Source organism: Methylobrevis albus (assembly GCF_015904235.1).
Taxonomy (GTDB): domain Bacteria; phylum Pseudomonadota; class Alphaproteobacteria; order Rhizobiales; family Pleomorphomonadaceae; genus Methylobrevis_A; species Methylobrevis_A albus.
Map to the genome: position 1 here is coordinate 115,344 of NZ_JADZLT010000049.1, position 112,520 is coordinate 227,863.

The 112,520-nt window shown below is 71.3% G+C and carries 97 protein-coding genes (1 of these 97 only partly in view); 50 read left to right on the forward strand and 47 right to left on the reverse strand.

The window, feature by feature from the left end; genetic code table 11:
* Positions 1 to 1,470: the 3' portion of an acyl-CoA synthetase gene (locus I5731_RS07795; protein ID WP_197310799.1), read on the forward strand. It extends 93 nt beyond the left edge of the window; 1,470 of the gene's 1,563 nt are visible here — the last part of the coding sequence; the start codon falls outside the window, past its left edge; the stop codon is at positions 1,468 to 1,470.
* An 84-nt stretch (positions 1,471 to 1,554) separates the two neighbouring features.
* On the opposite strand, the gene secB is transcribed toward I5731_RS07795, so the two are convergent.
* The gene (secB, locus tag I5731_RS07800; RefSeq protein ID WP_197310800.1) at positions 1,555 to 2,058 is read right to left on the reverse strand and encodes a protein-export chaperone SecB; all 504 of its coding nucleotides are present in this window, start codon (positions 2,056 to 2,058) and stop codon (positions 1,555 to 1,557) included.
* Positions 2,059 to 2,245: 187 nt separating this feature from the next.
* Positions 2,246 to 2,776 carry an FxsA family protein gene (locus I5731_RS07805; RefSeq protein WP_197310801.1) on the reverse strand — a complete coding sequence of 177 codons (531 nt, stop codon included), beginning with the start codon at positions 2,774 to 2,776 and terminating at the stop codon, positions 2,246 to 2,248.
* Between the two features lie 207 nt (positions 2,777 to 2,983).
* On the opposite strand from I5731_RS07805, the gene I5731_RS07810 reads away from it, so the two are divergent.
* The 5 genes from I5731_RS07810 (at position 2,984) to I5731_RS07830 (ending at position 7,451) form a co-directional block, all read left to right on the forward strand.
* Positions 2,984 to 3,673 (forward strand): Tim44/TimA family putative adaptor protein, encoded by a 690-nt coding sequence (locus tag I5731_RS07810; protein ID WP_235981633.1) that lies wholly within the window; start codon positions 2,984 to 2,986, stop codon positions 3,671 to 3,673.
* 115 nt (positions 3,674 to 3,788) lie between these two features.
* Positions 3,789 to 4,931, forward strand: a complete 1,143-nt coding sequence (mltA, locus tag I5731_RS07815) for a murein transglycosylase A (RefSeq protein ID WP_197310803.1) — start codon at positions 3,789 to 3,791, stop codon at positions 4,929 to 4,931.
* A complete protein-coding gene (locus I5731_RS07820; protein WP_328838394.1) occupies positions 4,921 to 5,580 on the forward strand; it encodes a Smr/MutS family protein in 660 nt (219 codons plus the stop codon). The genes mltA and I5731_RS07820 overlap by 11 nt, the downstream gene beginning before the upstream one ends.
* Positions 5,581 to 5,621: 41 nt before the next feature.
* A complete protein-coding gene (locus I5731_RS07825; protein ID WP_197310804.1) occupies positions 5,622 to 5,993 on the forward strand; it encodes a helix-turn-helix domain-containing protein in 372 nt (123 codons plus the stop codon).
* 600 nt (positions 5,994 to 6,593) lie between these two features.
* On the forward strand, positions 6,594 to 7,451 hold the full coding sequence (locus I5731_RS07830; protein WP_197310805.1) for a MurR/RpiR family transcriptional regulator: 858 nt from the start codon (positions 6,594 to 6,596) through the stop codon (positions 7,449 to 7,451).
* Between the two features lie 68 nt (positions 7,452 to 7,519).
* Here the strand turns inward: I5731_RS07830 and cysK are convergent, their stop codons facing one another.
* From cysK to coaBC, 3 genes are all read right to left on the reverse strand, one after another.
* Positions 7,520 to 8,482 carry a cysteine synthase A gene (gene cysK, locus I5731_RS07835; RefSeq protein WP_197310806.1) on the reverse strand — a complete coding sequence of 321 codons (963 nt, stop codon included), beginning with the start codon at positions 8,480 to 8,482 and terminating at the stop codon, positions 7,520 to 7,522.
* Between the two features lie 207 nt (positions 8,483 to 8,689).
* Positions 8,690 to 9,142, reverse strand: coding sequence for a dUTP diphosphatase (dut, locus tag I5731_RS07840; RefSeq protein ID WP_197310807.1), 453 nt, complete (start codon positions 9,140 to 9,142; stop codon positions 8,690 to 8,692).
* Entirely contained in the window at positions 9,139 to 10,404 is a 1,266-nt protein-coding gene (gene coaBC, locus I5731_RS07845) for a bifunctional phosphopantothenoylcysteine decarboxylase/phosphopantothenate--cysteine ligase CoaBC (protein ID WP_197311163.1), read from the reverse strand. The genes dut and coaBC overlap by 4 nt, the downstream gene beginning before the upstream one ends.
* A gap of 134 nt (positions 10,405 to 10,538) precedes the next feature.
* On the opposite strand from coaBC, the gene I5731_RS07850 reads away from it, so the two are divergent.
* Positions 10,539 to 11,426 carry an SMP-30/gluconolactonase/LRE family protein gene (locus I5731_RS07850; protein WP_197310808.1) on the forward strand — a complete coding sequence of 296 codons (888 nt, stop codon included), beginning with the start codon at positions 10,539 to 10,541 and terminating at the stop codon, positions 11,424 to 11,426.
* Positions 11,427 to 11,696: 270 nt separating this feature from the next.
* On the opposite strand, the gene I5731_RS07855 is transcribed toward I5731_RS07850, so the two are convergent.
* Both I5731_RS07855 and I5731_RS07860 read right to left on the reverse strand, forming a co-directional pair.
* The gene (locus I5731_RS07855) at positions 11,697 to 12,032 is read right to left on the reverse strand and encodes a hypothetical protein (protein WP_197310809.1); all 336 of its coding nucleotides are present in this window, start codon (positions 12,030 to 12,032) and stop codon (positions 11,697 to 11,699) included.
* A gap of 165 nt (positions 12,033 to 12,197) precedes the next feature.
* Positions 12,198 to 12,548 (reverse strand): hypothetical protein, encoded by a 351-nt coding sequence (locus I5731_RS07860; RefSeq protein ID WP_197310810.1) that lies wholly within the window; start codon positions 12,546 to 12,548, stop codon positions 12,198 to 12,200.
* 159 nt (positions 12,549 to 12,707) lie between these two features.
* Here I5731_RS07860 and I5731_RS07865 point away from each other — a divergent pair, with 159 nt between their 5' ends.
* The 3 genes from I5731_RS07865 to I5731_RS07875 are packed head-to-tail and all read left to right on the forward strand — an operon-like array spanning position 12,708 to position 15,279.
* Positions 12,708 to 13,262: a hypothetical protein gene (locus I5731_RS07865; protein WP_197310811.1), complete on the forward strand. Its 555-nt coding sequence runs from the start codon at positions 12,708 to 12,710 to the stop codon at positions 13,260 to 13,262.
* A complete protein-coding gene (locus tag I5731_RS07870; protein ID WP_197310812.1) occupies positions 13,262 to 13,918 on the forward strand; it encodes a response regulator transcription factor in 657 nt (218 codons plus the stop codon). Before I5731_RS07865 ends, I5731_RS07870 begins: the two co-directional genes overlap by 1 nt.
* A gap of 5 nt (positions 13,919 to 13,923) precedes the next feature.
* Positions 13,924 to 15,279 carry a sensor histidine kinase gene (locus I5731_RS07875; protein WP_197310813.1) on the forward strand — a complete coding sequence of 452 codons (1,356 nt, stop codon included), beginning with the start codon at positions 13,924 to 13,926 and terminating at the stop codon, positions 15,277 to 15,279.
* A 30-nt stretch (positions 15,280 to 15,309) separates the two neighbouring features.
* On the opposite strand, the gene I5731_RS07880 is transcribed toward I5731_RS07875, so the two are convergent.
* The 4 genes from I5731_RS07880 to I5731_RS07895 all read right to left on the reverse strand — a co-directional run bounded on the left by I5731_RS07880 (position 15,310) and on the right by I5731_RS07895 (position 19,581).
* Entirely contained in the window at positions 15,310 to 16,683 is a 1,374-nt protein-coding gene (locus I5731_RS07880; protein ID WP_197310814.1) for a sensor histidine kinase, read from the reverse strand.
* Complete coding sequence (locus I5731_RS07885) at positions 16,661 to 17,338, reverse strand: response regulator (RefSeq protein ID WP_197310815.1); 678 nt, start codon at positions 17,336 to 17,338, stop codon at positions 16,661 to 16,663. The genes I5731_RS07880 and I5731_RS07885 overlap by 23 nt, the downstream gene beginning before the upstream one ends.
* Positions 17,339 to 17,426: 88 nt before the next feature.
* Positions 17,427 to 18,071 (reverse strand): response regulator FixJ, encoded by a 645-nt coding sequence (fixJ, locus tag I5731_RS07890; protein ID WP_197310816.1) that lies wholly within the window; start codon positions 18,069 to 18,071, stop codon positions 17,427 to 17,429.
* On the reverse strand, positions 18,061 to 19,581 hold the full coding sequence (locus tag I5731_RS07895) for a sensor histidine kinase (protein ID WP_235981634.1): 1,521 nt from the start codon (positions 19,579 to 19,581) through the stop codon (positions 18,061 to 18,063). The genes fixJ and I5731_RS07895 overlap by 11 nt, the downstream gene beginning before the upstream one ends.
* A gap of 162 nt (positions 19,582 to 19,743) precedes the next feature.
* On the opposite strand from I5731_RS07895, the gene I5731_RS07900 reads away from it, so the two are divergent.
* Positions 19,744 to 20,952 (forward strand): trans-sulfuration enzyme family protein, encoded by a 1,209-nt coding sequence (locus I5731_RS07900; protein WP_197310818.1) that lies wholly within the window; start codon positions 19,744 to 19,746, stop codon positions 20,950 to 20,952.
* A 16-nt stretch (positions 20,953 to 20,968) separates the two neighbouring features.
* Here I5731_RS07900 and I5731_RS07905 read toward each other — a convergent pair whose 3' ends face one another.
* The 4 genes from I5731_RS07905 to I5731_RS07920 all read right to left on the reverse strand — a co-directional run bounded on the left by I5731_RS07905 (position 20,969) and on the right by I5731_RS07920 (position 24,396).
* A complete protein-coding gene (locus I5731_RS07905) occupies positions 20,969 to 21,739 on the reverse strand; it encodes a 4'-phosphopantetheinyl transferase family protein (protein WP_197310819.1) in 771 nt (256 codons plus the stop codon).
* A gap of 115 nt (positions 21,740 to 21,854) precedes the next feature.
* Positions 21,855 to 22,817 (reverse strand): 2-hydroxyacid dehydrogenase, encoded by a 963-nt coding sequence (locus tag I5731_RS07910; RefSeq protein WP_197310820.1) that lies wholly within the window; start codon positions 22,815 to 22,817, stop codon positions 21,855 to 21,857.
* Between the two features lie 53 nt (positions 22,818 to 22,870).
* Complete coding sequence (locus I5731_RS07915; protein ID WP_197310821.1) at positions 22,871 to 23,326, reverse strand: RbsD/FucU family protein; 456 nt, start codon at positions 23,324 to 23,326, stop codon at positions 22,871 to 22,873.
* Positions 23,327 to 23,427: 101 nt separating this feature from the next.
* Positions 23,428 to 24,396, reverse strand: coding sequence for a GlxA family transcriptional regulator (locus I5731_RS07920; protein ID WP_197310822.1), 969 nt, complete (start codon positions 24,394 to 24,396; stop codon positions 23,428 to 23,430).
* A 294-nt stretch (positions 24,397 to 24,690) separates the two neighbouring features.
* Here I5731_RS07920 and I5731_RS07925 point away from each other — a divergent pair, with 294 nt between their 5' ends.
* From I5731_RS07925 to I5731_RS07940, 4 genes are all read left to right on the forward strand, one after another.
* A complete protein-coding gene (locus I5731_RS07925) occupies positions 24,691 to 25,941 on the forward strand; it encodes a sarcosine oxidase subunit beta family protein (RefSeq protein WP_197310823.1) in 1,251 nt (416 codons plus the stop codon).
* A 385-nt stretch (positions 25,942 to 26,326) separates the two neighbouring features.
* Positions 26,327 to 26,626, forward strand: a complete 300-nt coding sequence (locus I5731_RS07930; protein WP_197310824.1) for a sarcosine oxidase subunit delta — start codon at positions 26,327 to 26,329, stop codon at positions 26,624 to 26,626.
* On the forward strand, positions 26,623 to 29,607 hold the full coding sequence (locus tag I5731_RS07935) for a sarcosine oxidase subunit alpha family protein (RefSeq protein ID WP_197310825.1): 2,985 nt from the start codon (positions 26,623 to 26,625) through the stop codon (positions 29,605 to 29,607). Before I5731_RS07930 ends, I5731_RS07935 begins: the two co-directional genes overlap by 4 nt.
* On the forward strand, positions 29,600 to 30,136 hold the full coding sequence (locus I5731_RS07940) for a sarcosine oxidase subunit gamma (protein ID WP_197310826.1): 537 nt from the start codon (positions 29,600 to 29,602) through the stop codon (positions 30,134 to 30,136). Before I5731_RS07935 ends, I5731_RS07940 begins: the two co-directional genes overlap by 8 nt.
* A gap of 538 nt (positions 30,137 to 30,674) precedes the next feature.
* On the opposite strand, the gene I5731_RS07945 is transcribed toward I5731_RS07940, so the two are convergent.
* The 3 genes from I5731_RS07945 to I5731_RS07955 all read right to left on the reverse strand — a co-directional run bounded on the left by I5731_RS07945 (position 30,675) and on the right by I5731_RS07955 (position 33,914).
* Entirely contained in the window at positions 30,675 to 31,490 is an 816-nt protein-coding gene (locus I5731_RS07945) for a DeoR/GlpR family DNA-binding transcription regulator (protein ID WP_197310827.1), read from the reverse strand.
* Positions 31,491 to 31,611: 121 nt separating this feature from the next.
* The gene (locus I5731_RS07950) at positions 31,612 to 32,439 is read right to left on the reverse strand and encodes an aldo/keto reductase (RefSeq protein ID WP_197310828.1); all 828 of its coding nucleotides are present in this window, start codon (positions 32,437 to 32,439) and stop codon (positions 31,612 to 31,614) included.
* A gap of 191 nt (positions 32,440 to 32,630) precedes the next feature.
* Positions 32,631 to 33,914, reverse strand: a complete 1,284-nt coding sequence (locus I5731_RS07955) for a class-III pyridoxal-phosphate-dependent aminotransferase (protein WP_197310829.1) — start codon at positions 33,912 to 33,914, stop codon at positions 32,631 to 32,633.
* 221 nt (positions 33,915 to 34,135) lie between these two features.
* Between I5731_RS07955 and I5731_RS07960 the strand changes: the two genes are divergently transcribed.
* From I5731_RS07960 to I5731_RS07990, 7 genes are all read left to right on the forward strand, one after another.
* Positions 34,136 to 35,179: a phosphotransferase enzyme family protein gene (locus I5731_RS07960; RefSeq protein WP_235981635.1), complete on the forward strand. Its 1,044-nt coding sequence runs from the start codon at positions 34,136 to 34,138 to the stop codon at positions 35,177 to 35,179.
* A gap of 214 nt (positions 35,180 to 35,393) precedes the next feature.
* The gene (gene fabG, locus I5731_RS07965; RefSeq protein ID WP_197310830.1) at positions 35,394 to 36,167 is read left to right on the forward strand and encodes a 3-oxoacyl-ACP reductase FabG; all 774 of its coding nucleotides are present in this window, start codon (positions 35,394 to 35,396) and stop codon (positions 36,165 to 36,167) included.
* 221 nt (positions 36,168 to 36,388) lie between these two features.
* On the forward strand, positions 36,389 to 37,057 hold the full coding sequence (locus I5731_RS07970) for a TerC family protein (protein ID WP_197310831.1): 669 nt from the start codon (positions 36,389 to 36,391) through the stop codon (positions 37,055 to 37,057).
* A 232-nt stretch (positions 37,058 to 37,289) separates the two neighbouring features.
* Positions 37,290 to 39,755 (forward strand): alpha-ketoacid dehydrogenase subunit alpha/beta, encoded by a 2,466-nt coding sequence (locus I5731_RS07975; protein ID WP_197310832.1) that lies wholly within the window; start codon positions 37,290 to 37,292, stop codon positions 39,753 to 39,755.
* Between the two features lie 89 nt (positions 39,756 to 39,844).
* Positions 39,845 to 40,084: a lipoyl domain-containing protein gene (locus tag I5731_RS07980; protein ID WP_197310833.1), complete on the forward strand. Its 240-nt coding sequence runs from the start codon at positions 39,845 to 39,847 to the stop codon at positions 40,082 to 40,084.
* A complete protein-coding gene (locus I5731_RS07985; protein ID WP_197310834.1) occupies positions 40,081 to 40,869 on the forward strand; it encodes an alpha/beta fold hydrolase in 789 nt (262 codons plus the stop codon). Before I5731_RS07980 ends, I5731_RS07985 begins: the two co-directional genes overlap by 4 nt.
* Positions 40,866 to 41,834 carry a sugar-binding transcriptional regulator gene (locus I5731_RS07990; protein WP_197310835.1) on the forward strand — a complete coding sequence of 323 codons (969 nt, stop codon included), beginning with the start codon at positions 40,866 to 40,868 and terminating at the stop codon, positions 41,832 to 41,834. Before I5731_RS07985 ends, I5731_RS07990 begins: the two co-directional genes overlap by 4 nt.
* A gap of 24 nt (positions 41,835 to 41,858) precedes the next feature.
* On the opposite strand, the gene I5731_RS07995 is transcribed toward I5731_RS07990, so the two are convergent.
* Complete coding sequence (locus tag I5731_RS07995) at positions 41,859 to 43,898, reverse strand: transglycosylase domain-containing protein (protein WP_235981636.1); 2,040 nt, start codon at positions 43,896 to 43,898, stop codon at positions 41,859 to 41,861.
* Positions 43,899 to 44,158: 260 nt separating this feature from the next.
* Positions 44,159 to 45,550, reverse strand: a complete 1,392-nt coding sequence (locus I5731_RS08000) for a polyhydroxyalkanoate depolymerase (RefSeq protein WP_197310837.1) — start codon at positions 45,548 to 45,550, stop codon at positions 44,159 to 44,161.
* Positions 45,551 to 45,795: 245 nt separating this feature from the next.
* On the opposite strand from I5731_RS08000, the gene I5731_RS08005 reads away from it, so the two are divergent.
* Together I5731_RS08005 and I5731_RS08010 are read left to right on the forward strand one after the other, a co-directional pair.
* Entirely contained in the window at positions 45,796 to 47,181 is a 1,386-nt protein-coding gene (locus I5731_RS08005; protein ID WP_197310838.1) for an ActS/PrrB/RegB family redox-sensitive histidine kinase, read from the forward strand.
* A gap of 179 nt (positions 47,182 to 47,360) precedes the next feature.
* Complete coding sequence (locus tag I5731_RS08010; RefSeq protein ID WP_197310839.1) at positions 47,361 to 47,912, forward strand: ActR/PrrA/RegA family redox response regulator transcription factor; 552 nt, start codon at positions 47,361 to 47,363, stop codon at positions 47,910 to 47,912.
* A gap of 128 nt (positions 47,913 to 48,040) precedes the next feature.
* Here the strand turns inward: I5731_RS08010 and I5731_RS08015 are convergent, their stop codons facing one another.
* Together I5731_RS08015 and I5731_RS08020 are read right to left on the reverse strand one after the other, a co-directional pair.
* On the reverse strand, positions 48,041 to 49,648 hold the full coding sequence (locus I5731_RS08015; RefSeq protein ID WP_197310840.1) for a phosphoenolpyruvate carboxykinase: 1,608 nt from the start codon (positions 49,646 to 49,648) through the stop codon (positions 48,041 to 48,043).
* A 632-nt stretch (positions 49,649 to 50,280) separates the two neighbouring features.
* Entirely contained in the window at positions 50,281 to 50,790 is a 510-nt protein-coding gene (locus tag I5731_RS08020; RefSeq protein WP_197310841.1) for a HugZ family pyridoxamine 5'-phosphate oxidase, read from the reverse strand.
* Between the two features lie 252 nt (positions 50,791 to 51,042).
* Here I5731_RS08020 and I5731_RS08025 point away from each other — a divergent pair, with 252 nt between their 5' ends.
* The 5 genes from I5731_RS08025 (at position 51,043) to I5731_RS08045 (ending at position 55,500) form a co-directional block, all read left to right on the forward strand.
* Entirely contained in the window at positions 51,043 to 51,744 is a 702-nt protein-coding gene (locus tag I5731_RS08025; RefSeq protein WP_197310842.1) for a response regulator transcription factor, read from the forward strand.
* Positions 51,745 to 52,057: 313 nt separating this feature from the next.
* Positions 52,058 to 53,875: a stimulus-sensing domain-containing protein gene (locus tag I5731_RS08030; protein ID WP_197311165.1), complete on the forward strand. Its 1,818-nt coding sequence runs from the start codon at positions 52,058 to 52,060 to the stop codon at positions 53,873 to 53,875.
* Between the two features lie 9 nt (positions 53,876 to 53,884).
* A complete protein-coding gene (locus I5731_RS08035; RefSeq protein ID WP_197310843.1) occupies positions 53,885 to 54,367 on the forward strand; it encodes an HPr kinase/phosphorylase in 483 nt (160 codons plus the stop codon).
* A 417-nt stretch (positions 54,368 to 54,784) separates the two neighbouring features.
* A complete protein-coding gene (locus I5731_RS08040) occupies positions 54,785 to 55,186 on the forward strand; it encodes a PTS sugar transporter subunit IIA (RefSeq protein WP_197310844.1) in 402 nt (133 codons plus the stop codon).
* A complete protein-coding gene (locus I5731_RS08045; RefSeq protein WP_197310845.1) occupies positions 55,183 to 55,500 on the forward strand; it encodes an HPr family phosphocarrier protein in 318 nt (105 codons plus the stop codon). The genes I5731_RS08040 and I5731_RS08045 overlap by 4 nt, the downstream gene beginning before the upstream one ends.
* Positions 55,501 to 55,503: 3 nt before the next feature.
* On the opposite strand, the gene I5731_RS08050 is transcribed toward I5731_RS08045, so the two are convergent.
* From I5731_RS08050 to I5731_RS08100, 11 genes are all read right to left on the reverse strand, one after another.
* Positions 55,504 to 57,177: an NTP transferase domain-containing protein gene (locus I5731_RS08050; protein WP_197310846.1), complete on the reverse strand. Its 1,674-nt coding sequence runs from the start codon at positions 57,175 to 57,177 to the stop codon at positions 55,504 to 55,506.
* A 25-nt stretch (positions 57,178 to 57,202) separates the two neighbouring features.
* Entirely contained in the window at positions 57,203 to 57,880 is a 678-nt protein-coding gene (locus I5731_RS08055) for an XdhC family protein (protein WP_197310847.1), read from the reverse strand.
* Positions 57,881 to 57,938: 58 nt separating this feature from the next.
* Entirely contained in the window at positions 57,939 to 58,292 is a 354-nt protein-coding gene (locus I5731_RS08060) for an XdhC family protein (RefSeq protein WP_197310848.1), read from the reverse strand.
* Between the two features lie 58 nt (positions 58,293 to 58,350).
* Positions 58,351 to 59,067, reverse strand: coding sequence for a sulfate transporter family protein (locus I5731_RS08065; RefSeq protein WP_197310849.1), 717 nt, complete (start codon positions 59,065 to 59,067; stop codon positions 58,351 to 58,353).
* A 169-nt stretch (positions 59,068 to 59,236) separates the two neighbouring features.
* On the reverse strand, positions 59,237 to 60,304 hold the full coding sequence (locus tag I5731_RS08070; protein WP_197310850.1) for an ABC transporter substrate-binding protein: 1,068 nt from the start codon (positions 60,302 to 60,304) through the stop codon (positions 59,237 to 59,239).
* 194 nt (positions 60,305 to 60,498) lie between these two features.
* Positions 60,499 to 61,356 carry an ABC transporter permease gene (locus I5731_RS08075; protein ID WP_197310851.1) on the reverse strand — a complete coding sequence of 286 codons (858 nt, stop codon included), beginning with the start codon at positions 61,354 to 61,356 and terminating at the stop codon, positions 60,499 to 60,501.
* A 76-nt stretch (positions 61,357 to 61,432) separates the two neighbouring features.
* Positions 61,433 to 62,197: an ABC transporter ATP-binding protein gene (locus I5731_RS08080; RefSeq protein WP_197310852.1), complete on the reverse strand. Its 765-nt coding sequence runs from the start codon at positions 62,195 to 62,197 to the stop codon at positions 61,433 to 61,435.
* Positions 62,198 to 62,410: 213 nt separating this feature from the next.
* Entirely contained in the window at positions 62,411 to 64,846 is a 2,436-nt protein-coding gene (gyrB, locus tag I5731_RS08085) for a DNA topoisomerase (ATP-hydrolyzing) subunit B (RefSeq protein ID WP_197310853.1), read from the reverse strand.
* A gap of 283 nt (positions 64,847 to 65,129) precedes the next feature.
* A complete protein-coding gene (gene recF / locus I5731_RS08090) occupies positions 65,130 to 66,323 on the reverse strand; it encodes a DNA replication/repair protein RecF (RefSeq protein WP_235981637.1) in 1,194 nt (397 codons plus the stop codon).
* Positions 66,324 to 66,373: 50 nt separating this feature from the next.
* Positions 66,374 to 67,492 (reverse strand): DNA polymerase III subunit beta, encoded by a 1,119-nt coding sequence (dnaN, locus tag I5731_RS08095; protein WP_197310854.1) that lies wholly within the window; start codon positions 67,490 to 67,492, stop codon positions 66,374 to 66,376.
* Between the two features lie 304 nt (positions 67,493 to 67,796).
* The gene (locus I5731_RS08100) at positions 67,797 to 69,134 is read right to left on the reverse strand and encodes a dicarboxylate/amino acid:cation symporter (protein WP_197310855.1); all 1,338 of its coding nucleotides are present in this window, start codon (positions 69,132 to 69,134) and stop codon (positions 67,797 to 67,799) included.
* A 250-nt stretch (positions 69,135 to 69,384) separates the two neighbouring features.
* Between I5731_RS08100 and I5731_RS08105 the strand changes: the two genes are divergently transcribed.
* Together I5731_RS08105 and I5731_RS08110 are read left to right on the forward strand one after the other, a co-directional pair.
* On the forward strand, positions 69,385 to 71,277 hold the full coding sequence (locus I5731_RS08105; protein WP_197310856.1) for a sensor histidine kinase: 1,893 nt from the start codon (positions 69,385 to 69,387) through the stop codon (positions 71,275 to 71,277).
* Between the two features lie 10 nt (positions 71,278 to 71,287).
* Complete coding sequence (locus tag I5731_RS08110; protein WP_197310857.1) at positions 71,288 to 72,727, forward strand: sigma-54-dependent transcriptional regulator; 1,440 nt, start codon at positions 71,288 to 71,290, stop codon at positions 72,725 to 72,727.
* A 23-nt stretch (positions 72,728 to 72,750) separates the two neighbouring features.
* On the opposite strand, the gene I5731_RS08115 is transcribed toward I5731_RS08110, so the two are convergent.
* Complete coding sequence (locus tag I5731_RS08115) at positions 72,751 to 73,524, reverse strand: SDR family oxidoreductase (RefSeq protein ID WP_197310858.1); 774 nt, start codon at positions 73,522 to 73,524, stop codon at positions 72,751 to 72,753.
* Between the two features lie 660 nt (positions 73,525 to 74,184).
* Between I5731_RS08115 and hemE the strand changes: the two genes are divergently transcribed.
* From hemE to I5731_RS08155, 8 genes are all read left to right on the forward strand, one after another.
* Entirely contained in the window at positions 74,185 to 75,228 is a 1,044-nt protein-coding gene (hemE, locus tag I5731_RS08120) for a uroporphyrinogen decarboxylase (RefSeq protein WP_197310859.1), read from the forward strand.
* 28 nt (positions 75,229 to 75,256) lie between these two features.
* Entirely contained in the window at positions 75,257 to 75,685 is a 429-nt protein-coding gene (hemJ, locus tag I5731_RS08125) for a protoporphyrinogen oxidase HemJ (RefSeq protein WP_197310860.1), read from the forward strand.
* A 338-nt stretch (positions 75,686 to 76,023) separates the two neighbouring features.
* Positions 76,024 to 77,289, forward strand: coding sequence for a transcription termination factor Rho (gene rho, locus I5731_RS08130; protein ID WP_197310861.1), 1,266 nt, complete (start codon positions 76,024 to 76,026; stop codon positions 77,287 to 77,289).
* A gap of 130 nt (positions 77,290 to 77,419) precedes the next feature.
* Entirely contained in the window at positions 77,420 to 78,766 is a 1,347-nt protein-coding gene (gene mnmE, locus I5731_RS08135; RefSeq protein ID WP_407941836.1) for a tRNA uridine-5-carboxymethylaminomethyl(34) synthesis GTPase MnmE, read from the forward strand.
* A gap of 289 nt (positions 78,767 to 79,055) precedes the next feature.
* A complete protein-coding gene (mnmG, locus tag I5731_RS08140; protein ID WP_197310863.1) occupies positions 79,056 to 80,951 on the forward strand; it encodes a tRNA uridine-5-carboxymethylaminomethyl(34) synthesis enzyme MnmG in 1,896 nt (631 codons plus the stop codon).
* Between the two features lie 11 nt (positions 80,952 to 80,962).
* Positions 80,963 to 81,616, forward strand: a complete 654-nt coding sequence (rsmG, locus tag I5731_RS08145; RefSeq protein ID WP_197310864.1) for a 16S rRNA (guanine(527)-N(7))-methyltransferase RsmG — start codon at positions 80,963 to 80,965, stop codon at positions 81,614 to 81,616.
* 121 nt (positions 81,617 to 81,737) lie between these two features.
* Positions 81,738 to 82,571 (forward strand): ParA family protein, encoded by an 834-nt coding sequence (locus I5731_RS08150; RefSeq protein ID WP_197310865.1) that lies wholly within the window; start codon positions 81,738 to 81,740, stop codon positions 82,569 to 82,571.
* Between the two features lie 56 nt (positions 82,572 to 82,627).
* On the forward strand, positions 82,628 to 83,518 hold the full coding sequence (locus I5731_RS08155) for a ParB/RepB/Spo0J family partition protein (protein WP_235981638.1): 891 nt from the start codon (positions 82,628 to 82,630) through the stop codon (positions 83,516 to 83,518).
* Positions 83,519 to 83,635: 117 nt separating this feature from the next.
* Here I5731_RS08155 and holA read toward each other — a convergent pair whose 3' ends face one another.
* Genes holA through leuS form a run of 3 tightly spaced genes read right to left on the reverse strand, consistent with a single transcriptional unit; the run spans position 83,636 to position 87,875 of the window.
* On the reverse strand, positions 83,636 to 84,661 hold the full coding sequence (gene holA, locus I5731_RS08160) for a DNA polymerase III subunit delta (RefSeq protein WP_197310866.1): 1,026 nt from the start codon (positions 84,659 to 84,661) through the stop codon (positions 83,636 to 83,638).
* 21 nt (positions 84,662 to 84,682) lie between these two features.
* Positions 84,683 to 85,270 (reverse strand): LPS assembly lipoprotein LptE, encoded by a 588-nt coding sequence (lptE, locus tag I5731_RS08165; protein WP_197310867.1) that lies wholly within the window; start codon positions 85,268 to 85,270, stop codon positions 84,683 to 84,685.
* The gene (gene leuS, locus I5731_RS08170; RefSeq protein WP_197310868.1) at positions 85,257 to 87,875 is read right to left on the reverse strand and encodes a leucine--tRNA ligase; all 2,619 of its coding nucleotides are present in this window, start codon (positions 87,873 to 87,875) and stop codon (positions 85,257 to 85,259) included. The genes lptE and leuS overlap by 14 nt, the downstream gene beginning before the upstream one ends.
* 330 nt (positions 87,876 to 88,205) lie before the next feature.
* Between leuS and I5731_RS08175 the strand changes: the two genes are divergently transcribed.
* Both I5731_RS08175 and I5731_RS08180 read left to right on the forward strand, forming a co-directional pair.
* On the forward strand, positions 88,206 to 88,871 hold the full coding sequence (locus I5731_RS08175; RefSeq protein WP_407941837.1) for a YggS family pyridoxal phosphate-dependent enzyme: 666 nt from the start codon (positions 88,206 to 88,208) through the stop codon (positions 88,869 to 88,871).
* 39 nt (positions 88,872 to 88,910) lie between these two features.
* Positions 88,911 to 89,240: an antibiotic biosynthesis monooxygenase family protein gene (locus tag I5731_RS08180; RefSeq protein ID WP_197310870.1), complete on the forward strand. Its 330-nt coding sequence runs from the start codon at positions 88,911 to 88,913 to the stop codon at positions 89,238 to 89,240.
* Positions 89,241 to 89,243: 3 nt separating this feature from the next.
* Here the strand turns inward: I5731_RS08180 and I5731_RS08185 are convergent, their stop codons facing one another.
* Positions 89,244 to 89,843 carry a L,D-transpeptidase family protein gene (locus I5731_RS08185; RefSeq protein ID WP_197311168.1) on the reverse strand — a complete coding sequence of 200 codons (600 nt, stop codon included), beginning with the start codon at positions 89,841 to 89,843 and terminating at the stop codon, positions 89,244 to 89,246.
* Between the two features lie 123 nt (positions 89,844 to 89,966).
* Between I5731_RS08185 and I5731_RS08190 the strand changes: the two genes are divergently transcribed.
* Both I5731_RS08190 and I5731_RS08195 read left to right on the forward strand, forming a co-directional pair.
* Positions 89,967 to 90,650 carry a response regulator transcription factor gene (locus I5731_RS08190; protein WP_197310871.1) on the forward strand — a complete coding sequence of 228 codons (684 nt, stop codon included), beginning with the start codon at positions 89,967 to 89,969 and terminating at the stop codon, positions 90,648 to 90,650.
* Between the two features lie 201 nt (positions 90,651 to 90,851).
* Positions 90,852 to 91,319 carry a cyclic nucleotide-binding domain-containing protein gene (locus I5731_RS08195; protein WP_197310872.1) on the forward strand — a complete coding sequence of 156 codons (468 nt, stop codon included), beginning with the start codon at positions 90,852 to 90,854 and terminating at the stop codon, positions 91,317 to 91,319.
* A 31-nt stretch (positions 91,320 to 91,350) separates the two neighbouring features.
* Here I5731_RS08195 and I5731_RS08200 read toward each other — a convergent pair whose 3' ends face one another.
* Positions 91,351 to 92,163, reverse strand: a complete 813-nt coding sequence (locus I5731_RS08200; protein WP_197310873.1) for an exodeoxyribonuclease III — start codon at positions 92,161 to 92,163, stop codon at positions 91,351 to 91,353.
* A 592-nt stretch (positions 92,164 to 92,755) separates the two neighbouring features.
* Between I5731_RS08200 and I5731_RS08205 the strand changes: the two genes are divergently transcribed.
* Genes I5731_RS08205 through I5731_RS08215 form a run of 3 tightly spaced genes read left to right on the forward strand, consistent with a single transcriptional unit; the run spans position 92,756 to position 99,641 of the window.
* Positions 92,756 to 96,067, forward strand: a complete 3,312-nt coding sequence (locus I5731_RS08205) for a transglutaminase family protein (protein ID WP_197310874.1) — start codon at positions 92,756 to 92,758, stop codon at positions 96,065 to 96,067.
* A 41-nt stretch (positions 96,068 to 96,108) separates the two neighbouring features.
* Positions 96,109 to 98,637, forward strand: coding sequence for a circularly permuted type 2 ATP-grasp protein (locus I5731_RS08210; RefSeq protein WP_197310875.1), 2,529 nt, complete (start codon positions 96,109 to 96,111; stop codon positions 98,635 to 98,637).
* A complete protein-coding gene (locus tag I5731_RS08215) occupies positions 98,634 to 99,641 on the forward strand; it encodes a transglutaminase family protein (RefSeq protein ID WP_197310876.1) in 1,008 nt (335 codons plus the stop codon). The genes I5731_RS08210 and I5731_RS08215 overlap by 4 nt, the downstream gene beginning before the upstream one ends.
* A gap of 166 nt (positions 99,642 to 99,807) precedes the next feature.
* On the opposite strand, the gene hutX is transcribed toward I5731_RS08215, so the two are convergent.
* The 3 genes from hutX to I5731_RS08230 all read right to left on the reverse strand — a co-directional run bounded on the left by hutX (position 99,808) and on the right by I5731_RS08230 (position 102,928).
* Entirely contained in the window at positions 99,808 to 100,341 is a 534-nt protein-coding gene (gene hutX / locus I5731_RS08220; protein WP_197310877.1) for a heme utilization cystosolic carrier protein HutX, read from the reverse strand.
* 92 nt (positions 100,342 to 100,433) lie between these two features.
* Positions 100,434 to 100,775: an antibiotic biosynthesis monooxygenase family protein gene (locus I5731_RS08225; protein WP_197310878.1), complete on the reverse strand. Its 342-nt coding sequence runs from the start codon at positions 100,773 to 100,775 to the stop codon at positions 100,434 to 100,436.
* A 59-nt stretch (positions 100,776 to 100,834) separates the two neighbouring features.
* Positions 100,835 to 102,928: a TonB-dependent hemoglobin/transferrin/lactoferrin family receptor gene (locus I5731_RS08230; RefSeq protein ID WP_197310879.1), complete on the reverse strand. Its 2,094-nt coding sequence runs from the start codon at positions 102,926 to 102,928 to the stop codon at positions 100,835 to 100,837.
* A 231-nt stretch (positions 102,929 to 103,159) separates the two neighbouring features.
* Here I5731_RS08230 and I5731_RS08235 point away from each other — a divergent pair, with 231 nt between their 5' ends.
* From I5731_RS08235 to I5731_RS08250, 4 genes are all read left to right on the forward strand, one after another.
* Positions 103,160 to 104,056 (forward strand): heme/hemin ABC transporter substrate-binding protein, encoded by an 897-nt coding sequence (locus tag I5731_RS08235; protein WP_197310880.1) that lies wholly within the window; start codon positions 103,160 to 103,162, stop codon positions 104,054 to 104,056.
* 29 nt (positions 104,057 to 104,085) lie between these two features.
* Positions 104,086 to 105,171, forward strand: coding sequence for a FecCD family ABC transporter permease (locus I5731_RS08240; RefSeq protein WP_197310881.1), 1,086 nt, complete (start codon positions 104,086 to 104,088; stop codon positions 105,169 to 105,171).
* 8 nt (positions 105,172 to 105,179) lie between these two features.
* A complete protein-coding gene (locus I5731_RS08245) occupies positions 105,180 to 105,959 on the forward strand; it encodes a heme ABC transporter ATP-binding protein (RefSeq protein ID WP_197310882.1) in 780 nt (259 codons plus the stop codon).
* A 196-nt stretch (positions 105,960 to 106,155) separates the two neighbouring features.
* Positions 106,156 to 106,920, forward strand: a complete 765-nt coding sequence (locus I5731_RS08250; RefSeq protein ID WP_407941838.1) for a tetratricopeptide repeat protein — start codon at positions 106,156 to 106,158, stop codon at positions 106,918 to 106,920.
* Between the two features lie 95 nt (positions 106,921 to 107,015).
* On the opposite strand, the gene I5731_RS08255 is transcribed toward I5731_RS08250, so the two are convergent.
* The 5 genes from I5731_RS08255 to secD form a co-directional block, all read right to left on the reverse strand.
* Positions 107,016 to 107,234 (reverse strand): Trm112 family protein, encoded by a 219-nt coding sequence (locus tag I5731_RS08255; protein ID WP_197310884.1) that lies wholly within the window; start codon positions 107,232 to 107,234, stop codon positions 107,016 to 107,018.
* 20 nt (positions 107,235 to 107,254) lie between these two features.
* Positions 107,255 to 107,947 (reverse strand): LON peptidase substrate-binding domain-containing protein, encoded by a 693-nt coding sequence (locus I5731_RS08260; protein ID WP_197310885.1) that lies wholly within the window; start codon positions 107,945 to 107,947, stop codon positions 107,255 to 107,257.
* A 125-nt stretch (positions 107,948 to 108,072) separates the two neighbouring features.
* On the reverse strand, positions 108,073 to 109,023 hold the full coding sequence (gene trxA / locus I5731_RS08265) for a thioredoxin (protein ID WP_197310886.1): 951 nt from the start codon (positions 109,021 to 109,023) through the stop codon (positions 108,073 to 108,075).
* A gap of 140 nt (positions 109,024 to 109,163) precedes the next feature.
* Positions 109,164 to 109,706, reverse strand: coding sequence for a prolyl-tRNA synthetase associated domain-containing protein (locus I5731_RS08270; protein ID WP_197310887.1), 543 nt, complete (start codon positions 109,704 to 109,706; stop codon positions 109,164 to 109,166).
* A gap of 138 nt (positions 109,707 to 109,844) precedes the next feature.
* The gene (secD, locus tag I5731_RS08275; protein ID WP_197310888.1) at positions 109,845 to 112,385 is read right to left on the reverse strand and encodes a protein translocase subunit SecD; all 2,541 of its coding nucleotides are present in this window, start codon (positions 112,383 to 112,385) and stop codon (positions 109,845 to 109,847) included.
* Positions 112,386 to 112,520 lie beyond the last annotated feature (135 nt).

Consider the following 112,520-nt stretch of genomic DNA (forward strand, 5'->3'; position numbering starts at 1 on the left):
GCGCTGCGGCCCGACACGCCGGCGCTGCTGCTGGTCGGCGGCGACGGCGCGGTGGAGGAATGGAGCTATGGCGACCTCGACCGGGCGACGCGCCACGTCGTCGCCGCGCTCGCCGCCGAAGGGTTCGCCCCCGGCGACCGCGTGCTGGTCCGCTGCGGCAACGACCTCGATTTCGTGCTCGCCTTCTTCGCCGCCGCGGGGGCGGGGCTGATCGCGCTGCCGGCCTCGGCGATGCTCACCCCGGACGAACTGCTGTCGCTGGCGCTCGATGCGGGCGCGGCCGCCATCGTGCTCGGCGACGCCTTCGCCGGCGAGCGCGCCGCCTATGCCGGCCGACTGCCGCCCGGCTGCCGGCTGATCGACGTCGCGGCGCTGCGCGCCGGCCGCTGTGCCCCGGTCGCCGACTATGCCGAGACCCGCGCCGAGGACCCGGCCTATCTGATCTACACCTCCGGCACGACGAGCCGGCCGAAGGGCGTGCTGCACGCCCACCGCGCGGTGCTCGGCCGCCGGCCGATGCACGCCGACTGGCTCGGCATCGGCGCCGGCGACGTGCTGCTGCACGCCGGTGCCGTGAACTGGACCTATACGCTCGGCGTCGGCCTATTCGACGCCTGGAGCGTCGGCGCCACCACCGTGCTCTATCGCGGCGACAAGGATCCCGCCGTCTGGCCGCGGCTGATCGCGCGCTTCGGCGCCACCATCTTCGCCGCGGTGCCCACCGTCTACCGGCAGATCCTGAAATACGCCGACCTCGGCGGCGGGGCGATGGCGACGCTGCGCCACGGCGTCACCGCCGGCGAGAGCCTGCCGGCCGGACTGCTCGCCGACTGGCACCGGGCGACCGGGCTCTGGCTCTACGAGGCGTTCGGCATGAGCGAGATCTCGACCTATGTCTCGAGCCGGCCCGGCACGCCGCCGACGCCGGGCTCGCCGGGCCGGCCGCAGCGCGGCCGCCGCATCGCCGTGCTGCCGCGGGAGGGGGGCAGCGAGCCGCTGCCGGTCGGCGAGATCGGCGTGCTCGCCGTGCACCGCTCCGATCCCGGGCTGATGCTCGGCTACTGGCGGCGGCCGGAGGAGGAAGCGGCGGTGTTTCGCGGCGAGTGGTTCGTCGGCGGCGACCTCGCCGCCTTCGACGACGACGGCCGGCTCTGGTTCCACGGCCGCGCAGACGACCTGATGAACGCGATGGGCTACCGCGTCGCGCCGCTCGAGGTCGAGGCGGCGCTGGCGCGGCACCCGGCGATCGCCGAAGTCGCCGTCACGGAGACCCGGGTGCGCGAGGACGTCTCGGTGATCACGGCCTACGTGGTGCTGAGGCCGGAGGCGACGGCCGACGAAGCGGCGCTGGCGGCGTTCGCGGCCGCGCACCTCGCCGCCTACAAGCAGCCGCGCCGCTGGGTATTCGCCGAGCGCCTGCCGCGCACCGCCAACGGCAAGCTCGACCGCAAGGCGCTGGCGCGAAGCTGAAAATCCGCCTTTCGAAACGACGACGGGCGCCCGGCCGGAGCCGCGCGCCCGCTGAACTCTTGCAGACATGCCGCGACGGCGGGGTCAGTTCGCCGGGGTCGCCTGCTGCTGCTGCGCCTGCTGGGCGACGCGCTGCACGTACTGCTGGTAGAGGCTGACGAAGTCGATCGGCTCGATCAGCAGCGGCAGGAAGCCGCCCGAACCGGTCGCGTCGGCGATGATCTGGCGCGCGAAGGGGAACAGGATGCGCGGGCACTCGATCATCACGAAGGGGTGCACGTGCTGCTCGGGCACGTTGTTGATGCGGAACACGCCGCCATAGGTGAGGTCGACCGCGAACAGCACCTCGTCGCCGTAGAGCGCCTTCGCCTCGAGCTTCAGCGACACCTCGTATTCGCCGGGGCCGCGCGGCTTCGGCAGCACGTTGACGTTGACGTTGATGGTCGGGGCCTTGTCGCGCTGGCGCAGGCTGTCGGGGGCGCGCGGGTTCTCGAACGAGAGATCCTTGATGTACTGCGCGACGACGTTGAGCGAGGGCTGCGCGGCGGCGCCCGCCGGGCTGGCGGCTCCGGGGCCGATGGTGCTCATGAAACTGGTCTCTTCCCGTGACGGCGATGATTGGTGCGGCGCGGCGGGGCGCTTCCGGCGAACCCGGCCGGCCGGACGACGGTCCGCGCCGCTCGGGCGACGTTTCGGCTAACACGCCGGGCGGCGGCTATCAAGCATTGCCGGGGCGGCGGCGGCGGTCGGGCGATGCCGCCGGGCCCGCGGCAGGTCAGCCGCCGGGGGTCCAGGGCGAGGTGTCGCCGCGGCCGGGCGGCAGCCGGCCCTGTCCGGGGGCGCCCGGCCCCTCATCCGGCGTCTCGCGCCGGTACTCGTCCGGATCGAGGTCGACGACGCCGCTGCGCGGCCGCTGGCCGCGGGCAAAGCCGCTGCCGACCACGGTGACCGACATGCTGCCCACCACCGAGCGCGCCAGCCGGCGGCGCACGGCGGGGATGAACAGCAGCACGCCGACGACGTCGGTGACGAAGCCGGGGATCAGCAGCAGGAAGCCCGCCACCACCAGCAGGGCGCCTTCGACGATCTCCGAGCCCGGCACGCGGCCGGCGGCGGTCTCGGCGCGGATGCGCCGGATCAGCGCGAGGCCCTGCAGCCGCAGCATCAGCGCGCCGGCGACAGCCGTGAGCAGCACGAGGCCGATCGTCGCGAGGACGCCGACTTCGCGGCCGACCATGATGAAGGCGGCGATCTCCGCGAAGGGGAGCGCGAGGAGGAGGAGGGCGATGATCGGGCCGATACGCATCGGTCGCGCGGGGTCCTTGCATTGGCCAGCGAGCGGGAGCCGCGCCGGCGGGCTGGTCGTTTCCGCAGGACCCCAAAGGACCGCGCGGCACTAAAATCGGCGTCCGGCGATTGGATCGCGGGTGGACCTCGCTTAAATAGGGTTATATGGCCTCTCATGCCACTCGAGCGACGCCAGATTGGACCGACGCGCCGGATGAACGGATTCATGGACTTTACCAGCCTCATATTTCTCGTTCTCGCGGTTGCGATCTTCTGGCGCCTGCGCGGTGTGCTCGGCCGGCGAACGGGCAGCGAACGCCCGCCGGTCGATCCGTTCCCGAAGCGCGACGAAGCCCCCGCCGAGAGCAACGACAATGTCGTGACGCTGCCGCGCAGCGGCCAGCGCGCCCCCGTGCAGAGCGAGGGCAGCGACCGCATCGACGAAATGGCGCCGACCGGCACCGCGCTGAACAAGGCGCTGAAGATGCTGGTGTCCGCCGACGCCAACTTCGAGCCGGACTATTTCCTCACCGGCGCCAGCGCCGCCTACGAGATGATCGTCACCGCCTTTGCCGCCGGCGACCGCGCCGAACTGAAGCCGCTGCTCAGCCCCGAGGTCTACGCCGGCTTCGTCGCCGCGATCGACGAGCGCGAGCGCCGCGGCGAGAAGGTGGAATCGACCTTCGTCGGCATCGACCGCGCCGAGATCACCGAAGCCGCGCTGAAGTCGGGCATCGCCCAGGTGACGGTGCGCTTCGTCAGCAAGCTGATCTCGGTGACGCGCAGCCCGGACGGCACCGTCGTCGACGGCGATCCGACCAAGGTCGCGGAAGTCACCGACGTCTGGACGTTCGCCCGCGAGATCCGCTCGCGCGATCCGAACTGGAAGCTGATCGCCACCGAAGCCGACGCGTGAGCGTCGCGGCGCCCGTGCCGCCGGCGGCGTCGCACGGCGCGCCCGGCCGCCGCTCCGCTGCCGCCGGCCGCGCCCCCGTTCGCCGCTTGCGGCCTTCTTCGCCGATGAGAACCCCATGGCTCCCGATCCCGCCGTCGCACGGCTGACGCCGACGCGCTTTGCGGCGCTCGGCGGCTGGGACGCCGACGACCACGCCGCCGCCTTCGCCGCTTTCCGCCTCAGCGCCGCGCGCATTCTCGAGCATCCGCCCAGCACCAAGGGCTTCGGCATCGACGGCGCCGCGCTGCTCGCCCCCGCCCGCGCCGCGCTGGCGCTGCCGGCGGATCCCGGCCCCGCAGCGGCGCGGCGGTTCTTCGAAGACCGGTTCACGCCGCAGCGGGTGCGCCCGGCCACGGGCAGCGGCTTCGTCACCGGCTATTTCGAGCCCGAGGTGGGCGGCAGCCGCACCCGCAGCGACCGCTTTCCCGTGCCGCTCTACCGCCGCCCGGACGACCTCGTCGCGCTCGGCGACGATCCGGGTGCCGCCCGCGCGGCCGGCCTGCCGGACGGCCTCAGCTGGGCGCGCCGCCGGCCGGACGGGCGGCTCGAGGAACACCCCGACCGCGGCGCGATCCAGCAGGGCGCGCTGGAGGGCCGCGGCCTCGAACTCGTCTTCGTCAAAAGCCTGGTCGAGGCGTTCTTCATCCACGTGCAGGGCTCGGCGCGGATCCGGCTCGCCGAGGGCGGCTCGATGCGGGTCGGCTTTGCGGCCAAGACCGGGCATGCCTATACGGCGATCGGCCGAGTGCTGGTCGAGCGCGGCCTGTTCGAGGCAAAGGACCTCACCGCCGACGTGCTGCGCGCATGGCTGGAGGCGAATCCGGCCGAGGTGCCGGCGCTGCTCGCCCGCAACCGCTCGTTCATCTTCTTCGCCGAGGCGGCGGCGACCGACCCGGCGCTCGGGCCGGTGGCCGCCGCCGGCGTGCCGCTGACGCCGGGGCGCTCGCTGGCGGTCGACCGGGCGCTGGTCACCTTTCACCTCCCGGTCTGGCTCAGCCTCGACGTCGGGCTCGACGGCGTCGCGGCCGACGGCGGCCGGCGGGTGCGGCGGCTGATGGTGGCGCAGGACACCGGTTCGGCGATCGTCGGCCCGGCGCGCGGCGACATCTTCTTCGGCAGCGGCGAGGCGGCCTGGCGCCAGGCGGCGCCGGTGCGGCATCCGGCGCGGTTCACGCTGCTGGTGCCGCGGCGACGGGGGCCCGCGCGCCGTGGCGACTGACCGCCCGACCAACCGGCCGAAGGCCGCCGCGGCGCATCCCGCCGGGCGCCCCGCCAACGAGACCACCGGCCGGCCGCGTGCCGGCCGCGGCAAGATGAGCGCCGAGGATTCCGCGCTCTGGGCCGCGGTGAAGCGCTCGGTGACGCCGCTCCGGCCGAAGGATGCCGACCAGCCGCTGATCCTCGCCGCCCCGCCGCCCGAGACCGCCGCGCCGGCGCCGCCGCAGGCCGGGGTGCCCGCCGCGCCGGCGGTGCCGAAGCGCCCGCTGCCACCGCCGCCGCAACCGGCGCTGCAGCCGCTCGCCCGCAAGGAAAAGCAGAAGATCGTGCGCGGCAACGCGCCGATCGACGGCCGCATCGACCTGCACGGGCTGACCCAGGCCGAGGCGCACGCCCGGCTGCTCGGCTTCGTCGCCGGGGCGCAGGCGCGCGGCGCGCGCACCGTGCTGGTCATCACCGGCAAGGGCCGCAGCGACGGCGGCGGCTTCGAGGCGCTGCACCAGCCCGAGCGCGGCGTGCTGCGCCGCATGGTGCCGCTGTGGCTGGCGCTGCCGGAGTTTCGCCGCTTCGTGCTCGGCTTCGAGGAGGCGCATTTCGCCCATGGCGGCAGCGGGGCGATCTACGTGATGATCCGCAAGCGCAAGGCCTGAGCCGCGACGCGTGGCGCCGGGGGCGCGAGGAGGGGGAGACGATGACGCCGTTCGGGGCGAAGGTGCGCGAACTCCGCGCCCGCCGCAAGGTGACGCTGAAGGAGATGGCGGCGGCGATCGGCGTCTCCAGCGCCTATCTCAGCGCGCTCGAACACGGCAAGCGCGGCACGCCGACCTGGTACACGGTCCAGCGCATCATCGCCTATTTCAACGTGATCTGGGACGAGGCCGAAGAGCTGCAGCGCCTCGCCGAGGCCTCGGACCCGCGCGTCGTGATCGAGACCGGCGGCCTCGACCCGAAAGCGACCGAACTCGCCAACCTGCTCGCCCGCCGCATCGCCGAGCTGAAGCGGCCGCAGCTCGACCAGCTGATCGAGGCGATCCGCAGCGCGGAACCGCGGCGGCGGCGGTGAGGGGGGGCGGCGGCGCAACACCCTCACTCCTCTCCGGCGTCCTTGCCGGGCTTGACCCGGCAACCCACTCGCGGCGCCACTTGGGATGACGGAACATGGTGTCGGCGACAAGAGCCGCTCGTTGAAGCCGATGTGACCGGGTTGCCGGGCCAGATCCCCTGCTGTCCGGTTCAGCCGGCGGCAGGGGCCGGCGCACCCGGCCTCGTCCTTCGAGACGGCCCGTTCCGGGCCTCCTCAGGATGAGGCCTTCGAGGTGTTCTCGTTTTATTTCCGGCGTTTATCCTTTTCCCTCATCCTGAGGAAGCCGCGCAGCGGCTGTCTCGAAGGGCGAGGGAAAAGCCGGGGCGTCGGCAGACCGCGCGTCGCGGCCGACAGGAGTTGCTCGTTGAGGTCGGGTGATTGGGTTGCCGGGTCACGCCCGGCAAAGACGGTTGAGTGCCCTCTCACGACGTGGACGCGCCCGTTCCTTCGCTCTTCCCTCCCGGCGCAGATCGCACGCTCCCCCTCGCCCTCATCACCGCATCCCCCACCCCGCTTTGCCTTCCCTGCCGGAACGTCTAGTCTGCACTGCCGAATGAATGGAACAGGGGCGCGGGGGCGATGAGTGATGAGGCGGCAGGGGCCGACGGGCGGGCGCCGCGCGATTTCGACAGTCTGCGCGACCTGTTGCTCGCCCGGCGACCGAGCCTGCCGAAGCGGCTGGCGCAGGTGGCGAGCTTCGCCATGGCCAATCCCGACGACATCGCCTTCGGCACGGCGGCCAGCATCGCCGAGGCGGCGGAGGTGCAGCCTTCGACGCTGGTGCGCTTTGCCCAGGCGCTCGGCTACCAGGGATTTTCGGAATTGCAGTCGGTGTTCCGCTCGCGGCTGCGCGACCGGGTGCTCGACTATGACGAGCGGCTGCAGGCACTCGCCGGCCACGTCGGCGGCACCGCCCGCTCCGGCCTGCTGTTCGCCGGCTTTGCCCATGCCGCCGAGCAGTCGGTGCGGACGCTGCGCGATCGCATCGATCCCGCCCGGCTCGACGCGGCGGTGGAGACGCTGGCGCGCGCCGACACGATCTACCTGATCGGCCAGCGCCGCTCCTTCCCGGTGACGAGCTACATGAGCTACGCCATGGGCAAGCTCGGCATCCGCAACGTGCTGATCGGCTCGGCGGTCGGCACCGACGCGGAGACCGTGACATTCGCCGGCCCGCGCGACGCGGCGCTCGCGGTCAGCTTCACCCCCTATGCCTCGACGACGATCGAACTCAGCCGCCAGCTCACCGCCCGCGGTGTGCCGCTGATCACCATCACCGACAGCCCGTTCAGCCCGCTCGCCGCGTTCGGCGCGGTGTGGTTCGAGGTGGTCGAGGTCGACTACGAGGGGTTCCGGCCGCTGTCGGCGACGCTGGCGCTGGCGATGACGCTCACCGTGGCGGTGGCCGAGGCGCGGCGCGAGCCGGCGGAGACCTGAGCGGCCCCACTTAGAAAAGCCGCCCGGAAATCGCGGTTTCCGGCCGGTTCTCAGAGTGCTTAGCCGGCTTATTCGAGCCCTTCGAACAGCGCCGTGGAGAGATAACGCTCGGCGAACGAGGCAATGATGATGACGATCGTCTTGCCGGCGAACTCCGGCCGCTGGCCGATCTTCACCGCCGCGGCGATGGCGCCACCCGACGAGATGCCGACCGGGATGCCCTCGAGGCGGGCCGCGAGGCGGGCATAGTCGAAGGCCTCGTCGTTCGTCACCGTCACCACCTCGTCGTAGACGGTGGTGTCGAGGATGCAGGGCACGAAGCCGGCGCCGATCCCCTGAATCTTGTGCGGCCCGGGATTGCCGCCGGACAGCACCGGGCTGTCGGCCGGCTCGACCGCGACGATGTGGACGCCGGGCCGGCGCGCCTTCAGCACCTGGCCGACGCCGGTGATGGTGCCGCCGGTGCCGATGCCGGCGACGAAGACGTCGATCTCGCCGGCGGTGTCGTTCCAGATTTCCTCGGCGGTGGTGCGGCGGTGGATCTCCGGGTTGGCCGGGTTCTCGAACTGCTGCGGAATGATCGCGCCGGGGATGGTGGCGACGAGTTCCTCGGCGCGGGCGATGGCGCCCTTCATGCCCTTGGCGGCGGGGGTGAGGTCGAGCTCGGCGCCGAGCAGCTTCAGCATCTTGCGCCGCTCGACCGACATCGATTCCGGCATCACCAGGATGATGCGGTAGCCCTTGGCGGCGGCGGCGAAGGCGAGCGCGATGCCGGTGTTGCCCGAGGTCGGCTCGACCAGCGTCGTCTCACCGGCCTTGATGGTGCCGGCGGCTTCCAGCGCCTCGATCATCGCGACGCCGATGCGGTCCTTCACCGAGGCGATCGGGTTGAAGAACTCGAGCTTGGCGACGAGATGCGCCGCGACGCCCTTTTCCTTGGCGATCTTGTCGAGCCGCACCAGCGGCGTGTCGCCGATCGTCTCGGTGATCGAGCCGTAGATCTTGCCCCGGCCGCGTTTCACGTCGCTCATGCTCGTTTCTCCGTCGTCGTTCGGTTGCGCCGCCGCCTGCGACAAGACCGCCGCCGCGGGGCGTTTTCATGGCGCCGACACTAGCCTCCGGCGGCCTGCGAGACCAGCCTGCGCCGCGTGCCCGGCCGCCCGACCAAGGCAAAACCATTCCAGAACGGGAGACTTTCCGGCAAAATCCTGCCGGGTCGGGGCGCGGAACGCCGCGCCTCAGCGCCCCGTCGAGCCGAAGCCGCCTGCGCCGCGCGCCGTCGCGTCGAGGCTGTCCGTCTCGGTGAGTTCGGCGCGCGTCACCGGCGCCACCACCATCTGCGCGATGCGCTCGCCGCGAGCGATGACAAAGGGCTCGGCGCCGAGGTTGACGAGGATCACCTTCACCTCGCCGCGGTAGTCGGCGTCGATGGTGCCGGGGCTGTTCAGCACCGTGACGCCGAATTTCGCCGCGAGCCCCGAGCGCGGCCGCACCTGCGCCTCGAAACCCGGCGGCAGCGCGATCATCAGCCCGGTCGGCACCAGCGCGCGGCCGCCGGGGGGCAGCGTCAGCGGTGCCTCGACGGCGGCGCGCAGGTCCATGCCGGCGGCGTCCGCGGTCTCATAGGCCGGCAGCGGCAGGCCCTCGGCATGGGCGAGGCGCCGGACGGCGACGGAAATCGAGCGGGTCATGCGGGGTCTCCGGCCGGATCTGCTGCCAGGTCTTCGGCCAAATCTGTCGCCGAGGCGAGCCGTGCGGCGATCCAGGCGGCCAGGCGCGTGCCGACCTCGGCTTTGGGCAGCGTCGGCCAGGTCTCGGTGCCCTCCGCGGTGACGAGGTGCACGGTGTTGGCGTCGCCGCCGAAGACGCCCGACGCCGGCGAGACATCGTTGGCGACGATGAGATCGGCGCCCTTGCGGGCGAGCTTTTCGCGGGCGTAGATCTCGACCGCGCCGGTCTCGGCGGCAAACCCGACGACGAGCGCCGGTCGCAGCGCCGCGTGATGGCCGACGGTCGCGAGGATGTCCGGGTTGAGCGCGAGGCCGAGCGGCGGCGGCGCGCCGCTGCCGTCCTTCTTCAGCTTGGTGTCCGCGGCGTCCGCGACGCGCCAGTCGGCGACGGCGGCGGCCATCACGGCGATGTCGGCGGGAAGCGCGGCGAGCGTCGCCTGCAGCATCTCGCGCGCGGTTTCGACCCGCACGACGCGGACCCCGGCGGGATCGACGAGCGACACCGGGCCGCTCACCAGCGTGACCTCGGCGCCGAGGGCGGCGAGCGCCGCCGCGACCGCGTGGCCCTGCTTGCCGGAGGAGCGGTTGGCGATGTAGCGCACCGGGTCAATCGGCTCGTGCGTCGGCCCGGAGGTGACGACGGCGCGGCGGCCGGCGAGCGGGCGCGGCGCGGTGGCCGCGAAGTGGCCCTCGATCGCGGCGAGGATCTCCATCGGCTCGGCGAGCCGGCCGGCGCCGGTCTCGCCGCGCTCGGCCATCGCGCCGACGTTGGGGCCGACGAAGCGGATGCCGTCCGCCGCGAGCGTCGCCACATTGCGACGCGTCGCCGGGTGGCCCCACATGCGCGGGTTCATCGCGGGGGCGACGAGGACCGGCTTGTCGGTGGCGAGCAGGCAGTTGCTGGCGAGGTCGTCGCAGAGGCCGTGCGCCATTTTGGCGATGAGGTCGGCGGTGGCGGGGGCGACGACGAGGAGGTCGGCCTCGCGCGACAGGCGGATGTGGCCGATCTCGTTCTCGTCGGTGAGATCGAACAGGTCGGTGAAGACGCGGCTTTCGGTGAGGGCGCCGACGGCGAGCGGCGTCACGAACTGGTGCGCGGATTTCGTCATCACGGCGCGGACGGACGCGCCGCGCTCGCGCAGCCGCCGGACCAGTTCCAGCACCTTGTAGGCGGCGATGCCGCCGCCGATGATCAGCAGAATGCGCTTGCCCTGCAGCATGATCCCGTCCGTCTCAAACCGGCGCGGACCCTAGCGCGATCGCACCGGCGCGGCCAGCCCGCAGCGGTGCCGCGGCGGATCTTGCCGGCATGACGCGGATATGGTGAGAAGGTCGCCCCTGCCCCGGAGATCCCCCGATGACCAAGGTCCGCTGCCTCGCCCCGACCGGAGACCGCACCGGCGAAGGCGCCGTCTGGATCGCAGAGGAGGGCAAGGTCTACTGGACCGACATCAACCGCTTCCTGATCCACGCCCTCGTGCCCGGCGAGCGGGCGGTCTCGACCTGGTTCTTCGACGAACCCGTCGTGGCGCTCGCCGCGACGACGCGGCCGGGCACGCTGCTCGTCGCGCTCGCATCAAAGCTGACGCTGTGGCAGCCGGCGAACGATGCGCGGGGTCCGTTCGGCTTCGAGCTCGCCGACTTCCCGCACGCCCGGCTCAACGACGGCCGCGCCGACCCCGCCGGCCGCTTCTGGGTCGGCTCGATGGGCAACAACGTCGGCCCGGACGGCGAGGGCCTGCCGGCGTTCAAGGGGGCGGGCAAGCTGTTCCAGGTCGGGACGGCCGGTGCGGCCGAAACCGTGCTCTCCGGCATCGGCATCTCGAACACGCTCGCCTGGAGCCCGGACCGCAGCCGCTTCTATTTCGCCGACACGCTGGAAAACGAGATTCGCGTCTACGACTACGACGAAGCGACGGGCGAGATCGGGCCGGGCGCGCCGTTCTTCGCCGGCTTCGAGCGCGGCGCGCCGGACGGTTCGGCGATGGATGCCGACGGCTTCCTCTGGAACTGCCGCTGGGGCGGCGGCTGCATTGTGCGCATCGCGCCGGACGGCAGCGTCGACCGGGTGATCGAGATGCCGACCGACAACATCACCACCTGCACCTTCGGCGGCCCGGAGCTGACGACGCTGCTGGTGACGACCGCCGCCAGCGAGCGGCCGACCGACCGGCTGGCGGGCTCGCTGTTCGCGCTCGACGCCGGGGTGGCGGGGCTGCCGGAGAACCGGGTGCGGATCGACTGAGGTGTTTTTTCGCGGGGGGCGAGGACGACTGAGCCGCCGTGACCCCTCCCGACCCCGCCTCCCGGCGGGGCCACCCTCCCCACAAGGGGGAGGGATCCCGGGCTGTTAGTCCGGGAACGACCGATCAGCCGAATCGGACCGTATTTCAATTAGATGCAGTGCCATCGACATCCCTCCCCCTTGTGGGGAGGGTGGCCCCGCGCAGCGGGGTCGGGAGGGGTCACGGCCTCACCTCACCCGGTCACGCCGCGACCCCGGCAAGACCCCGCCTCAGGCACCCGTCACGTAGCGCGCGTACAGCACGCGGACGCGGTTGTGGAATTCCTGCGGCGTGATGCGGCGGCTGTCGACGAGGCTGGCGTTGGCGATCGATTCGGCCCAGAAGCGCTCCTCGTTCGGTGTCAGCGAGTAGTTCGCCTTCTGGACGGCGTATTGCTGGCGCGCCGCATCGGCGAAGAAGATCTCGCCGCGGTTGCGGCGCACCGCGATGTCACGCTTCTGGTCCTCGACGGACTGGATCATCGTGCTCGACGGCGGCAGCGCGGGGCGCGTGGCGACGCAGGCGGAAAGCAGCAAGGCGAGGAGAACGGCGGCGACGCGGAGCATGGAATCCTCGGCAATGGCGACAGACGGTCGAGCCGAGACATAGCGCATGGCAGAAAGCCGCGAAAGCCCGTCGATCAAATGGCCGGCGCGGCGCGTCGCCCGCGCCCCCGGCACGCGCCCGCCACATCTTGCCGGCGGGCGCGTGCCGATGACGCCGATCGTCGATCAGCCGTGGTTCGGGCCGTCGTCACGGCCGCGGCCGCGGCGCTGGTGGTTCGGGCCGTCGTCACGGCCGCGGCCGTGACGGGCGAGTTCCATGCTCGCCGGCGCCGATTCGATGCGGGTGTGGCCGGGGCCGTCGTCGCGGCCGCGGCCACGACCGCGGCGGCCGTCGGACTTGCGGTCGTCGGACTTGCGGTCGTCGGCGCCGTGCTTGGCGACATCGAGCAGCGGAGCGGCGATTTCGGCGGGGGAGAGGCTCGCGGCCGACGACGGGGCGACGGCGGCGGACGCCGGAGCGGCGAGCAGCGCGGCGAGCAGCGTCGCGATCGAGGTGAGGGTCAGGGTCGTTTTCATGGCTGATGTCCTCCTGTTGGCACGTCCGGCGCGCCTGGCCGGCTCGGTCTGTCCGGCAATCGGCGCCGTCGACGTCTCCTGCCTAGCAGCCCGTGCCCCGCGCCAGCCTGACCGGCGCCGTCAGCGCGTTGTCAGCTTCGAGATGCTAGGCTCGCGAGCATGAGCCCCCCTCGCGTCACGCGCCGCGCCGCGCTTGCTGCCGTCCTGTTCATCGCCGTCCTCGTCACGGCGACGGGGACGGCGCTGGCGCGCGACGGCGGCGGCGGGCATGGCGGCGGCGGGCACGGCGGGGGCGACGGCGGCGGCGGGCACGGGCGTGGCGGGCACGGGGGCGAGGGGCGAGGGGGCGAGGGGCGCGGCGAGAACGGCCGGCGCGGCGGCGACGACCGCCGTGACGACGAACGCGACGACGAACGCGACGACGAACGGCGCGACCGGACGGAGGTCGAAGACGACGACTGGACCGCGGACGGCAGCCTGCTCGACCAGGACGAGGCCCGCGCGGCGCTGGCCGCGGGACGCATCGTGGCCTTCGCCGACATCGCCCGGACGGTGCGGGACGCAAGCTCCGGCCGGATCGTGGCGGTCGACCTCCTGCGCGCCCGCAGCGGCCGGCTCAGCTACCGGATCGTCCTGATAGAAGGTGCCGGCGACTACTGGCAGGTTTCGGTCGACGCGGAGCGGAACAGGCTGATCGACATGAGGCGGCGCTGATGCGGATCCTGGTGGTGGAAGACGAGGCGGCGATCGCCGCCGCGATCGCGAAGGCCCTCGCCGGCGCCGGCTATGTCGTCGATCACGCCGACGACGGCGAGGACGCGTGGTTCCGCGCCGACACCGACGAGCCCGACGCGATGATCCTCGATCTCGGCCTGCCGCGGCTCGACGGCCTCAGCGTGCTGCGGCGCCTGCGCGCCGGCGGCTCCCGGCTGCCGGTGATCGTGCTCACTGCCCGCGGCAACTGGATGGAGCGGGTCGAGGGCATCGACGCCGGCGCCGACGACTACATCCCGAAGCCGTTCCAGATGGAGGAACTGCTGGCGCGCCTCGCCGGCGTGCTGCGGCGCACCGGGGGCCACGCGGCGTCGACGATCTCGCTCGGCGACCTCGTGCTGGAACTCCGGCGGCGCTCGGTGACGATCGCGGGGCAGCCGGTGGATCTCTCGGCGCTCGAGTTCCGGGCGCTGCGCTATCTCGCCCACCACCGTGGCCGCGTCGTCTCGCAGGGCGAGCTCTCGAGCCACGTCTACGAGACCGACCGCGAGCCCGACAGCAACGCCGTCGAGGTGCTGGTGGCGCGGCTCCGGCGCAAGATCGGGGCGGAGACGATCGTGACGCGGCGTGGCCAGGGCTACCTGCTGGAGGGGTGAGGGCGATGGCGCTGTTCGATGTGCGTTCGATGCGGCTGCGGGTGCTGGCGATCGCGGCCGTGACCATCGGCGTGACGCTGATGATTGCCGGCGCCACGCTGGTGGTGATGTTCGAACGCCACCTGCAGCGCCGCATCGCGGTCGAGCTCGACGTGCACTGGGCCGGGCTCGCCGGGGCCCTGTCGCTCGGCGAGGACGGGCGCTTCGTGCTGACGCGGCCGCTGGCGGATCCGCGCTACGAACAGCCGCTCTCCGGCACCTACTGGCAGGTGACCGGGGCCGATGGCGCGGTGATGCGCTCGCGCTCGCTGTGGGACGCGGTGCTGGCCTTCCCGGCCCCCGCGAACCCCGACCTGCCGTTCGAGATCGAGGGGCCGGACGGCGCCGAACTCTACGTGCTGTCGCGGCCGGTGCGGCTCGAAGCCGGCGGCGCGGCGGTCCTGACGGTGGCGATCGACCACAAGGAGATCGTCGCGCTGTCGGAGGCCTTTTCCGACGACCTGCGCGTCGCGCTCGGGCTGATCGGCCTGGCGCTGTTCGCCGGCGCGCTGGTGCAGACCGGCGTCGGCCTCGCGCCGCTGCGGCAGATCAGGCGCGCCGTCGCCGACGTGCGCGGCGGCCGCGCCGCCCGGCTCGGCGACCGCTTCGCTTCCGAGATGCAGCCGCTCGCCGACGACCTCGACCGGCTGCTCGACAGCCACGAGCAGCTGCTCGGCAAGGCGCGCGACCGGGCCGGCGCGTTGGCGCACGGCTTCAAGACGCCGCTGACCATCCTCAAGCTGGAGGCGGCCGCGCTGGAGGCGGAAGGACACGGCGAGCGGGCCCGGGTGCTGCGCGAGCAGGTCGAGACCATGCGCCGCCACGTCGAGCAGGAGCTGGCGCGGGTGCGCACGCGCGGCATCCCGGTCAGCGGCAGCGCGCTCGGCGCCGGCGCCGGCGCCGACGTCGCCAGCGGCACCCGGCGCCTGCTCGCCCTGATCCGGCGGATGCCGCACGCCGAGGCGCTGGAGTTCGACGTCGAAATTCCCGAGCGGCTGCAGGTCCGCATGGACCGCGACGATTTCGGCGAGGTGCTCGGCAACCTGCTCGACAATGCCCGCAAATGGGCGCGCTCGCGGGTGGCCGTGCGGGCGCGGGCGGTGGACGCGACCTCGGTGTCGCTCGAGGTCGCCGACGACGGGCCGGGCTTCGGCGCAGACGCCGACCATGCGGCGGCCGGCAACGCCGAGGGCAGCGGCCTCGGGCTCGCCATCGTGCGCGACATCCTCGCCGCCTACGGGACCGGCTACGACGTCGAGCGACGCGACGGCGAGACCGTGGTGCGCCTGCTGCTGACGCGGCCACGGCTCGCCTCGGCCTGACCCCGCTCCCCCTCCCCGCTGGACCGGCCTTCAGGCCGCGCTGGGCGCCGTCGCCGGCAGGTCGATGGTGACGACGAGGCCGGGATCGGCGTCCGACAGCGCCAGCGTGCCCTCGTGCAGCGTCGCCACCGCCTTGACGAGGGCGAGTCCGAGGCCGTTGCCGGCCGTCGTCCGGCTGCGGTCGAGGCGGCGGAACGGCTTCAGCACCTCGCCGCGCATCGCGGCCGGAATGCCCGGCCCGTCGTCGCGCACGACGAGGCGGGCGCCAACTGGGGTGCGCGACACCGCGAGGCTGATCGCGGTGCCGGGCGGCGTGTGGCGCAGCGCATTCTCGGCGAGGTTCGACAGCGCCTGCGCGAGCAGCGCCCGGTCGGCGACGACCGACACCCCCGGCTCAACCATGGCCGTGAGACGGTGGCCGGTTTCCTCGGCGACGGCCTCGTAGGTCTCGGCGAGGTCGGCGACGAGGGCGGAGAGGTCGACGGGGGCGAAGGCGGCGCGGCGGGCGCGCGCCTCGATCTCGGCGATGCGCAAGAGCGCGGTGAAGGTTTCGAGCAGCCGGTCGACCTCGACGATCGCCGCGTCGGTGCGCGCTGCCCAGTCCTCCGGCGTCGCAGCCTGCTGCCGCGCCTGCTCCAGCGTCTGGCGCAGCCGGGCGAGCGGGGTGCGCAGGTCGTGCGCGACGTCGGTGGTGACGCGCTTCAGGTCGGCCATCAGCGTCTCGATGCGGTCGAGCATGCCGTTGATGCCGGCCGTCAGCCGGTCGAACTCGTCGCCGGTGCCGCGGTCGGGCACCCGCGCCGAAAGGTCGCCGGCGACGATCGCCCGGGTGGTGGCGTCGATATGGGCGATGCGGCGGGCGACGGAGCGCGCCGTGACCACCGCACCGGCGAGCGCCAGCGCCGCCGCGAGGCCGCCGCCGATCAGGAAGGCGTTGAGGATCGCCCGGCTGGTGCGGCGCAGCGAGGCGTCGCTCTGGCCGGCGGCGAGAAAGGTGCCGTCGGAGAGCACGGCGCCGACGCCGAGGATCGAGAGTTCGCCATCGCGGCGCTGCAATTCGAACGGCCCGTCGGCGCGCCGCATCAGCGGTGGCAGGCTGCCGGTGAGGCGGCGGCCGGCGCGGTCGATGACGAGCACGCGCAGCGGGTCGACGCCCTCGGGGGCGGCGGTGTCGTCGGCCGCCGCGGCGACAAGGCCGGTGACGCCGAAGCGCTGGTGCACGTCGGAAAGCCGCGTCACCTCGTTGGCGGCAAAGGCGCGGATCTCGCCCCGGGCGGCGTCGACGGCGATGTAGTGCACGATGCCGCCGAGCGCCGCGGTCGAGGCGAGGAACACCGCGGTATAGGCGATGCCGATCCGGAAGCTGGTGCTGCGGACGAGGTCACTGCGGGGCGCGGAGGACATAGCCGGCTCCCCGCACGGTGTGGATCAGTTCGGCGTCGAAGCCGCGGTCGACCTTGCCGCGCAGCCGGCTCATGTGCGTCTCGACGATGTTGGTTTTCGGGTCGAAGTGAAAATCCCAGACGTTCTCGAGCAGCATGGTGCGCGTCACCACCTCGCCGGGATGGCGCATCAGATATTCGAGCAGGCGGAATTCCTGGTTCTGCAGCTCGATGAGACGGCCGGCGCGCGTCACCGTGCGCTTCAGGCAATCGACCTCGAGGTCGTGCACCTTGAGCAGGCTCTCGCGCACCGGCCGCGCGGCGCGGCGTGACAGCGCGTTGACGCGGGCGTTGAGCTCGGCAAAGGCGAAGGGCTTTACCAAGTAGTCGTCGGCGCCGGCTTCCAGCCCTTCGACGCGGTCGTCGAGGCTGCCCATCGTGGTGAGCAGTAGCACCGGCGTCGCGTCGCCCGCGCCGCGCAGGGTGCGCAGGATCTTGAGGCCGTCGACCTCGGGCAGCATGCGGTCGAGCACGACGAGGTCGTAGCCCTCGCCGGCGGCGAGGAACAGCCCGTCGCGGCCGCTGCGGGCGACGTCGACGACGTGGCCCTGCTGCTTCAGCCCGGCGGTGATGTAGTCCGCCGTGTCCCGGTCGTCCTCGACCACGAGGATCTTCATCGCGCGCCCCGCCTCCGCCGCCCGCCGGCCCCCGGCGCGACAGGTGGGATGCCGGACGCCGCGGAAGAAGGCCGGGCGCGGCGGCGCGTCATCCGGCGCGCTCCACGATCAGCGCCATGCGCACGAGGTCGGAGAGGCTGGCGGCCTGCATCTTCGCCATCACGTTGGCGCGGTAGATCTCGACGGTGCGCGGGCTGATGTCGAGGTCGAAGGCGATGCGCTTGTTGGCGTGGCCGGCGACGAGGCCGTCCAGCACCTGGCGCTCGCGCGGCGACAGCGCCGCGAGGCGGGCGGCGATCTCGGCCTGCTCGATGCTCGCCGCCGCGACATCGGCGCCGCGGGCGAGCGCCCCGCGCACGATCCTCAGCATCGCCTCGTCGTCGAACGGCTTCTCGACGAAGTCGCTGGCGCCGAGCTTCATCGCCTCCACCGCCATCGGCACGTCGCCGTGGCCGGTGATCAGCACCACGGGCAGCCGGTCGCCGCGGCGGCGCAGCTCGGCGAGCAGGTCGAGGCCGCTCATGCCGGGCATGCGCACGTCGGTGACGAGGCAGCCGGCGCCGGGATCGGACGGCTGCGCGAGGAAATCGTCGGCGTTTTCGTGCGCGACGACGTCGAGGCCGGCGGCATCGAACAGGAAGGCGAGCGAATTGCGCGCCGCCTCGTCGTCGTCGATGACGTGCACGCGGGTGGCCGGCACGGCCGGGTCCGGTCGTCTCGTTTCAAGTGGCATCGGTGGCCTCGTCCTCCTTGAACGCCGGCAGGGTGAAGCTGACCACGGCGCCGCCCTCGGGGCCGTTCTCGGCCGAGATCCGGCCGCCGTGCGCCTCGACGATGGTACGCGAGATCGACAGCCCGACCCCCATTCCCTGCTTCTTGCTGGTCACGAACGGCTGGAACAGCTGGCCCACCATCTCCGGCTTGATGCCGGGCCCGCTGTCGGCGACGGAGATCCGGACCATGCCGTCGCCGGCAAGGCGCTTCGAGACGGTGATCTCGCGCCGGGCCGCACCGTCGAGGGCGTCGATCGCGTTGCGGATCAGGTTGAGGAGCACCTGCTGGATCTGCACCCGGTCGACCAGCACGAGGTCGATGCCCGGCTCGCGGTCGATCCGCATGCGCACGCCCATCTCCTTGGCGCCGACGAGCGCGAGGGCGCTCGCCTCGTCGATCAGCTTGGTCAGGCTCTCGACGCGCTTCTCGGTCTCGCCGCGCGACACGAATTCGCGCAGGCGGCGGATGATGTCGCCCGCGCGCAGCGCCTGTGCGGCGGCCTGCTCCAGCGCGCCACGGATCTTGGTGCGCGCTTCCGGCCCCTCGATGTCGAGCAGCCGGCGCGAGCCGCTGACGTAGTTGTTGATCGCCGTGAGCGGCTGGTTGAGCTCGTGCGCCAGTGCCGAGGCCATCTCGCCGAGCGCCGTCAGCCGGGCGATGTGGACGAGCTCGACCTGCAGTTCCTGCAACCGCGTCTCGGTCTGCTGCCGCTCGGTGAGGTCGCGGATGAAGCCGGTGAAGAAGCGGCGGTCGTGCGAGATCATCTCGCCGACGGAGAGCTCGAGCGGAAAGGTCGAACCGTCCTTGCGCTCGCCGACGACGATGCGGCCGATGCCGATGATGCGCCGCTCGCCGGTGAGCCGATAGCGTTCGAGGAACTGGTCGTGGTCGCCGCGATAGGGCTGCGGCATCAGCAGGCTGACGTTGCGGCCGATCACCTCGTCGCGGCCGTAGCCGAACATCCGCTCGGCGGTCGCCGAGAACGACTGGATGTTGCCGGCGGCATCGATGACGATCATCGCGTCGGGCACGGTCTCGAGGATCGAGCGCAGATGCGCCTGCTGCGCCTTGAGGTCGCCGGTGATCGCGGCGGCGGAAATGCGCGTCGCGCGGAACCAGGCGCCGCAGCCGGCGGCGACGAGGCCGGCGATGACGAAGGCGGCGCCGAGCGTAATGTCAAGCGCCGGCGGGCCGAAGTAGGCGCCGAGCATGGCGGCGGCGACGGTCACCAGCCCGGCCGGCAGGCCGGCGGCGAAGGCCGCCAGCGTCACCGCGGGCACGGCGAGCAGCAGGCCAACCAGCGCGACGGTCGGCGTCGCTCCGGCGAACACCACCGACGGCGCGAACTGCAAACCGGCCGCGACGGCGGCGGCGAGCACGGCTACGGCATGACCGGACGCGCGGCGCCGGCCGGCCTCGCGCCGCCGTGCGCCGAGCTCGATCCCCTGCTCCGCCCTGATCCGTTCCATGCCGCGCCTCACCCTGCCCCCATCCGGCATACCGTCGCCGACCTGCCCCTGCCAAGTCCCGACGGCCGGCGGGGAGTCGTCCTTTCCGCCGAGGCCGAAATCGGCGATGGTCCGCGGCCGACGCCCGGACCCTCGCCCCGGACCCTCGCAAGGAACGACAAGATGGCCGATGCCGACCCGACGCCGCGTCCCGAAACCCTCGCCCTGCACGCCGGCGACGGGCCGCGCGAACTCGGCGCGGCGGCGACGCCGGGGCCGACGCTCGCCACCAGCTTCTTCACCCATCCGGACGCGGTCGGCTTTTCCGCCGCCGACCTCGGCGAGGCGGCGCCGCATTTCTATACACGATGGAGCAACCCGACGGTGGATCGGCTGGAGGCGCGGCTCGCCGCGCTCGACGGCGGTGCGGCGGCGGTCGCCTTCGGCAGCGGCATGGCGGCGATCACCGGGCTGTTCGCCGACCGGCTGGCGCACGGCGACCACCTCGTCGTCTCCGACGTCTGCTACGCCGGCGTCGCCGAATTCTGCCACGACGAGCTGCCGCGGCGCGGCGTCGCCGTCACGGCGGTCGATACCTCCGACCTTGCCGCCGTCGCCGCCGCGATGCGGCCGACCACCCGGCTCGTGCACGTCGAAACGCCGGCGAACCCGACGCTGCGCCTCGCCGACGTCGCGGGGATTGCGAAGATCGCCCACGCCGGCGGCGCGGAGCTGTCGGTCGATGCCACGATCGCGACGCCGCTCGGCCTGCGGCCGCTCGGTCTCGGCGCCGACTACGTGGTGCATTCGCTGACGAAATATCTCTGCGGCCACGGCGACGCGCTGGGCGGGGCGGTGATCGGCGGGGCGGACGCGTTGGCCGGGCTCCGGCGCGGCCAGCTGATCCACGGCGGCGGCGTGCTGGCGCCGTTCTCGGCCTACATGATCCTGCGCGGCATGGAGACGCTGCCGCTCCGGATGCTGCAGCACGAGGCGAACGCGGCGGCGCTGGCGGCGTTTCTCGCCGGCCATCCGAAAGTCGCGCGCGTGCTGTGGCCCGGATCGCCGGACCACCCGCAGCACGGCCTCGCCCGCCGCCAGATGACGAACTGCTCCGGCCTGCTCTCCTTCGTCGTCAAGGACGACGCGGCGGCGACGGCGCGGCGGCTCGCCGAGCGGCTGAAAGTGATTTCCTACGCCGTGTCGCTCGGCAAGACGAAGAGCCTTCTCTTCTTCATCCCGACCGAGGACATTCTGCGCGCGTCGTTCCGCCTCGATGCGGCGGCGGCGGCGCGCTACCGGGCGGTTGCCGGCGAGGGGGTCTTCCGCTTTTCCGTCGGCCTCGAGAACCCGGCCGACCTCGTCGCCGACCTCGAACAGGCGCTCGGCTGACGCGGGGCGGGCGGCGTCAGCCAAGCGGCAGCGTGACGTCGCAGCGCAGATCGAGCGCCGCGCCGCCGGTGTCGGCGCCGACCGCGACGAAGTGACCGGGCGGTGCGCCGAGGGCGGCGAAGCGCCAGTGATCGGACGTCTCGCCGGTACCGGGCTCGAAACGCGCCGTCGGCGCCGGGCCGCCGAGGTCGAAGCACACCCGGTCGAGGCCGAAGGTGAGGCCGGCGCCGCAGGCCTTCAGGCAGGCTTCCTTCAGGGTCCAGACGGTGAGGAAGCGGTGCTGGCGCTCGGCTTCGGTCAGGGCTTCCAGCGCGCGCGCCTCGGCCTCGGTGAACACCAGCCGGCTCATCGCCTCGCCGCGCCCGGTGCGGTCGGCCGCCTCGACGTCGACGCCGATCCGCGCATGCGCCCGGGCGACGACGCAGACGACGAGGCCGGCGGTGTGGGCGAGGTTGAAGTGGAGCGGCCGGTCCAGCGGGTTGGCGACCGCCGGGCGGCCGCCGGGCGCAATGGCGAAACGCCAGTCGGCGGGGGGAATCGGGGCATAATGCGCCAGCGCATGGCGGGCGAGCGCGCGGCCGGCGACGAACAGGCGGCGCGCCTGCGGGGCGGCAAAGCGCAGGTAGCGCTCGTGCTCGTCGGGGCCGAGCTGCGCGACATAACCCGCCCAGAGGCGGGCCTCGTCGATCGCGGCGGTGGGAAGCAGCCAGAGGTCGACCACGCCGGGCGTGCCCGCGGCGGTCTCCGCCGCGGAAACGTTCGGCAGCGCCTCGACCGGCATCGGCATCCCAGACCCTTCCCTGCAGCTTGACCCGGCGGCCGTGGCCGCGCGTAACATGACTATTGCGCTCATGTTTATGGGTCAAGCCGACGGCGGCACGGCGCCGGGAAACGCCGAACCGTCAGGCGGACGGCAGGCCACGGCTTTCGGGCACCGGGGTCAGCGTGCGGCCGCGCTCGAAGAAGCTCTCGAGATTGGCGAGTACGAGTGCGCCCATGGCGGCACGGGTGTGGTGGGTCGAGGTGCCGATGTGCGGCAGCAGCACGACGTCGTCGCGGGCGAGCAGCGCGGCGGGCACCTCCGGCTCGGCGGCGAAGACGTCGAGGCCGGCGGCGAGGATGACGTTGCGCTCCAGCGCGTCCACCAGCGCCGCCTCGTCGACGACGCTGCCGCGCGCGACGTTGACGAGCACGCCCTCCGGCCCGAGCTCCTCCAGCACCGCGGCATCGATCAGGTTGCGCGTCTCGGCGCCACCGGGGACGACGACGATCAGCGTGTCGCAATAGGTGGCGAGATCGATGAGGGTGCCGAAATAGCGCGGGGAGAGGCCGGGGCGGGCGTGGCGGGCGTGGTAGCAGATCTCGACGCCGAAGCCGGCGAGGCGGGTGGCGATCGCCTGGCCGATGCGGCCCATGCCGACGAGGCCGACCCGGCGGCCGCGCAGGGTGGCCGACAGCGGCATCGGCCCCTTCGCCCAGTGCCCGGCACGCACGAAGGCATCCGCCTGCGGGATGCGCCGGATCGCGGCGAGCAGCAGCGCCACGGCGAGATCGGCAACCTCGTCGTCGACGACGTCGGGCGTGTGCGTCACGACGATGCCGCGCGCGGCGGCGGTGACCGCGTCGATCACGTCGTAGCCGACGCCGAAGCCGGCGACGATCTCGAGCTTCGGCAACCGGTCCATCAGCGCCGCATCGACCGGAATGCCGCCGCGGCTGACCACGGCGCGCACCTTGCCGCCGCACGCCGCGAGCGCCGCCTCGAGATCGCCCTCCGCGCGCGTCAGGTCGAAGCGGGCGGTAAGCGCAGCGTCGAAGGCCGGTTCCACCGGGTCGAGCAGCAGCAGGGCGGGCTTGTCCGTCATCGGGTGTCCTTTTTTCGCGGGCGTCGGGCCGCTGCCGCAGCTGATCGATCGAATCAGCTGGCGGGCGGCGGGATGACGCCCTTCTTCAGGATAAAGCAGCCGTAGAAGCGCAGTTCCCCGGTGACCAGCACCGCATAGGCCTTCTTGGCGGCCTCGTAGAAGGCGAAGCGCTCGATCGAGGCGATCGGGGTGGGTGCGCCTTCGGCAGCATCCACCGCCTGCTGCACCTCGCGCTGCACCTCGGTGACGGTGTCCGGCTCGCCGACCACCTCCATGCGCGAGACCGGGCTGTCGACGAAGCTGTCGAGCGGGAACAGCGACAGCACGGCGGCGACGGCGGTCGCCGAATCGGCGCCGTCGATGCGCAGCGGCCGGCCCCACACTGTCTGCCGCGCCACCGAATCGGCCGGGAAATTGGTGTCGCAGATGACGAGGTCGTCGCCGTGGCCCATGGCGGCGAGCACGTGCAGCAGCTCCGGATTGAGCCGCGGATCGATCCCCTTCAGCATTCCCGTTCCCCGTCTTCTGGTCTTGTTGTGGCCGGCGGCGATCGCCGGAGCCGAGGCGCCGAACTTAAGGGCAGCGGCGTCGGCGGCCAAGTCCCGGGATCCTAGGCGCCGCGGTCGGCGCGGGGCGGGCGGCCGAAGCGGGCGCGGTAGCTGCGCGAGAAATGCGCGGCGCTGGCAAAGCCGCAGGCGGCGGCGATCTCGGTGAGCGAAAGCCGGCTCTGCACGACCAGCGTGCGCGCCCGCTCGAGCCGGAGGCCGAGGCCGTGGCGGGCGATGCTGGTGCCGAGCCGGTCGCGGAACAGCGCCTCCAGCCGGCGCAGCGAGACGCCGGCGAGCGCCGCGAGGTCCTCGCGCCGCGGCGGCTCCTCGATCCGCGTTTCCATGTGGGCGAGCACGCGCAAGAGCTTCGGGTCGCCGACGCCGAAGCGGTCGGCGGGGGCGAGGCGTTGCGGCCGGCCGCCGCCGCGCAGCTCCTGGCGCAGGAACCAGTCGCCGACGGCGGCGGCGAGCGCGCGGCCGTGCGCGTCGGCGATCAGCTCCAGCATCAGGTCGAACACCGCGACGCCGCCCGCCGCCGTCACCCGGTCGCCGTCGATCTCGAACACCGAGCCGGTGACGGCGAGGTCCGGAAACTCCTCGACGAAGGCCGGCATGTGTTCCCAGTGGATGGTGCAGCGCCGGCCGCCGAGCAGCCCGGCGCGGGCGAGCAGCCACGGCCCGCCGGAAACACCGCCGAGCCGGACCCCGGCGCGGGCAAGGCCACGCAGCCAGGCGTAGGTCGGCGGATGGTCGAAGCCGGCCGGATTGCCACCGGCGCAGACGAGCACCAGATCGAAGCCGCCGTCCGCCGGCTGGCCGGCGCCCGGCACCGGGACATGGCCGTCGGGCACGATGGCGAGCCCGTTCGACGCGCGGACATCGCCGGCGCCGACCGCGACATGGCGCCAGCGGTAGAGTTCCGCCCCGGCGATGCGGTTCGCCGCGCGCAGCGGCTCGACGGCGGCGGCGTAGGACATCAGGGCGAAATCGTCGACGAGGAGGAAGCCGACGGTGAGCGGGGTGGTGGACATGGGGAGATTGGACGGAGGCTTGCGCGAAAAGACAAGGGGTGTTCGCAAATGGGCAAGCGGGATCAGGCACACCGGCCGAGATTGCGCGAGTGGATCTGCGCGGGGCGCCGCCAAAAACCCTTCTCCCCTTGCGGGAGAAGGTGGCGCGGAACGCGTCGGATGAGGGGTAAGCGGCCTTGCCGCAACCGCCGCGTTCGCGGATGGGCCGCCACCCCTCATCCGCCCTTCGGGCACCTTCTCCCACAGGGGGAGAAGGGAATGGCACGCTCGGCACGAGGAGGGCCTCAGGGACCGATGGGCTATTCGATCTTCTCGCTCGCCCGGGCAGCCCTCGGCGGGCATCGCGGCTGGGGGCCGGCGTGGCGCAAGGCGGCGCCGAAACCGGCCTATGACGTCGTCATCGTGGGGGGCGGCGGCCACGGCCTCGCGGCCGCCTACCACCTCGCCGCCACCTACGGCGTCCACAACGTCGCGGTGGTCGAGAAGGGCTGGATCGGGTCGGGCAACGCCGGGCGCAACACCACGATCATCCGCTCCAACTACCTGCTGCCGGGCAACATCCCGTTCTACGAGCTCTCGATGCAGCTCTGGGAGCGGCAGGAGCGCGACCTCGACTTCAACACCATGGTCAGCCAGCGCGGCGTGCTGAACCTCTACCACTCCGACGCACAGCGCGACGGCTATGCCCGGCGCGGCAACGCGATGCGGCTGCACGGGGTCGACGCCGAGCTGCTCGACGCCGACGGCGTGCGCAAGATGGCGCCGTTCCTCAATTTTGGCGACGCCCGCTTCCCGATCCGCGGCGGCCTGCTGCAGAAGCGCGGCGGCACGGCGCGGCACGACGCCGTCGTCTGGGGCTATGCCCGCGCCGCCGACCGGCTCGGCGTCGACATCATCGAGAACGCCGAGGTCACGGGCTTCCTCGAGGAGAACGGCCGCATCGCCGGGGTCGAGACGACGCGCGGCGCGATCCGCGCGGGCAAGACGGGCCTTGCCGTCGCCGGCAACACCTCGAAGGTCGCCGGCCGTGCCGGGCTGCGGCTGCCGATCGAGAGCCACGTGCTGCAGGCCTTCGTCTCGGAAGGCATCAAGCCGCTGATCCCGGGCGTGATCACCTTCGGCGCCGGGCACTTCTACGTCAGCCAGTCCGACAAGGGCGGCCTCGTCTTCGGCGGCGACATCGACGGCTACAATTCCTACGCCCAGCGCGGCAACCTGCCGGTGATCCGCGACGTCTGCGAGGGCGGCATGGCGCTGATGCCGATGATCGGCCGCATCCGCCTGCTGCGCCACTGGGGCGGCATCATGGACATGACGATGGACGGCTCGCCGATCATCGACCGCACGCCGCGGGACGGGCTCTACCTCAACGGCGGCTGGTGCTACGGCGGCTTCAAGGCGACGCCGGGCTCCGGCCTCTGCTTCGCCCACCTGCTCGCCACCAACACCCCCCACCCCGCCGCCACCGCCTTCCGCCTCGACCGCTTCGCCCGGGGCGCGGTGATCGACGAAAAGGGCCAGGGCGCCCGGCCGAACCTGCATTGAGGGGCGCGATGGACGGCATGTGTTTTTTCTCGAGAGGCGTGGGTTCCGCAAGTCACCCCTCCGCCGTCATGGTCGGCGAAGGCCGACCATCCACGAAGGGCCCGGACGTATGGCCTCGTGGGTGGTCCGCCTGCGCGGACCATGACGATGTCGTGTGGTCTTGGTCGGATCGACGAGGCAGCCCCGCGCACAATCTACTCCTGGTCATGGTCGGCGAAGGCCGACCATCCACGAAATGCCCGGACGTGCGGCCTCGTGGGTGGTCCGCCTGCGCGGACCATGACGACGGCGAGGGGTTTCGGCCGGGCGACGCCGGTCCATCCGCAGGCCGGACGCCGGCCGCTCGTGACGGCGCCCTGCCGGCCTTGCAAGGACCTTCATCCCCATGAGACTGCCCTGCCCCAACTGTGGCCCGCGCGATGCCGCCGAGTTCGCCTACCTCGGCGATGCCGCGCCGCGGCGGCCGGCGCCGGACGCCGGAACGGACGCCTTCGCCGATTACGTCTATCTCCGCGACAACCCGGCCGGGCCGATCCGCGAGCACTGGTACCACCGCGCCGGCTGCCAGAGCTGGCTCGTGGTGACGCGCGATACGCGCAGCCATGCGATCACCGGCGCCCTCGCGGCGGGCGCCGCCGCGGAGAGCGCCGGCACGGCGGAAACCGGCATGGAGGGCGTGCGATGAGCGGCTATCGCCTGCCGCGCGGCGGCCTCGTCGACCGCGCCCGCAGCCTGCCCTTCAGCTTCGACGGCAACTCCTTTGCCGGCCACCCGGGCGACACGCTGGCCTCGGCGCTGCTCGCAAGCGGCGCGCGGCTGGTCGGCCGCTCGTTCAAGTATCACCGCCGCCGCGGCATCGTCGCGCTCGGGCCGGACGAGCCGAACGCGCTCGTCGAGCTGCGCAGCGGCGCCCGGCGCGAGCCGAACAGCAAGGCGACCACCACCGAGCTCTACGCGGGACTTGAGGCGGCGAGCCAGAACCGCTGGCCGTCGCTCGGCTTCGACGTCATGGCGGTCAACGGCCTGCTCTCGCCGTTGTTCGTCGCCGGGTTCTACTACAAGACCTTCAAGTGGCCCTCGGCGCTGTGGGAGAAGCTCTACGAGCCGCTGATCCGCCGCGCCGCCGGCCTCGGCCGCGCATCCGGCCTGCCCGATCCGGACGCCTACGAGACCGCGACCGCGCATTGCGACGTGCTGGTCGTCGGCGCCGGCCCGGCCGGGCTCGCCGCGGCGCTCGCCGCCGGCCGGTCCGGCGCGCGGGTGATCCTCGCCGAGCGCGACCCCCGCCTCGGCGGCCGGCTGCTCGCCGAGCGCCATGGGATCGGCGACCAGGACGGCCCGGCCCATGTCGCGATCGTGGAGGCCGAACTCGCCGCGCTGCCCAACGTGCGCGTCTTCCGCCGCACCACCGTGTTCGGCGCCTATGACGGCGAGGTCGGCGCGGTCGAGCGCGTCGCCGACCATTTGCCGGTGCCACCCGCCGGCACGCCGCGGCAGCGGCTCTGGACCATCGTGCCGAAACGCATGGTGATCGCGGCCGGCGCCACCGAGCGCCCGATCGTGTTTCCCGGCAACGACCTGCCCGGCGTCATGCTCGCCGGCGCGGCGCAGGGCTATGCCCTGCACTACGGCGTCGCCGTCGGCGGCAGCGTCGCCGTGTTCACCGCCTGCGACGCCGGCTGGACGGCGGCGGCCGACATGGCGGCGGCGGGCGTCACCGTGCGGGCGGTGATCGATCCGCGCGCCGAGGTCGCCCCGGCGCTGAAAGCCGCTTTGCCGGCGGCGGAGCGGCTCACCGGCGAGATCGTCGCGGTCGCCGGCCGCGGCACGGTCGCCGGGGTCACCGTGCGGCTCGCCGGCGGCGTGCTGCGATCGTTTCCCTGCGACACGGTCGCGGTCGGCGGCGGCTGGCAGCCGAACATGCAGCTCGCCGGCCATCTCGGCGACCGGCCGGTCTACGATCCGGACCTCGCCGCCTTCGTCGCCGGCAAGGTGCCGGCCGGCATGGCGCTCGCGGGCGCCGCCGCCGGCGCCTTCGGGCTTGGCGACTGCCTGAGCGGCGGGGCGGCGGCCGGCGTCGCGGCGGCGGACGCCGCGGGCTTTGCGGCGACGATGCCGGACCTGCCCGCGGTGGCGGGCGAAGCGCCCACGGCGACGGCGGCCTTCTTCCACGTCACAAGCCAAGTCACCGGCGGCAAGCCGCGCCAAAAAGCGTTTGCCGACCTGCAGCACGACGTCACCGACGCCGACGTCGCGCTGGCGGCGCGCGAGGGCTATGTGTCGGTCGAGCACCTGAAGCGCTACACGACGCTCGGCATGGCGACCGACCAGGGCCGCACCGCCAATCTCAACGGCCTCGCGATCCTCGCCGCGCTCACCGGCCGCACCATCCCGGAGACCGGCATCGTCACGGCGCGTCCCCCCGTCGAGCCGGTGGCGATCGGCGCCTTCGCCGGCCACCATCGCGGCAAGGCGTTCCGGCCGCGCCGGCTGGCGCCGACGCAAGCCGTCGCGGAAGCCCGCGGCGCGGCGATGATCGAGGTCGGGCCGTGGTGGCGGGCGCAGTATTTCCCGCTGCCCGGTGAGACCACCTGGCGCGAGACCGTCGACCGCGAGGTGAAGGCCGTCCGGGCCGGGGTCGGCGTCACCGACATGTCGACCCTCGGCAAGATCGAGGTCGGCGGCCCGGACGCCGCCCGCTTCCTCGACCGCGTCTACGCCAACGACGTGCTGAAACTCAAAGTCGGGCGCTGTGCCTATGGCCTGATGCTGCGCGAGGACGGCTTTGCCTTCGACGACGGCACCATCGCGCGGCTCGGCGACAGCCGCTTCGTCGTCACCACCTCGACCGCCCATGCCGCGGCGGTGATGGAGCACATGGAGTTCTGCCGGCAGGCGCTGTGGCCGGAGCTCGACGTCGCGATCGCCAGCGTCTCGGAGCAGTGGGCGCAGCTCGCCGTCGCGGGGCCGAACGCGCGCGCGTTGGTCGCCCGTGTGCTGGAGCCCGGCTTCGACCTCTCCAACGCCGGCTTTCCCTTCGTCGCCTGCGCCGAGACCACCGTGCTCGGGGACCTGCGCGCCCGGCTATTCCGCCTCTCGTTCTCGGGTGAACTCGCCTACGAGATCGCGGTGCCGGCGGCCTCCGGCGCGCGGCTGATGCAGGAGCTGCTCGCCCGCGGCGCCGATCTCGGCGCCGTCCCCTATGGCACCGAAACGGTCGGTGTGCTGCGGATCGAGAAGGGGCATCCGGCCGGCGCCGAGTTCAGCGGCCAGGTCAGCGCGCACCAGCTCGGCCTCGGCGGCTTTGCCGCGCGCCCCGGCGACTGCATCGGCCGGGTGCTCGCCGCGCGGCATGAGCTCACCGATCCGGCCCGCGGCCGCCTCGTCGGGCTGGTGCCGGCCGACGGGGCCACGCCGCTGCGCACGGGCAGCCACCTGCTCCCCGTCGGCGCCCCGGCCGAGGCGATCAACGACCAGGGCTACGTCACCTCGGCGGCCTTCTCGCCGACCCTCGGCCACCCGGTGGCGCTCGCCTATCTCGCCCACGGCGACCGTCGCCGCGGCGAAACGATTCGGGTCTTTGACCCGCTGCGCGGCGGCGACACGCTGGCGACCGTGGTCGCCCCCGCCTTCGTCGACCCGGAAGGAACCCGCAGCCGTGGCTGAGACCGTCTCCTCTTCGGCCGTGACCGTGACGGTCACGGCCCCGAGCCTCGTCGCCATCGCGGCGTCGCTCCCCGGCCGGGCGCGGACCGAAGCCGCCCTCGCCGCCCGCTACGGCGGGCCGGTGCCCGCGACCGGCCGCAGCCTTGCGACCGCCGACGGCCGCCTCGCCGGCACAGGCGCCGGCCGCTGGCTGCTGATCGACGCCGCCGGCGACGGCTGGCGGCTGGAAACCGCTCTGCAGCAGGCGCTCGGCGACGCCGCCCTCGTCACCGACCAGAGCGACGCCCGCGTCGGCTTCGTGCTTGAAGCGGCGTCCGCGCCGGCGTTGCTCGGCTTCATGGAAAAGGCCTGCGCCCTCGACCTCGACCCCGCCGTGTTTCCGCCCGGCAGCGCCGCCCTCACCGAGGTCGCCGGGGTCGGTGCGCTGCTGCTGCTGGAGGCGCCGGCCCGGCTGCTGGTGGCGGTGCCGCGGAGTTTTGCGGAGAGTTTTGCAGAGTTGCTGGCGGGGATGGGCGCGGGGCGGGGGTGAGGCGGGGGTGAGGCGGGGGGCGGTGGGTCTTCCCACTGCCTTTCGAACGTCCTCGCCTAGCTTGACCCACGGCTGTCCGGAGAAAGACAGCCTCCTGCCAACTGCCGTGCCGTGTGGCCTGCCCCCTCCCTGTCCCTCCCCCGCCTCGCAGGAGAGGGGACGCAGGAGGCTAAGGCGTCCGCGTCATCGGCGCTTCGGTTCGGCGTAGTCGTCGTTTTGCGAAAGTTCTCTCGCCCATCGTCCCCTCTCCTGCGAAGCGGGGGAGGGACAGGGAGGGGGCCGGGCCTCACCACACGGCACACCGCCCTCAACCTCCCTCAAGCCGCCGATGGTGGCCTCGCGTTCTGATCCAAGGATATGAACGAATTGGCTTTTCAAGCCTCTCGGTGCCGCCGGGCCGCGCCGCGAGTGGGTCGCCGGGTCAAGCCCGGCGATGACGGACGGCGAGGGCATCGGGTCTTGCAGCCCCGCTTTCGGCGACCTCGCAGACACTCTCCGGGTCCCCCTTTCCGCCAGCTCGCCCGACCACGCCAGTCCCTCACCTCGCCGCCACCACCACCTCCACCCCGGCGCGAGCCAGCGCCTTTGCAAGAGCGCCGTCCGGGGCGGCGCTGGTGACGAGGGTGGCGACGTCGGGCCAGCTCGCCGAGAGGGCGAGGGCCGGCAGGCCGAACTTGCCGTGGTCGGCGACGATCGCGACCCGGGCGGCGCGGCGCGCCATGGCGCGGTAGACCGCGGCGGAGCCGGCGTCGGCGTCCATGGCGCCGGCCTCGGTCAGGCCGGTCGCGCCGAGGATCGCGTGGTTGGCGTGGTAGCCGGCGAGGAACTCGGTGGTCTCGGCGCCAACCAGCGAGCCTTCGCGCGCGAGATAGCGGCCGGGGCACATCAGCACGGTGATGGTCGGGTTGAGGCTGAGCACGGTGGCGACGCCGAAGGCGTGGGTGACGACGGTGATGTCGCGGCAGGCGGCGGCGATGCGGCGGGCGACGTGCACCGTGGTGGCGCCGGCGCCGATCATCACCACCTCGCCCGGCCGGATCGCTTCGGCGGCGGCGACGGCGATCGCGGCGCGCTCGGGCGTCATCATCAGGTGGCGCTCGCTCACCGCCGGCTCGGTCGCGAGCGGGCGGACGGCGCCGCCATAGGTGCGGCTGATCAGGCCGCGGCGGCCGAGGTCGTCGAGGTCGCGGCGGATGGTTTCGGTGGAGACGCCGAGCCGGCCGGCGAGGTCGGCGACGCGCAGCGTCGGCGTGGCGCCGAGCTCGGCGACGATGCGCTGCTGGCGCGCGAGTTTCCCGACCCGCTGCGGGGTCGGTGCGCCGGGATCGTCGGGGGCCTCGGGCAGCGCGGTCATCGGCGGATCGTCGCGGTCGGCGGCGGCAGGGTCAACCGGCCGCCGCGCACCGCGATCACGGGGCGGCCGGGCGCGGAAACCCCGGCGACACCGCTTGTGCGATGCGCCGGGGCACCAACGGTTACGGGAACTTCAGCGGATCGGGTCCGATGCGGCCGCCGGCGGTGTCGAGCCCGGCGATCGCCGCCATGTCGTCGGCGTCCAGCTCGAAGCCGAAGACGTCGAAGTTCTCCTTGATGCGGCTCGGCGTCACCGACTTCGGGATCACGATCAGGCCGCTGTCGATGTGCCAGCGGATCACCACCTGCGCCGCGGTGCGGCCGTGCTTTGCGGCGATCTTCGTGATCACCGGGTCGGTGAGCAGCTGGCCCTGGCCGAGCGGGCTCCACGACTGGGTGGCGATGCCGAGTTCGGCGTGGGCGGCGCGCAGCGCGGTCTGCTGGAAGCGCGGGTGCAGTTCGACCTGGTTCAGCACCGGCACGACGCCGGTGGCGTCGATGATGGTGCGCAGATGGTCGGCGTTGAAGTTGGAGACGCCGATCGAGGTGGCGCGGCCGTCGACCTGGAGCTGCACCAACGCCTTCCAGCTGTCGACGAAGCGGCCGGCCTTCGGCGCGGGCCAGTGGATCAGGTAGAGATCGACGTGGTCGAGGCCGAGGCGCTTCAGGCTTTCGTCCATCGCCTTCGCCGGCTCGTCGGCGCCCTGGCGGTCGTTCCAGAGCTTGGTGGTGACAAAGACGTCGCCGCGGGCGAGCCCGGCGCGCTGCAGGCCTTCGCCGACGCCGGCCTCGTTGCCGTAGATCGCGGCGGTGTCGATGTGGCGGTAGCCGGCTTCGAGCGCTGTCGCGACGACGCTGGCGGCCTGGTCGTTCGGGGTCTGCCAGACGCCGAGGCCGACCTGCGGGATCTCGTGGCCGTCGGAAAAGGCGACGTGGGGTTGATCGGTCATTTCGAAAATTCCGTTGTGGCGGCGCCCGGTCGCGGGCGCGGAAATCGGGGGCGGAGCCCGGCCCCAGAGGAGGGGATCAGGCGGGCGCCGCATCCGGGGTGCGGACGCGGCCGGGGCGGCGGGCGCCCGTCTCGTTCATATAAGGTTCGGCCGGGACCGTTGAAGGGCGCCGGCCGATCGGGGCCGGGTGGTCAGGCGGCGCGGGCCGCGGCGTCGCGGTAGCCGCGGGCGACGGCCAGCGCCGCATCGAGCCGCGCCACGACGTCCTCGCAGAGGCTGCGCGACATCAGCACGCCGGGCTTGAACTGCAGCACGCGGGGATCGAGCGTCGAGAAGATCGCCCAGACGCCGTGTTCGTAGAGCGCGCGCGAGACGAACTTCGCGCCCTGGGGATGGTCGAACTCGAGGCCGATGATCAGGCCGTTCTGGCGGACGCCGGAGAAGAAGCCGGCGTGGCGACGCATCAGGTCGCCGAGCGCGCCGGCGAAATAGGCCGAGACGGCGGCCACATTCGCCGCGACCTCCGGCCGGGCGCACATCTCGAGCACCTTCAGCGCGACGATGCAGCCGAGCTCGGCGCCGCCGCCGGTGGAGATGTGGCCGAAGCCGTCCTCGCGCAGCCAGCCCGCCGCCCGCTCGGACAAGAGCACCGCGCCGAGCGGATAGAGGCCACCGCCGAGCCCCTTCGCCGAGACGATGATGTCGGGCACGACACCGTAGCCCTCGATCGCCCACATGGTGCCGGTGCGCATCAGCCCGGTCTGCACCTCGTCGGCGATGTAGAGCGCGCCGAAGCGCTCGCAGAGCGTCTTCACCGCGGGCAGGTAGCCGGGGGCGGGCATCGGGAAGCCGTAGGTGGCGGGGATCGTCTCCATGATCACGGCGGCGACGTCGCCGCGGGCGAGCACGCGCTCCATGGCGGCGAGGTCGTTGAACGGCACCTGCACGAACTCGTCCGGCCGGTCGGCGAGGAAGAGCTCGGAAAAGCGTCCGTCGCCGGTGCAGACGGCAAGGCCGGTGTGGCCGTGGTAGGCCTTGACGATCGAGACGATGGTCCGGCGCTGGGTCGCATGGCGGGCGGTCTTCAGGGCGATGTCGATCGCCTCGCCGCCGCCCGACGCATAGACCGTGAAGCACTCGTCCCACGGCGCCGTTTTCGCCAGCGCCTCGGCGAGCGCGGTGCGGGCGAGCGCCGGAAAATGGTGGTTGCCCATGTCGAAATGGTCGAGCGCGCCCTTCAGCGCGGCGACCAGCTCGGCGTTGCGGTGGCCGAAATTGTAGGTGCCGCCGTTAAGGTGCATGTCGATCAGCCGGTGGCCGGACATGTCGTAGAGAAAATAATCCTCGCGGCGGTCGATGACGAGGTCGACGCCGAGCTGCTGCCAGAACGCGGTCTTGTCGGGGTTCCAGTAGCGCGCGGATTTCTCCAGCATCTCGGCCTTGGAGGCATAGGAGAAGAAGCCGTAGTCGTGCATCGCAGTCGCTCCGCGTCCGCTGCGCCGCCGGGCGCTCGATGTTGGAAGTTACACATCAATATGTGGGCTTTACAACATTTTTGCGTCGGTCCATCGTGGGAACGGATCGGTGAAGGGGCGCGGGTCTTGCAGGGCGGAGCCAAGGGCCAGCTGCGCCGACCGGACGCGCTGACCGCTTTGCCGGACCGTGCGAAGCAGGGGCGACAGAAGACGGGGGCGGCATGGTGGACGGGGCGGCGGAGCGGAGCGGCGAAGCGGGCGAAACGGGGGCCGAATACGGCGCGGCGACGCTCGCCGACATGACCGCGATGGTCGCCGCCGGCGCCGGCCGCTGGGGGCTCTCGCCGCGCACCGACGTCCGCCTGCTCAACATCTCCGAAAACGCCACCTTCCTGCTCGACGATCCGGAGGAAGGTCGCCGGCTGGTGCTCCGGCTGCACCGGATCGGCTATCACACCGCCGCCGAAATCCACGCCGAGCTCGCCTGGATCGACGCGCTGCGGGCGGGTGGCGTCGTGGAGACCCCGGCGCCGCTCGCCGCCACCGACGGCACGCGGGTGCTGACGCTCGGCTCCCCCGGCGGCCTGCCGCCGCGCCAGGCGGTGGCGTTCGACTTCGTGCCCGGGCGCGAGCCGGCGCCGAGCGACGAACTCGGCCCCTGGTTCCAGCGGCTCGGCGCGGTGACGGCGCGGATGCAGGCGCAGGCGCGCGCCTGGCAGCGCCCGGACGGCTTCGTCCGCAAGCGCTGGGACTTCGACGCCATGATCGGCAGCCGGCCCTACTGGGGCCGCTGGCAGGACGGGCTCGGCCTCGACCCCGCCGGCCGGGCGCTGATCGGCCGCGCCGCCGAGCTGATCGCCGCCCGCCTCGATCGCTTCGGCAGCGGGCCGGACCGCTTCGGCCTGATCCACGCCGACCTCCGCCTCGCCAACCTGCTGGTCGACGGCGACCGCCTCACCATCATCGACTTCGACGACTGCGGCCTCTCCTGGTTCGCCTATGATTTCGCCGCCGCGGTGAGCTTCTTCGAGCACGACCCGGTGGTGCCGGCGCTGATGCAGGCCTGGACCGCGGGCTTTCGCAGCGTCGCACCGCTCGGCGACGACGTCGTCGCGGAACTCCCCGTCTTCGTCATGCTCCGCCGCATCCTCCTCGTCGCCTGGATCGCCTCGCACGCCGAGACGCCGACCGCGCAGGAGATGGGCGTGCCCTATACGCAGCAGACGCTGGCGATGGCCGAGGATCTGCTGACGCGGTTCGGGTGAGTCCGCGAAGGGCCAAATTCCCTTCTCCCCTCGTGTGAGAAGGTGCCCGGAGGGCGGATGAGGGGGCATCGGACCTTCAGCGAGGCATGTGCCTGCTGCGAGGCTGTGGCCCCCTCATCCGGCCTTCGGCCACCTTCTCCCGCAAGGGGAGAAGGACGCCTGGAAACGCCGAGTTCTCAGCACCCGTCTGCATCCCTTTAGGAGATTCCATCCCATGTTCACCTCGCTCAGTGGCCGCACCGCGATCGTCACCGGCGGTAGCCGCGGCATCGGCAAGGGGATCGCAAAGCGCTTCGGCGCGGCGGGGCTGAACGTCCTCGTCGTGTCGCGCAGCCTCGATGAGGCGAGCGCGGTCGCCGCAGAAGTCGGGCCGCATGCGGCGGGCTTTGCCGCCGACGTCACCAATGAGGCGGCCTGCGCGGCGATGGCCGCCGCCGCGATCGACCGCTTCGGCTCGATCGACGTGCTCGCCGCCAACGCCGGCATCTTCCCGGCGGCAAGACTCGGCGAGATGACTGGGGCCGACTTCGACCACGTCATTTCCACCAACCTGAAGAGCAGCTTCCTCACCGTCTCGGCGTGCCTGCCGGCGATGAAGGCGCAGGGACAAGGCCGCATCGTGCTGACCTCGTCGATCACCGGGCCGATCACCGGCTATCCCGGCTGGTCGCACTACGGCGCCTCCAAGGCCGGGCAGCTCGGCTTCATGCGCACCGCGGCGATCGAGCTCGCGCCGTGGAACATCACGGTCAACGCGGTGATGCCGGGCAACATCATGACCGAGGGGCTGGACGGGCTCGGCGCCGACTATCTCGCCAAGATGACCGCCTCGATCCCGATGAAGCGGCTCGGCTCGGTCGACGACATCGCCAATGCCGCGCTCTACTTCGCCTCCGACGAGGCCGGCTATGTCACCGGCCAGCAGCTCGTGATCGACGGCGGCCAGGTGCTGCCCGAATCGCTCGGCGCCATCGAGGCGATGGGCTGACGCCTCCCCTCGTCCTTTCCCCGACGGCCGCCGGCGCCGGAACCGGCGGGGCAGCGGCCTGTTCGGTGCCGGGGTGCACGACAGGTCGGTGACAAGGTGCCGTGCTACCGGCGCCGGGCACGCACGCACGCAGGGCCGTTGCCGGCTCCGTGCGAAAGCGATAACGCAATCGGGCTGCGCGCCGCGGATCGCGATCGGCCGCGCCGAGGGAGAAGACGGGGATGGAGATCTTTACCGGGCCGGCGTTCACGGCCTTCCTGCAAGTCATGATGATCGACCTCGTGCTGGCCGGCGACAACGCCATCGTCATCGGCCTCGCCGCCGCCGGCCTGCCCAAGGACCAGCGCAACAAGGCGATCCTCGTCGGCATCATCGCCGCGACGGTCCTGCGCATCCTCTTTGCCTCGATCACGGTCTACCTGCTCGCCATCGTCGGCCTGCTGCTCGCCGGTGGCGTGCTGCTGCTCTGGGTGTGCTGGAAGATGTGGCGCGAGCTCAGCACCAGCCATGCCGACGAACACGCCGCGGAAGAGGCGCTCGCCAATACCGACCTCAACAAGGACGGCACGGTCGCCGGCTCCGCCAAGCGCAAGACCTTCGCGCAGGCCGCGGTGCAGATCATCATCGCCGACGTCTCGATGTCGCTCGACAACGTGCTGGCGGTCGCCGGCGCGGCGCGCGAGCACCCGAACGTGCTGATCTTCGGCCTGATCCTCTCGGTCGCGCTGATGGGCCTCGCCGCCTCGTTCATCGCCCGGCTGCTCAACAAGCACCGCTGGATCGCCTACGTCGGCCTGCTGATCATCCTCTACGTCGCGCTGAAGATGATCTACGACGGCGCGCTGGAGATCTGGCCGCACCTCGAGATGGCGATGGGCCCCGCGTCCTGATCCGATAGCTGTCCGGACCGGCCGGCGTCCGCGCCGCGCCGGTTCCCCCGAGCAGCCTGCCACGTCCGACGGCCCGGTTCCGCACCCTGCGGCGCCGGGCCGTCGGCGTTTTCGGGGCCTTTGTCGGCGGCTCTGGTCTTGCACATTTGACTATGCTAGTGGTTCGATGTTCACAGCGGGCCACGTCAGTCTCGCCGGGCGCCTCCGCGCCGCCAAGCCCAAGGACCCCGCCATGCCGAAGGAAATCGCCGTCGATCCCGCGCTGACGCGCCGGCCCGGCTCGATCGAGCTGCCGCCGATCCCGGTGCACGCCTACGACCGGCCGTTCGCGGCGGAGCGGGCGGCACGCGGCGATGCGGCGCTCGTCGACGTGCTCCGGCACATGCTGCTGATCCGCGAGTTCGAGAGCATGCTCGGCGCGTTCAAGGCGCAGGGCGCCTATGCCGGCATCAGCTATCTCTACAAGGGGCCGGCGCATCTCTCGATCGGCCAGGAGGCCGCCGCGGTCGGCCAGGCGCTGGCGCTGGAGCCGGCCGACCACGTCTTCGGCAGCCACCGCAGCCACGGCGAGTTCATCGCCAAGGGTCTTTCGGCGATCGCGCGCCTCGGTGAGCCGGCGCTGGAGGCGATCATGGCCGGGCACCAGGGCGGCGCCCTGCTCCGCGCGGTGGAAAGCCACATCGGCGGCGGCGACACGCGGGCGCGGGCGGAAAACTTCCTGCTGTTCGGCCTGCTCGCCGAGATCTTCATGCGGGCGAACGGCTTCAACGGCGGCATGGGCGGCTCGATGCACGCCTTCTTCCCGCCGTTCGGCGCCTATCCCAACAACGCGATCGTCGGCGCCTCGGCCGGCATCGCCGCCGGCGCGGCGCTCGCCAAGAAGCTCCTCACCGGCGACGGCATCACGGTGGCGAACGCCGGCGACGGCTCCACCGGATGCGGGCCGGTGTGGGAGGCGATGAACTTCTCGGCGATGGCGCAGTACGACACGCTGTGGACCGATCAGCGCCGCGGCGGGCTGCCGGTGCTCTACTTCTTCACCAACAACTTCTACGCCATGGGCGGCCAGACCCGCGGCGAGACGATGGGCTGGGACCGGCTCGCGCGCATCGGCGCCGCGGTCAATCCGGCGGCGATGCACGCCGAAACCGTCGACGGCACCGATCCGCTCGCCGTCGCCGACGCGGTGACGCGCAAGCGGGCGCTGCTCGTCGCCGGCCGCGGCCCGGCGCTGCTCGACGTCGAGTGCTACCGCCTCTCCGGCCACTCGACCACCGACGCCAACGCCTATCGCACCCGCGAGGAGATGCAGGCCTGGCAGGCGCTCGACCCGATCGAGACGTTCTCCGCCCGGCTCGTCGCGCACGGCGTGCTGGAGCCGGACGCCGTCGCCGCGATGAAGGCGGCCGCGGCCGAGACCATCCGCGCGGTCACCGCCGCGGCCGTCGACCCGGCGATCGCGCCGATCGTCGACGTGCACGCCGACCCGGAACTGATCGGCCGGCTGATGTTCGCGGACGCCGAGATCGCCGTGCCCGCCGGCGAGCCGGTGACGCTGAAGCCGCTCGGCGAGGTGGCGCGCATCCGCCAGGACGCGAAGAAGGCGCGCTTCGGCCTGTCGGAAACCGGCGAGAAGCTGTCGGCGATGCGGGCGATCACGCTGCGCGACGCGCTCTTCGAGAGCGTGTTGCACCACATGGCGCACGACGAGCGGCTGATCGCCTATGGCGAGGAGTGCCGCGAATGGGGCGGCGCCTTCGGCGTCTACCGCGGCCTGTCCGAGCTCTTCCCGCACCAGCGGCTGTTCAACTCGCCGATCTCGGAGGCGGCGATCGTCGCGACCGCCGTCGGCTATGCGCTGGAAGGTGGCCGGGCGCTGGTCGAGCTGATGTACGGCGACTTCATCGGCCGCGCCGGCGACGAGATCTTCAACCAGATGGCGAAGTGGCATTCGATGTCGGCCGGGGCGCTGAAGGTGCCGGTGGTGCTGCGCTGCTCGATCGGCAGCAAATACGGCGCCCAGCACTCGCAGGACTGGACCGCGCTCTGCGCCCATATCCCGGGCCTCAAGGTGGTCTATCCGGCGACGCCTTATGACGCGAAGGGCCTGCTCGCCTCGGCACTCGCCGGCGACGATCCGGTGGTGTTCTTCGAGAGCCAGCGGCTCTACGACACCACCGAGCATTTTCATGCCGGCGGCGTGCCGACGGACTACTACCGGGTGCCGTTCGGCGTGCCGGACGTGAAGCGGGCCGGCGAAGATCTCACCATCCTCACCATCGGCCCCTCGCTTTACGCCGCGCTCGCCGCCGCCGACGAACTGCAGGCGACGCACGGGCTGTCGACCGAGGTGATCGACGCGCGGTCGCTGGTGCCGTTCGACTATGCGCCGGTGCTCGCCTCCGTGAAGAAGACACGGCGGCTGCTCGTCGTCTCGGAAGCCTCCGAGCGCGGCAGCTTCGCGATGACGCTCGCCGCCAACATCGGCCGCTTCGCCTTCGGCGACCTCGTCGCCGCGCCGCGGGTGATCGGCTCGCCGAACTGGATCGTGCCCGGCGCCGACATGGAGACGACCTATTTCCCGCAGGTCGCCGACATCCTCGACGTCGTCACCGGCGAGCTGTTCCCGGAAAAAAAGAGCAACCGCCGCGGCGTGCGCGGCTGGGACGAGCTCGACCTCGCCCGCCGGGCGCTCTGACCCGCAGGCTTTTTCGCGCAGGGCTGCCGGGCGCTCGCTATTCTGGGCGCAGGATCGGCCACACAAGCAACCAGACCGGAGGACACGCGATGGACGTCGACATCCTGGTGCCGCAGCTCGGCAACGAGATCGAGGAAGCCCAGGTCGATAGCTGGCTGAAGGCCGAGGGCGACAGCGTCACGGCCGGTGAGGCGCTGGTCGCGATCACCACGCCGAAGCTGACCATGGAGATCGAGGCGCCGGCGAGCGGCACGCTGAAATCGATCCTGATCCCGGCCGACGAGCTCGCCGCGGTCGGCGCCGTGCTCGGCGTCATCGAGTCGGCATGAGCCTCGGCGACGCCGCCTTTCCCCGCCTCGTCGAGCAGGGCGGCGAGGGCGCGCCGATCCTGCTGGTGCACGGCTTCGGCGGCGACCGGATGTCGTTCCTTGCCAACCAGGGCGCGCTCAGCACGAGCGGCCGGGTGTTCTCGCTCGACCTGCCCGGCCACGGCGACTCGCTCGGGCTCGATCCCGGCGCCGGCGACCCCGCCGCGCTCGCGGCAAAAGTCGTGGCGAGCCTCGATGCCGCGGGCCTCTCCCAGGTCGCAGTCGTCGGCCATTCGCTCGGCGGCGGCACGGCGATCGAGATGGCAAAGGCGCGGCCGGATCTCGTCCGTTCGCTGCTGCTGATCGCCCCAGCTGGACTCGGCGGCGAGATCGACCATGAGTTCGTCGAGGGGTTTCCCGCGCTGGAGGCGCCGGACCAGGCGACCGCCCTGCTCGGACGGCTGTTCGTGCGGCCGCAGCTGGTCAACCGCCACATGGTGGCGCGGGTGCTGGAGCAGCTCGGCCGGCCGGGGGCGCGCGACGCACTGCGCAAGGTCGCGGCCGGACTCACCGGCGCCGTCAGCGATTTTGCCCCGACGGCGCGCGCGGTCGCAGCGCTCGGCCTGCCGCGGATGGTGGTCTGGGGCGAGGGCGATGCGATCGCCCGGCCGGATCCCGCCCGGCTCGGCCTGTTCGGCGGCGGCTTCGAGCCGATCGCCAAGGCCGGCCACATGCCGCACGTCGAGGCGGCGCCGCTGTTCAACCGGCTGGCGACGGCGTTCCTCGCCGGGGACGGCGCGCCGTGACCAAGCTGCGCCGCGGCACCCAGACCGCGTTCAGCGAGGGCCAGTCGCTGCGGCTGCGCGCGGCCTGGCTCTACTACAACCACGGCCTCACCCAGAAGGACGTCGCCGACAAGCTCGGCGTCAGCCGCACCACCGTGGTGCGCCTCATCGAGGAGGCGCGGCGGCGCGGCGAGGTGCAGATCTGGATCAGCGAGGGCGAGCACGACTGCGTGCAGCTGGCGCTCGCCCTCGAACAGCGCTTCGGCCTCGACGAGGCGATCGTGGTGCCGGCCGGCGGCGATGCCGAGCAGTCGGCGAAGGCGGTGGGGACGGCGCTCGGCAAGTTTCTCTCAGAGGCGATTTCGGACGGGGCGGTGATCGGGGTCGGCTGGGGGCGAACGCTGTCGGCCTCGCTGTCGGCGTTCCGGCCGCCGCGGCGCGCCGGCGTGCGCGTCGTCTCGCTGATCGGCGGGGTCTCGTCGCCGCAGATCGACAACCCGATCGAGTACACCTGGCGCCTCGCCAGCCTGCTCGACGCCGAATGCGACCTGTTCTTCGCGCCGCTGCTGGTCGATTCCGCCGAAACACGGCGGCGCCTCATTGAGAAATGCGGCCTCGACCGGCTCTACCGCCTCGCCGAGACCCTCGACATCGCGGTGATCAGTGCCGGCGACATCGGCCCCGGCGCGACCTCGCTGTCACTGAAGCTGATGAGCGACGCCGAGCGCGACGCCCTGATCGGCGCCGGCGCGGTCTGCGACGTCCTCTGCAACTTCATCGATGCGGCGGGGCGCTCCGTGGACCATCCGATCGCCGAGCGGGTGATGTCGGTCGACCTCGATACGCTGGCCCGGGCGCGCCACATCGTGCTCGCCTCGGGCGGCGCCGGCCGCGCCACCGCGATCCGCGCCGCGATCACCCGGGTCGGCTGCAACACGCTGGTGACGGACGAAGCCGCGGCCCGGGCGCTGCTCGGCGACGCCTGAGCGGCGCTTCGAGCGAGAATCGGCTCAGCCGCCGAACAGGCGGTCGAGCAGGCCGCGCTCCTCGTCGGTCGGACCCTGCGCCGCCGACGAATCGGAGAAGATGCCGGTTGGCCGCCCGGCGGGGGCGGCGTCGCGTGGCGGCGCCGACTGGGGCATCGCGACCGCAGGCGGGGCGGCGAGCACGGCGGGGGCGCCGAGCCAGGTCCCCGGCAGCGGCTGCACGGCGCGACCGGCGGTCGCCGCCGTCATGAAGCGCTTCCAGGCGATCGCCGGCACGCTGCCGCCGGTCACCTTGTCGGTCGGCTTGCCGTCGTCGTTGCCCATCCAGACGCCGGCGGTCAGCCCGGTGGTGTAGCCGATGAACCAGGCGTCGCGGAACTCCTGGCTGGTGCCGGTCTTGCCGCCGGCGGGGCGGCCGTCGAGCATCGCCTTGCGCCCGGTGCCGGTCTCGATGGTCGCCTGCAGCATGCGGTTCATCGCGCCGATCGCCTCGGGCGAGGCGACCCGGCCGGGCCCGTCGCCGTTGCGCTGGAACAGCACCTTGCCGTCAGCGTCGAGGATGCGCGACACGACGTAGGGGATGACGCCGAAGCCGCCGTTCGAGAACGGCACATAGGCGGCGGTGATTTCGAGCGGCGTCACTTCCGCCGTGCCGAGGGCGATCGACGGGCTGTCGTGCAGCTTCGAGACGATGCCGAGCCGGCGCGCGGTGCGGGTGACGTTGGCGGGGCCGACCTCGGCGGCGAGGCGGGCGGCGACAGTGTTGATCGATTTCGCCAGCGCCGTGGTCAGGCTGACCGGACCGAGGAAATCCTTGGTGTAATTTTTCGGCTGCCAGCCGCGGATGGTGATCGGCTCGTCGACCATGACGCTGTCCGGCGACCAGCCGCGCTCCAGCGCCGCGAGGAACACGAAGGGCTTGAAGGCGGAGCCCGGCTGGCGCCGGGCGCTGACGGCACGGTTGAACTGGCTCTGGCCGTAGTCGCGGCCGCCGACAAGCGCGCGCACCGCGCCGTCGCCGTCGATCGCCACCAGCGCGCCCTGCGAGATGCCCTGCTTCGTGCCTTCCTCGGCGAGCGTCTGCTTCAGGGCGGCCTCGGCGGCATCCTGCATCCCGACGTCGACGGTGGTCTCGACGACGAGGTCGGTCCGGATCGCGCCGACGTAGCCGGGCAAAAGGTCCATCACCCAGTCGGCGACGTAGTTCTCGGCGCGGGCGACATGGTCGGAGACGACGCGGGCGGGGTCGGAAACGGCCGTTTCCGCCTCGCGGGCGGAAATGTAGCCTTCCTGCGCCATCACGGCGAGCACGGTCTCGGCGCGGCGGGCGGCGAGCTCCGGGTTGCGGGTCGGGGCATAGCGCGAGGGCGCGCGCAGCAGGCCGGCCAGCGTCGCCGCCTCGGAGACGTTCACCTCGGTCGCCGGCTTGCCGAAATAGCGGCGCGCCGCGCCGTCGACGCCATAGGCGCCGGCGCCGAGGTAGACGCGGTTGAGATACATCTCGAGGATCTCGTCCTTGCCGTAGTTCCACTCCAGCCAGAGCGCGAGGACGACCTCCTGCATCTTGCGGCCGATGGTGCGGTCGGGCTCGAGGAAGAGGTTTTTCGCAAGCTGCTGCGTCAGCGTCGAGCCGCCCTGGACGACGTCGCCGGCGGTGAGATTGACCACGACGGCGCGGGCGAGACCGAGCGGATCGATGCCGAAGTGGCTGTAGAAGCGGCGGTCTTCGATGGCGATGACGGCCTGCGGCAGGTAGGGGGGCAGTTGCTCGAGGCGGATCGCCTCGCCACCGGTGTCGCCGCGGTTGGCGATCAGCCGGCCGTCGGCGTCGAGGATCTCGACGTTGGGCGGGCGCTTCGGCACCGACCACTCGGAGGTCGCCGGCAGATGGGCCGCGTAGTAGCCGAGCACGCCGAGGCCGACGATGACGCCCCAGATGCCGAGCACCATGCCCCAGTAGATCGTGCCGCGCAGGAAGCGGAACAGGCCGCCGCGGCGGCGCGGCGGCGGGGCCGCCGGGGCCTTGGCGGGGCCGCGCGGGGCGCGCCGGGGCTCCGCCCGCATCTCGGCGTCGGCGCGCAGCTCCGGGGCCGGCGTGTCGAAACGAGGCTCCTTGCGTTCCGCCGCTCGCGCGGACCGGCGCGGTGCCGCACCCCGTCCTGCCATGGCGTCCCTCGCTCTCCGGCTCAAAGGCTCCGGGGGCAAGGCCGACCCGGGTACGGGTTCGACGCTAGGCGGGCACGCTTAAAGGGCGGTTAAGCCTGACGGCGCGTCCCGTCCCCCGCCGCCTCGTGGCGACACGGCGGGAGACGGGACGCGCGATGTCAGGTCGTGGGCTTCGCCCGGCTGCGGCGGCGCGGCACGGGATTTTCCGCCTGCAGCACGCGGGCCTTCGCGGTCGCCGGCTTGGCGGCGGGGGCCTTGGCCGTCGCCGGCTTCACGTCTGCCGCCTTCGCCGCCGCCGCCGACGGGCGGCGGTTGTGGGTCAGGATGAAATCCGCGATGCGCGGGCAGATCTCGGCGCGCCAGCGCGAGCCGTTGAAGACGCCGTAGTGGCCGACGGCGGGCTGCTCGTAGTGCGCCTTCATGTCGTCCGGCAGGTTGGTGCAAAGGTCGTGCGCGGCCTGGGTCTGGCCGCGGCCGGTGATGTCGTCCTTCTCGCCCTCGATGGTGAGCAGCGCGGTGCGGGTGATCGCGCCGCAGTCGACCGTCTCGCCGCGGTGGGTGAAGACGCCGCGCGCCATGGAATGGCGCACGAACACCTCGTCGACGGTCTGCAGGTAGAACTCCGCGGTGAGGTCCATCACGGCGAGATACTCGTCGTAGAACTCGCGGTGCTTGGTCGCGGAATCGCCGTCGCCGGTGACGAGGTGCTTGAAGAAGTCCTTGTGCGCGCCGAGGTGGCGGTCGAGGTTCATGCTCATGAAGCCGGTGAGCTGCAGGAAGCCGGGATAGACGTCGCGCAGCACGCCGGGGTTCGGAAACGGCACCTTCATGATGACGTTGTTCGCGAACCAGTCGGTGCCGCGCTCCTCGGCGAGGCGGTTCACCGCCGTCGGGTTGCGGCGGGTGTCGATCGGGCCGCCCATCAGCGTCATGGAAAGCGGCGCCATCTCGTCGCCGGCGGCGTTCATCACCGCGACGGCGGCGAGCACCGGCACCGACGGCTGGCAGACGCCGAGCACGTGCACGTCGCCGCCGAGCGCGCGGACCATCGCGGCGACATAGTCGATATAGTCGTCGAGGTCGAAGCGGCCGTCGATCAGCGGCACCATGCGCGCGTCGGTCCAGTCGGTGATATAGACCTCGTGGCGCGGCAGCAGCGCCTCGACGGTGCCGCGCAGCAGGGTCGCGTAGTGGCCCGACATCGGCGCCACCACGAGCACCTTCGGGTCGGCCCGCCGCGCCGCCTTGCCGAGGGCGCGCTCGAAATGGATCAGACGGCAGAACGGCCGCTCCCACACGACCGTCTCGGTCACCGCGACACGCTCGCCGCCGACCAGCGTCGTCGGCAGGTTGAACGCGGGCTTGTCGTAGCGCCGCGTGCCGCGCTCGAACAACTCGCAGGCGGCGGCGATCTTGCGGCCGTAGTCGGTATGGGCGAGCGGGTTGAACGGGTTCTGGAAGTAGAGCCGCGTCAGATCGGCGGCCGCGCGCACGGGACCGACCGCGGCATGGTTCAGCTCGTAGAGTTGATAGTAGGGCACGTGGGTCATGTGCTGTGGTCCTCGGGCTGCGGTCCTCGGTCCGTCTCGGGCTTCTGCTCGGGCCCGACTTGCAAACGGCGGTCGTCGACAGTACGGGCTTGTGCAGAGAGCCGGCAAGTGCGGCGAGACGAAAGTCTAAGTTCCGTGACAAATGTGCATGCGCCGATCGAAGCTTGGGCGCAAATGATTGAGAAGCGGCAAACCGACGCCGATCGGTGGGCCATGCCCGTCGACAAGAACGCTGCAGGAGCGCGATGACACCCCCCGACGATCGCCACTTCGAGCAGCCGGAGACAGCGCTCGCTGCCCGCCCCGTCCTCCGCCCGGCCCCGGGCGAGATTACCAAGCGCATCAAGCTCGACACGCTGGTGCGGCTGCGCTGGCTGGCGATCACCGGCCAGTTCGCGACGCTGGTGACGGTCGAGTTCGTGCTCGACTACCGGCTGCCGATCGGTCCCTGCCTCGGCCTCGTCGCGCTGTCGGCCTGGCTGAACCTCGTCTTGAAGATCCGCTATCCGGCGAGCCTCCGCCTCGACGACCGCCGCGCGACGCTGCTGCTCGGCTACGACATCCTGCAGCTCGCCGGATTGCTCTATTTCACCGGCGGCCTCGGCAATCCGTTCTCGGTGCTGATCCTCGCCCCCGTCATCGTGTCGTCGACGGCGCTCGCCCTGAAGCGCACCCTGATGCTCGGCGGCCTCGTCGTGGCGCTCGCCTCGCTGCTCGCCTTCGTGCACCAGCCGCTGCCCTGGCTGCCGGCCGGCGGCTTCACGCCGCCCGGCATTTACACGGCGGGCGTCTGGGTGGCGCTGATCTCGGCGGTCACCTTCATGGGCGCCTATTCCTGGCGGATCGCCGAGGAGGCGCGGCAGTTGCAGGCGGCGCTGACGGCGACGGAACTGGTGCTGAGCCGCGAGCAGCACAATCACCAGATGGACGGCCTCGCCGCCGCCGCGGCGCACGAACTCGGCACCCCGCTCGCCACCATCGCCCTCGTCTCGAAGGAGGTGCTGCGCGGGCTGCCCACGGATTCGCCGCTGCGCGAGGACATGCTCTTGCTGCGCGAGCAGGCCGAGCGCTGCCGCGACCTGCTGCGCAAGCTGACCTCGCTGTCGGGCGAATTCCACGACCACCTGCACCAGGTGCCGCTCAGCCACCTCGTCGAGGACGTGGTAGCGCCGCACCGCGACACCGGCGTCGACGTCGACGTCACGCCGCAGGGCAAGCCCGAGGACGAGCCGACCGGCCCGCGCAACCCGGCGATCGTGCACGGCCTCGCCAACGTCATCGAGAACGCCGTGGATTTCGCCCGTACCCGGGTCGACGTCGAGGTGGCGTGGGACGAGGACCGGGTCTCGGTTACCGTCCGCGACGACGGGCCGGGCCTCGCGCCCGGCGACCTCGACCGCATCGGCGAGCCCTATTTCACCACCCGCGTCCGCGCGACCTCGGAGGAGATCGAGGCACAGGGGCTCGGCCTCGGCTTCTTCATGGCGAAGACACTGCTGGAGCGCACCGGCGCCAAGGTGCGCATCTCGAACCGCCCGGCCGACAGCACCGGCGCGGTGATCGAGATCCGCTGGCCGCGCAAGGCGTTTTCCTCGGGCGGCGCGGCGGGGACCGGCGCCGGCCGCAGCTGAGCGGCTGCCGGGACGAGGTAGGACGCCGCAGGCGCGGCGGCATGTCGCGGAGTTCGGCGCCGTCTTTATAGCTTTCGCCTATCAATGACTTTGCTATTCTGCGCACTGGGAGAAACGATCGGTCGCCAGCCATGCCCCAAGGGCGAAGAAGCGCGGCGACCGGACCGAGAGGACAAGCCATGAACGACAATGATGCGCCGATCGAAGGCGACACCAGCCTGCTGCTCGTCGACGACGACAAGCCGTTCCTGCAGCGCCTCGCCCGCGCGATGGAGCAGCGCGGCTTTGCCGTCGAAACCGCCGACTCGATCGCCGCGGGCCTTGCCAGCGTCGACGAACGCCCGCCGGCCTACGCGGTGATCGACATGCGGCTCGGCGACGGCAACGGCCTCGACGTCGTCGCGCGGCTGCGCGAGAAGCGGCCCGACTCCCGCGTCATCATGCTGACCGGCTATGGCAACATCGCCACCGCGGTGACCGCGGTGAAGCTCGGCGCCGTCGACTATCTCGCCAAGCCCGCCGATGCCGACGAGGTCTACGCCGCCCTCACCAGCAACCCCGACGCCAAGGCGCCGCCGCCGGAGAACCCGATGTCGGCCGACCGGGTGCGCTGGGAGCACATCCAGCGCGTCTACGAACTCTGCGAGCGCAACGTCTCCGAGACGGCGCGCCGGCTCAACATGCACCGCCGCACCCTGCAGCGCATCCTCGCCAAGCGCGCGCCGCGCTGACCAAGGTCCGCCGGGAGGACGACGCGAAAAAGGGGAGACTGCCGGGTGGCGGTCTCCCCTTTTCCATGTCGGGACGTTTCCTCACGGCGGCAGGACGTTCGAGGGCCGGTATGCCGGCCCCTCGCCCCTTATTCCGCGGCCGAGCGCAGCTCGGGAGCCGCCGCCGAGATCTCGGCGTCGACGTGGTCTTCGAAGATCGTGAAGTTCTTCACGAACATCTGCACCAGCTTGGCGGCCTGCGCGTCATAGGCGGCCTTGTCGGCCCAGGTCTCGCGCGGGTGCAGGATCGCCGCGTCGACGCCCGGCACCGCGGCGGGCACCGCGAAGCCGAAGTTCGGGTCGACGTAGAACTCGACGTTCTTCAGCGAGCCGTCGAGCGCCGCGGCGAGCAGGGCGCGGGTCGCCTTGATCGGCATGCGGCGGCCGGTGCCGAAGGCGCCGCCGGTCCAGCCGGTGTTGACCAGCCAGCAGTCGACCTGGTGGCCGGCGATCAGGTCGCGCAGCAGCTCGCCGTAGACGGTGGGGTGCCGCGGCATGAACGGGGCGCCGAAGCAGGTCGAGAAGGTCGCCTGCGGCTCGGTCACGCCCTTTTCGGTGCCGGCCACCTTGGCGGTGTAGCCCGAGAGGAAGTGGTACATCGCCTGCGCCGGGGTCAGCTTGGCGATCGGCGGCATGACGCCGAAGGCGTCGGCCGTCAGCATGATGATGTTCTTCGGGTGGCCGGCGAGGCCGGTGGCGCTGGCGTTCGGGATGAAGTCCAGCGGATAGGCGCAGCGGGTGTTCTCGGTTTTCGAGCCGTCGTCGAAGTCGGGCACGCGGGTGTCCGGGTCGATGGCGACGTTCTCGAGCACGGTGCCGAAGCGCTGCGTGGTCGCGTAGATCTCCGGTTCGGCCTCGGCCGAGAGACGGATGGTCTTGGCGTAGCAGCCGCCCTCGAAGTTGAAGATGCCGTTCTCGCCCCAGCCGTGCTCGTCGTCACCGACGAGGGTGCGGGTCGGGTCGGCCGACAGCGTGGTCTTGCCGGTGCCCGACAGGCCGAAGAACAGCGCCGAGGCGCCGTCGTCGCCGACGTTGGCCGAGCAGTGCATCGGCATCACGCTCTTCTCCGGCAGGAGGAAGTTGAGCATGGTGAAGACCGACTTCTTCATCTCGCCGGCGTAGCTGGTGCCGCCGATCAGCACGATGCGGCGCGAGAAGTCGCAGGCGATGATCGTCTCGCCGCGGCTGCCGTGGCGGGCCGGATCGGCGCGGAAGCTCGGCAGGTCGATGATGGTGAGGTCGGGCGCGAAGCCGGCCAGCGCCTCGTGCGGCGGGCGGATCAGCAGGTTGCGGATGAACAGCGAGTGCCAGGCGTATTCGGTGACGATGCGCGAGGGCAGCCGGTAGGCCGGCTCGGCGCCGCCCCAGAGGTCCTGCACGAAGAGTTCGCGCCCGGCGGCGTGGGCCCGGAAATCGGCCAGCAGCACGTCGAACTGCGCCGGGGTGATGGCGCCGGTGTTGTCCCACCAGACGGTGCCTTCGGTCAGCGCGTCGCGGACGACGAACTTGTCCTTCGGCGAGCGGCCGGTGTGGATGCCCGTGTCGGCGGCGAAGGCGCCGCCGGCCACGATACGGCCTTCGCCGCGACGGATCGCCTCTTCGTAGAGGCGCGGCTCGGAAAGGTTCCAGTGAACCCCCGCGAGACCACCGAAGCCGATGTCGTCCAGTCCGCGCGCCGCGCTCAAGGTGCCTGTCATTGTCGTCGAGGTCTCCGTCACCATCGCAGTTTTTGGGACCGGTGATCGTCGCAAGGCGCGACGGTCTCCGTCCGGAGGCGCCGCATGGCGGGCCGACCTCCGGTCGATACGGCGGGACAAGAGGCCCCGCCGCTGCTGATCGCCCGGCTGACGCCGCGCGAAACCCTCGATTGCCGGCCACGCACCGATGCCGTCGACGCGAAGACGCGAGTCTTCGTTCGGTGCGGCGATGCCGCTCCGTCCCGTCGGTTCCATCCGGCGTAAGGCCTGATCCGGCGGCTGCAAATCCGCCCGTTTGCCCCGGAAACCGGCGCTCGTCGCCGGGTCGGGAGGCTCCGCGCACGGAACCGAGCAAACACCTATGAACTCATCGATACGATCTATTCGAACGTTACCGAACGATCTCCAGTCGTGCAAGTTGGAGAAAAGACATGAACGCCAAATGCATGAAGTTAATCGGTTCAGGTCGAACCGCAGATTTTTCGTGGCCTGAATTAAGCAACGTGAGAGACGCCATGACGGCGCGGAACACTATTTTCCGAAAGTAAGCGCGCAAATGTGCACTTCACATCCGTTGCGTACGCGAAGAACTGTGCGCGCGGCCGTGCCGGCGGCGGTGCGCGGGCCGCCACTCACTCCGGGAGCGAAAGGTCTCGCCGGTCGAGCGATGCAATGCGGCCGAAACCGGCGACGAGATGCGCCGTGGCGGTTTCGAAGCGGTGAAAAGCGAAATCGGCGAAGTCGGCGTAGCCCGCCGCCTCGGGATGGCGGGCGAGATACTGCGCCCGCGCCGCCGGCTGGTCGGTGGCGACGACGCGCCCCTCGAGGGTGAGGCGGGAGCCCGCCAGCACGTCGCCGCTTCCCGCCGCGCCGGCTTCGGGGGCGACGAGAAGCAACGACGCGCGCGAATCATGCCCGAGGTTGCGGGTGTGCACGGCGAGGGAGGAGATCAGCAGCAGCACGTCGCCGCCCGGTTCCGGCGCCACGGCGACGAAGCTGACGAAGGGCGCGCCGCCCGGACGCAGCGTGCCGAGTGCGCCGTCGCCGGCGGCGGCGAGCACGGCGCGGGCCGCGGCGGCCGGGTCGAAGACGGCGTCGCCGGCGGCTCGTCCGCCCGAGGTCTCGTCGCCGCGTGCCGCCATCGCCGTCTCCTTCGCCGCCGAAATCGCGGCGATCAAAGCCTAGCTGCTGCGGGACCGGCGGGGGAAGAGCGGCGACGGCGGCCCGCGCGCACCCTTCGCACGGCGTGCGCACGCCGTGCGCACTGGCGGCCGCCACATTTTCCGCGTATTCCTGCGGGTATAGGCTGCAATCCGTGCAGTTGAATCCGCTGCCGCGACACCGCCGCCCAAGAAGATCGTCGCAAAGAACTGATCTGAAGAAATCGAGGTGCCATGCCCACGATCGCGCTCGTCGACGACGACCGTAACATCCTGACGTCCGTGTCGATCGCTCTCGAATCCGAGGGCTACCGCGTCGACACCTATACGGACGGGGCGTCCGCCCTCGACGGTCTCGCCAAGTCGCCGCCCGACATGGCGATCCTCGACATCAAGATGCCGCGCATGGACGGCATGGAACTCTTGCGCCGCCTGCGCCAGAAGACCGACATGCCGGTGATCTTCCTCACCTCCAAGGACGACGAGATCGACGAGCTGTTCGGGCTCAAGATGGGCGCCGACGACTTCATCCGGAAGCCGTTCTCGCAGCGCCTGCTGGTCGAGCGCGTCCGCGCCGTGCTGCGCCGCGTCGCCCCACGCGACCCGGCCGCGCCGAAGGCGGCCGACACGGCGAAGAACATCGACCGCGGCCCCTTGATGATGGACCCCGAGCGGCACACCTGCACCTGGAACGGCCAGGCGGTGACGCTGACCGTGACCGAGTTCCTGATCCTCTACGCGCTGGCGCAGCGCCCGGGCGTGGTGAAGAGCCGCAACGCCCTGATGGACGCCGCCTACGACGACCAGGTCTATGTGGACGACCGCACCATCGACAGCCACATCAAGCGGCTGCGCAAGAAGTTCAAGGCGATCGACGACGACTTCGACATGATCGAGACGCTGTACGGCGTCGGCTATCGCTTCAAGGAGATGTGAGATCGCTGACGCCGCCGCAGAGGGGCGCAAGGGCGGCCGCCGCGGCGCCGGCGCGGCCGCGACGGGCGCCACTGGACGTCGTCCGCGCGCGCGGGCGGCGAAGGCCGGCGACGTCGTCGCCGAGCCGCCGATCGATGCTGCCGTAACGCCACCCGACGCCCCGCCCCCGGCGGGCCGCGACGCCGCCCCCGCTGCACCAATCGACGCGCCAGTCAGCACCCCGATCGACAATCCGGTCGACACGCCGGCCGTGCCGCCCGAGCCGGTCGCCGCGCCGCGTGCGGCGGATGCCGGCGACGCCCTGCGCGCGGCCGTGCCGCGGCCGGACGATGACAGCGAACGCGGCGGTTCGGCGTTTCCGCCGACGCCGGCCGCGCCCGACGCCGCGCCGGCCGAACGCAGCGCTTCGCCGCGGGGCTCGCGCTGGCTGCGGGTGGTGTCGGCCCGGCTCGCCCGCTTTGCCGCGGCGCATGTGTTCTCCAGCCTCACCCGGCGCATCCTGGTGCTCAACCTCGCGGCGCTGATCGCGATGGTGTCGGGCATCCTCTATCTCAACCAGTTCCGCGCCGGGCTGATCGACGCCCGCGTCGAGAGCCTGCTCACCCAGGGCGAGATCATCGCCGGCGCGATCGCCGCCTCGGCGACGGTCGAGACCGACACGATCACCATCGACCCGGACAAGCTGCTCGAGCTGCAGGCCGGCCAGAGCGCCAACGCCTTCGACGACAACGCCCAGAGCCTCGATTTCCCGATCAACCCGGAGAAGGTGGCGCCGATCCTGCGCCGTCTGATCTCGCCGACGCGGACGCGGGCGCGCATCTACGACCGCGACGGCGCGCTGTTGCTCGATTCGCGCTTCTTCTATTCGCGCGGCCAGGTGCTGCGCTTCGACCTGCCGCCGCCGGGCTCCGGCGACCCCGGCCTGATCGGCCAGTGGTGGGCCGACCTCAAGTTCTGGTTCCGCCGCGGCGATCTCTCGATCTACGAGGAGCGCGCGAGTTCCGACGGCAAGGGCTATCCGGAGGTGGCGCGGGCGCTGTCGGGGGCGCCGGCGAGCGTGGTGCGGGTCAACGACCAGGGCGAGCTGATCGTCTCGGTGGCGGTGCCGGTGCAGCGCTCGCGCACCGTGGTCGGCAGCCTGCTGCTGTCGACGCAGGGCGGCGATATTGATTCGATCGTCGAGGCCGAGCGGATGGCGATCTTCCGCGTCTTCCTCGTCGCCGCCGGCGTCACCGGCGTGCTGTCGATCCTCCTCGCCGGCACCATCGCCGCGCCGCTCCGCCGGCTCGCGGCCGCCGCCGACAAGGTGCGCCGATCCGGCCGCACGCGGCACGAGATCCCGGAATTCGCCGACCGCCAGGACGAGGTCGGCCATCTCGCGCGCTCTTTCCGCGACATGACGGCCGCCCTCTTCACCCGCATGGACGCGATCGAGAGCTTTGCCGCCGATGTCGCGCACGAGCTGAAGAACCCGCTGACCTCGCTGCGCAGCGCCGTCGAGACGCTCCCCATCGCCAAGACCGAATCCAGCCGCCAGCGGCTGCTCGAGATCATCCAGCACGACGTGCGCCGGCTCGACCGGCTGATCACCGACATCTCCGACGCCTCGCGCCTCGATGCCGAACTCGCGCGCGGCCGCGCCGAGCCGATCGACATGGGCCAGTTGCTCGCCGGCGTGATCGAGCTCGCCAACGCCACCAGCCGCGCGGGCGCAGCAAAGGTCGACCTCGCCATCGCGCCGGGCACCGACCGCAGCCGCCTCGGCATCCTCGGCCACGACAGCCGCCTCGGGCAGGTGATCAACAACCTGATCGACAATGCCCGCTCGTTCTCGCCGCCCGGCGGCCGGGTGACGATCTCGCTCGCCCGGCGCGACGACTTCATCGAGATCGTCGTCGACGACGAGGGGCCCGGCATCCGGCCCGACGTGGTCGACCGCATCTTCGAGCGCTTCTACACCGACCGGCCCGACGGCGAGGGCTTCGGCAACAACTCCGGCCTCGGCCTCTCCATCTCGCGGCAGATCGTCGAGGCGCACCACGGCACGATCCGCGCCGGCAACCGCCACGCGCCCGGCGACGGCCGCGTGCTCGGCGCCCGCTTCGTGGTGCGGCTCCCCGCCGAAGCCTGAGGCGGCGCGATGGCACCCGGCCCCACCGACCTTGCTACCATCCACGCGAGCTGCGTCGTGATCGGCGGCCGCGGCGTGCTGATCCGCGGCGCCCCGGGCAGCGGCAAGACCACGCTGGCGCTGGCGCTGGTCGAGACCGAGCGCGACGCCGGTCGGCCGGCCGCGCTCGTCGCCGACGACCGCACGGCGCTGCATGTGCACGGCGGCCGGCTGGAAGCGCATGTGCCGCCGACGATCGCCGGCCTCGCCGAGGTGCGCGGCCTCGGAATCGTCACCACTCCGTTCGTTGCTGCTGCGACGGTGGATCTCTGCGTCGACCTCGTCGATCCTGCGGAGATCGCGCGGATGCCGGAACCGGAGGCGCGCCGGACCGAACTCGCCGGAGTGGAGCTGCCGCGCCTCGCCCTGCCGGCGGCGGGCGGCGGGGATCTGCTCGCCGCGGTGATCGCGGTGCGGTTTGCGCTGCGGGCGCTGGGTCCGGGGGGATCATGAGCGGCGGAGTATCGGGGCCCACCCCTCATCCGGCCTTCAGCCACCTTCTCCCGCAAGGGGAGAAGGGAATCGGCCAGCGGCGCTGGAAGGTGCAGTGTCCTGATCGAGCTTATGAAAAACCCTTCTCCCCTCGCGGGAGAAGGTGCCCGAAGGGCGGATGAGGGGGCGCGGCCCCTCCGCATGGCGCCACCCCAACGACCCTCATCCGATCTGACGACCGCACCACCGGGCGGGCGATTGCCTCTTGCGCTCGGTCGCGGTCTGGTCAAGATGTGGCAGCTTCGATCGCGGCGCAACACGCGCGGGACCGGGGCTTGCCGCGGCGCCCGCCCGAGTGGGACGGTTGCCCGGCATGGGGAGACGGCGAAGTCGGGGAACGGGCCGCTCCCTGCCTCGCGCGGAGGATACGCGTCGATCATGATCGGAATGGTACTCGTGACCCACGGGCGCCTCGCGGACGAGTTCCGCGCCGCGCTGGAACATGTCGTGGGCGCGCAGTCGAGCCTCGAGACCATTTCCATCGGGCCCGAGGACGACATGGAGCAGCGGCGCCAGGATATCCTGGACGCGGTCGCTCGCGTCGACGACGGCTCGGGCGTCGTGCTGCTCACCGACATGTTCGGTGGCACGCCGTCCAATCTCGCCATCTCGGTGATGGACCAGGACGAGGTCGAGGTGATCGCCGGCGTCAACCTGCCGATGCTGATCAAGCTCGCCAGCGTGCGCGGCGACAAGCCGCTCGCCGAGGCGGTGACCGACGCGCGCGACGCCGGCCGGAAATACATCAACGTCGCGAGCCAGGTGCTGTCGGGCCAATGAGCGACGCGGGCCCACCCCAGGCTGCGGTGCCGCCGCACAAGCGCCGCGAGGTCCGCGACCTCGAAATCTGCAATCGCAAGGGCCTGCACGCGCGCGCCTCGGCCCGCTTCGTCCAGTGCGCCGACCGCTTCAACGCGGCGATCTCCGTCAGCAAGGACGGGCAGTCGGTCTCGGGCAGCTCGATCATGGGGCTGATGATGCTGGCGGCCTCGATCGGCTCGGTGATCACCGTGACGGCCGAGGGTATCGAGGCGGCCGAGGCGATCACCGCGATCTCCGACCTCGTCAACGGCCGCTTCGGCGAGGACGAGTAGGCTTCAGCCCGCATTCTCGCCGGTGTTTTCGCCGGTGTTTTCGCCGCTGTTTTCGACAGGGGCCGGCTCGCCGCCCGCCGCCGCCAGCGCCTCGGGCGTGTCGAGGTCGAGCAGCACCTCGGGTCCCGACGCCACCTCCACCACCGCCTCGCCATGCGCCGCGATCAGGTGGCGCGCGCCGACGTCGCCTTCCAGCGCCGACAGCGCCGGGAAGAAGCGGCGCGACCAGAGCACCGGATTGCCGCGGCGCCCCTCGTGCACCGGCACCGCGACCAGCGCGCCGGTCATCGGGGCATAGGCGGCGATCAGCCGGTCGACCGTTGCGGCCGAAACATCCGGCATGTCGCCGAGCAGCACCACCGCCGCCTCGCATGCGGCGGGCAACGCCGCAATGCCGACCTTCAGCGACGCGGACAGCCCTTCGCCGTAGGCGGGATTTTCGACGATGGTTACCGGCAGGCCGGCGAGCGCCTCCGCGACCTCGGCCCCCATGTGGCCCGTCACCACGACGACGTGGGCGGCGCGGCTCGCCAGCGCGGCCTCCGCCGCGCGGCGCACCAGCGGCACGCCGCCGAGACGGGCGAGCATCTTGGTGCCCTGCCCCATGCGGCTCGAGCGGCCCGCGGCGAGCACCACGGCGCCGATCATCGGCGCGCCGGGGCGCTCCGCCGACGCCTCGCCGCCGCGCGGCGCCGGACGGGTGACGATGTCCATCAACAGGCCGCCGACGCCCATGCCGACGAGCTCCTCGCGCCCGACCGGCTCGCCGGCGAGCAGGCGTTCGAGCACGAAGTCGAAGCCGTTTTCCGCCGGGCTGCGCGCGCACCCCGGCGCCCCGACCACCGGCCGCCCGGCGACCTCGCCGACGAGCAGCAGGTTTCCGGGATCGACCGGCATGCCGAAGTGATGCACCGCCCCGCCGGCGACCCGGATGCCGGCCGGCACCACGTCGTCCGCGTCGACCACGGCCGAGGCGCCGTAGACGATGAGGAGATCGGCAGCTGAAGCAAGGTCGGCGAGCGCCGCGCCGACGGCCTCCGCATCGTGCGGCACGCGGCGGTCGGCGACGATCGTCGCCCCGGCGGGCTGCAGCCGCTTGGCGAGGATGCCGAGCGTCTTGGCGATGGTGGTCGCCTTGAGTTGCGGCAGCAGCGTCGAGACGACGGCAACGCGCAGGGCCCGGAACGGGCGCACGGCGAGGCCGGGGCCGAGCGCGGTCGCCGCGGCGATCGCCTCGGCGAGGCGGTCTTCCAGCACCGAAAACGGGATGATCTTGACCGTCGCCACCATGCGCCCGGCTTCGACGCCGCGGTCGGGCAGGCGGGTGGCGAGCGTGATGCCGGCGTCGACCCGGTTCACCGCCGCGACCGCCTCCGGCATCACCTTCAGCAGGCCGGCGACATCGGCGAAGAGATTGCAGCGGCCGGTCGCCGCCCGTTCGAGCATGATGCCCGGCCCCGCCAGCGCCGCGGCGAGCCGGTGCGCCGCCGCGTCCTCGTGCACGTCGCCGGCTTCCAGGATCGCCGCGACGATCTCGGTAGTGCCGGCCGCGCGCAGCCGCTCGATCTCGGCCGGGCCGAGCCGGGTGCCCTTGCGCAGCACGCCGTCGGGGACGACCGCGGCATGGGCGAGGATGGCGCCCTCCGCCCCGTCGACAGGGATCGTGCCGAACTTCATCGCGGGGACCCGGGAGACGGCGCGGTCATGCCGGCCGCCGGCGCAGCGCGGCGATCACCGAGGCGATCACCGAGACGGCGATCTCGGCCGGGCTGACGGCGCCGATGTCGAGGCCGATCGGTGCCTCGATGCGCGACAGCGCCTCGGGCGACGCGGTGAGCCGCTCCAGCCGGCGGGCATGGGTCTTCCGGCTGCCGAGAGCGCCGACGTAGAAGCAGCCGCGCTCCAGCGCGTGGGTGAGGGCGAAATCGTCGATCTTCGGGTCGTGGGTGAGGGCCGCGAGCGCGGTATAGGGGTCGAGGCCGAGGCCGGGCAGCACGTCTTCGGGCCATTCGGCGTGGAGGGTCACGCCGGCGAAGCGCTCCGGGGTGGCGAACGCCGTGCGCGGGTCGACGACGACGGTGTCGAAGCCGGCGATGGCGGCAATCGGCGCCAGCGCCTGCGAGATGTGCACGGCGCCGATCAGCACGAGGCGCGGCGGCGGCAGGCTGGCGGTGAGGAACATTTCGCCGGCTTCGGTCGCGATCGTCGCCGAGCGCCCGGAGCGGAAGGCCTCGCCGATCGCGGGGCCGAGCGGATCGCCGGCGAGGTCGTCGCCCCCGCGCACCAGCCGCACCGGGCCGCCGGCGAGGGGCGTCACCAGCACGGCGGCGCGGCGAGCGGCGCGTTCGGCGTTGAGGGCGGCGAGCGTTGCGAGATCCACGGCCGGGCCGCTCCTTCGGAAAAGTTGGCGGGGTTTGCGGGCGCGGGCGGGGCGCGCGTCAGGCGACGGGGGCGACGTGGACGCGGATGCGGCCACCGCAGGAGAGGCCGACGCGCCAGGCGGTCTCGTCGGCGACGCCGAACTCGAGCACGCGCGGCGCACCGTCCGCGATCACCTCGGCGGCTTCCGCAACGACGGCGCCCTCGACGCAGCCGCCGGAGACCGAGCCTTCGAAATTGCCGTCGGCGTCGATGACGAGGTGGCTGCCGACCGGGCGCGGCGCCGAGCCCCAGGTTTCGATCACGGTGGCGAGCGCGACGCCGCGGCCCTCACGGCGCCAGCTCTCGGCGAGCGCCAGCACGTCGACGCCGGAGGCGGGGACGGCGGAATTCACGGTGCCGGTCTCGGTCATGCTGCCCTCCCCTTGGCACCGCGCCGCGCGCGGGCTCTCGTCTCGTCGTTCGCCGCGATCATGGCGAGCGCCGTCCGCCGTCCGCCAGTGCACTTTCGGTCGCCGGCTTCATCGGCCGGCTGCCGACGATGCGCTTGTGCACGTGCACCATCAGCGCCGTGGCGAACAGCGGCGTCAAAAGGTTGACGATCGGGATCGCGAGGATGAAGGCGATGCCGAGCCCGGCGAAGAACAGCCGCGCCGCATGGCGGTTGCGCAGCTCGGCCACCGTCTCGCGCGGATGAAACCGGCCGGCGGCCTGCTCGAAATACTCGCGGCCGAGCAGGTAGCCGTTGGCAAAGAAGAAGGCGATGACGTTGATGCCCGGCAGCAGCACGAGCAGCAGCACCAGCACGTTGACGGTGATGACCAGCGCCGTGAAGCGGATGGCGGAGAGGATCGCCTGGCCGGTCGGCACCGGCACGCCGGGCGGGTCGGCGGGATAATAGGTGCGCTCGACCGCCTCGGCGACGTCGTCGAGGAACAGGCCGGCGAACATCGCCGAGACCGGCGCGATCAGGAAGCCGAGGCCGATGACGAGACCGACGCCGGTGAGGATCTCGACCGTCGTCTGCAGCCACGGCCAGGGCAGCGTCACGAAGTGGTTGAAAGTGGCGTAGACCGTCGCCCAGACCGCCGCGAGCATCGCGATGGTGAGGCCGAGGGCGCGCCACAGCACCGCGCGGAACGGCGGCGAGAAGATCTGGGTGACGGCGAGGGAGGCGGCTTGCAGCATCGGGGCATCCGGCCGGGAGCCGACGATCCGGCGCCGCCCGGTCGTTCCGGCGCCGCGATTGAGATAGGCGGGCGGCGGGGCGGCCACAAGGCGGGACCGCGATCCCGCATCAGGGCGCCGGGCGCCGCACCCCCGCGAGGGTCCGGCGCCCGGCGAGTTTCCTGCGTGGTTACGGCGCCTTGGCGGCTTCGATGTCGAGGCCTTCCCAGGCCTTCAGCACGATCTCGTCGGTGAGGATGGTCGAGAGGTCGACCGGGCCGGCGAGCGCCTGCTGCTCGCCTTCGCCGAGCTGCAGATAGTCCATGTAGACGGTCCAGGCGGCGGGGATGAAGGTGCCGTGCTGCGTCACGCTGGACGGGGCGGTGTAGTAGGTCTGCACCAGCGCCCAGAACTCCGGCGCCACCGGGTTGTCGCCGAGCGAGGCTGCGGCGTACTTGGTCTTCAGCAGCTCGAAGGCGGCGTCCGAGTTGGCCATGCCCCAGGCCCAGCCCTTCAGCGTGGCGCGGACGAACTTCGCCAGCGTCTCCGGATCGGCCTCGAAGGTCTCGGCGGTCACCGACAGCGCGTCGCCGGGGAAGGCGGCGATCGCGGCCGGGGTGATCGAGCGGGTCGGGATGCCCTGCGCCGGGATCAGCAGCAGGTCGCGCTTGGCGCCCGCATAGGCCTGGATGCGGTCTTCGGTGAACGAGCGGATCGTGGTCGGATCGCCCTCGCCCGCGACGACGAGCTTGACGTCGGCGCCCTCCTGCAGGCCCGCCTCGACGATCGAGGCGCGTGTCATCGGCACTTCGCCGCCGGCGAGGTCGGAGAGGCCGATGGTCTTGCCCTTCATGTCGGCCATCGTCTTAACCGCGCTGTCGGCGGGGACGACGATGTCGAAGGTGTCGGGGTAGTAGATCTGCATGATCGCCTTCAGCGGGAAGCCGCGCTGGACGGTCTGCATGGTGGCGGCCGAGGAGAAGATGCCCCAGTCGACGTTGCCGGCGGCGAGCTGGCGGGCGGCGTCGGACGAGCCCTTGGAATAGTTGAGCGTCACGTCGAGGCCTTCCTCGACATAGAAGCCCTTTTCCATCGCCATGAAGACCGGGAACATCTGCGCCGTCGGGCCGCCCTGGGCGGTGACGCCGGCGAACTTCTTCAGCTCCTGGGCGAGGGCGGTGGCCTGGGGCGCGACGACGAGCAGGCTGGCGAGGGTGAGGGGGCCGGCGAGACTGCGGATGCGGGAAACGAAGGACATGAACGTCGATCTCCGGGGTTGGTGGCTGGTCCCTGCCGCGTCTTCGCCGCCGCCCCGGTGGGGCGGTCAGGCGTGGCGCGGTCTGGTGCTTGCCCGCCGCCCCGCCCGGCCATGGACGCGGCGGGCGGGCGGCGGGAGAGGGTTGCGGGATCCGCGGCCTGCCGGTGCGAACCGGCCCGCGGATTCCCGTGCCGTCAGAGCTGCTTCCAGAACACGATCCGGCTCTCGAGCCATTCGATGAACTGGTAGACGAACAGCGTGAACAGCGAGAGCAGGATGATCAGCGAGAACACGCCGGCGATATCGAGCTGGAAGTTCATCGCGTAGATCAGGTAGCCGATGCCGGCCGAGGCGCCGACGAACTCGCCGACGATCACGCCGAGCACGGCGAGCGTCCAGCACAGCTTGACGCCGGCCATCATGATCGGCAGCGCATTCGGCAGCAGCAGGTAGCGGAAGGTCTTCCAGCGCCCCGCCGTCAGCGAGCGCATCAGCTTCACGGCGTTGGGGTCGACCGAGGTCATGCCGGTCAGCGTGTTGAGGAACATCGGGAAGAAGCTCATCACCACGGCGATGGCGATCTTCGAGGCCTGGTCGAAGCCGAACCAGGTGATGAAGATCGGCGCCAGCACGATCTTCGGCGGCGCCTGCAGCGCGACGAGATAGGGATAGATCGTCGCCCGCACCGGCTCGAACATCGCCACCGAGATGCCGAGGATCGCCCCGCTGCTGAGGCCGAACAGGAAGCCCCAGAAGATCTCCTGCAGCGTCACCGACACGTTCGGCCAGAAGTAGGCGGCGCTCATCACGCGGCCGGTCGCCCAGAAGGTGTCGATCGGCGAGGGGATGATCAGCTTGTGCACGAAGCCGGCTTCGGTGGCGACGTGCCAGACCAGCAGCACGAACAGGCCGAAGCTGGTCGCCAGCACCCGGTTGGTGAGGCGCTTGCGCCGCATGCGCCGGGACTCGGCGTCGACGAAACGGGAGATCGCGCCGTCGAGCGCGCGCGGCACGGCGGCGGACGCAGCGGGGGCGGTGTCGGCGATGGTCATCGGCGGGCTCCTCGCGGGGTGCGGGTCGACGGGCGGATGGCGCGCGGTGCGGCGGCGCTGGCGGGCGACGGGGCGCTCAATGGTCGACGCCCAGCATGCCGCGGATCTCGAACACGAGCTCGGCGTAGCGCGGGTCGCGCATCACGTCGGTGCGGCGCGGGCGCGGCAGGTCGATCTCGACGATGCCCTCGAGCCGGCCGGGGCGCGGCGTCATCACGAACACCCGGTCGGAGAGGAACACCGCCTCGCCGATGTTGTGGGTGACGAAGATCACGGTCTTGCGCGTCCGCTCCCAGATGCGCAGCAGCTCGATGTTCATGGTCTCGCGGGTGAATTCGTCGAGGGCGCCGAAGGGCTCGTCCATCAGCAGCACGCGCGGATCATGGGCGAGCAGCCGGGCGAGGCCGACGCGCTGGCGCATGCCGCCCGAGAGCTCCGACGGGTAGCGCTCGCCGAAGCCGTCGAGGCCGACCATCGACAGGAGTTCCGCGCAGCGCGCCTCCTGCTGCTTGCGCTCGAGGCCGAGGATGATGCCGGGGAGGAGCACGTTCTCGCGCACGGTGCGCCAGGGAAACAGCACCGAGGTCTGGAACATCATGCCGATGTCGGCGCGCGGCGCGTCGTGGTGCTTGCCGTCGAGCACCAGCGTGCCGTCGGTGCGCTCCTCGAGGCCGCCGAGGATCGACAGCAAGGTCGACTTGCCGCAACCGCTCGGCCCGACCAGCGAGACGAATTCGCCTTCCTCGATCCCGAACGAGACGTCCGACAGCGCGACCAGCGGCGCCGTCGCGGTCGCATAGACTTTGCTGACGTTCCGCCCCTCGATCAGACTTGCAGTCATACCCGCGCCCCATCGCCATTGCATGCAATCGTGTATGCAACGGCGGGGCCAGAATCAGAATGCTGATTTCGCAGGGATTTTCAGACGCCACCCGAGCGCCGGCGCCCGCATTCCGGCTTGATCCGGAGCGGCTGGGACCAAATTCTGGGCAATGCAGAGAAAACGGGCAGGGCGTCGGCGGCCCGGACGGCGGCCGACGCCCCTGCCCGCAGATCACACGTCGAGGTTCGAGACGCTCAGCGCGTTGGTCTGGATGAACTCGCGGCGGGGTTCGACCTCGTCGCCCATCAGGCGCTGGAAGATCTCGTCGGCTTCGACGGCCTCGTGCACCTTGACCTGCAGCAGCGAGCGGATCGAGGGGTCGAGGGTGGTTTCCCAGAGCTGGTCGGCGTTCATCTCGCCGAGGCCCTTGTAGCGCTGCATGGCGATGCCCTTGCGGCCGGCGGCGAAGATCGCTTCGAGCAGGGCACGCGGGCCGCGCACGGGGATCTCGACGTCCTTCCGGCGCAGCGTCGCCGCCTTGCCGTAGATCTCCTGCAGGTGGGCGGCGTGGCCGTCGAGCTTGCGCGCGTCGGCGGAGGAGAGCAGCGCCGGGTCGATCGCGGTCGCGTCCTTGACGCCGCGCACGGTGCGCTCGAACAGCAGCGTGCCGTCCTCGCGGGCGACGCCCTCCCAGCCGCGCTCGTATTCCTCGGCGAGGATATCGAGCCGGCGGGCGACGTAGGCGGCGGCGGTGAGCGCCTTGTCGTGGTTCGACAGGATCTCGGCGTTGAGCGCGCCGGCGATCGCCGCCTGCTCGACCACGGCGCGGTCGTAGCGGGTGTGCAGGCCGTCGAGCACGCCGCGGATCTGGCGGGCGCGCTGGGCGATGGCGCGCAGGTCGTCGCCGCCGCGCACCTCGCCATTGGCGAGCGACAGCAGCGTATCCTCGAGGCCCTGGTCGATCAGGAAGTCCTCCAGCGCGCGCTCGTCCTTCAGATACGTCTCGGACTTGCCGCGGGTGACCTTATAGAGCGGCGGCTGGGCGATGTAGATGTTGCCGCGCTCGATCAGCTGCGGCATCTGCCGGAAGAAAAAAGTCAGCAGCAGGGTGCGGATGTGGGCGCCGTCGACGTCGGCGTCCGTCATGATGATGATCTTGTGGTAGCGCAGCTTGTCGGCGTTGAACTCGTCGGCGCCGATCGAGGTGCCGAGCGCCGTGATCAGCGTGCCGATCTCGTTCGACGACAGCATCTTGTCGAAGCGGGCACGCTCGACGTTGAGGATCTTGCCGCGCAGCGGCAGGATCGCCTGGAATTCACGGCTGCGGCCCTGCTTGGCGGAGCCGCCGGCCGAGTCACCCTCGACGAGGAACAGCTCGGCCTTGGCCGGGTCGCGCTCCTGGCAGTCGGCGAGCTTGCCGGGCAGCGAGGCGACGTCGAGGGCGCCCTTGCGCCGGGTCAGCTCGCGCGCCTTGCGGGCGGCCTCGCGCGCCGCGGCGGCCTCGCAGACCTTGCCGATGATGATCTTGGCTTCCTGCGGGTGTTCCTCGAACCAGGTGCCGAAGGAGGCGTTGAGCGCGCCCTCGACGACCGGGCGAACCTCGGAGGAGACCAGCTTGTCCTTGGTCTGCGACGAAAACTTCGGGTCCGGCACCTTGACCGAGAGGACGCAGGTCAGCCCCTCGCGGCAGTCGTCGCCAGTGATCGTCACCTTCTCGCGCTTGGCGATGCCGCTGACCTCGGCGTAGCTCGTCACCTGCCTTGTCAGCGCGGCGCGGAAGCCGGCGAGGTGGGTGCCGCCGTCGCGCTGCGGGATGTTGTTGGTAAAGCAGAGCACATTCTCGTGGTAGCTCTCGTTCCACCACAGCGCCGCCTCGACGACGATGCCGTCCTTCGTCGTCGTGAAGGCGGTGATCGGCCGCTGGGTCAGCGGCTTCTTCGAGCGGTCGAGATAGCGCACGAAGGCCTCGAGGCCGCCGTCGTAGTGCAGCTCCTCGACCTTCGGCTCGACACCGCGCAGATCCGACAGCACGATCCGGACGCCGGAGTTGAGGAAGGCGAGCTCGCGCAGGCGCCGCTCCAGCGTCGCAAAATCGAAGTCGGTGACGCCCTTGAAGGTCTCAAGGCTCGGCAGGAAGGTGATCTTGGTGCCGTTGCGGCCGGGCGCCTCGCCGACGATCTCGAGCGGGCCGTCGGCATTGCCATAGCTGAAGGTCATGGCGTGCAGCTTGCCGCCGCGGCGGATCTCCAGCTTCAGCCAGGCCGAGAGCGCGTTCACCACCGAGACGCCGACGCCGTGCAGGCCGCCGGAGACCTTGTAGGCGTCCTGGTTGAACTTACCGCCGGCGTGCAGCTGGGTCATGATGACCTCGGCCGCCGAGACGCCTTCCTCGGTGTGGATGTCGGTCGGGATGCCGCGGCCGTCGTCGGTGACGGTGCAGGAGCCGTCGGCGTTGAGCGTCACCGTGACGAGGTTGGCGTGGCCGGCCAGTGCCTCGTCGATGGCGTTGTCGACCACCTCGTAGACCATGTGGTGCAGGCCGGAGCCGTCGTCGGTGTCGCCGATGTACATGCCCGGGCGCTTGCGGACGGCATCGAGCCCCTTCAACACCTTGATGGACTGGGCGCCATAGTCGTCGGCAGCGGCATCGCGGACAGCATCGGTCATGAGATCAGTGGGCCTTTCCCGGGCTGGTTCCCGGTCCCGTCGGTTGGTCGCGCGTTCCTGTCGGGTTCGCGCCGCGGCCGTGTCGCGGCTTGCACCGCGGCGGCGTCGCGGCCCCCGGCGCACGTTACGGCGACAGTCGGGGGGGACGTTTCTGAGGTCTGGTCTTAGAGGGGTGTCGCCCCCTATTCAACAACCACCTCAAGCCTCGAATATATATGACGATTCCGGCCCTTTGGAGGCACCGGCGGCGCGCATTCTGGCACCGCCCCGGGTGATTCGGCGCCTAAGCGGCCGGATCGCCCTCGCCGAGCGGCACGAGGCGGCCGCCGCGCGCCTCGAAAACCGCCGCCCGGTCGCCGAGTTCGGCGAAGGCGGCGGCGTCGGTGCCGGTCATGAACCACTGCCCGCCGAGACGCTCCAGGCGGTCGTAGAGCGCGGCGCGGCGCAGCGGATCGAGGTGCGCCGTCACCTCGTCGAGCAGCAGCACCGGCGTCGTGCCGGTGACCTCGGCGACGAGACGGGCCTGCGCCAGCACGAGGCCGATCAGCAGGCCTTTCTGCTCGCCGGTGGAGGAGAGCGCGGCGGGCATCTGCTTGGCGCTGTGCGCGACGAGCAACTCGGCGCGGTGCGGGCCGGCCAGAGCCCGGCCGGCGGCGCGGTCGCGGCTGCGGCCGGCGGCGAGGTCGCGGCGATACCAGTCCTCGACGTCGGTGGCGCTCGCGGTATCGAACGCCGCCTCGAAGGCGCCGTCGAGGCGCACGGCGGCGACTGGAAACGGCCCGTCGCCGTCGTCGGCGGCCGCGTCGGCCAGCACACGGGCGATGGCGGCGACGGTCTCGCGCCGGCCGGCCGCGACGGCGACGGCAAAGCCCGCGACCTGCTCCTCGACGGCATCGAGCCAGGCGGGGTCGCTGCGGAAATCCTCGAGCAGGCGGTTGCGCTCGGTGAGCGCCTTCTCGAAAGCGACGACGCGGCGGCCGTGCGCCGGATCGAGCGTCATCGCCATGCGGTCGAGGAAGCGGCGCCGGTCGCCGGCCGGGCCGGTGAAGAGGCCGTCCATCGCCGGCGTCAGCCAGACGAGGCGGAGATGGTCGGCGAGCACGTCGGAGCCCTTCGCGGCGACGCCGTCGACGCGCACCTGGCGCAGGCTGTCGCCGGGCTCGATGCCGGTGCCGAGCCGCACGGTGCCGAGCGCCCCGTCGAGGCGCGCCGCGACCGCAAAGCCCCCTGCCCCGCCGATCCGCGCGACATCGCGAAACGGCGCCCGGCGCAGGCCGCGGCCGGGCGAGAGGTAGGAGACCGCCTCGATCAGGTTGGTCTTGCCGGCGCCGTTCTCGCCGACGAGCACGACGGAGCGACCGCCGGCCTCGAGGTCGAGCGCCGCGTAGTTGCGGAAATCCGAAAGGCGCAGGTGGTCGATCGCGACGCGGAGCGCCGGGCCGGCGCCGTCTCGCCCGGTCTCCATGGCAGCGGTCATCGCGGCAGGTCCGGTGGCTGGCGCGGGATTCGGCCCGGCAACGCGGCCGGTCACACCCGCATCGGCATCAGCACGTAGAGCGTCTCGGCGTCGGCGGAGTCCTGGATCAAGGTCGGCGAACCCGGATCAGCGAGGCGGAACAGGGCCGTGTCGGTGGAGAGCTGGGCGGCGATGTCGAGCAGGTAGCGGGCGTTGAAGCCGATATCGAGCGGGTCGTCGTCGTATTCGACGTGGAGTTCCTCGGTGGCGCTGCCGGAATCCGGGTTGACCACGGTGAGCACCAGCTTGCCCTCGGAGAGGGTGAGCTTCACCGCGCGGCCGCGCTCGCTGGAGACGGTCGAGACGCGGTCGACGGCCTCGGCGAACTCGCTCTTGTCGACGCGCAGTTCCTTGTCGTTCGACTGCGGGATGACGCGGCCGTAGTCCGGGAAGGTGCCGTCGATCAGCTTGGACGTCAGGATCACCGCGCCGACGCTGATGCGGATCTTGGCGTCGGAGAGCTCGACGGTGACTTCCGCCTCCGGGTCCTCCAGCAGCTTCTGGATCTCGCCGACGGTCTTGCGCGGCACGATGATGCCGGGCATGCCGCGGGCGCCATCAGGAGCAGGCATGTTCGCCTGGGCGAGGCGGTGGCCGTCGGTGGCGACGGCGCGGAACTTCGACCCCGCCGGGGTGTCGACGGTGTGGAAGAAGATGCCGTTGAGATAGTAGCGGATCTCCTCGGTGGAGATCGCGAACTGAGTGCGGTCGATCAACCGCTTCAGTTCTTTCGCCGGCAGCGTGAAGCGGTGGCTGAGCTCGCCCACAGTGATGTCGGGGAAATCGCTCTCGGGCAGCATCTGCAGCGCGAAGCGCGAGCGGCCCGACAGGATGATCAGCGTGCCGCCGTCGCTCGACGTTTCCAGCGACACCTGCGAGCCGTCGGGTAGCTTGCGGACGATGTCGTAGAACATGTGCGCCGGCACCGTGGTGGCGCCCGGGCGCTCGACCATCGCCGGCACGGTCTCGAGCGCGTCGAGGTCGAGGTCGGTCGCCTTCAGCTGCACCTCGCCTTCCGACGCGCGGATCAGCACGTTGGAGAGGATCGGGATCGTGTTGCGGCGCTCCACGACGCGATGGACGTGGTTGAGCGACTTCAGGAGGTGCGTCCGCTCGAGGGTCACGCGCATCGCTAGGCTACCTGTGTTCTGTCTTGCGACCGACGCCGAAGCCCGTGCTGCGGCGTCTCGGGACGATCGGGGAGGGACGATCGGCGGTGCCGGTGCGGACCGGCCCGCCGGCGGGAGCGGCCCCGGCGGCGCGGCGCCGACGGAAGCCGCAAAATGGCGAGAACGACCTCAAAAGGCAAGAGCCCGCCGACCATTGGCCGGGAAGCGGGGGCGGCGCGGCAGGCCCGGAAGACGACGAAGCCCGCAGCAGCGCCGCGGGCTTCGTTCGTTGATCGGGGCGAGACGGGGCGCACCGCCCCGGCCGTCACTCCGCGGGCTGGGCGGCCGGGAGCGGGTAGGCGGCGGGCTTGACCGGCCGGGCGAGCGCGGCCTCGAGCTTCTCGGTGTCGAGCTCGCCTTCCCAGCGGGCGACGACGAGGGTTGCGACCGCGTTGCCGACGAGGTTGGTGAGGGCGCGGCACTCGGACATGAAGCGGTCGATGCCGAGGATCAGCGCCATGCCGGCAACCGGGACGGCGGGAACCACCGACAGCGTCGCGGCGAGGGTGATGAAGCCGGCGCCGGTGATGCCGGCGGCGCCCTTCGAGCTCAGCATCGCGACGAGGAGCAGCAGCACCTGGTCGCCGAGCGAGAGGTCGATGTTGGTCGCCTGGGCGATGAACAGCGCGGCGAGCGTCATGTAGATGTTGGTGCCGTCGAGGTTGAACGAATAGCCGGTGGGCACGACGAGGCCGACGACCGACTTCTTCGCGCCGGCGCGTTCCATCTTCTCCATCAGCGTCGGCAGGGCTGCTTCCGACGACGATGTGCCGAGCACGAGCAGCAACTCTTCCTTGATGTAGCGGAGCAGCGCAACGATCGAGAAGCCGTTGTAGCGGCAGACCGCGCCGAGCACGATGAACACGAACAGGAAGGCGGTGATGTAGAAGGTGCCGATCAGCATGGCGAGGTTGGCGACCGAGCCGATGCCGTATTTGCCGATGGTGAAGGCCATCGCGCCGAAGGCGCCGATCGGGGCGGCCTTCATCAGGATCGCAACCAGCTTGAACACCGGGGTCGACAGCGCCTGCAGGAAGGCCAGCACCGGTGCACCCTTCTCGCCGACGGTGGCGAGCGCGATGCCGAACAGCACGGCGACGAACAGCACCTGCAGGATGTCGCCGCCGACCAGCGGCGAGACGATCGTGGTCGGGATAATGCCGGTGAGGAAGCCGGTGATGGTCTGCTCGTGCGCCTTGTCGGCGTAGGTCGCGACCGCCGCCGGATCGAGCGAGGCGGGGTCGATGTTGAGGCCGGCGCCCGGCTGCACCACGTTGGCGACGATCAGGCCGATGATCAGGGCGAGCGTCGAGAAGGTGAGGAAATAGAGCATCGCCTTGCCGGCGACGCGGCCGACCTTCTTCATGTCGGTCATGCCGGCGATGCCGGTGACGACGGTGAGGAAGATCACCGGGGCGATGATCATCTTGACCAGCTTGATGAAGCCGTCGCCGAGCGGCTTCAGGCTGGCGCCGAAGTCCGGATAGAAATGGCCGAGCAGCATGCCGGCGGCGATCGCCACCAGCACCTGGACGTAGAGCTGGCGGTAGAGCGGGATCTTCTCGCGCGGATGGATATCCGAGCTGTGCGGCACGGCAATCATGGGATCCTCCCTGGTCGATCCCGTCCTGCCGCGGCATGGCCGGCGGTGCCGAGATCACTTGTCGAAATTGCCCGGCGCCTCCGCATCCGGACGCAGCCCTATCGGCAAGCGGCGTGCCAGAGGATTCGCTGTCCTCAACCGATTGAATCGACGACGTATTTTTGTGCGCCTTGCATATGCCACCCGCCATTGTGCGGATTTCCGCATGCGTTGACTTGCGGTTTGTCCGGAAAACTGCACAGATTGCGCGATGTCCAAGACCAGCACCGGCCCCCTTTTCGCTGGCCCGCTGCGCCGCTCCGGCGGCCGCCGGCGGCTGGCGCTCGTGGCGGTGATCGCCGTCACGATCGGCGGGCTCGCGGCGCTGGCGGGGTGGATCGCGGCCGACGGCGCGCGGGCCGGGGTTGCGGACCGGGCGGGCACGGCGGCGCTGCAGAGCACCGAACTGCTGCGCGCCGAGCTCGACAAGCAGCGCGCGGTGGCCGGGGTGCTCGCGGCCGATCCGGAGTTCGCTGCGGCGGTCGCCGCCCCCGGCCGGCCGCCGCAGCCGCGGCTCGACCGGCGGCTGGCGGCGATCGCCGCCGCGAGCCGGGCCTCGGTGATCTATCTGCTCGATGCCGACGGCGTCACCATCGCCGCCAGCAACGCCGGGCGACCCGACAGCTTCGTCGGCAGCGACTATCGCTTCCGCCCCTATTTCCGCGACGCGGTGGCGAGCGGGGCGGCCGAGCACTATGCGCTCGGCACGGTCAGCCGGCGGCCCGGGCTCTACATCGGCCGGCGCGTCGAGACGGGCGGGCGACCGGGCGTCCTCGTGGTGAAGGTCGAGTTCGACGGCGTCGAGGCGGCCTGGCGGCTCGGCGGCGACACGATCTACGTCACCGACCCGCGCGGCATCGTGCTCGCCACCAGCGTGCCGGACTGGCGGTTTCGCGCGACGCGGCCGATCGGGCCGGACGAGGCGGCGGCGATCCGCGACAGCCTGCAGTTCGGCGACGCGTCGCTGACGCCGCTGCCGGTGGCCGCCGTGGACGGGACGGGCGACGCGCTGCCGGCGGCGGGATCGGCGGCGACCCGCGTGCAGGCGAGCCTGCCCGATCGCCGGCCGGTAGAGTTCATGGCGGCGCGGGTGCCGGTGAACGGAACCGGCTGGCAGCTGACGCTGCTCGCGCCGACCGGCGCGCCGGTCGCGGCGGCGCGGCGGCAGGCGCAGGCCGGTACGGTGGCGGCCCTGCTGCTGCTTTGCGTCGGCGGGGCTTCGCTGGTCCGCCGGCGAAGCCGCGCACTGGAGCGGGCGGCGGCCGCGGCGAACGCGCAGGCGCTGCTCGAGGAGCGGGTCGCCGCGCGGACCCAGGAACTCAGCGCCGCCAACGCGCGGCTCGAGGCCGAAAGCGCCGAGCGCCGGCGCGCCGAAGCGAAGCTGCAGGAGGTGTCGGACCGCTTCCTGCAGGCGAACCGGCTGGCGATCCTCGGCCAGATCGCCGCCGGTGTCGCGCACGAGGTCAACCAGCCGGTGGCGGCGATCCGCAGCTTCGCCGGCAACGCCGCGACGCTGCTCCAGCGCGGCGATACCGCCGCCGTCGCCGAGAACCTCGGCTTCGTCGGCGAACTCGCCGACCGGATCGGCACCATCACCGAGGGCCTGCGCGGCTTCGCCGCCAAGGGGTCGGGCGACATCGGCCCGACTTCGGTGGCGGATGCCGCCGACGGCGCACTGCTGCTGATCTCGCCGAAGCTCGGCAGCGGCCGGGTGGAGCTGCAGCGCAGCGGGTTCGAGGCGCCGGTGCAGGCGCGCGCCAACCGGCAGCGGCTGGAGCAGGTGCTGGTCAACCTGCTGCGCAATGCGATCGAAGCGATCGAATCGCGCGCCGCCACCAACTCGGACACTCCCGCCGGCATCGTCCAACTTCGGCTCGACGCCGCTGCCGCCGAGGTGCGCCTCACCGTCGCGGACAACGGGCCCGGCATTCCCGAGGCGGTGATGGCGACGCTGTTCACGCCGTTCAGCACGACAAAGCCGCGCGGGCTCGGCCTCGGCCTCGTCATCTGCAACGACATCGTCACCAGCTTCGGCGGCCGGCTGGCGGTGGAAAGCTCGCCCGCCGGCACGACGGCCGTCATCCACCTGCAGCGGACACCATGAGGAGGGTCGCATGAGCCGCATCGCGCCGGACGGCGGGCGACCCGCCGCGGCCACCGCGTCACCCGGCCGTGCGGAGCCGACGCCAGTCGCCTTCGTCGACGACGACGCGATGCTGCGCCGGGCCAACGTGCAGAGCCTCGAGCTCGGCGGCTTTGCCGCGACGGGCTTTGCCTCGGCGGAGGACGCGCTGGCGGCGATCGGGCCGGACTATCCCGGCGTCGTTGTCACCGACATCCGCATGCCGAAGATGGACGGGCTGCAATTGCAGCGGGCGCTCGGCCAGCGCGATGCGGACCTTCCCGTCATCCTCGTCACCGGCCACGGCGACGTCGAGATGGCGGTCGCGGCCCTGCAGGACGGCGCCTACGACTTCATCGCCAAGCCATATCCGCCCGAGCGCCTGCTGCGCAGCGTCACTCGCGCCGCCGAAAAGCGGCGGCTGGTGCTAGAGAACCGCGCCTTGCGCCAGCGCGCGGCGTCCACCCTCGACGATGGCCCGCTGATCGGCGAGACGCCGGCGATGCGCCGACTGCGCGCGACGCTGCGCCAGATCGCCGACGCCGACGTCGATGTGCTGGTCGCCGGCGAGACCGGCAGCGGCAAGGAGGTGGTCGCCCGGCTGCTGCACGACTGGAGCAGCCGGCGCCGGCACGGCCATTTCGTCGCGCTCAACTGCGCCGCGCTTCCTGAAAGCGTCATCGAGAGCGAGCTGTTCGGCCACGAGAGCGGCGCCTTCACCGGGGCGCAGAAGAAGCGCATCGGGCGGATCGAGCACGCGAGCGGCGGCACGCTGTTCTTCGACGAGATCGAGAGCATGCCGCTGCCGACGCAGGTGAAGCTGCTGCGCGTGCTGGAGGGGCGCGAGGTGGCGCCGCTCGGCACCAACGACGTGCGCCCCGTCGACCTCCGCGTCGTCGCCGCCGCCAAGGTCGACCTCGGCGACCCGGCCCAGCGCGGCGACTTTCGCGAGGACCTCTACTACCGGCTCAACGTCGTCACCGTGTCGATCCCGCCGCTGCGCGAGCGCCGCGCCGACATCCCGCTGCTGTTCGGCCATTTCCTCGCCCGCGCCGCCGAACGGTTTCGGCGCGAGGTGCCGCCGATCGACGCCGGGCTGCGGCGCCATCTCGACACCCACGCCTGGCCCGGCAACGTGCGCGAGCTCGTGCATTTTGCCGAGCGCTGCGTGCTCGGGATCGGCGAGCCGGAACCGGCCGCGGCATTTCCTGAAAGTCCGTCGACCGTCGCACCGGCAGGTGCGACCCTGCCCGAGACCGGCGCGCTGCCCGACTGGGTCGAGGCGGCGGAGGGACGGCTGATCCGCGCGGCGCTCGAAGCGACCGGCGGTGACGTGCGCCGGACGATCCAGCGGCTCGGCATCCCGCGCAAGACCTTCTACGACAAGCTGGCGCGGCACGGCCTGCGGCGGGCGGACTTCGAGGACGGCTGAGGCTTGTCGAAGGCCGCGAAAAGTCAGCCGCGCCCAACCAGCGGCATCGCCGTCGCCATCACCGTCATGGTGAGCACGTTCGCCTCCAGCGGCAGGCTCGCCATGTAGACCACCGCGTCGCCGATGTGGCGGGCGGGGATGGTCGGTTCGGTGGCGATGCGGCCGTCGGCCTGCAGCACGCCCTTCGCCATCTTCTCGGTCATCTCGGTCGCGGCGTTGCCGATGTCGATCTGGCCGCAGGCGATGTCGAAGGCCCGGCCGTCGAGGGCGGTCGACTTTGTCAGCCCGGTGATCGCATGCTTCGTCGCGGTGTAGGGCGCCGAATGCGGTCGCGGCGTCGAGGCGGAGATCGAGCCGTTGTTGATGATGCGGCCGCCGCGCGGGCGCTGCGCCTTCATCAGCCGCATCGCCTGCTGGGTGCAGAGGAAGGCGCCGGTAAGGTTGGCCGAGACGACGCTCGACCATTGCGCGAAGCTGAGTTCCTCCATCGGGATCGCCGGCACGTTGCTGCCGGCGTTGTTGACGAGGAGGTCGAGCCGGCCGAAGCGCGCCTCGATCGCGGCGAACAGGGCGACGACCGCGTCGGGATCGCCGACGTCGGCGGCGATCGGCACTACGGTGCCGGCGGTCTCGGCGCCGAGCGCCGCGGCGGCATCTTCGAGCACCGCGATGCGGCGCCCGGAGATCACGACGGTAAAGCCCGCACCGAGCAGCGCGGCGCTGATCGCGCGGCCGACCCCGGTGCCGCCGCCGGTCACCAGCGCGATTTTCGCCTCGGCCCCCTCCGTCGTCGCCATTGCCCGATCCTCTCCATGTTCGCGGCGCGTCACCCCGGCGGCGACTGTCCACGGCGCTGTCTCCGGCGTCAACGGGTGAGGCCGGATGGCCCGGCCGGCGGCCGACCCGGTCGGTTGCACCCTTTCGGCAGCGCCCGAAAAACGAGTCGGATCCGGAACGAGCGTGGTGGCAGACCGGCTGCGGCGACCTCCGCGCGGGATTGATCCACAGCCTGGCCCGCGTTCGCGACGCGGAGGCGGACAAGTCGGCGAGAGTCCGGCAGCGGCCGCCCGCCTCTCCCCGGCGGGCGAATCCGTCCACAGAAGTGACCCGGACGCGGTCGATCTCGCCGGACCCCGGGACAAGCTGGAAAGACTCAGTGAATTCCGCCCGCGTCCGGAAACTGGGCCGGGTTGTCCACATGTCGTCCCCGGCGGCGCGGCGGCGGGCAGGGCGGCGCAAGTCATTCGAATCGGTAGCGAAACATCGCGATCAGCCGCACTGTCCCACCGAGCCGGGCAAAACGGCCCCCGATCGGTCCGCCCTGCGGCATCGACCCGCCCGGACGGCGAACGGATTGTGGACGGCCCCCTATCCCTGTTATCCACGGCCCTAACAGAAACAACAGATTCAAATCTTTCTTAGAATCTTTGTTTTCAGAGTTGTGGGAACGCTGTCCGATGATCGATGCCAGCCGCACGCGGCGCCTGATCCGCACTCTCGACGGCGAAGCCGGTCCGCCACCGATCTGGATGATGCGGCAAGCCGGCCGCTATCTGCCGGAGTACCGGGCGACCCGGGCCGACGCCGGCAGCTTCCTCGACCTCTGCTTCAACCCGAAGCTCGCCACCGAGGTCACGTTGCAGCCGATCCGCCGTTTTGGCTTCGATGCGGCGATCCTGTTTTCCGACATCCTCGTCATCCCGCATGCGCTCGGCCAGGGCGTACGCTTCGTCGAGGGCGAAGGCCCGCGGCTCGATCCGATCGATCTCGACCGGGTGGACGAGCTCGACCCGACCACGGTGGTGGAGCGGCTTGGAGCGGTGCTGGAGACCGTCGGCCGGGTCCGGGCGGCCCTGCCGGCCGAGACGGCGCTGCTCGGCTTCTGCGGCGCCCCCTGGACCGTGGCGACCTACATGATCGCCGGGCGCGGCACGCCGGACCAGATGCCGGCCCGCCGGGCGATGCTGACCCAGCCCGCCGCCTTCGACCGGCTGATCGAGATCCTCGTCGAATCGTCGATCGCCTATCTGGTGGCGCAATTGCGCGCCGGCGCCGATGCCGTGCAGGTGTTCGACAGCTGGTCGGGCACGCTCGACGACATCGGCTTTGCCCGCGCGGCGATGGAGCCGATGCGGCGGATCGTCGAGGGCGTCCGGGCGGAAGTGCCGGGCGCGCGCATCATCGGCTTCCCGAAGGGCGCCGGCGCGCATCTGCCGGCCTATGTCGCGGCGACCGGGGTGACGGCCGTCGGCCTCGATTGGGGTGTGCCGCTGGCGTTCGCCCGCGACGTGGTGCAGCCGCTCTGCCCGGTGCAGGGCAATCTCGATCCGCTGCGCCTCGTCGTCGGCGGCGCGGGGCTGGACGAGGGCGTCGACGCGGTGCTCGAGGCGCTCGCCGGGCGGCCGTTCGTGTTCAACCTTGGCCACGGCATCACGCCGGACGCGCCGGTCGAGCACGTCGGGCGGATGGTCGACCGGGTGCGCGCCTGGCAGCCGGGCTGAGCGCGGCGAACGAACGAGGGGCGCGGCGATGTACGACTGGCTGAAGGCGCTGCACATCATCGCGATGGTCGCCTGGATGGCGGGGCTGTTCTACCTGCCGCGGCTGTTCGTCTATCACGCCGACGCCACCCCCGGCTCCGAGTTCTCCGAGACGCTGAAGATCATGGAACGCCGGCTGCTGCGCGCCATCATGGAGCCGGCGATGGGGGCGACCTGGCTGTTCGGGCTCTGGCTGGCGTTTTATGCCGGCTGGTTCACATCCGGGGCGTGGTGGATCTGGATCAAGCTCGGCTTCGTCGTCGCGATGAGCGGCTTCCACAGCGCGCTGAAAGTCTGGCAGCGCGATTTCGCCGCCGACCGCAACACCCGGCCCGGCCGCTTCTACCGGATCGCCAACGAGGTGCCGACGCTGCTGCTGATCGCCATCGTGCTGCTCGTGGTGCTGAAGCCGTTCTGAGCGTCGTCCGGGACCGGGCTGCTTTTCTCGCCCATTCGTGCGTGATGCGGCCCGATCTGCGGCAGGGAGACGCTTGTCGAGACGGAACTTAGCGACTATATCCGTCGGGTACCTGTTTGACGCGGACGGGCACGGCGCGATTCGGTTCGGTCTGAACCGACAAGATCGGCCGGTCGCCCAGTCGGTGGTTTGGCAGGCGGGTGCCGCCGTGGAAACCGCGACGGCGACGATCTTCGCCCGCCACTTGCCCTGTCGTCATCTTCCAGACCGGACTGACCTTCATCCCTCCACGCGGCTGTCCGGGCCGCTCCTTCCCCGCAAGCGAGACGTTGACCTACATGCCGGAGATGAAACTCCAGGATCTGAAATCCAAGACGCCCAACGAGTTGCTCGTGACCGCGGAAGAGCTCGAGGTCGAGAACGCCTCGACCATGCGCAAGCAGGAGCTGATGTTCGCGATCCTGAAGCAGCTCGCTGCCCAGGACGTCGACATCATCGGCGAGGGCGTCGTCGAGGTGCTGCAGGACGGATTCGGGTTCCTGCGCTCGCCCGACGCAAATTACCTGCCGGGGCCGGACGACATCTACGTCTCGCCCTCGCAGATCCGCCGCTTCTCGCTGCGCACCGGCGACACCGTCGAAGGCCAGATCCGCAGCCCGAAAGAGGGCGAACGGTATTTCGCGCTGCTGAAGGTCAACACGGTCAACTTCGAGGACCCGGACAAGGCGCGCCACAAGGTCCACTTCGACAACCTGACGCCGCTCTACCCCGACCAGCGCTTCCGCATGGAAATCGAGGGTGTGCCGCAGAAGGACATGTCGGCCCGCGTGATCGATCTCGCCGCCCCGCTCGGCAAGGGCCAGCGCGCCCTGATCGTAGCGCCGCCGCGCACCGGCAAGACCGTGCTCTTGCAGAACATCGCGCACTCGATCACCACCAATCATCCCGACTGCTACCTGATCGTGCTCCTCATCGACGAACGTCCCGAGGAAGTCACCGACATGCAGCGCTCGGTGAAGGGCGAGGTGGTCTCGTCGACCTTCGACGAGCCGGCGACGCGCCACGTCCAGGTCGCCGAAATGGTGATCGAGAAGGCGAAGCGCCTCGTCGAGCACGGCCGCGACGTGGTCATCCTGCTCGATTCGATCACCCGCCTCGGCCGCGCCTACAACACCGTCGTGCCGTCGTCCGGCAAGGTGCTGACCGGCGGTGTCGACGCCAACGCCCTGCAGCGCCCGAAGCGCTTCTTCGGCGCCGCGCGCAACATTGAACAGGGCGGCTCGCTGACCATCATCGCCACCGCGCTGATCGATACCGGCAGCCGCATGGACGAGGTGATCTTCGAGGAGTTCAAGGGGACCGGTAACTCCGAAATCATCCTCGACCGCAAGATCGCCGACAAGCGCGTGTTCCCGGCGATCGACATCCAGCGCTCGGGCACACGCAAGGAAGACCTGCTGGTCGCGCCCGACAAGCTCAAGAAGACCTTCGTGCTGCGCCGTATCCTCAACCCGATGGGCACGACCGACGCGATCGAGTTCCTGCTCGACAAGCTGCGGCAGACGCGCACCAACCAGGACTTCTTCGACTCGATGAACACCTGAGGATCGCATCCGCGGTTCGATTCGGACTCGAAACGAGAAGCCGCCGGGTGATTCCGGCGGCTTTTCGCGTTCCGGGCGGATGATGCTTAACGAGACGTAAACGGGGCGGCCGATGAGTGCGAGGGCAGGGATGGAGCGCGACCGTGACACGATCTTTGCGCTCGCCAGCGGCCGCCCGCCGGCAGGCCTCGCCGTCGTCCGGATCAGCGGGCCGCGGACTCGATTGGTTCTCGAAACGACGCTCGGTGCCGTGCCGCCCGCCCGCCGCGCCGCCTATCGCGCGATCCGTGCGCCCGGGGGCGAGACCATTGACCGCGGCGTGGTTCTCTTCTTCGAAGGCCCCGCCTCCTACACCGGCGAGGACAGCGCCGAACTGCATCTGCACGGCGGCCGCGCCGTGGTCGCAGCGACGCTCGCCATACTTGGTGACCTGCCGGGGCTGCGGCCAGCGACCGCCGGCGAGTTCACCCGGCGCGCGTTCGACAACGGCCGGCTCGATCTCACCGCCGTGGAAGCGGTCGCCGACCTCGTCGCGGCCGAGACCGACGCCCAGCGCCGGCAGGCGCTGCGCCAGCTGGACGGCGGCCTCGCCGAGGTGGCGGGCGACTGGCGCCGGCGCCTGCTGCACGCCCGTGCCCTGATCGAGGCGGAACTCGATTTCGCCGACGAGGACGACGTGCCCGACAGCGCCGCGGCAGCGGTATGGGCCGACATGGCTCAGCTCTCGGCCGACCTCGGCAAGGTGCTGGCCGGGGGCAGGGTCGGCGAGCGGATCCGCGACGGCTTCGAGATCGCCATCCTCGGTCCGCCCAATGCCGGGAAGTCGAGCCTGCTCAATGCGCTGGCCGGCCGCGACGTCGCCATCGTTACCGACGTGCCGGGCACGACGCGTGACCTGCTCGAAGTGCATCTCGACCTCGGCGGCTTCGCCGTGACGCTGGTCGACACCGCCGGCCTGCGGGAGACGACGGAGACCGTCGAGGCGGAAGGCATCCGCCGCGCGAAGGCCCGCGCGGCCGACGCCGACCTGGTGCTCTGGCTCGCCGATGCCGGCCAGCCGCCGCCGGCGGACCTTCACGGTAGTGAAACCGATGCCGGCTCAGGCCCGCTCTGGATCATCGGCACCAAGAGGGATCTCGATTCGGACTCGAAACGAGACTCCCCGGCGGCCCGGCTCGATCACCGCATCTCAGCGCAAACCGGCGCGGGTCTCGACTCACTGGTGGCGGCGCTCACGGCGCATGTCGCCGGTCTGGTGCCCGCCGAGCCGGCACTGGTGACGCGGGCCCGGCACCGGCTTTGCCTTCAGGCGGCAAAGACGGCAATCGATGCGGCGGTCGCGAACGGAGCGGCGCCGCTCGAGGTACGTGCCGAGGGATTGCGGCAGGCGGGTGAGGCGCTCGGCGAGCTGATCGGGCGCATCGATGTCGAGGACGTCCTCGGGGCGATCTTCTCGGAGTTCTGTGTCGGGAAGTGACCCCGGCGGGGTATCCCGAGGGTTATCCCGACCTGTCCCACTGTTTCACGTGAAACGCTGCACAGGCTGTGGATAAGAAACGACCCCGTGATTAGCACCGATTCGAGTCCGAAATGTTCCACGTGAAACATGGAGAGACGCCCGGCGCCGTCCGGCCGGAGGACGCGTCGGGAGTGGAGGGGCCCGGTTTTGACCCGCCCCCCGCAATGAACTAGAACGCTCGCAGGATGTGAGCAGCCGGCCGCGGCGATGCCTACGAGCCTCTCTCCCTGAGCCAAGAGAACCCGTCATGTCGGAAAACCTCGAGCACGTCTCCTTCGACGTCGTCGTCATTGGCGGCGGCCATGCCGGCGCGGAAGCGGCGGCGGCGGCCGCGCGCGTCGGGGCCAGGACGGCGCTGCTGACGCACCGCTTCGCCACCGTCGGGGCAATGTCGTGCAATCCGGCGATCGGCGGGCTTGGCAAGGGCCATCTGGTGCGCGAGGTCGATGCGCTCGACGGCTTGATGGGCCGCGTCGCCGACCGGGCCGGCATCCAGTTCCGGCTGCTCAACCGCCGGAAGGGTCCCGCCGTGCGCGGGCCGCGCGCCCAGGCCGACCGCAAGCTCTACAAGGCCGCCGTGCAGGAGGAGCTGCGTGCGCTGTCCGGTCTCTCGGTGATCGAGGGCGAGGCGGACGATCTTGTGCTCGGCGCCGACGGTGAAATTGCCGGCGTCGTGCTCGCCGACGGCCGCCGCATCGCGACCGGGGCCGTGGTGCTCACCACCGGCACGTTTCTCTCCGGACTGATTCACATCGGCGACCGCACCACGCCGGCTGGCCGGGTCGGCGAGGCGCCGGCCCTCGGCCTGTCGAAGACGCTGGCGCGGATCGGGCTGCGGCTCGGCCGCTTGAAGACCGGCACGCCGCCGCGTCTCGACGGCCGCACCATCGATTGGTCCGGGCTCGAGGTACAGCCGGGCGACGATCCGCCCGAGCCGTTCTCGACGATGACCGAGGCGATCACCACGCCGCAGGTGCCGTGCCACATCACGCGCACCACGGCGGCCACCCATGCCGTAATCCGGGCAAACCTCGAGCGCTCGGCGATGTACTCCGGGCGGATCGAAAGCCGCGGCCCGCGCTACTGCCCGTCGATCGAGGACAAGGTGGTGCGCTTCGGCGACCGCGACGGCCACCAGATTTTTCTGGAACCGGAAGGGCTGGACGACCCGACGATCTATCCGAACGGCATCTCGACCTCACTGCCCGAGGATGCTCAGGCCGCGCTGCTCGCGACGATCCCGGGGCTGGAGCGGGTGCGGATCCTGCAGCCGGGCTATGCCATCGAGTACGACCACGTCGACCCGCGCGAGCTGGCGCCGACGCTGGAGGCGAAGCGCGCGCGCGGGCTGTTCCTCGCCGGCCAGATCAACGGTACCACCGGCTACGAGGAAGCGGCCGCGCAGGGGCTGCTCGCGGGCCTCAACGCCGCGCGGCGGGCGGGCGGCGCCGAGCCGGTGGTGATCGACCGGGCGACGGCCTATCTCGGCGTGATGATCGACGACCTCGTCACCCGCGGCGTCGCCGAACCCTATCGGATGTTCACGTCGCGCGCGGAGTACCGGCTGTCGCTGCGGGCGGATAACGCCGACCAGCGCCTGACCGGGCTCGGTGTCGAGCTCGGTCTCGTCGGCAGGGAGCGGGCGGCGGCCTTTGCTGCCGACATGGCGGCGCTGGCGGCGGCGCGGGCGCTGGCTGGGGCACTCAGCGTCACGCCGAGCGAGGCGGCCCGGCGCGGCCTGCAGCTCAACCAGGACGGCGTCCGCCGGAGCGCCTATGAGCTGCTGTCCTATCCGGACCTCGATCTCGCCCGGCTCACGCCGCTATGGCCGGAGCTCGGCGCCCTGCCAGAGCGCACGGCGAGCCAGCTCGAGACCGAGGCGACCTATTCGGTGTATCTGCCGCGGCAGGAGGCCGACATCGCAGCGTTCCGGCGCGACGAGGCGCTGGCGATCGATCCCGCGACCGACTACGGCGCGCTCGCCGGGCTCTCCACGGAACTCAGGCAGAAGCTCGAGACGGTGCGTCCGCTGACGCTCGGCCAGGCGGCGCGGATCGAGGGCATGACGCCGGCGGCGCTGACGCTGCTGCTCGGCGCGGTGCGGCGACGTCCGGCGGCGACCGTGACCCGCGGCGCGGCCTGAAGGCGATGGCAATGGCAGCAGCTGGCAAGGACGGTCCGGACGCGCTCGACGCGATCCTCGCGGTGACGCCGGCGCAGCGCGCGGATCTCGCCGCCTATGTCGCGCTGCTGAAGAAGTGGCAGCCCGCGAAGAACCTCGTCGCGCCGGCGGCGCTCGCCGAGATCTGGCGCCGCCACGTCGCCGACAGCGCGCAGGCGCTGGCCGTCCGCCCGGAGGCGCGGCGCTGGCTCGACATCGGATCGGGCGCCGGTTTCCCCGGCCTCGTCACGGCGACGCTGATGAAGGGCCGCGACGGCGCGCATGTGCATCTCGCCGAGAGCAACGGCCGCAAGGTCGCGTTCCTGCGCACCGTGATCCGCGAACTCGGCCTGCCGGCCACCGTGCACCCGATCCGGATCGAATCGCTTGCGACACGATCGGCGCCGGACCTCGGGGATATCGATGCCGTGTCGGCCCGGGCGCTGGCCCCCCTCGCCGACCTCCTCGGTCTCGCGGCCCCGATTCTGGAGCGCGGGGCGGCCGGTGTTTTCCACAAAGGACAAGATTTTGCGTCTGAAGTGGCGCTAGCCACTCAATCTTGGGTTTTCGATCTGATAGAACATCCAAGTCGGATCGATCCCGGCGGGCGTGTCGCGGTCCTGACATCGGTCCGGCCGCGCGCCTGAGCCGCGATCGAGCGGACGGCGGCGTGTCATCCGGGTGTGATCCCGGCGGCCGGCGCGACGAGGTCCTGGTGCGATCAGGCGTGGAGCCCCCGCCGTGCAAGGGGCCTCAGGTGAGGTCTTCATGAACCAGCTGCCCGAACATCCCCGCGTGCTCGCCCTCGCCAACCAGAAGGGCGGCGTCGGCAAGACGACCACCGCAATCAACCTTGGCACCGCGCTCGCCGCGATCGGCGAGGAAGTGCTGATCGTCGACCTCGATCCGCAGGGCAACGCCTCGACCGGGCTCGGCATCGACCGTCGCTCGCGTGACCGCTCGACCTACGACCTGCTCGTCGGCGAGGCGACGCTGGCCGAGACGCTGGTGCCGACCGCCGTGCCGCGGCTCACCGTGTCGCCCTCGACGCTCGACAACCTCGGCGTCGAGCTCGAGATCGCCGCCGAATCCGACCGCGCCTTCCGGCTGCGCCACGCGATCGCCGATCACGTCACCGCCTGCGAGCGCGATGCGACGGGGACGGCGAAGCGGTTTTCCTATGTGCTGGTCGACTGCCCGCCGTCGCTGAACCTCCTCACCATCAACGCGATGAGCGCGGCGCATTCGATCCTGGTGCCGCTGCAGTGCGAGTTCTTCGCGCTCGAGGGCCTGTCGCAGCTGCTGCAGACCGTGGAACAGGTGAAGCGGACGCTGAACCCGGATCTCTCGATCCATGGCATCGTGCTCACCATGTTCGACAGCCGCAACAATCTCTCGAACCAGGTCGTCGCCGATGTGCGCTCGCACATGGGCGAGGCGGTCTACGACACCATCATCCCGCGCAACGTGCGGGTCTCGGAAGCGCCGTCCTATGGCAAGCCGGCGCTGCTCTATGATCTGAAATGCACCGGCAGCCAGGCCTATCTTCGACTCGCTTCCGAAATCATCCAGCGCGAGCGGAAGCTGAAGGCGGTGGCGTGATCTCTGGACGTGGCAGTGGCACCGGCGGCGACGACGGCATTCAAGGCGGAAAGACCATGGCGATGACCGACGATGGTGGCCGGCGGCGGCTCGGGCGGGGACTGGCGGCGCTGATCGGCGACGCCGGCAACGAATTCGAGGTGGTGGAGCGCGCGCGCGGCACGCGCCGCGTCGCGATCGACCTGATCAAGGCCAACCCGCGTAATCCGCGCCGGTCGTTCCGCGAGGACGAACTCGAGGACCTCACCGCCTCGATCCGCCAGCGCGGCGTGATCCAGCCGATCCTGGTGCGCCCCGCCGCCGACCGGCCGGGCGGCTACGAGCTGATCGCCGGCGAGCGCCGCTGGCGCGCGGCGCAGCGGGCGGGGATCCACGAGATTCCGGTGGTGATCCAGGACGTCTCCGACCGCGAGGCGCTCGAGATCGCGATCATCGAAAACGTGCAGCGCGAGGATCTCAACCCCCTGGAAGAGGCGATGGGCTATGAGCAGCTGATCGCCGAGTTCGCCTATACCCAGGCCGATCTCGCTACGGTGATCGCGAAGAGCCGTAGCCACGTCGCCAACACGATGCGGCTGCTGAAGCTGCCCGATGCGGTGAAGGCCTATGTCAACGACGGCCAGCTCACCGCCGGCCATGCCCGCGCGCTGATCACGGCACCGGACCCGACCGCCCTCGCGCGCAAGATCGTCGACGAGGGCCTTTCGGTGCGGGCTGCCGAGCAGATGGCGCAGAAGGCGCTGGAGAAGCCGCAGGCGGCGCCAGAGACCAAGGCGCGACCGGAGAAGGACGCCGACACCAAGGCGCTGGAACGGCAGCTCTCCGACATCCTCGGTCTCACCGTGGAGATTGGTCACCGGCCGAACGGCTCCGGCGAGCTGCGCATCCGCTACAAGTCGCTGGAGCAGCTCGACGAGGTGGTGCGCCGGCTCGGCGCCGCGACCTGATCTCCGCGATTTCGCAGGCGAAATGAATCGGGGCCGGAGCACGACGCTCCGGCCCCGATTTCGTTTCGGCAGGCGAGTCCCGAAGAGGTGTGCCCGGTCGATTCGCTGCCGTTCCGATCAGCGCTGGGCGGCGCGGGCGATGGTGAACAGCGCGTCGGCGGCGATCGTCGCGCCGAGCGCCGCGTCGAGGCGGGCGTCGCGGACGGCTCTGGCGAGGATCTCCATCGCCCGGATGATGCGCGGCGCCGTCCAGATCGATACCGCCTTCATCACCTTGTCCTGGCGCTTGTAGAACACCGGCGGGCGCAGCCCGGCCACCGCGTCGGCCGGCCGCTTGCCGGCGTCGACGTCGGCGCGGGCGAGGTCGAGCATCTGGAAATGCCGCAGCACGGCGCCGCAGAGCACGTCGGCCCGGATGCCGTCGCCCTCGGCGCGGGCGAGTGCGGCGGACAGGGCGGGGATATCGCCGGTGGCGGCGGCATCGACGATCTCGTCCATCGTGACGGCCGCCGCGTCGCCGACGACCGCCTCGACGTCGGCGAGTTCGATCCGGCCGCGGCCATGGGCATAGAGGCAGAGTTTCGTCACCTCGCCGCGGCTCGCCAGGCGGTCGCCGCCGAGCAGGGCGCCGAGCGCCTGGCGGGCTTCGCCGGAGATCGCGAGGCCGGCGGCGCGGACTTCGTCGTCGATCAGCCGGGCGACCGCGGCGCCGTCGTCGGCGAAGCAGGGGATCGCGTAGGCGAGCTTTTCCTTCTCGAACAGGGTCCGGATCGGGCTCGACTTCTTGAGGTCGCCGGCCTCGATGACGATGGTCGTCTCGGGGGGCGGATCGCGCATCAGGCGGGTGAGCGTCGGCGCGATGTTGGCGCGTCCGCCGGCATCGCGGATCCAGATTGCACGCGCGCCGCCGAACATCGGGATGGCATAGGCCTCGTCGGCCAGTCGATTCGGATCCGATCCGATGGCGGCGCCGTCGAGGCGGATCAGCGCGAAGGGGTCGTCGAGCTTGATCCGCGCGCGGGCGAGCCGCGCGGCGCGTTCGGCGACGAGGCCGGCGTCGGGGCCGTAGACGAGATAGAACGAGACGGACTCCGGGGGGCGGTCGACGATCCGGTCCGCCTCGTTGGCCTTGGCCGCGACCATCGTCCGTTCCTCCGCCCGGGTTCAGCGCGTCGCGAGGGCCGCGGCGACGCGGGTGCGGATATCGGTGGCGACCAGCGCGGCCGCCCGGTTCTCGGCGTCGCGCTGTGCCCGGATGTTGGCGAAGCGCTGCGAGGAGAAGTCGAAGGAGGCGTTGCCGTAGCCGGTGCCGGTCAGCAGCGTGCGACCGGTCTCGGCGTCGCTCAGGGTGAAGCTCACCGTGATCGAGACGAGGTTGGCGACCGGCACGTCGCGGAACTCTTCCAGGCCGAGTTCGGCCTTCTGCGAGGTCAGGATGAAGCGCAGCACCGTGGTGGCGGGTAGGGCGCCGGCGCCGCCCTGCAGCGCCGAGACCAGTTCCTCGTGCAACTGCTGGCGGATGCGGTCGCGGTCGTTGTCGCTCTCGCCGACGGGAATCGCCTCGACGCGGACGGCGCGCATCGCGTCGGTCACCGCCACCGTGCCGGGACCGGCCGTGGCGTAGAGCGGCCGCACCTGGCAGCCGGAAAGGCCGGTCACGGCGAGCGCGGCGGCGAGCGCGGCGAGCGCGGCGAGCGCGAGGCGCGGCGCGGTGGGACGGATGCGGCGGATGTTGTGGTCAGACGACGACATTGACGATCCTCTGCGGCACCACGATCACCTTCTTCGGCGTGCGGCCTTCGAGCGCGCGCACCACGGCCTCGTCGGCGAGCGCCGTCGCCTCGACCTCGGCATTGCTCGCGGTGCGCGGCACGGTGACCTCGCCGCGCTTCTTGCCGTTGATCTGCACCGGCAGCGTGACGGTGTCCTCGACGAGCAGGGTGCGGTCGAGCACCGGCCACGGCGCCATCGCGATCAGCGTCTCATGGCCGAGGGCGGCCCAGCACTCTTCGGCGAGGTGCGGCGCCATCGGGGCGACGAGGGCGGCGAGGATCTCCGCGGTCTCGCGCAGCGCCGCGCCGGCGGCGGGGTCGGCGGCGAACGCGGCACGGTCATTGGCGAGCGTCGTGCCGAGCACGTTAACGAGTTCGTAGATCCTGGCGAGCGCCACGTTGAAGCGCAGCCCCTCGATCGCCTCCTCGACGCCGGCGAGCGCCTTGTGCGCCGCCTTGCGCAGCGTGGCGGTCGCGGGGACGGTTTCGACGGGTGTCCCCGGCGGCGGGATGATCTCGGCGGCCTCCGCGACGAGACGCCAGACGCGCTGCAGGAAGCGGGCGGCGCCCTGCGCGCCTTGGTCGGTCCACTCGACGTCGCGCTCGGGCGGCGAATCCGACAGCATGAACCAGCGGGCGGTGTCGGCGCCGAAGCCGTCGATGATCTCGGTCGGGTCGACGGTGTTGCGCTTCGACTTCGACATCTTCTCGATGGCGCCGATCTGCACCTCGGCGCCGGTCGAGAGCAGCGTGGCGCGGCGGGCGGAGCCTTCGCCCTCGATGCGGATCTCGGACGGCGCGACCCAGCCGCCGTCGGCGGCGCGGTAGGTCTCGTGCACGACCATGCCCTGGGTGAACAGGCCGCGGAACGGCTCGTCGATGCCGAGGTGGCCGGTCGCCTTCATCGCGCGGGTGAAGAAGCGCGAATAGAGCAGGTGCAGGATCGCGTGCTCGATGCCGCCGATATACTGGTCGACCGGCAGCCAGGCGTCGGCGACGGCCGGGATCGTCGGCAGGTCGGCGTCCGGCGCGGTGAAGCGGGCGAAGTACCAGGACGAGTCGACGAAGGTGTCCATGGTGTCCGTCTCGCGCCGCGCCGGCTTGCCGCAGGTCGGGCAGGGGACGTCGCGCCAGATCGGGTGGCGGTCGAGCGGGTTGCCGGGGCGGTCGAAGGTGACGTCGTCGGGCAGCGCCACGGGCAGATCCGCCGCCGGCACCGGCACGATGCCGCAGTCGTCGCAGTAGATCACCGGGATCGGGCAACCCCAGTAACGCTGCCGCGAGATACCCCAGTCGCGCAGGCGGTAATTGACCTGGCGGACGGCGACCGGCGCATTGCCGATGTGCGCCGCCTCGAGCCGCACGGCGACCGCCTCCTTCGCGTCCGGCACGGCGAGGCCGTCGAGGAAGCTCGAATTGAACAGGCGGCCTTCGCCGGTGTGGGCGACGTCACCGATCTCGACGTCCTCGGGTGTGGCGCCGGGCGGCAGCACGACGGGTGTCACCGTCAGGCCGTACTTGCGGGCGAAGTCGAGGTCGCGCTGGTCGTGCGCCGGGCAGCCGAAGATCGCGCCGGTGCCGTAGTCCATCAGCACGAAGTTGGCGATGTAGACCGGGAACACGGCGTCGAGGAACGGATGGCGCACCACGAGGCCGGTGTTCCAGCCCTTCTTCTCGGCGGTTTCCAGCGCCGCGGCCGAGGTGCCGATGCGCTTGGCGTCGGCGATGAAGGCGGAGACTTCGGGCGAGGTCTCGGCGAGCGCCCGGCTCAGCGGATGGTCGGGCGACAGCGCGACGAAGCTCATGCCGAACAGGGTGTCGGGCCGGGTGGTGAACACCTCGACGTCGCCGAAGCCCTCCGGCACCGTGCCGTCGAGCGCAAAGCGCACGCGCAGGCCTTCCGAGCGGCCGATCCAGTTGCGCTGCATGGTGCGCACCTTCTCGGGCCAGCGGTCGAGCCCGTCGAGGGCGGCGAGCAGCTCTTCCGAGAAATCCGAGATCTTGAAGAACCACTGCGTCAGTTCGCGCTGCTCGACGAGGGCGCCCGAGCGCCAGCCGCGGCCGTCGATCACCTGCTCGTTGGCGAGCACGGTCATGTCGACCGGGTCCCAGTTGACCTTCGACTGCTTGCGCGTGACGAGGCCGGCCTCGAGGAAATCGAGGAACAGGCGCTGCTGGCGGTGGTAGTAGGCGACGTCGCAGGTGGCGAACTCGCGCGACCAGTCGAGCGACAGGCCCATCGACTTCAGCTGCTCGCGCATCGCCGCGATGTTGGCGTAGGTCCATTCCTTCGGGTGGACCTTGTTCTGCATCGCCGCGTTCTCGGCCGGCATGCCGAAGGCGTCCCAGCCCATCGGGTGCAGCACATTGAAGCCGCGGGCGCGCTTGTAGCGCGCGACGACGTCGCCCATGGCGTAGTTGCGCACATGGCCCATGTGGATGCGCCCCGACGGATAGGGGAACATCTCGAGCACGTAGTAGCGCGGGCGCGGATCGTCGTTCGGGGTGCGGAAGACGCCGGCTGCGTCCCAGGCCTGCTGCCAACGGATTTCGGCGGCGCGTGCGTTGTATCGCTCAGGTGCCATGATGCTTCGGATGAGCCTGTTCTTTGAAACGGCCCCGGGCGGCGCCGGGCCTTGCACATATCGTGTCGGGAGCGACGTCGGGCCAGACGGATCGCGGGCGGATCGCATCGGCTCGGGTCGCCCGGTCGGTCCCGACCTTCACCAGAAATGCCGGGTGGGGTCAACAGGATGCACGGCTGCGGGGGCTTGACAGCGCCGATGTGGCAGGGACACCACGAAGGCGGGCCGGCAGGTCGGCGTTGCGGCCGGGTCGGACGTGGCCGGAGCCGGCCCAGAGCTGCCCCCAGAGCTGCCCAAGACAGACCGGAGTGAACCCGCGTGAGCACCGCCATCGCCGACAATCTCGCCGCGATCCGCGCGCGCATCGACCGCGCCGCCCGCACCGCCGGCCGCGACGCCGCGGGCGTGACGCTGGTCGCCGTATCGAAGACCTTCGGCGCCGACGAGATCCGCCCGGCGCTGGAAGCCGGGCAGCGCGTGTTCGGCGAGAACCGGGTGCAGGAGGCGATGGCGAAGTGGCCGGCGCTGAAGGAGGAGTTTCCGGATATCGAGCTGCACCTGATCGGTCCGCTGCAGTCGAACAAGGCGAAGGAGGCGGTGGCGCTCTTCGACGTGATCGAGACGGTGGACCGCGAGAAGATCGCCGCGGCGCTCGGCGCGGAAATCGAGAAGCAGGGCCGTCGCCCCCGCCTGCTGGTGCAGGTCAACACCGGGGAGGAGCCGCAGAAGGCGGGCATCCCGCCGCGCGAAGCGGTCGCTTTCGTCGCGCGCTGCCGCGCGGAGCACGGGCTCGAGATCGCCGGCCTGATGTGTATCCCGCCCGCGGACGAGGATCCGGCGCCGCATTTCGCGCTGCTCGACGAACTCGCCCGGGAGGCCGGCGTGCCGTGGCGCTCGATGGGCATGTCGGGGGACTTCGAGATCGCCGTCAGCCAGGGCGCGACGCATGTGCGGGTGGGCAACGCGATCTTCGGGCATCGCGACTATCCGGCCTGACGCAATCCGAGCTTTCGGTGCCAACAGGGAGAGACGAGCATGATCGCGGTCATCTTCGAGGTGCGCCCGGCCGAGGGGCGGCGCGAGGAATATCTCGATCTCGCCGCCGGGCTGCGCGACGAGCTCGCCACCATCGACGGCTTCATCTCCGTCGAGCGGTTCCAGAGTCTCACCGACCCGGGCAAGATGCTGTCGCTGTCGGTTTGGCGCGACGAGGCGGCCGTCACCGAATGGCGCCGCCGCGCCGCGCATCGCCGGGCCCAGTCGAAAGGCCGGACCGGGGTGTTCGCCGACTACCGGCTGCGCGTCGCCGCCGTGGTGCGCGACTATGGCCTCACCGATCGTGACGACGCCCCGGCCGATTTCTGACGCTCAGACGATGATCGCGGCGCCCGGCCGCAGCCGCGGCAGCAGGCGCAGCATGTCGGGTTTCGTCAGCGCGATGCAGCCGGCGGTCGGGGCATGGTCGGGGCGGGCGAGGTGGAAGAAGATCGCGCTGCCGCGGCCTTGCGCGCGCGGCCGGATGTTCCAGCCGAGCACCAGCACGACGTCATAGAGACCGTCGTCGCGCCACATCGCCTCGTGGCTCGGCCGGTAGGGCAGGCGGACGGGGCGATTGTAGTTGGCGTCGCCGGGCGCGTCGCACCAGCCGTCGTCGCGGCGGAGCGGCCGAAGCTCGAGCGCGCAGCGTGGGCGGCGCAGCCGATCGGCGCGATAGACGCCGCCGAGGATCGCGAGCCGGCCGCGCGGCGTCGCTCCGTCGCCCTCGCGCTTGGCCGAGGTGAGGCCGCTTCGGCCGATGGCGCAGGGAAGGTCGAGTCCGGCCCCGACGAGCCGGCCGCGCGTCGCCGACGATCGCCTGAGGACGAGGCGAAGGTCGCCAGCACCGGTGCCGGTGCCCGATCGGGGGGTGGCCGGGCGGTCGCGATCACGGATGCGCGAGCGGTTTGCGGTCGTCGCTCGCAATTTCATCATCGCCCTTCGCCTTGCCTCCCTGTTCAAAGGATGGTGAGGTGCACCATATAACGTGTGTTACGCTCGTCGAGGGCGTGACCCCGCTCGTTCCTGCCCCTTCGGATTCCCGGTACATCATCCATGACAGCGCGCAAGATCCTGATCGTCGACGACGACTCCGACCTGCGCGAGGCGCTCGTCGAGCAGCTGTCGCTCTACGAGGAGTTCGAGCCGGTCGAAGCCGAAAACGCCGCCAAGGCGATCCAGACCGCCCGCGGCGGCCACATCGACCTCGTGCTGATGGACGTCGGCCTGCCCGACATGGACGGGCGCGAGGCGGTCAAGCTGCTGCGCAAGGGTGGCTTCGCCAGCCCGGTCATCATGCTCACCGGCCATGATTCGGATTCCGACACGATCCTCGGCCTCGAGGCCGGCGCCAACGACTATGTGGCGAAGCCCTTCAAGTTCGCCGTGCTGCTCGCCCGGCTTCGGGCGCAGCTCCGCCAGCACGAGCAGTCGGAAGAGGCCGTGTTCACCATCGGCCCCTACACGTTCCGGCCGAGCGCCAAGCTGCTGCTCGACGCCAAGGGCTCGAAGGTCCGCCTCACCGAGAAGGAGACCTCGATCCTGAAATACCTCTTCCGCGCCGGCGAAAAGGTCGTGACGCGCGAGGTGCTGCTGCACGAGGTGTGGGGCTACAACGCCGGCATCACCACCCACACACTGGAAACCCACATCTATCGGCTGCGGCAGAAGATCGAGCGCGACCCCTCCAACGCGCAGCTTCTCGTCACCGAAGGCGGTGGCTACAAGCTGGTTCCCTAGCCTGGAGCGGGGAACGCGATGGCGCCCGTCCCCAGCGCCGCGCGGCCGCGCCCTTGTTCGGCGACCGTTTATTTGGCAGTCCTGTGACAAAGCCGGCCCGTGCATGGCGCGCGGGCCGGCTTCGTTTTAGGGTGGCCAGGTCGGCTCGGCCCGTGTTCGGCGCGGCGTGCCGGGGGTCGACGGCAGGACAAAAAGTACAGCATGAGCCTCGAATCGGACGTGAAGCTGCTGGCGGAGGTGCCCTTGCTCGCCGAATTCGGCGAGGACCGCCTGCGGTTGATCGCGTTTTCCGCCGATAACCGGCGGCTCGACGACGGGGCGCGGCTGTTTTCGCGCGGCGAGCGGGCGGAGGCGGCCTATGTGGTGGCGTCGGGGGCGGTCGCGCTGACCGTCACCGAGTTCGACGGCAGCGAGCGCCTCGTCGCGCGCTGCGGGCGCGGCACGCTGATCGACGAGCGGGCGCTGGTGGTGGATGCCGAGCGGGTGGCCGACGCCCATGCGGTCGGCGACACCGAGATCATCCAGATCCGCCGCACGCTGTTCCGCCGCATCCTCGAGGAGTACCCCGACGTCGCCGAGCGGCTGATCGTCCACTTCTCGGCAAGGTTGCAGGGGCTCTCCGACGCGCTGGCGAGCGTCGGCGACCGGCTCGACGCGATCGACGACTGACCGGCACGGGTGGTCCCGTCGGTGGGCCGGCTCAGACCTGAAAGCGGGCGATCACCGGCACGTGGTCGGAGGGGCGCGACCAGTCGCGCGCGTCCTTCAGCACGCTGAAGTCCACGGCGCGGGCGGCCAGGGTCGGATGCGCCCAGACGTGGTCGAGGCGGCGACCGCGGTTGGCGGCGCGCCAGTCCTTCGCACGGTAGCTCCACCAGGTGAACAGCATCTCCTCGATCGGCACGAAGCGGCGGGCGACGTCGACCCAGCCGCCGGCAAGCCGCAGCGCCTCGAGCGCGTCGCACTCGACCGGCGTGTGACTGACCACCTTGAGCAGCGCCTTGTGCGACCAGACGTCGGTCTCGTATGGCGCGACGTTGAGGTCGCCGACGACGATGTCGGGCACCCCGGCGGAGGCCGTCGGCAGCCACGCGGTCATCTCATCGAGAAACGACAGCTTGTGGGCGAACTTCGGGTTGATCTCCGGGTCGGGCTCGTCGCCACCGGCCGGGACATAGAAATTGTGGATGCGCACCGGGCCGGAGGCCGTGCCGACGGTGACGGCGATGTGGCGTGGGTCGCCCTTGCCGCAGAAATCGTGCCGCTCGACCTCGAGCAACGGCAACCGCGACAGCACGCCGACGCCGTGATAGCCGCCCTTGCCGCCGTTGACCGCGATATGGGCATAGCCGCGCTTGCGGAAATCCGACGAGGGAAAGTGCCCGTCCTGGCACTTGGTTTCCTGCAGGCAGATGATGTCGGGGTCGTAGCGGTCGACGAGCTGCTCGACGAGCCCGCGGCGGAGCCGCACCGAGTTGATGTTCCAGGTGGCGATCGACAGCGGAGACGGCATCTTGCGGGCAGAGTCCTTAGGAGCGCGGCGGGTCTTGTGTCTGTAGACCGGCGGCGCCTGCAAGGAAACGGCGGAGAGCGGTTTTGCGGATCGTCTGGAGACCACGGGTCGCGATGACCCCCGTGCGACGACCCCCTTGAAAAGAAAGAGCGCCCAGCCTCGGGGAAGACTGGGCGCTCGCGCTTTTCAGCGCTACGCCGGGAGGGACTCCGACGTGGGCGGCGCGCATTCGGCTGGACGGGGGGGCACTGCCGATAAATCCTGCGACGCCGCTGTTCCCATGATTTGGGGTGCCGGGCGGCGGGGACAAGCCGGTCCGGGACTGACATTTTTGTGAGGGTTGCGTGAGTTTTTGGCCGCGTTCTCCGGGGCCGGGGAGACCCTCCTAAGGCGGGGCCCGCCGGGCGTGAAACCGGACCACGCCTGCTGCGAAACGCGACATGCCCAGACGAAAGGCTTTTCCGGCGCCGGGCTTTAGCGTCTAATGGCGCCGACGGCGGGGGCTTGCCGTCCGGGTCGTCCCTCCGGCGACGTCTCCAGCCCTCCCCGGCCGCCTTTTTCCTGCCCGACAGTGCGAGAGGTTCCCGCGCGCATGGCGATCCTGACCAGCCTGCATCACAAGACCAGCTATACGTACGATCGGCCGGTGGCGCTGTCGCCGCAGGTCGTGCGTCTCAGGCCCGCCCCGCACAGCCGCACCAAGGTGCCGAGCTATTCGCTGAAGGTGACGCCGGCGAATCACTTCGTGAACTGGCAGCAGGACCCGCACGGCAACTGGCTCGCCCGCTTCGTCTTTCCCGAGCGCACCACCGAGTTCAGCGTCACGGTCGATCTCCTCGCCGAAATGGCGGTGGTGAACCCGTTCGACTTCTTCATCGAGGACTACGCCGAGCGCTTCCCGTTCGCCTATACGCCCGAACTCGGCATCGAGCTCGCGCCCTACCTCGTCCGCGAGGCCGAGGGCGAGCTGTTCAAGGAGTACCTCGCGGGCGTCAGCCGCGAGTCGCTGCCGACGATCGATTTCCTCGTTGCGCTGAACCAGCGGCTGCAGAACGACATCACCTACGAGATCCGCATGGAGCCGGGCGTGCAGACGCCCGACGTGACGCTGACGCGCGCCGCCGGCTCCTGCCGCGACTCGGCCTGGCTGCTGGTGCAGATGATGCGCCATCTGGGACTCGCGGCGCGGTTCGTCTCGGGTTACCTTATTCAGCTCACCCCCGACGTGAAGGCGCTCGACGGCCCGGTCGGCACCGCCGTCGACTTCACCGACCTGCACGCCTGGACCGAGGTGTTCATCCCCGGCGCCGGCTGGGTCGGCATGGACCCGACGTCCGGCCTGTTCTGCGGCGAGGGGCACATTCCGCTGTGCGCGACGCCGCACTACCGCTCGGCCGCGCCGATCACCGGCTTTGCCGAGCCCGCCGAGGTCGAATTCGACTTCGCGATGACCGTCGACCGCATCGCCGAGAAGCCGCGGGTGACGCTGCCGTTCTCCGACGACGCCTGGCAGGGGCTGCTCGAGCTCGGCGACAAGGTCGACGCCGACCTCGTCGCCCGCGACGTCCGCCTCACCATGGGCGGCGAGCCGACCTTCGTCTCGATCGACGACTACCAGTCGGCGGAATGGAACTCCGAGGCCGTTGGTCCCTCGAAGCGCGCCCGCGCCGACGAGCTGATCCGCCGCCTCGCGGAGCGCTTTGCGCCCGGCGGCTTCCTGCACTACGGCCAGGGCAAGTGGTATCCGGGCGAAAGCCTGCCGCGCTGGACCTTCTCGCTCTACTGGCGCACCGACGGCAAGCCGATCTGGCGCGATCTCTCGATGGTCGCGCGCGAGACCGGCGTCGCGCCGCCGACCGCCGCCGACGCCGGCGCGCTGATCGAGGGCATCGCGGGGCGCCTCGGCATCCCGTCCGACTTCCCGATTCCCGCCTACGAAGACCCGGCGCAGTGGCTGCTGAAAGAGCAGGAGCTGCCCGAGAACGTCAGCACCGACGATTCGAAGCTCGAAAACCCCGAGGATCGCGCCCGCATCGCTCGGGTGTTCGAGCGCGGGCTCGGCAAGCCGACCGGCTACGTGCTGCCGGTGCAGCGCTGGCAGTCGAAGGCGGGCTGGGGCTGGATCAGCGAGAAGTGGCAGCTCCGGCGCGGCCGCATCTTCCTCGTGCCGGGCGATTCGCCGGCCGGCTACCGCCTGCCGCTCGCCTCGCTGCCGTGGGTGCCGCCGGCGGCCTATCCCTACATCGTCGACCCGGATCCGTTCGCGCCGCGCGCGCCGCTGCCCGATCCGAACGACCTGCACCAGACCTTCCAGCGCAGCACCGGCCCGGTGCAGGCCGACGATCCGCGCGTTTCGCAGTGGATCAGCGGCGGCACCACGGTGCGCACCGCGCTGGTGGTCGAGCCGCGCGACGGCCGGCTCTGCGTGTTCATGCCGCCGACCAGCCGCGCCGACGACTACCTCGAACTGCTCGCCGCGATCGAGGTGACCGCCGAGGAGCTCGGCCTGCCGGTGCACATCGAGGGCTACACCCCGCCGTGGGATCCGCGCATCCAGGTGATCCGCGTCGCGCCCGATCCGGGCGTCATCGAGGTCAACGTGCATCCGGCGGCGAACTGGCGCCAGTGCGTCGACATCACCACCGCGGTCTATGAAGAGGCGCGGCTGAGCCGGCTCGGCACCGACAAGTACATGGTGGACGGCCGCCACACCGGCACCGGCGGCGGCAACCATGTCGTGATCGGCGGCGGTACGCCGGAGGACAGCCCGTTCCTGCGCCGGCCGGACCTTTTGAAGAGCCTCGTCACCTACTGGCAGCGGCATCCCTCGCTCAGCTACCTGTTCTCGGGCATGTTCATCGGCCCGACCAGCCAGGCGCCGCGCATCGACGAGGCGCGGCACGATTCGATCTACGAGCTCGAGATCGCGATGGCCAACGTGCCGAAGCCCGGCGAGGGCTTCGCGCCGCCGCCGTGGCTGGTCGACCGGCTGTTCCGCAACCTGCTCGTCGACGTCACCGGCAACACCCACCGCTCCGAGATCTGCATCGACAAGCTGTTCTCGCCGGACGGCCCGACCGGCCGGCTCGGCCTCGTCGAGTTCCGCTCGTTCGAGATGCCGCCGGACGCGCGGATGAGTCTCGCACAGCAGCTCCTGGTGCGAGCGCTGGTCGCCTGGTTCTGGGCCGAACCGCAGGACGGGCCGCTGACGCGCTGGGGCACCGACCTGCACGACCGCTTCATGCTGCCGCATCACTGCTGGGCCGACTTCCTCGACGTGCTCGGCGATCTCGAGCGGTCGGGCGGCTACAAGGTCGATCCGGTCTGGTTCGAGGCGCAGAAGGAGTTCCGCTTCCCGTTCTACGGCGCGGTCGACCGCTTCGGCGTGCACATGGAGCTGCGCCAGGCGCTGGAGCCGTGGCATGTGATGGGCGAGCAGGGCGCGATCGGCGGCACGGTGCGCTACGTCGATTCCTCGGTCGAGCGACTGCAGCTGCGCGTCGAGGGCTTCAATCCCGCCCGCCACGTCGTCGCCTGCAACGGCCGCCGCGTGCCGCTGGCGCCGACCGGCAAGACCGGCGAGTTCGTCGCCGGCGTGCGCTTCAAGGCGTGGCAGCCGGCGTCGGGCATGCACCCGACGCTGCCGCCGCACGCGCCGCTGACCTTCGACCTCGTCGACAGCTGGTCCAGCCGCTCGCTCGGCGGCTTCGTCTACCATGTCGCCCATCCGGGCGGGCGCAACTACGACGTCTTCCCGGTCAACGCCTACGAGGCGGAGGCACGGCGCCTCGCCCGCTTCCAGGACATCGGCCATTCGCCGGGGCCGATGCAGATCCCGCCGCTCGAGCGCAACGGCGCTTTCCCCGCGACGCTCGACCTGCGTCGCCCGGGATGGATGTCGTGATGGATGTCATGAACCCCGCCGGACGGGAGGGCTGATCCGCCATGTCACCGGCCGAACCGGAACGGGCGCGATCGGCGCTGACCGAGCGGCGGCTCGCGGCCCTCACCCAGGGCTACCAGCCGCTGCCCGGCGTCTACGACGAGATGATGGACGCCGACGGCCGGGTGCGGGGGCACTGGTCGAAGCTGCTGACCTGGTTCGCGACGCTCGGGCCCGACGTGCTGGCGCACGGCTTCCAGGCCGCCGACCGGCACCTGCGCGATTCCGGCGTGTTCTACCGGGTCTATGACGACCCGGCCGGCGGCGAGCGCTCGTGGCCGCTGGCGCACGTACCGCTCGTGATCGATCCCGAGGAGTGGAAGGCGCTGGAGAAAGGCGTCATCCAGCGCGCCCGCCTCGCCGAGGCGGTGCTCGCCGACGCCTATGGCCCGGGCGACCTCGTCTCGCAAAAGGTGCTGCCAGCCGCGGTGATCGCCGGCAGCCCGGAGTATCTCAGGCCGCTGGTCGGCGTCGCCCCGCCCGGCGGGCGGCACCTGCGCAGCTATGCGATCGACGTCGGCCGCGGGCCGAACGGCAAGTGGTGGGTGCTCTCCGACCGCACCCAGGCGCCGTCGGGCGCCGGCTACGCGCTGGAGAACCGCATCGCGCTGTCGCGGGCGCTGCCCAACGTCTACCGCGCCATGAACGTCGAGCGGCTCGCCTCGTTCTTCCAGGCCTTCCGCAACGAACTCGCCAACCTCAACTCCCGCGCCGAGGCGCGGGTGTCGCTGCTCAGCCCCGGCCCGCTCAACGAGACTTATTTCGAGCACGCCTACCTCGCGCGCTACCTCGGCTTCCTGCTCGTCGAGGGCGAGGACCTGACGGTGCGCGACGGCGCGGTCTACGTGCGCACGGTGTCGGGCCTGCGCCGGGTCGACGTGTTGTGGCGGCGGCTCGATTCCGATTTCGCCGATCCGCTGGAGCTGCGCGGCGCCTCGCGGCTCGGCGTGCCCGGCCTCGTGCAGGCGGTGCGCGAGGGCAATGTCGTCGTCGCCAACGGCCTCGGCTCGGGCGTCGTCGAATCGCGGGCGCTGATGGGCTTCATGCCGGCGCTCGCCCGCCACATCCTCGGCACCGACCTCCTGTTGCCGAACATCGCCACCTGGTGGTGCGGCCAGGCGCGCGAGCAGCGGATCGTGCTCGACAACCTCGAGAAGCTGGTGTTCGCCCCCGCCTTCGAGGCGCGGATGCCCGGCATGCCGGACCGCAGCGTCGTGCTCGGCAGCTCGCTGACCCCGGACGAGCGCACGGCGCTCGCCGAGCGGATCCGTCGGCGCGGCGTCGACATCGTCGGCCAGGAGGCGGTCAAACTCTCGACCATGCCGGTCTGGATCAACGGCCGGCTGCAGCCGCGCCCGTTCATCCTGCGCCTGTTCGTGGTCGCGACCGGCGAGGACGACTGGACCGTGATGCCGGGCGGCTTCTGCCGCGTCTCCGACGATCTCGACGCCCGCGCCGTCTCGCTGCAGAGCCGGGCGAAGGCGGCCGATGTCTGGGTGCTCGGTAGCGGACCGGTGGCGGAAACCTCGCTGCTGCCGAAGAGCGACACGGTCAAGATCCGCCGCACCATCGGCACGCTGCCGAGCCGCGCCGCGGACAACCTGTTCTGGCTCGGGCGCTATCTCGAGCGCAGCGAGACCGCGCTCCGGGTGGTGCGGTCGCTGCTGTCGCGCGCCGTCGAGCAGAGCGGCGACGGCGCGGTCGCCCAGGGCCTCGTGCAGATGCTGGCCCAGGCCGGGGCGCTGACGGTGAGCGAGCGCAAGGGCTCCAACGTCCGACTCGCGATCCAGGCGATCTCCGACCAGAAGGCGTATGGCGCGCTGCCGCGGCTGACCCGCTCGGCGCGCTATGCGGCGGCGGTGATCCGCGACCGCCTCGCCCCCGACGCCTTCCAGTGCGTCACCGACCTCGCGCAGCAGTTCGAGACCATCGAGGGCCGCCGGCTGACCGCCAGCGACGCCTTCGACGAGGTGCGCCGCGCGCTGCGGCTGATCAACGCCTTCTCCGGGCTCGCGGCGGAGAACATGAACCGGCTGATCGGCTGGCGCTTCCTCGAGCTCGGCCGCCGCATCGAGCGCGCCGCGGCGACGCTGCGCTTCGTGCAGCGTTTCGCGGTCGAGCCGCTCAGCCAGAGCGCGCTCGACGTGATGCTCGAGCTCGGCGACAGCCAGATCACCTACCGCTCGCGCTATGTGATGACGACCTCGCGCACGCCGGTGATCGACCTGCTCACCTTCGACGACAGCAACCCGCGCTCGGTGGCGTTCCAGGTCGCGCGGCTCGTCGCCGATCTCGAGACGCTGCCGGCGGCGCATGTCGACGGACGGCCGTCGGAGCCGGTGCGCGCAGCGCGGCGCATCCTCGCCGACCTGCTCACCACCCGCGCCGAGGACGTCGAGCTCGACATGCTCGCGGACGTCGAGGCGCAGCTCTACGATCTCTCCGACGCCGTGATGGTGCGCTTCTTCAGCCACCGCGCGGCCCCGCGGGCCGAGCCGAGCTTTGCGGCGCAGACGGACGACATCGCATGATCTACGACATCCGCCAGGTCAGCACCTACCGCTACGCCTCGCCGGTCCCGTTCTCGCGCCACATCATGCGCATGGTGCCGGTCGACCGGGCCAACCAGCGCGTCATCCTGTGCGACCTCGACATCGAGCCGCCGCCCGGCGAATACGACGACACGCTGGATTTCTTCGGCAACCGCACCGCCTCGGTCGCGATCGCCGCGCCGCACGACAAGCTGCGCATCGAGCTGCGCGCCCGGGTCGAGGTGAACGCGCCCGAGCCGTTCCTCGCCGGCCTGACGCCGGAGTGGACCGAGGTGCGCGATCTCGCCAGCGGCAGCGACGACCTCGGACCGGATTCGCCGGTGCATTTCGTGTTCGCGAGCCCCGCCGCGCCGCTCGACGCGGCAACCACGGCCTATGCGGCGGAGAGCTTTCCGCCCGGCCGGCCGGTGCTCGAAGGGGCGATCGACCTGATGACGCGCATTCACCGCGACTTCAAGTATTCACCCGGCGCCACCGACGCGCAGACCCGGCCGGCCGAGGCCTTCGCCAAGAAGAAGGGCGTCTGCCAGGACTTTGCTCACGTGATGATCGCCGGCATGCGCGGCATCGGCCTCCCCGTCGCCTATGTCAGCGGGTTTCTGCGCACGATTCCGCCCGAGGGGCGGCCGCGGCTCGAGGGCGCGGATGCGACGCACGCCTGGGCGCAGGTCTGGTGCGGCGAGGAACTCGGCTGGATCGGCCTCGACCCCACCAACGACATCCCGGCCGGCGAGGATCACATCGTCGTGGCGGTCGGGCGCGACTACAGCGATGTCTCGCCGATCGACGGCGTGATCGTGGTGTCGGGCGGGCAGACGCTCGACGTCGGGGTCGATGTGATCCCGTTCTCACCCGACGCCAAGCCGGCGGCCCCGCGGGTTGCCGCGCCGGAGGCGGGGGCCGCGGAGCCGCGCGATCCCGACGCGCCGGTGGAGGAGCGGACGGCGGAAGTCGAGACGGTGACGAAGACCCCGGCGGCCTAGTCGTTTTTGCCTTCTCCCCTTGCGGGAGAAGGTGGCGCGCAAGCGCCGGATGAGGGGACGCGGCCTTTCGGCCGATACGGCGGAGGGGATGATGGGCCCATACCCCTCATCCGCCCTTCGGGCACCTTCTCCCGCAAGGGGAGAAGGGGAACTGAGGCGCCGGTGATCAGTTCCCCGCCTGCCAGCGGCGGCGCAGCGCCTCGAAGCGGTCCACCTGGTCGGGCAGCAGGGCGCGGGCGGCATCGCGGCGGACGAAGACCTTGAACATCGCCTCGCCGTCGCCGTTCAGGAACTGCACCGACAGCGAGCGCTTGCCGTGGAACTGACGGTCGACGAAGTAGATCGCGGCGCAGCGGTCGGCCTTGATGTGGCCGCCGATCGGGCTGTCGCCGTGGATGTTGTAGTAGCCGTGCCCGAACGAGCCGACCGGCAGGGTGCCGGCGCATTCGAGCACGATGTCCTCGGTGTGGACGATGAAGAGGATCTCGCCCCAGCCGGCGAGGTCTTCCCAGATCGCCGCGAAATCCTCCGCCGGGGCGCGGACCGCCGCGCCGGCCGGCAGCAGGTCGAGCACGGTGCGGCTCGGCACCCCGGCCTTCCTGGCGATCGCCTCGACGACGCCGTCGGGCTGCGCGGCGAGTGCCGCGCTGGCGGCGGCCGCGGTGCCAGGCTCAGCGTCGGTCGTGGTTGCAACTTCCATCTCGTTCCTCCTCGCACACGCCAAGCCGGCCGGCCGGCCGACGTGCGTTTCGCGGTCGCCGCCCGGCCGGCTCCGGGTTCGTCGGTCGTCGCTCAGGCGGCGGGCGCGACCTGGGCGCCGTCGGCGTCCTCGGCGAGGATCACCTCGAAGCCCTCGAAATGCGGGCCGCCGAGGTAGATCGGCTTCTGCTCGCCGGCGCGGGCGTGGGCGAGACGGAACGCCTCCGACTTGGTCCAGGCGACGAATTCGGCCTGGCTCGCCCAGACGGTGTGGGTGGCGTAGAGCGAGTGGTCCTCATGCTTCGGACCGCGCAACAGGTGGAACTCGAGGTAGCCGGGCACGTCCTTCAGCCGCCGCTCGCGCGTGCGCCAGATCGTCTCGAAGGTCTCCTCGTTGCCGGGAATGACGCGGAAGCGGTTCATGGCGATGTACATGTCGGGTCTGCTCTCCTGGTTGTCCGATATCCGGTGTGTTCGGCTGTCCCGCCGCGGCCTCAGCCGCCGAGACGGGCGCTGAGCGAGAACATCACCGAAATGCCCTGACTGGCGCTGTCGTTCAGATAGTCGGTGTACTGCTCGTCGAAGAGGTTCTCGACCGAGACGCCGAGGATCAGGTTCTCGCGCGGCTCGTAGGTCGCGAACAGGTTGACGAGATTGTAGGCGTCGCTGCCCGGCGTTCCGGCCGGCACGCGGTCCTGCTCGAAGACGGCGGCCCACTGTGCGCCGACGGTGAGCTTTTCCTCGAGGAAGCGGAAGCCGAGCGTCGAGACGATCTTGTCCGCCGGCACCGTGGTCAGCGGCTCGTCGCTGACATTGTTGTCGCCGCGGATGTGCGAGGCGGCAAGGCCGGCGAACATGAAGCCCATGTCGTAGGTCGCCTCCAGCTCGACGCCCGTCAGCGTCGCGTCGGCGACGTTCTGGTACTGGTACTGGAAGCGGCGCGTCACCGGATTATAGGCGAACACGGCGTCGATGTAGTCGTCGACGTCGTTGTGGAACCAGGCCGCCTTCAGGCGCAGCCGGTCGCCTTCGGTGAAGAGGCTGTCGCGGGCGTAGTTGACGCCGAGTTCGAAGTTGTGCGCCACCTCCGGCTCGAGGTCCGGGTTCGGCAGGAAGTCGAAGCTGAACGAGCCGGGGTGGATGCCGCTGATCAGCGTCTCGGTGATCGCGGGGGCGCGGTAGCCCTCGGCGTAGGAGCCGTAGAGCTGCAGGCCCTCGGCGAAGGTTTCCTCGAACGGCTTCACGCCGACGGCGAGCTTCGGCGACAGCCGCGTGCCGTCGCCTTCCGCCTCGCCGCCCGAGAATTCGTAGCCGTCGAAGCGCAGGCCGCCGACGATCTCGAGCCAGTTCGAATAGGAGATCTGGTCCTGCACGAAGGCGCCATAGGCGGTGCGCTGGCCGCTCGGCGTGAAGAGGTCGCCGGTGCCGACGAGGTCCGAGGTCGTCACGTCGTCGCGGAAGAGATCGCCGCCGAGGGTGACGGCATGCGCAAAGGCGCCGGTCTCGAAGCGCGAGGTGTTGGCGACGTCGAAGCCGCCGGTGCCGATCTCGAAGCTGCGCCCGGCGCCGGCGTCGGCGCCGGTGAGGTAGGTGTCGGTCTTGTCGGTGCCGGTCCAGTAGGCCGAGGCGTTGATGTCGAACAGCCGGTCGTCGGGGTTGGCGTAGCGCCAGTTCGCCGAGGCGGTCTGGTCGATCACCTCGGAGCCGTAGTTGGTGGCGCCGACCGCGCCCGAATCATAGTCGAAGCGGCTCGCGAGATAGCCGAGCGTCACGGTGTGGAACTCCGCCGGCGAGAACTCGGCTTTCAGCATGCCCGAGAGCAGGTCCTCGCCGGAATTGAACACCGTGTTGCCGTCGCCGTCGTCGAAGTCGTTCTGGCGGTTGGTCGAGAGGCTGCCGAGCACGGCGAACTGGTCGGAGAAGCGATAGGCCGCGGTGGTGCCGAGCACCAGTTCGTCGCCGTTGGTGCCATAGGCGGCGCGGCCCTGCACGGCCCAGGTCTCGTCCGAACGCAGGAAGTCGCTCGGGTTCTTGGTGCGGAACGACACGACGCCGCCGACGGCGCCGGAGCCGTAGACGTTGGCGATCGGGCCGCGCACCACGGTAACGTCCTCGATCAGCGCCGGGTCGAGGAAGAACACGCCATCCGGGCCGTGGCCGGTCTGCTGGTAGTTCTGGCGGGCGCCGTCGACGGTGACCGCGACGCGGCCGAAGTTCTGCAGGCCGCGGATGTTGATCGCCGAACCGGCATCGTCGCCCTTCGACGGCGTCGCGACGCCGGGGACGCCGAGGAAGATCGCCGGCACCGAGCCGGTCGGCGGGCCCTTCGGATCGGAAAGGCGAACGACGCTGACCGAGGCGAGGCTGTCGATCGGGGCGCTGTCGGTGCGCGTCGCCGAGACGGTGATCGTGTCGAGGGTGATGACGTCGTCCTCGGGCGGGCAGGGCGTGCCCGGTTCGCAGGCCGCCGCCGCGACCGGCGCCGTGGCTGCGTCCTGCGCGGCGACCGGCGAGGCGAGACCCGGAACGGCCAGCCCGGCGAGGGCGGAGGTGACGAGGAGGCGATACCTCGGCGAAGCGGTCATCATGTCGTTTTCCCCCTGCGGCGCGGAGCGCGCCGATCCAGCCGCGGAGCCGGCGAACATTCCCCGCGCAGCCCCTCCCTTGCGCTGATATTAAAAGCTGAGTATCAGAGTCAAGATAAATCCCGGGGCGGAACCTACACTGGAGCGATTATAAAAACGACGCCCTTTCAACGCCTTACGCGACCCTTGGCGCCGAAGGTCGACCGCCCGCCGCCCTGCAACCGGAATGAGATCATGACCAGTCTTTCCCGCCGCCAGGCGCTGCGCGCGTCGGCCATCGCCGCGCTGTCCGTCGCTCTCTGGACCGCCAACCGGCCGGCCCGCGCCGCCGCGGGTCGCCGCATCGTCTCGGTCGGCGGGGCGGTGACGGAGATCCTGTTCGCGCTCGGCAAGGCGGACGAGATCGTCGCCGTCGACACCACCAGCACATTCCCGGCCGCCGCCGGCGCGCTGCCGAACGTCGGCTACATGCGGGCGCTCGCCGCCGAAGGCGTGCTCTCGGTGGCCCCCGACCTGATCCTCGCGCAGGAAGGGGCGGGCCCGCCCGATGCGCTGGCGATCCTCGCCGCCGGCTCGGTGCCGCTGGTGACGATCCCCGATGTGCCGTCGCCCGCGGGCGTCGCCGACAAGATCCGTGCCGTCGGCGCCGCGGTCGGGGCAAACGCCGCGGCAGACGAGCTGGCAGAAAGCACCGCCGCGCGCTTCGCCGCGCTTCGACGCGAGGTCGCGGCCGTGACTGTTCGCAAACGGGTGCTGTTCGTGCTGTCGCTCGCCGGGGGGCGCGCCACGGTGGGCGGCACCGGTACCGCGGCCGATGCGCTGATCGCGCTCGCCGGCGGCGTCAACGCCGCGGAGGCGATCGCCGGCTACAAGCCGATGAGCGACGAGGCGATCCTCGCCGCCGCGCCCGACCTCGTGATCAGCATGGCGCGCGGCGACCATGCGCTGGACGCCGCCACCGTGTTCGCGCTGCCCGCCTTCGCGGGTACCCCCGCGGCGGCGGACCGGTCGCTGCTCGCCATGGACGGGCTCTACCTGCTCGGCTTCGGCCCGCGCACGCCGGACGCCGCGCGCGACGTCGCCGCCGCGCTCTATCCCGGCAGCATCGCGCCGGCCGATCCGGCGCCCTGACTCCGGCCGCGCCGAACAAGGATCCCCGCATGAGCCTCGTCGCCCTCGCCCCGCCCCGCCTGCGCCGCGATCCCGCCGGGGCCCGCGCTGCGCTCGGCCTTGCCGCGATCCTGGTCGCGGCCGGGCTGCTGGCTCTGGCAGCTGCCGCCGCCGTGCTCACCGGCCCGTCGGGCATTCCGATGGACCGGCTGCTCGCGGCGCTAGTTGGTGCCGAGGGCGTGCTCGACCGGCGCGAGGCGCTGGTGCTCTACGAGGTGCGGCTGCCGCGCCTCGCGCTCGGCGTGCTGGTCGGCGCCGGGCTCGCGGTGTCGGGGGCGATGATGCAGGGCCTGTTCCGCAATCCGCTCGCCGATCCCGGTCTCGTCGGGGTCTCGTCGGGCGCGGCGGTCGCCGCGATCGGCGCGATCGTGCTCGCCGACGGGGCGCTGGCGCCGGTCGCCGTGCTGCTCGGCAGCCACTTTCTGCCCGCGGCGGCGTTCGCCGGCGCGCTTGCCGCGACGCTGCTGCTCTATGGGCTCGCCACCTTTGGCGGCCGCACCTCGATCGCGACGCTGCTGCTCGCCGGCCTCGGCGTCGCCGCCGTCGCCAATGCCCTCACCGGGCTGATGATCTTCGGCGCCAGCGACGCCGAACTGCGCGACATCACCTTCTGGAGCCTCGGCAGCCTCGGCGGCGCGACCTGGAGCCGCGTCGTCGCGGTGCTGCCCTTCATCGCCGCGGCGCTGGCGACGATCCCCTTCGTCGCGCGCGGCCTCGATGCGCTCGGGCTCGGTGAGGCCGAGGCGATGCACCTCGGCATCCGGGTGCAGCTCCTGAAGCGCGTCGTCGTCGTGGCGGTCGCGGCGGCCTGCGGCGCGGCGGTGGCGGTGGCGGGCAGCATCGCCTTCGTCGGCATCGTGGTGCCGCATCTGCTGCGCCTCGCGATCGGCCCGTCGAACCGGCTGCTGCTGCCGGCGAGCGCGGTGCTCGGCGCGGCGCTGCTGGTGGCGGCCGATGCGGTCAGCCGCGTCGTGGTGGCGCCGGCCGAACTTCCCATCGGCATCGTCACCGCCATCGTCGGCGCGCCGGTGTTTCTCGCCCTGCTCGTGCGCCGCCGCGCCGCGCTGTCGCTCTGAGGTCGGCCGTGATCGAAGCCGAGCGCCTCAGCTACCTCGCCGGCGGACGCCGCCTGATCGACGACGTCGACTTCACCGCCGCGGACGGCGCGGTGACGCTGATCGTCGGCCCGAACGGCGCCGGCAAGTCGACGCTGCTGAAGCTGCTCACCGGGGAACTCCGGCCGAGTGCCGGCCGCATCAATCAGGACGGCCGCGACGTGCTGCGCAGCAGTGCGGCGGAACTCGCGCGCTGGCGGGCGGTGCTGCCGCAGGCGACGACGCTGGCGTTTCCGTTCACGGCCGGCGAGATCGTCGACCTCGGCGTGCGGGCGACGGGCCGGCCGGTGCCCGGCCGTGTCGCGGCGGCGCTGGAGCGGGTCGGACTGCCGGACCATGCCGGGCGGCTCTATCAGACCCTGTCGGGCGGCGAGCAGCAGCGGGTGCAGTTCGCCCGCGTGCTCGCCCAGGTCTGGGACCCGGTCGCCGCGGGGCGCGCCCGCTTCCTGTTCCTCGACGAGCCGACGGCGAGCCTCGACATCCGCCATCAGATCGGCCTGCTCGAAATCGCCCGGGCGCACGCGCGGGCGGGCGGCGGCGTGGTCGGGATCGTGCACGACCTCAACCTCGCGGCCGAGTTCGCCGACCGGCTGGTGGTGATGGCGGCGGGACGGATCGTCGCGGCTGGGCCGCCGCAGGCGACGCTGACCGAGGCGGTGGTGTCGGAGGTGTTCGCGGTCTCCGGCATCGTCGGCCGCCTGCCGCCGCCGGGGATCGCCTACCTGCTGCCGCAAGCGCGCCGGCGCTGATCAGCGGAGCGGCCCGACGATCGCCCGGGCTCGACGAATGATCTCGCCGCTCCGCCCAAATTCTGGCATGAAAGAGCAGCAAATATCGGCGTGCAACGGATGCGCCGGGCATCGCTCCCTCGAGCAGGCCGCGTCCCCGTCGGGTGGCCGGTTCTCACGAGAGGCGCAACGACAGACGCACTGGCCGGTCGAGACAATGAACATACAGATTACGCAGAAGCAGGGCGCCCTCCTCGACAGGGCTGAAAGGGCAATCAGACAGAGGGACATCCAGTTGGCAGCCCAAAGTCTTCTCGAAGCACGCGAAGGTGGGGAGGATCATCCCCGGGTCGCGCTCGTCGCCGCCGAACTCGCCCTCACCACCGGCCAGTCCGACCGGGCCATCACCATCCTGCGCGCCGGGCTCGACCGCTACCCCGGTGACGTGCCGCTGATGCTGCGCTACGGCGAGATCCTTCTGCAGGCGGGCCTCGCCGACGAGGTGGAGCCGCTGCTGCGCAAGCTGCAGGAGGCGAAGCTCAGCCGCATCCGCACCGGCCAGATCGAGGCCGGGATCCTGCGGGCGCGCGGCGATTTCCGCGGCGCGATCGACGTGTTCGCCTGGCTGGTCGAGAAGCGGCCCGTTCGGCCCGACCTGCGCGAGGCCTACCTCAAGATCCTCACCGAAGCGGCCGAAAGCGGCAGCGTCGAGGCCGACGAGGCGCTCGAGGCCGCCCGGACGGCGCAGGAGGATTTCGCCGACGACGAGCAGATCGTCATCGCCGCGACGCGGCTCCGGGCTGTGTTCGACGACGAGGCCGCGGCCCAGGTTGCCGAGCTCGAGGCCGACGCGGAGCGCAAGATGGCGGAAGCCGCCGCCCGGCTGATCGCCGATCCGCCGCGCCCGAACGCCAAGCGCAAGGCACCCGACGATGGCTTCTCGCTGAAGCGCCGCCGTCCGGAACCCGAGACCGAGCAGTAATCTTCTTTCTTAGCGGTTGAGCCCGACCGACGGCGCGGCGCCCCTGGCCCGCGCCGTTCGGCGTTCTGGCCGGCTGCTCGGTGCCGCCGACGCCGTCACTCGTCGTCGTCGAGCGGCCGCGCCTCGTCGGCAAGCATGATCGGGATGCCGTCGCGCACCGGGAAGGCGAGGCGGGCGGCGCGGGAGACGAGTTCCTGCCGCACCGGGTCGAACGACAGCCGGGTCTTGGTCAACGGGCAGACGAGGATCTCGAGCAGGCGCGGATCGACCGTGCCGCTCTGCCGCTCGACGCGGGGGATCAGGTCTTCCGCCATCGCAACCGTTCCCTCGCTCGTCACTGCAGCGACGGCGCGCCGCCGCCGCCCTTCTGGCGCTCCAGCGCCATTTCGGTGATCGCGACCAGCGTATCGGCGCGGGTCTTCAGATCGGGGGCCTCGAGCAGCGCCTGCTTTTCGGCCGGGCCGAACGGGCTCATCATGGAGAGGGCGTTGACGAGGGCCTCGTTGGTGGCGCGCTCGACGCCGTCCCAGTCGGCCTCGAGGTCGTTGGCTTCCAGATAGGCCTCGAAGGTGCGCAGCAGCTGCGACCGGTCGACGGCGGCGCCGCCGGATTCTCCGTGGAAATCGGCGGCGAACGGCTCGGCCGTGACGCGGCAGGTGCGGAACAGCGTGCCGTCGGTGGTCTCGGCGAGGATGCGGAAGCGGGTGACGCCGGTGAGAGCGATATGGTAGCGGCCGTCGCCGGTCTCGCCGAAGCTGGTGATGCGGCCGGCGCAGCCGACGGCGCGCAGGTCCGCCGGCACGCCCGGCTCGGTCGGCGCGCCGCCGGGGGCGACGTCGGCATATTGCACCATGCCGACGAGCCGGTCGCTGCCGAGGGCGGCGTCGATCATCGCGAGATAGCGCGGCTCGAAGATGTTGAGCGGCAGCTGGCCGCGCGGCAGGAGCAGCGCGCCCGTCAGGGGAAACACCGGGATTTCCGCCGGCAGGTCCGCCGGTGTGTCGTAGACCGCATTACCCACCATCATGGCCGTCGTCCTGTCCCTCGCCGCACCACCACGGCGGGCGCGTCCCGCGGATACGCCCCTGACGCCTCATCTAGCGCGCCGGTCGCCGCGGGCGAGGCGGCGCCGGCGATTGGCAGCCGTGCGCCTCAGGCGAACAGCACCGACGACAGCCGGCGGCGGCCGAGCAGCGTCATCGGATCGGTCGGTCCCCAGGCCTCGAACAGCTGCACGAGCTGCTTGCGCGCCGCCTCCTCGTTCCAGGCGCGTTCGCGCCGGACGATCTCGACGAGGTGGTTCACCGCGGCCTCGCGATCGCCGCTCGCGGCGAGCGCCAGCGCGAGGTCGAAGCGCGCGGCATGGTCGGCCGGGTCGGCCTCGACGCGGGCGACGAGGTCGGCGCTGTCGCCGAGGCTGGCGGTGACGGCGGCGAGCTCGAGCTCGGCGCGGGCACCGGCGATCCCGGCGTCACCGCGCTTTGCTTCGGGCACGCGGTCGAGGGTCGCCCCCGCGCCGTCGAGATCACCGAGGCCGATCTGGGCACGCGCGAGGCCGGCGAGCGCCGCGAGGTTGCCCTCCTCCTCCTCGAGCACCGTGAGATAGACCTCCGCCGCCGTCGCAAAATCCTTCTCGGCGAGGGATTCGGCGCCGGCCTCCAGCATCTGCTCGACGTCGCTCGGACCGACCGGGCCGACGAGCCGCTCGATGAACTGGGCGACCTGGCTTTCGGGCAGCGCGCCCATGAAGCCGTCGAGCGGGCGGCCCTGGCTGAAGGCGATCACGGCGGGAATCGACTGGATGCCGAGCTGGCCGGCGATCTCCGGATGCTGGTCGATGTTCATCTTGACGAGGCGCACCTTGCCGCCGGCGGCCTTGACGGCCTTTTCCAGCACCGGCGTCAGCTGCTTGCAGGGCCCGCACCACGGCGCCCAGAAGTCGACCAGCACCGGCACCTGGCGCGACGGCTCCAGCACGTCGCGGGCGAAGGTCTGGGTGGTGGTGTCCTTGATCAGGTCGGCGGCCCCAGCGGCCGCGCCGGCCGGCGCCAAGCCGTTCGGTACCGCGGCGCCGCCGCCGAGGCTGAAGGTCTGTCCGCTCATGATTGTCGTCCCGCGTCCGTCGTAAGAGTCGGTCCGCGCGCCGTGGGAGCCGGTCATTGCCGGCTGGCACGCGCTGTCGCCCCCTATTTGGCGTGAACGGCGGCGAATTACAAACCCCGTGCGCCGGGTTCGCGCACGCGTCAGTCGGCCGCCGTCTCCACCGGCTGCGGTGCCTGCACCGGCAGCTCGGTGATCAGCGGCGAATGGCCGGTCGCTTGGAGGAAGCGGACGAGGTCGCCGGCTTCGATCGTCGTCGTGGCGGTGTTCTCGAGCGGATGGAAGTTCACGGTGCCGGCCGCGACCAGCCCGGCGTCGAGCACCACGGTGACGCGGTGATCCAGGTCGTTGATCGCGCCGAACGGCGTCACCGAGCCGGGCTTCACGCCCCAGACCTCTTCGAGCTGCTCGGCCGAGCCGAAGCTGACGCGGCCCTGGCCGCCGATCACGGTGTGGACCTGCTTCAGGTCGACGGCGAGCTCCTCGCGCACCGAGATCATGAAGAGACGGCTCTTCTTGTCCTTGACGAAGAGGTTCTTCGCATGCGCGCCGGCGATCTCGCCGCGCAGGGCGCGCGACTCCTCCACCGTGTAGAGCGGCGGATGCTCGATCGTGGCGTGGGCGATGCCGAGCTCGTCGAGAAAGGCGAAGAGTTCGGCGCGGGTCTTGCTGCGATCGCTGGACATCGGGGCCTCGGCTGGCAGTTGCAGGCTGACCGGTTGATAGCATCGCGGGCCCCGGCAGCGGCAGCAGGAATCCGCCGCCGCCGCAAGGGCCGCGCGACATCAAGCCCCCGGGGGACGTGCCCCCGGGGGTGACTTGCCTCAGGCGGCCGACGGCGTCGCCGCCTTGTCGTCCTCGCCGGCTGCGGTACGGCGGCGGGCGCGCCAGTCGCCGAGGAAGAGCAGGATCGGCGCCGCGATGAACACCGACGAGCTCGCCGCGATCACGATGCCGAAGATCATCGGCACCGCGAAGCTCTCCACCGCGCTGCCGCCCCAGATCGCCATCGGCAGAAGCGCGAGGAAGGCGGTGATCGAGGTGTAGAGGCTGCGCGCCAGGGTCTCGTTGATCGAGAGGTCGATCAGCTGGCGCAGCGGCATCTGCTTGTAGAGCCGCATGTTCTCGCGCATGCGGTCGTAGACGACGACCTTGTCGTTCACCGAGTAGCCGACCAGCGTCAGCAGCGCCGCGATCGCGGTGAGGTTGAAGTCGAGGCCGGTGAGGGCGAAGAAGCCCACCGTCTTGGTGACGTCCAGCACCAGCGTCGCGATCGCCCCGACCGCGAACGGCCATTCGAAGCGGACCCAGATGTAGATCAGCATCGCGATGCTCGCGAGCAGCACCGACAGGAAGCCGGCGAAAGCGAGTTCGCCGGAAACCTTGGGGCCGACCACTTCGGTGCGCTCGATGCGGGCGGTCTCGTCGATCTTGACGATCTCACCGCGCAGCTGCTCCACCGCCGTGGTCTGCGCGGCCTCGCCGCCGGGCTGGCGCTCGACGCGCACCAGCAGGTGGTTCGGGCTGCCGAACTCCTGCAGCGCGACGTCGCCGAGGCCGAGGTTGCCGAGGCCGCCGCGGAAGGCGGCGAGATCGGCCGGGCCTTCGGTGACCACCTCCATCTGGATGCCGCCGCGGAAGTCGACGCCGTAGTTGAGGCCGGGGTTGAAGAACAGCGCCACCGACGCCGCCGACAGCAACAGCGACAGGCCGATGCCGAAGAACCGCGCCTTCATGAAGTCGATCCTGGTGCCGTCCGGCACCAGCTTGAAGCCGAGCAGCGGCTTGATGTTCAGCACCTTCAGCTTGCGCCGCACCACGATCGACAGCATCGCCGCGCGCACGATGGAGACGGCGGTGAACATCGAGATGGCGATACCGAGGCCCATGGTGATCGCAAAGCCGCGCACCGGGCCGGAGCCGAACCAGAACAGGAGCACGGTGGCGATCAGCGCGGTGACGTTGCTGTCGACGATGGTCGAGTAGGCGCGCCGGAAGCCGGAATCGAGCGCGGCGATGGCGCTGCGGCCCTTGCGCGTCTCCTCGCGGATGCGCTCGTTGATCAGCACGTTGGCGTCGACGGCGAGGCCGATGCCGAGCACGATGCCGGCGATGCCGGGCAGGGTCAGCGTCGCGCCCAGCAGGCTGAGGCCGGCGAAGGTCAGGATGACGTTGAGGCTGAGGGCGAGGTTGGCGAGCAGGCCCCAGCTGCCGTAGAGCAGCAGCATGAAGGCGACGACGAGGCCGAAGCCGATCAGGCCGGTGACGACGCCCATCTCGATCGCGTCACTGCCGAGGTCGGCGCCGACGGTGCGCTCCTCGATCACGGTGAGCGGGGCGGGCAGGGCGCCCGCGCGCAGCAGGGCGGCGAGATCGGTGGCGCCGCGGACGTCGAAGCTGCCGGAGATCTGGCCGGAGCCCTGCGTGATCGGCTCGCGGATCACCGGCGCGCTCAGCACCTTGTCGTCGAGCACGATGGCGAAGGGCCGGCCGACGTTGGCGGTGGTGATCTCGGCGAAGCGGGCGGCGCCGATGTTGTCGAAGCGGAACGAGACGATCGGCTCGCGAGTCTGCGGGTCGAAGCCGGCGCGGGCGTCGGCGAGGCGGTCGCCGGAGAGCTCGACGCGGTCCTCGACCGGATAGCGGTTGCCCTCGGCGTCCTCCAGCATGGTGACGCCGGCGGGCACCGCGTCGCCGGCGATCGCGGCGTTCGACAGCATGTGGAAGCTCATCTGCGCGGTGGAGCCGAGCAGTTCGCGGATGCGGGCCGGGTCCTGCACGCCGGGGAGCTGGACGAGGATGCGGTCGGTGCCGACGCGCTGAATCGTCGGCTCGGCGACGCCGACCTGGTCGATGCGCTGGCGGATGATCTCGAGGCTCTGGCCGACGGCGGCGGAGATGCGGTCGGCAAGGCCGGCGTCGGTCATGCGGATGACGAGGTCGCGGTCGCCGTCGGCCACGACGGTGATGTCGCCGCCGAGGCCGAAGCTGCCGACGCCGATGTCGATGGCGAGCTTCTGCAGCTCCTCGGAAGCGCGGGTGCGGTCGGAGGCATTGCTGAGGCGGACGCGCACGGTGTCGCCGTCGCGGCGGATCTGCTCGCTGCCGATGCCGGCGTCGCGCAAGGACCGGCGCGAATCCTGGAGCAGCGTCTGCAGCCGCTCCTTGACGAGTTCGGCGCTGTCGACCTCGAGCACGAGGTGCGAACCACCGGAGAGGTCGAGGCCGAGCGAGACGGTCTGGTTGGGCAGGAACGACGGCAGGTTGTTGCGCCAGGCCTCGGGGAGGACGTTGGGCAGCGCGACCAGAATGCCGAGGATGATGATCGTCGCATAGGTGGCGATCAGCCAGCGGGAATTGCGCATGGAGGATGGTCCGGACTGGCGGCCGGCCCGCCCCGGTCTGGCAGGGCGTGGCGACGGCCGCGAACATTCATCGAAAAGGGGCATGGGGCCGCGTCGGTGCGGGCGGCGCGTCGATCGAGGCGCGGCCGGCCAGGG

What these genes read in the sequence shown, in the direction of transcription:
- secB (WP_197310800.1), bottom strand. Translation starts at nt 2,058, where the DNA reads ATGAGCACCATCGGCCCCGGAGCCGCCAGCCCGGCGGGCGCCGCCGCG.
- I5731_RS07805 (WP_197310801.1), bottom strand. Translation starts at nt 2,776, where the DNA reads ATGCGTATCGGCCCGATCATCGCCCTCCTCCTCCTCGCGCTCCCCTTC.
- I5731_RS07810 (WP_235981633.1), top strand. Translation starts at nt 2,984, where the DNA reads ATGGACTTTACCAGCCTCATATTTCTCGTTCTCGCGGTTGCGATCTTC.
- mltA (WP_197310803.1), top strand. Translation starts at nt 3,789, where the DNA reads ATGGCTCCCGATCCCGCCGTCGCACGGCTGACGCCGACGCGCTTTGCG.
- I5731_RS07825 (WP_197310804.1), top strand. Translation starts at nt 5,622, where the DNA reads ATGACGCCGTTCGGGGCGAAGGTGCGCGAACTCCGCGCCCGCCGCAAG.
- I5731_RS07830 (WP_197310805.1), top strand. Translation starts at nt 6,594, where the DNA reads ATGAGTGATGAGGCGGCAGGGGCCGACGGGCGGGCGCCGCGCGATTTC.
- cysK (WP_197310806.1), bottom strand. Translation starts at nt 8,482, where the DNA reads ATGAGCGACGTGAAACGCGGCCGGGGCAAGATCTACGGCTCGATCACC.
- dut (WP_197310807.1), bottom strand. Translation starts at nt 9,142, where the DNA reads ATGACCCGCTCGATTTCCGTCGCCGTCCGGCGCCTCGCCCATGCCGAG.
- I5731_RS07850 (WP_197310808.1), top strand. Translation starts at nt 10,539, where the DNA reads ATGACCAAGGTCCGCTGCCTCGCCCCGACCGGAGACCGCACCGGCGAA.
- I5731_RS07855 (WP_197310809.1), bottom strand. Translation starts at nt 12,032, where the DNA reads ATGCTCCGCGTCGCCGCCGTTCTCCTCGCCTTGCTGCTTTCCGCCTGC.
- I5731_RS07860 (WP_197310810.1), bottom strand. Translation starts at nt 12,548, where the DNA reads ATGAAAACGACCCTGACCCTCACCTCGATCGCGACGCTGCTCGCCGCG.
- I5731_RS07865 (WP_197310811.1), top strand. Translation starts at nt 12,708, where the DNA reads ATGAGCCCCCCTCGCGTCACGCGCCGCGCCGCGCTTGCTGCCGTCCTG.
- I5731_RS07870 (WP_197310812.1), top strand. Translation starts at nt 13,262, where the DNA reads ATGCGGATCCTGGTGGTGGAAGACGAGGCGGCGATCGCCGCCGCGATC.
- I5731_RS07875 (WP_197310813.1), top strand. Translation starts at nt 13,924, where the DNA reads ATGGCGCTGTTCGATGTGCGTTCGATGCGGCTGCGGGTGCTGGCGATC.
- I5731_RS07880 (WP_197310814.1), bottom strand. Translation starts at nt 16,683, where the DNA reads ATGTCCTCCGCGCCCCGCAGTGACCTCGTCCGCAGCACCAGCTTCCGG.
- I5731_RS07885 (WP_197310815.1), bottom strand. Translation starts at nt 17,338, where the DNA reads ATGAAGATCCTCGTGGTCGAGGACGACCGGGACACGGCGGACTACATC.
- fixJ (WP_197310816.1), bottom strand. Translation starts at nt 18,071, where the DNA reads ATGCCACTTGAAACGAGACGACCGGACCCGGCCGTGCCGGCCACCCGC.
- I5731_RS07895 (WP_235981634.1), bottom strand. Translation starts at nt 19,581, where the DNA reads ATGGAACGGATCAGGGCGGAGCAGGGGATCGAGCTCGGCGCACGGCGG.
- I5731_RS07900 (WP_197310818.1), top strand. Translation starts at nt 19,744, where the DNA reads ATGGCCGATGCCGACCCGACGCCGCGTCCCGAAACCCTCGCCCTGCAC.
- I5731_RS07905 (WP_197310819.1), bottom strand. Translation starts at nt 21,739, where the DNA reads ATGCCGATGCCGGTCGAGGCGCTGCCGAACGTTTCCGCGGCGGAGACC.
- I5731_RS07910 (WP_197310820.1), bottom strand. Translation starts at nt 22,817, where the DNA reads ATGACGGACAAGCCCGCCCTGCTGCTGCTCGACCCGGTGGAACCGGCC.
- I5731_RS07915 (WP_197310821.1), bottom strand. Translation starts at nt 23,326, where the DNA reads ATGCTGAAGGGGATCGATCCGCGGCTCAATCCGGAGCTGCTGCACGTG.
- I5731_RS07920 (WP_197310822.1), bottom strand. Translation starts at nt 24,396, where the DNA reads ATGTCCACCACCCCGCTCACCGTCGGCTTCCTCCTCGTCGACGATTTC.
- I5731_RS07925 (WP_197310823.1), top strand. Translation starts at nt 24,691, where the DNA reads ATGGGCTATTCGATCTTCTCGCTCGCCCGGGCAGCCCTCGGCGGGCAT.
- I5731_RS07930 (WP_197310824.1), top strand. Translation starts at nt 26,327, where the DNA reads ATGAGACTGCCCTGCCCCAACTGTGGCCCGCGCGATGCCGCCGAGTTC.
- I5731_RS07935 (WP_197310825.1), top strand. Translation starts at nt 26,623, where the DNA reads ATGAGCGGCTATCGCCTGCCGCGCGGCGGCCTCGTCGACCGCGCCCGC.
- I5731_RS07945 (WP_197310827.1), bottom strand. Translation starts at nt 31,490, where the DNA reads ATGACCGCGCTGCCCGAGGCCCCCGACGATCCCGGCGCACCGACCCCG.
- I5731_RS07950 (WP_197310828.1), bottom strand. Translation starts at nt 32,439, where the DNA reads ATGACCGATCAACCCCACGTCGCCTTTTCCGACGGCCACGAGATCCCG.
- I5731_RS07955 (WP_197310829.1), bottom strand. Translation starts at nt 33,914, where the DNA reads ATGCACGACTACGGCTTCTTCTCCTATGCCTCCAAGGCCGAGATGCTG.
- I5731_RS07960 (WP_235981635.1), top strand. Translation starts at nt 34,136, where the DNA reads ATGGTGGACGGGGCGGCGGAGCGGAGCGGCGAAGCGGGCGAAACGGGG.
- fabG (WP_197310830.1), top strand. Translation starts at nt 35,394, where the DNA reads ATGTTCACCTCGCTCAGTGGCCGCACCGCGATCGTCACCGGCGGTAGC.
- I5731_RS07970 (WP_197310831.1), top strand. Translation starts at nt 36,389, where the DNA reads ATGGAGATCTTTACCGGGCCGGCGTTCACGGCCTTCCTGCAAGTCATG.
- I5731_RS07975 (WP_197310832.1), top strand. Translation starts at nt 37,290, where the DNA reads ATGCCGAAGGAAATCGCCGTCGATCCCGCGCTGACGCGCCGGCCCGGC.
- I5731_RS07980 (WP_197310833.1), top strand. Translation starts at nt 39,845, where the DNA reads ATGGACGTCGACATCCTGGTGCCGCAGCTCGGCAACGAGATCGAGGAA.
- I5731_RS07985 (WP_197310834.1), top strand. Translation starts at nt 40,081, where the DNA reads ATGAGCCTCGGCGACGCCGCCTTTCCCCGCCTCGTCGAGCAGGGCGGC.
- I5731_RS07995 (WP_235981636.1), bottom strand. Translation starts at nt 43,898, where the DNA reads ATGCGGGCGGAGCCCCGGCGCGCCCCGCGCGGCCCCGCCAAGGCCCCG.
- I5731_RS08000 (WP_197310837.1), bottom strand. Translation starts at nt 45,550, where the DNA reads ATGACCCACGTGCCCTACTATCAACTCTACGAGCTGAACCATGCCGCG.
- I5731_RS08005 (WP_197310838.1), top strand. Translation starts at nt 45,796, where the DNA reads ATGACACCCCCCGACGATCGCCACTTCGAGCAGCCGGAGACAGCGCTC.
- I5731_RS08010 (WP_197310839.1), top strand. Translation starts at nt 47,361, where the DNA reads ATGAACGACAATGATGCGCCGATCGAAGGCGACACCAGCCTGCTGCTC.
- I5731_RS08015 (WP_197310840.1), bottom strand. Translation starts at nt 49,648, where the DNA reads ATGACAGGCACCTTGAGCGCGGCGCGCGGACTGGACGACATCGGCTTC.
- I5731_RS08020 (WP_197310841.1), bottom strand. Translation starts at nt 50,790, where the DNA reads ATGGCGGCACGCGGCGACGAGACCTCGGGCGGACGAGCCGCCGGCGAC.
- I5731_RS08025 (WP_197310842.1), top strand. Translation starts at nt 51,043, where the DNA reads ATGCCCACGATCGCGCTCGTCGACGACGACCGTAACATCCTGACGTCC.
- I5731_RS08035 (WP_197310843.1), top strand. Translation starts at nt 53,885, where the DNA reads ATGGCACCCGGCCCCACCGACCTTGCTACCATCCACGCGAGCTGCGTC.
- I5731_RS08040 (WP_197310844.1), top strand. Translation starts at nt 54,785, where the DNA reads ATGATCGGAATGGTACTCGTGACCCACGGGCGCCTCGCGGACGAGTTC.
- I5731_RS08045 (WP_197310845.1), top strand. Translation starts at nt 55,183, where the DNA reads ATGAGCGACGCGGGCCCACCCCAGGCTGCGGTGCCGCCGCACAAGCGC.
- I5731_RS08050 (WP_197310846.1), bottom strand. Translation starts at nt 57,177, where the DNA reads ATGAAGTTCGGCACGATCCCTGTCGACGGGGCGGAGGGCGCCATCCTC.
- I5731_RS08060 (WP_197310848.1), bottom strand. Translation starts at nt 58,292, where the DNA reads ATGACCGAGACCGGCACCGTGAATTCCGCCGTCCCCGCCTCCGGCGTC.
- I5731_RS08065 (WP_197310849.1), bottom strand. Translation starts at nt 59,067, where the DNA reads ATGCTGCAAGCCGCCTCCCTCGCCGTCACCCAGATCTTCTCGCCGCCG.
- I5731_RS08070 (WP_197310850.1), bottom strand. Translation starts at nt 60,304, where the DNA reads ATGTCCTTCGTTTCCCGCATCCGCAGTCTCGCCGGCCCCCTCACCCTC.
- I5731_RS08075 (WP_197310851.1), bottom strand. Translation starts at nt 61,356, where the DNA reads ATGACCATCGCCGACACCGCCCCCGCTGCGTCCGCCGCCGTGCCGCGC.
- I5731_RS08080 (WP_197310852.1), bottom strand. Translation starts at nt 62,197, where the DNA reads ATGACTGCAAGTCTGATCGAGGGGCGGAACGTCAGCAAAGTCTATGCG.
- gyrB (WP_197310853.1), bottom strand. Translation starts at nt 64,846, where the DNA reads ATGACCGATGCTGTCCGCGATGCCGCTGCCGACGACTATGGCGCCCAG.
- recF (WP_235981637.1), bottom strand. Translation starts at nt 66,323, where the DNA reads ATGACCGCTGCCATGGAGACCGGGCGAGACGGCGCCGGCCCGGCGCTC.
- dnaN (WP_197310854.1), bottom strand. Translation starts at nt 67,492, where the DNA reads ATGCGCGTGACCCTCGAGCGGACGCACCTCCTGAAGTCGCTCAACCAC.
- I5731_RS08100 (WP_197310855.1), bottom strand. Translation starts at nt 69,134, where the DNA reads ATGATTGCCGTGCCGCACAGCTCGGATATCCATCCGCGCGAGAAGATC.
- I5731_RS08105 (WP_197310856.1), top strand. Translation starts at nt 69,385, where the DNA reads ATGTCCAAGACCAGCACCGGCCCCCTTTTCGCTGGCCCGCTGCGCCGC.
- I5731_RS08110 (WP_197310857.1), top strand. Translation starts at nt 71,288, where the DNA reads ATGAGCCGCATCGCGCCGGACGGCGGGCGACCCGCCGCGGCCACCGCG.
- I5731_RS08115 (WP_197310858.1), bottom strand. Translation starts at nt 73,524, where the DNA reads ATGGCGACGACGGAGGGGGCCGAGGCGAAAATCGCGCTGGTGACCGGC.
- hemE (WP_197310859.1), top strand. Translation starts at nt 74,185, where the DNA reads ATGATCGATGCCAGCCGCACGCGGCGCCTGATCCGCACTCTCGACGGC.
- hemJ (WP_197310860.1), top strand. Translation starts at nt 75,257, where the DNA reads ATGTACGACTGGCTGAAGGCGCTGCACATCATCGCGATGGTCGCCTGG.
- rho (WP_197310861.1), top strand. Translation starts at nt 76,024, where the DNA reads ATGCCGGAGATGAAACTCCAGGATCTGAAATCCAAGACGCCCAACGAG.
- mnmE (WP_407941836.1), top strand. Translation starts at nt 77,420, where the DNA reads ATGGAGCGCGACCGTGACACGATCTTTGCGCTCGCCAGCGGCCGCCCG.
- mnmG (WP_197310863.1), top strand. Translation starts at nt 79,056, where the DNA reads ATGTCGGAAAACCTCGAGCACGTCTCCTTCGACGTCGTCGTCATTGGC.
- rsmG (WP_197310864.1), top strand. Translation starts at nt 80,963, where the DNA reads ATGGCAGCAGCTGGCAAGGACGGTCCGGACGCGCTCGACGCGATCCTC.
- I5731_RS08150 (WP_197310865.1), top strand. Translation starts at nt 81,738, where the DNA reads ATGAACCAGCTGCCCGAACATCCCCGCGTGCTCGCCCTCGCCAACCAG.
- I5731_RS08155 (WP_235981638.1), top strand. Translation starts at nt 82,628, where the DNA reads ATGGCGATGACCGACGATGGTGGCCGGCGGCGGCTCGGGCGGGGACTG.
- holA (WP_197310866.1), bottom strand. Translation starts at nt 84,661, where the DNA reads ATGGTCGCGGCCAAGGCCAACGAGGCGGACCGGATCGTCGACCGCCCC.
- lptE (WP_197310867.1), bottom strand. Translation starts at nt 85,270, where the DNA reads ATGTCGTCGTCTGACCACAACATCCGCCGCATCCGTCCCACCGCGCCG.
- leuS (WP_197310868.1), bottom strand. Translation starts at nt 87,875, where the DNA reads ATGGCACCTGAGCGATACAACGCACGCGCCGCCGAAATCCGTTGGCAG.
- I5731_RS08180 (WP_197310870.1), top strand. Translation starts at nt 88,911, where the DNA reads ATGATCGCGGTCATCTTCGAGGTGCGCCCGGCCGAGGGGCGGCGCGAG.
- I5731_RS08185 (WP_197311168.1), bottom strand. Translation starts at nt 89,843, where the DNA reads ATGAAATTGCGAGCGACGACCGCAAACCGCTCGCGCATCCGTGATCGC.
- I5731_RS08190 (WP_197310871.1), top strand. Translation starts at nt 89,967, where the DNA reads ATGACAGCGCGCAAGATCCTGATCGTCGACGACGACTCCGACCTGCGC.
- I5731_RS08195 (WP_197310872.1), top strand. Translation starts at nt 90,852, where the DNA reads ATGAGCCTCGAATCGGACGTGAAGCTGCTGGCGGAGGTGCCCTTGCTC.
- I5731_RS08200 (WP_197310873.1), bottom strand. Translation starts at nt 92,163, where the DNA reads ATGCCGTCTCCGCTGTCGATCGCCACCTGGAACATCAACTCGGTGCGG.
- I5731_RS08205 (WP_197310874.1), top strand. Translation starts at nt 92,756, where the DNA reads ATGGCGATCCTGACCAGCCTGCATCACAAGACCAGCTATACGTACGAT.
- I5731_RS08210 (WP_197310875.1), top strand. Translation starts at nt 96,109, where the DNA reads ATGTCACCGGCCGAACCGGAACGGGCGCGATCGGCGCTGACCGAGCGG.
- I5731_RS08215 (WP_197310876.1), top strand. Translation starts at nt 98,634, where the DNA reads ATGATCTACGACATCCGCCAGGTCAGCACCTACCGCTACGCCTCGCCG.
- hutX (WP_197310877.1), bottom strand. Translation starts at nt 100,341, where the DNA reads ATGGAAGTTGCAACCACGACCGACGCTGAGCCTGGCACCGCGGCCGCC.
- I5731_RS08225 (WP_197310878.1), bottom strand. Translation starts at nt 100,775, where the DNA reads ATGTACATCGCCATGAACCGCTTCCGCGTCATTCCCGGCAACGAGGAG.
- I5731_RS08230 (WP_197310879.1), bottom strand. Translation starts at nt 102,928, where the DNA reads ATGATGACCGCTTCGCCGAGGTATCGCCTCCTCGTCACCTCCGCCCTC.
- I5731_RS08235 (WP_197310880.1), top strand. Translation starts at nt 103,160, where the DNA reads ATGACCAGTCTTTCCCGCCGCCAGGCGCTGCGCGCGTCGGCCATCGCC.
- I5731_RS08240 (WP_197310881.1), top strand. Translation starts at nt 104,086, where the DNA reads ATGAGCCTCGTCGCCCTCGCCCCGCCCCGCCTGCGCCGCGATCCCGCC.
- I5731_RS08250 (WP_407941838.1), top strand. Translation starts at nt 106,156, where the DNA reads ATGAACATACAGATTACGCAGAAGCAGGGCGCCCTCCTCGACAGGGCT.
- I5731_RS08255 (WP_197310884.1), bottom strand. Translation starts at nt 107,234, where the DNA reads ATGGCGGAAGACCTGATCCCCCGCGTCGAGCGGCAGAGCGGCACGGTC.
- I5731_RS08260 (WP_197310885.1), bottom strand. Translation starts at nt 107,947, where the DNA reads ATGATGGTGGGTAATGCGGTCTACGACACACCGGCGGACCTGCCGGCG.
- trxA (WP_197310886.1), bottom strand. Translation starts at nt 109,023, where the DNA reads ATGAGCGGACAGACCTTCAGCCTCGGCGGCGGCGCCGCGGTACCGAAC.
- I5731_RS08270 (WP_197310887.1), bottom strand. Translation starts at nt 109,706, where the DNA reads ATGTCCAGCGATCGCAGCAAGACCCGCGCCGAACTCTTCGCCTTTCTC.
- secD (WP_197310888.1), bottom strand. Translation starts at nt 112,385, where the DNA reads ATGCGCAATTCCCGCTGGCTGATCGCCACCTATGCGACGATCATCATC.